General features: G+C 67.9%; 93 protein-coding genes and 1 tRNA gene (2 of these 94 only partly in view). 30 read left to right on the top strand and 64 right to left on the bottom strand.

Annotated features, from left to right (window positions below):
• The 6 genes from JW030_RS01010 to JW030_RS00985 all read right to left on the bottom strand — a co-directional run.
• Positions 1–474, bottom strand: partial view of a flavin-dependent oxidoreductase gene (locus JW030_RS01010; protein ID WP_188046459.1) — the beginning only. The gene continues 771 nt to the left of window position 1, outside the view; the window shows 474 of its 1,245 coding nt (coding positions 1–474); the start codon lies at positions 472–474; the stop codon falls past the left edge of the window.
• A 49-nt stretch (positions 475–523) separates the two neighbouring features.
• Entirely contained in the window at positions 524–2,140 is a 1,617-nt protein-coding gene (locus JW030_RS01005; protein WP_188046460.1) for an ABC transporter ATP-binding protein, read from the bottom strand.
• On the bottom strand, positions 2,137–3,006 hold the full coding sequence (locus JW030_RS01000; protein WP_188046461.1) for an ABC transporter permease: 870 nt from the start codon (positions 3,004–3,006) through the stop codon (positions 2,137–2,139). The genes JW030_RS01005 and JW030_RS01000 overlap by 4 nt, the downstream gene beginning before the upstream one ends.
• A complete protein-coding gene (locus JW030_RS00995; RefSeq protein ID WP_188046462.1) occupies positions 3,003–3,959 on the bottom strand; it encodes an ABC transporter permease in 957 nt (318 codons plus the stop codon). The genes JW030_RS01000 and JW030_RS00995 overlap by 4 nt, the downstream gene beginning before the upstream one ends.
• Positions 3,960–4,028: 69 nt before the next feature.
• Positions 4,029–5,684, bottom strand: coding sequence for an ABC transporter substrate-binding protein (locus tag JW030_RS00990; RefSeq protein ID WP_188046463.1), 1,656 nt, complete (start codon positions 5,682–5,684; stop codon positions 4,029–4,031).
• Positions 5,685–5,694: 10 nt separating this feature from the next.
• Entirely contained in the window at positions 5,695–7,359 is a 1,665-nt protein-coding gene (locus JW030_RS00985) for an amidohydrolase (RefSeq protein WP_188046464.1), read from the bottom strand.
• A gap of 177 nt (positions 7,360–7,536) precedes the next feature.
• Between JW030_RS00985 and JW030_RS00980 the strand changes: the two genes are divergently transcribed.
• Positions 7,537–8,241: a TetR/AcrR family transcriptional regulator gene (locus JW030_RS00980; RefSeq protein ID WP_188046465.1), complete on the top strand. Its 705-nt coding sequence runs from the start codon at positions 7,537–7,539 to the stop codon at positions 8,239–8,241.
• Here the strand turns inward: JW030_RS00980 and JW030_RS00975 are convergent.
• Genes JW030_RS00975 through JW030_RS00950 form a run of 6 tightly spaced genes read right to left on the bottom strand, consistent with a single transcriptional unit; the run spans position 8,238 to position 14,042 of the window.
• Complete coding sequence (locus JW030_RS00975) at positions 8,238–9,503, bottom strand: FAD-binding oxidoreductase (protein ID WP_188046466.1); 1,266 nt, start codon at positions 9,501–9,503, stop codon at positions 8,238–8,240. The two genes, JW030_RS00980 and JW030_RS00975, sit on opposite strands and share 4 nt — an antisense overlap.
• Positions 9,500–10,249: a type 1 glutamine amidotransferase gene (locus JW030_RS00970; protein WP_188046467.1), complete on the bottom strand. Its 750-nt coding sequence runs from the start codon at positions 10,247–10,249 to the stop codon at positions 9,500–9,502. Before JW030_RS00970 ends, JW030_RS00975 begins: the two co-directional genes overlap by 4 nt.
• Positions 10,242–11,348 (bottom strand): dipeptidase, encoded by a 1,107-nt coding sequence (locus JW030_RS00965; RefSeq protein WP_241095489.1) that lies wholly within the window; start codon positions 11,346–11,348, stop codon positions 10,242–10,244. Before JW030_RS00965 ends, JW030_RS00970 begins: the two co-directional genes overlap by 8 nt.
• Complete coding sequence (gene menC, locus JW030_RS00960) at positions 11,345–12,508, bottom strand: o-succinylbenzoate synthase (RefSeq protein ID WP_241095488.1); 1,164 nt, start codon at positions 12,506–12,508, stop codon at positions 11,345–11,347. The genes JW030_RS00965 and menC overlap by 4 nt, the downstream gene beginning before the upstream one ends.
• On the bottom strand, positions 12,505–13,188 hold the full coding sequence (locus JW030_RS00955) for a MurR/RpiR family transcriptional regulator (RefSeq protein ID WP_188046468.1): 684 nt from the start codon (positions 13,186–13,188) through the stop codon (positions 12,505–12,507). The genes menC and JW030_RS00955 overlap by 4 nt, the downstream gene beginning before the upstream one ends.
• Positions 13,185–14,042 carry a GNAT family N-acetyltransferase gene (locus tag JW030_RS00950; protein ID WP_188046469.1) on the bottom strand — a complete coding sequence of 286 codons (858 nt, stop codon included), beginning with the start codon at positions 14,040–14,042 and terminating at the stop codon, positions 13,185–13,187. The genes JW030_RS00955 and JW030_RS00950 overlap by 4 nt, the downstream gene beginning before the upstream one ends.
• Positions 14,043–14,134: 92 nt before the next feature.
• On the opposite strand from JW030_RS00950, the gene JW030_RS00945 reads away from it, so the two are divergent.
• The 6 genes from JW030_RS00945 to JW030_RS00920 all read left to right on the top strand — a co-directional run bounded on the left by JW030_RS00945 (position 14,135) and on the right by JW030_RS00920 (position 22,301).
• Positions 14,135–15,256 carry a M20/M25/M40 family metallo-hydrolase gene (locus JW030_RS00945; RefSeq protein WP_188046470.1) on the top strand — a complete coding sequence of 374 codons (1,122 nt, stop codon included), beginning with the start codon at positions 14,135–14,137 and terminating at the stop codon, positions 15,254–15,256.
• Between the two features lie 356 nt (positions 15,257–15,612).
• On the top strand, positions 15,613–17,382 hold the full coding sequence (locus JW030_RS00940) for an ABC transporter substrate-binding protein (protein WP_188046471.1): 1,770 nt from the start codon (positions 15,613–15,615) through the stop codon (positions 17,380–17,382).
• An 11-nt stretch (positions 17,383–17,393) separates the two neighbouring features.
• Entirely contained in the window at positions 17,394–18,458 is a 1,065-nt protein-coding gene (locus JW030_RS00935) for an ABC transporter permease (RefSeq protein ID WP_188046472.1), read from the top strand.
• A gap of 14 nt (positions 18,459–18,472) precedes the next feature.
• Positions 18,473–19,381 carry an ABC transporter permease gene (locus JW030_RS00930; RefSeq protein WP_188046473.1) on the top strand — a complete coding sequence of 303 codons (909 nt, stop codon included), beginning with the start codon at positions 18,473–18,475 and terminating at the stop codon, positions 19,379–19,381.
• The gene (locus JW030_RS00925) at positions 19,381–21,063 is read left to right on the top strand and encodes an ABC transporter ATP-binding protein (RefSeq protein ID WP_188046474.1); all 1,683 of its coding nucleotides are present in this window, start codon (positions 19,381–19,383) and stop codon (positions 21,061–21,063) included. The genes JW030_RS00930 and JW030_RS00925 overlap by 1 nt, the downstream gene beginning before the upstream one ends.
• A complete protein-coding gene (locus JW030_RS00920; RefSeq protein ID WP_188046475.1) occupies positions 21,060–22,301 on the top strand; it encodes a D-alanyl-D-alanine carboxypeptidase/D-alanyl-D-alanine-endopeptidase in 1,242 nt (413 codons plus the stop codon). The genes JW030_RS00925 and JW030_RS00920 overlap by 4 nt, the downstream gene beginning before the upstream one ends.
• Before the next feature lie 13 nt (positions 22,302–22,314).
• Here JW030_RS00920 and JW030_RS00915 read toward each other — a convergent pair whose 3' ends face one another.
• Complete coding sequence (locus tag JW030_RS00915) at positions 22,315–23,271, bottom strand: LD-carboxypeptidase (RefSeq protein WP_188046476.1); 957 nt, start codon at positions 23,269–23,271, stop codon at positions 22,315–22,317.
• Between the two features lie 242 nt (positions 23,272–23,513).
• Here JW030_RS00915 and JW030_RS00910 point away from each other — a divergent pair, with 242 nt between their 5' ends.
• Entirely contained in the window at positions 23,514–24,833 is a 1,320-nt protein-coding gene (locus tag JW030_RS00910) for a M20/M25/M40 family metallo-hydrolase (protein ID WP_223160003.1), read from the top strand.
• On the opposite strand, the gene JW030_RS00905 is transcribed toward JW030_RS00910, so the two are convergent.
• The gene (locus JW030_RS00905; protein ID WP_188046477.1) at positions 24,823–26,199 is read right to left on the bottom strand and encodes a serine hydrolase; all 1,377 of its coding nucleotides are present in this window, start codon (positions 26,197–26,199) and stop codon (positions 24,823–24,825) included. The genes JW030_RS00910 and JW030_RS00905 overlap by 11 nt on opposite strands.
• A 169-nt stretch (positions 26,200–26,368) precedes the next feature.
• Between JW030_RS00905 and JW030_RS00900 the strand changes: the two genes are divergently transcribed.
• Both JW030_RS00900 and JW030_RS00895 read left to right on the top strand, forming a co-directional pair.
• On the top strand, positions 26,369–27,235 hold the full coding sequence (locus JW030_RS00900) for a serine hydrolase (RefSeq protein ID WP_188046478.1): 867 nt from the start codon (positions 26,369–26,371) through the stop codon (positions 27,233–27,235).
• On the top strand, positions 27,232–27,999 hold the full coding sequence (locus JW030_RS00895; RefSeq protein ID WP_188046479.1) for a serine hydrolase: 768 nt from the start codon (positions 27,232–27,234) through the stop codon (positions 27,997–27,999). Before JW030_RS00900 ends, JW030_RS00895 begins: the two co-directional genes overlap by 4 nt.
• Here JW030_RS00895 and JW030_RS00890 read toward each other — a convergent pair.
• The 9 genes from JW030_RS00890 to JW030_RS13585 form a co-directional block, all read right to left on the bottom strand.
• Positions 27,996–29,651, bottom strand: a complete 1,656-nt coding sequence (locus tag JW030_RS00890) for an amidohydrolase family protein (RefSeq protein WP_206348604.1) — start codon at positions 29,649–29,651, stop codon at positions 27,996–27,998. The genes JW030_RS00895 and JW030_RS00890 overlap by 4 nt on opposite strands.
• Before the next feature lie 167 nt (positions 29,652–29,818).
• Positions 29,819–30,532 (bottom strand): PspA/IM30 family protein, encoded by a 714-nt coding sequence (locus JW030_RS00885; protein WP_188046480.1) that lies wholly within the window; start codon positions 30,530–30,532, stop codon positions 29,819–29,821.
• 112 nt (positions 30,533–30,644) lie between these two features.
• Complete coding sequence (locus JW030_RS13615; protein ID WP_188046481.1) at positions 30,645–32,654, bottom strand: TPM domain-containing protein; 2,010 nt, start codon at positions 32,652–32,654, stop codon at positions 30,645–30,647.
• Positions 32,655–32,767: 113 nt separating this feature from the next.
• Entirely contained in the window at positions 32,768–34,189 is a 1,422-nt protein-coding gene (locus JW030_RS00875) for an amidase (protein WP_206348602.1), read from the bottom strand.
• 49 nt (positions 34,190–34,238) lie between these two features.
• Positions 34,239–35,219 carry an ABC transporter permease gene (locus JW030_RS00870; RefSeq protein ID WP_188046482.1) on the bottom strand — a complete coding sequence of 327 codons (981 nt, stop codon included), beginning with the start codon at positions 35,217–35,219 and terminating at the stop codon, positions 34,239–34,241.
• Positions 35,216–36,739 carry a sugar ABC transporter ATP-binding protein gene (locus tag JW030_RS00865; protein ID WP_188046483.1) on the bottom strand — a complete coding sequence of 508 codons (1,524 nt, stop codon included), beginning with the start codon at positions 36,737–36,739 and terminating at the stop codon, positions 35,216–35,218. Before JW030_RS00865 ends, JW030_RS00870 begins: the two co-directional genes overlap by 4 nt.
• 43 nt (positions 36,740–36,782) lie before the next feature.
• Complete coding sequence (locus JW030_RS00860; protein ID WP_188046484.1) at positions 36,783–37,817, bottom strand: sugar ABC transporter substrate-binding protein; 1,035 nt, start codon at positions 37,815–37,817, stop codon at positions 36,783–36,785.
• Positions 37,818–37,951: 134 nt separating this feature from the next.
• Positions 37,952–38,629, bottom strand: coding sequence for a response regulator transcription factor (locus JW030_RS00855; protein ID WP_241095487.1), 678 nt, complete (start codon positions 38,627–38,629; stop codon positions 37,952–37,954).
• A gap of 8 nt (positions 38,630–38,637) precedes the next feature.
• Positions 38,638–38,766: a hypothetical protein gene (locus JW030_RS13585; protein ID WP_255499186.1), complete on the bottom strand. Its 129-nt coding sequence runs from the start codon at positions 38,764–38,766 to the stop codon at positions 38,638–38,640.
• Positions 38,767–39,067: 301 nt separating this feature from the next.
• Between JW030_RS13585 and JW030_RS13645 the strand changes: the two genes are divergently transcribed.
• Positions 39,068–39,379, top strand: a complete 312-nt coding sequence (locus JW030_RS13645; RefSeq protein WP_370567044.1) for a helix-turn-helix domain-containing protein — start codon at positions 39,068–39,070, stop codon at positions 39,377–39,379.
• Between the two features lie 189 nt (positions 39,380–39,568).
• Here the strand turns inward: JW030_RS13645 and JW030_RS00845 are convergent, their stop codons facing one another.
• Complete coding sequence (locus JW030_RS00845) at positions 39,569–40,012, bottom strand: hypothetical protein (protein ID WP_206348601.1); 444 nt, start codon at positions 40,010–40,012, stop codon at positions 39,569–39,571.
• Positions 40,013–40,083: 71 nt separating this feature from the next.
• Here JW030_RS00845 and JW030_RS00840 point away from each other — a divergent pair.
• Positions 40,084–41,258 (top strand): IS3 family transposase gene (locus JW030_RS00840; RefSeq protein ID WP_188046808.1). Its coding sequence is split into 2 segments (ribosomal slippage): positions 40,084–40,360 and positions 40,360–41,258, totalling 1,176 coding nucleotides; the frame shifts between segments, so codons are not numbered across the junction.
• Here the strand turns inward: JW030_RS00840 and JW030_RS00835 are convergent.
• From JW030_RS00835 to trxA, 6 genes are all read right to left on the bottom strand, one after another.
• Positions 41,168–42,139, bottom strand: coding sequence for a nucleotidyltransferase domain-containing protein (locus JW030_RS00835; protein WP_188046781.1), 972 nt, complete (start codon positions 42,137–42,139; stop codon positions 41,168–41,170). The genes JW030_RS00840 and JW030_RS00835 overlap by 91 nt on opposite strands.
• A 3-nt stretch (positions 42,140–42,142) precedes the next feature.
• A complete protein-coding gene (locus JW030_RS00830) occupies positions 42,143–42,739 on the bottom strand; it encodes an SLATT domain-containing protein (protein ID WP_188046782.1) in 597 nt (198 codons plus the stop codon).
• A 429-nt stretch (positions 42,740–43,168) separates the two neighbouring features.
• Entirely contained in the window at positions 43,169–43,492 is a 324-nt protein-coding gene (locus tag JW030_RS00825) for a rhodanese-like domain-containing protein (RefSeq protein ID WP_188046783.1), read from the bottom strand.
• An 18-nt stretch (positions 43,493–43,510) separates the two neighbouring features.
• Positions 43,511–44,287 (bottom strand): sulfite exporter TauE/SafE family protein, encoded by a 777-nt coding sequence (locus JW030_RS00820; RefSeq protein ID WP_188046784.1) that lies wholly within the window; start codon positions 44,285–44,287, stop codon positions 43,511–43,513.
• 35 nt (positions 44,288–44,322) lie between these two features.
• Positions 44,323–45,756, bottom strand: coding sequence for a rhodanese-like domain-containing protein (locus JW030_RS00815; RefSeq protein WP_188046785.1), 1,434 nt, complete (start codon positions 45,754–45,756; stop codon positions 44,323–44,325).
• Positions 45,757–45,819: 63 nt separating this feature from the next.
• Positions 45,820–46,191, bottom strand: coding sequence for a thioredoxin (gene trxA / locus JW030_RS00810; protein WP_188046786.1), 372 nt, complete (start codon positions 46,189–46,191; stop codon positions 45,820–45,822).
• 326 nt (positions 46,192–46,517) lie between these two features.
• On the opposite strand from trxA, the gene JW030_RS00805 reads away from it, so the two are divergent.
• Positions 46,518–46,814 (top strand): metal-sensitive transcriptional regulator, encoded by a 297-nt coding sequence (locus tag JW030_RS00805; RefSeq protein ID WP_188046787.1) that lies wholly within the window; start codon positions 46,518–46,520, stop codon positions 46,812–46,814.
• A 30-nt stretch (positions 46,815–46,844) separates the two neighbouring features.
• On the opposite strand, the gene JW030_RS00800 is transcribed toward JW030_RS00805, so the two are convergent.
• Positions 46,845–47,429, bottom strand: a complete 585-nt coding sequence (locus JW030_RS00800; RefSeq protein WP_241095486.1) for an ABATE domain-containing protein — start codon at positions 47,427–47,429, stop codon at positions 46,845–46,847.
• A gap of 164 nt (positions 47,430–47,593) precedes the next feature.
• Here JW030_RS00800 and JW030_RS00795 point away from each other — a divergent pair, with 164 nt between their 5' ends.
• From JW030_RS00795 to JW030_RS00770, 6 genes are all read left to right on the top strand, one after another.
• Complete coding sequence (locus tag JW030_RS00795; protein ID WP_241095485.1) at positions 47,594–48,592, top strand: LLM class flavin-dependent oxidoreductase; 999 nt, start codon at positions 47,594–47,596, stop codon at positions 48,590–48,592.
• 57 nt (positions 48,593–48,649) lie between these two features.
• On the top strand, positions 48,650–49,273 hold the full coding sequence (locus JW030_RS00790) for a cysteine hydrolase family protein (RefSeq protein ID WP_188046789.1): 624 nt from the start codon (positions 48,650–48,652) through the stop codon (positions 49,271–49,273).
• Between the two features lie 118 nt (positions 49,274–49,391).
• A complete protein-coding gene (locus JW030_RS00785; RefSeq protein WP_206348599.1) occupies positions 49,392–49,826 on the top strand; it encodes an SRPBCC family protein in 435 nt (144 codons plus the stop codon).
• A 246-nt stretch (positions 49,827–50,072) separates the two neighbouring features.
• Positions 50,073–50,504: an OsmC family protein gene (locus tag JW030_RS00780; protein WP_188046791.1), complete on the top strand. Its 432-nt coding sequence runs from the start codon at positions 50,073–50,075 to the stop codon at positions 50,502–50,504.
• 235 nt (positions 50,505–50,739) lie between these two features.
• Positions 50,740–51,741: a DNA-processing protein DprA gene (gene dprA / locus JW030_RS00775; protein ID WP_206348597.1), complete on the top strand. Its 1,002-nt coding sequence runs from the start codon at positions 50,740–50,742 to the stop codon at positions 51,739–51,741.
• A gap of 207 nt (positions 51,742–51,948) precedes the next feature.
• Positions 51,949–52,452 carry a hypothetical protein gene (locus tag JW030_RS00770; protein WP_188046793.1) on the top strand — a complete coding sequence of 168 codons (504 nt, stop codon included), beginning with the start codon at positions 51,949–51,951 and terminating at the stop codon, positions 52,450–52,452.
• Between the two features lie 64 nt (positions 52,453–52,516).
• On the opposite strand, the gene JW030_RS00765 is transcribed toward JW030_RS00770, so the two are convergent.
• A protein-coding gene (locus JW030_RS00765) for an IS3 family transposase (RefSeq protein ID WP_188046808.1) occupies positions 52,517–53,691 on the bottom strand; the annotation gives its coding sequence in 2 pieces (ribosomal slippage) (positions 52,517–53,415 and positions 53,415–53,691; 1,176 coding nt in all).
• On the opposite strand from JW030_RS00765, the gene JW030_RS00760 reads away from it, so the two are divergent.
• The gene (locus tag JW030_RS00760; RefSeq protein WP_206348595.1) at positions 53,690–54,715 is read left to right on the top strand and encodes a recombinase zinc beta ribbon domain-containing protein; all 1,026 of its coding nucleotides are present in this window, start codon (positions 53,690–53,692) and stop codon (positions 54,713–54,715) included. The genes JW030_RS00765 and JW030_RS00760 overlap by 2 nt on opposite strands.
• Here the strand turns inward: JW030_RS00760 and JW030_RS00755 are convergent.
• Both JW030_RS00755 and JW030_RS00750 read right to left on the bottom strand, forming a co-directional pair.
• A tRNA-Arg gene (locus tag JW030_RS00755) sits at positions 54,689–54,762 on the bottom strand. The genes JW030_RS00760 and JW030_RS00755 overlap by 27 nt on opposite strands.
• Before the next feature lie 75 nt (positions 54,763–54,837).
• Positions 54,838–55,509, bottom strand: a complete 672-nt coding sequence (locus tag JW030_RS00750) for a TrmH family RNA methyltransferase (protein ID WP_188045852.1) — start codon at positions 55,507–55,509, stop codon at positions 54,838–54,840.
• Positions 55,510–55,574: 65 nt separating this feature from the next.
• Here JW030_RS00750 and JW030_RS00745 point away from each other — a divergent pair, with 65 nt between their 5' ends.
• Positions 55,575–56,741 (top strand): glycerate kinase, encoded by a 1,167-nt coding sequence (locus tag JW030_RS00745; protein WP_188045853.1) that lies wholly within the window; start codon positions 55,575–55,577, stop codon positions 56,739–56,741.
• A 38-nt stretch (positions 56,742–56,779) separates the two neighbouring features.
• On the opposite strand, the gene JW030_RS00740 is transcribed toward JW030_RS00745, so the two are convergent.
• Together JW030_RS00740 and JW030_RS00735 are read right to left on the bottom strand one after the other, a co-directional pair.
• Entirely contained in the window at positions 56,780–57,739 is a 960-nt protein-coding gene (locus tag JW030_RS00740; protein ID WP_188045854.1) for an aldo/keto reductase, read from the bottom strand.
• A 58-nt stretch (positions 57,740–57,797) separates the two neighbouring features.
• Positions 57,798–58,682, bottom strand: coding sequence for a glycerophosphodiester phosphodiesterase family protein (locus JW030_RS00735; RefSeq protein WP_188045855.1), 885 nt, complete (start codon positions 58,680–58,682; stop codon positions 57,798–57,800).
• 183 nt (positions 58,683–58,865) lie between these two features.
• Here JW030_RS00735 and JW030_RS00730 point away from each other — a divergent pair, with 183 nt between their 5' ends.
• Positions 58,866–59,840 (top strand): quinone oxidoreductase, encoded by a 975-nt coding sequence (locus JW030_RS00730; protein ID WP_188045856.1) that lies wholly within the window; start codon positions 58,866–58,868, stop codon positions 59,838–59,840.
• 46 nt (positions 59,841–59,886) lie between these two features.
• Here JW030_RS00730 and JW030_RS00725 read toward each other — a convergent pair whose 3' ends face one another.
• From JW030_RS00725 to JW030_RS00710, 5 genes are all read right to left on the bottom strand, one after another.
• On the bottom strand, positions 59,887–60,936 hold the full coding sequence (locus JW030_RS00725) for a biotin/lipoate A/B protein ligase family protein (RefSeq protein WP_188045866.1): 1,050 nt from the start codon (positions 60,934–60,936) through the stop codon (positions 59,887–59,889).
• A 31-nt stretch (positions 60,937–60,967) separates the two neighbouring features.
• A complete protein-coding gene (locus JW030_RS00720; RefSeq protein WP_188045857.1) occupies positions 60,968–61,849 on the bottom strand; it encodes an alpha/beta hydrolase in 882 nt (293 codons plus the stop codon).
• A gap of 80 nt (positions 61,850–61,929) precedes the next feature.
• On the bottom strand, positions 61,930–62,061 hold the full coding sequence (locus JW030_RS13465) for a putative transporter small subunit (RefSeq protein ID WP_215401671.1): 132 nt from the start codon (positions 62,059–62,061) through the stop codon (positions 61,930–61,932).
• Positions 62,061–63,731, bottom strand: a complete 1,671-nt coding sequence (locus tag JW030_RS00715; protein ID WP_188045867.1) for a sodium:proline symporter — start codon at positions 63,729–63,731, stop codon at positions 62,061–62,063. Before JW030_RS00715 ends, JW030_RS13465 begins: the two co-directional genes overlap by 1 nt.
• A 375-nt stretch (positions 63,732–64,106) precedes the next feature.
• Positions 64,107–67,160 carry a hypothetical protein gene (locus tag JW030_RS00710; protein ID WP_188045858.1) on the bottom strand — a complete coding sequence of 1,018 codons (3,054 nt, stop codon included), beginning with the start codon at positions 67,158–67,160 and terminating at the stop codon, positions 64,107–64,109.
• Positions 67,161–67,220: 60 nt separating this feature from the next.
• On the opposite strand from JW030_RS00710, the gene JW030_RS13640 reads away from it, so the two are divergent.
• Positions 67,221–69,062, top strand: a complete 1,842-nt coding sequence (locus tag JW030_RS13640; RefSeq protein ID WP_370567035.1) for an NAD(P)-dependent oxidoreductase — start codon at positions 67,221–67,223, stop codon at positions 69,060–69,062.
• A gap of 1 nt (position 69,063) precedes the next feature.
• Here JW030_RS13640 and JW030_RS00695 read toward each other — a convergent pair whose 3' ends face one another.
• From JW030_RS00695 to JW030_RS00660, 8 genes are all read right to left on the bottom strand, one after another.
• Entirely contained in the window at positions 69,064–70,344 is a 1,281-nt protein-coding gene (locus JW030_RS00695) for an MFS transporter (RefSeq protein WP_188045859.1), read from the bottom strand.
• Positions 70,345–70,553: 209 nt separating this feature from the next.
• Positions 70,554–72,191, bottom strand: coding sequence for an amidohydrolase (locus tag JW030_RS00690; protein ID WP_188045860.1), 1,638 nt, complete (start codon positions 72,189–72,191; stop codon positions 70,554–70,556).
• A gap of 97 nt (positions 72,192–72,288) precedes the next feature.
• Positions 72,289–74,358, bottom strand: a complete 2,070-nt coding sequence (locus tag JW030_RS00685; protein WP_241095484.1) for a CapA family protein — start codon at positions 74,356–74,358, stop codon at positions 72,289–72,291.
• A gap of 38 nt (positions 74,359–74,396) precedes the next feature.
• The gene (locus tag JW030_RS00680) at positions 74,397–75,161 is read right to left on the bottom strand and encodes a M15 family metallopeptidase (RefSeq protein WP_188045861.1); all 765 of its coding nucleotides are present in this window, start codon (positions 75,159–75,161) and stop codon (positions 74,397–74,399) included.
• Positions 75,158–78,892: a proline dehydrogenase family protein gene (locus JW030_RS00675; RefSeq protein ID WP_241095483.1), complete on the bottom strand. Its 3,735-nt coding sequence runs from the start codon at positions 78,890–78,892 to the stop codon at positions 75,158–75,160. The genes JW030_RS00680 and JW030_RS00675 overlap by 4 nt, the downstream gene beginning before the upstream one ends.
• A 58-nt stretch (positions 78,893–78,950) precedes the next feature.
• A complete protein-coding gene (locus JW030_RS00670; protein WP_188045862.1) occupies positions 78,951–79,742 on the bottom strand; it encodes an ABC transporter ATP-binding protein in 792 nt (263 codons plus the stop codon).
• Positions 79,743–79,754: 12 nt separating this feature from the next.
• Positions 79,755–80,693 carry an ABC transporter permease gene (locus tag JW030_RS00665; RefSeq protein WP_188045863.1) on the bottom strand — a complete coding sequence of 313 codons (939 nt, stop codon included), beginning with the start codon at positions 80,691–80,693 and terminating at the stop codon, positions 79,755–79,757.
• A gap of 31 nt (positions 80,694–80,724) precedes the next feature.
• Positions 80,725–81,741, bottom strand: coding sequence for an ABC transporter substrate-binding protein (locus JW030_RS00660; RefSeq protein ID WP_188045864.1), 1,017 nt, complete (start codon positions 81,739–81,741; stop codon positions 80,725–80,727).
• A gap of 233 nt (positions 81,742–81,974) precedes the next feature.
• Here JW030_RS00660 and JW030_RS00655 point away from each other — a divergent pair, with 233 nt between their 5' ends.
• Complete coding sequence (locus JW030_RS00655; RefSeq protein ID WP_188045865.1) at positions 81,975–82,817, top strand: siderophore-interacting protein; 843 nt, start codon at positions 81,975–81,977, stop codon at positions 82,815–82,817.
• A gap of 129 nt (positions 82,818–82,946) precedes the next feature.
• Here JW030_RS00655 and JW030_RS00650 read toward each other — a convergent pair whose 3' ends face one another.
• Complete coding sequence (locus tag JW030_RS00650) at positions 82,947–84,968, bottom strand: NADPH-dependent 2,4-dienoyl-CoA reductase (protein WP_188045871.1); 2,022 nt, start codon at positions 84,966–84,968, stop codon at positions 82,947–82,949.
• 3 nt (positions 84,969–84,971) lie between these two features.
• The gene (locus JW030_RS00645; protein ID WP_188045872.1) at positions 84,972–85,511 is read right to left on the bottom strand and encodes a YbhB/YbcL family Raf kinase inhibitor-like protein; all 540 of its coding nucleotides are present in this window, start codon (positions 85,509–85,511) and stop codon (positions 84,972–84,974) included.
• Between the two features lie 130 nt (positions 85,512–85,641).
• Here JW030_RS00645 and JW030_RS00640 point away from each other — a divergent pair, with 130 nt between their 5' ends.
• Complete coding sequence (locus tag JW030_RS00640; protein ID WP_188045873.1) at positions 85,642–86,415, top strand: FadR/GntR family transcriptional regulator; 774 nt, start codon at positions 85,642–85,644, stop codon at positions 86,413–86,415.
• Positions 86,416–86,674: 259 nt separating this feature from the next.
• Positions 86,675–87,406, top strand: a complete 732-nt coding sequence (locus JW030_RS00635; protein WP_188045874.1) for an SDR family NAD(P)-dependent oxidoreductase — start codon at positions 86,675–86,677, stop codon at positions 87,404–87,406.
• 137 nt (positions 87,407–87,543) lie between these two features.
• On the opposite strand, the gene JW030_RS00630 is transcribed toward JW030_RS00635, so the two are convergent.
• The 9 genes from JW030_RS00630 to JW030_RS00590 all read right to left on the bottom strand — a co-directional run bounded on the left by JW030_RS00630 (position 87,544) and on the right by JW030_RS00590 (position 96,583).
• On the bottom strand, positions 87,544–88,653 hold the full coding sequence (locus tag JW030_RS00630) for a branched-chain amino acid ABC transporter permease (protein ID WP_188045875.1): 1,110 nt from the start codon (positions 88,651–88,653) through the stop codon (positions 87,544–87,546).
• On the bottom strand, positions 88,650–89,537 hold the full coding sequence (locus JW030_RS00625) for a branched-chain amino acid ABC transporter permease (RefSeq protein ID WP_188045876.1): 888 nt from the start codon (positions 89,535–89,537) through the stop codon (positions 88,650–88,652). The genes JW030_RS00630 and JW030_RS00625 overlap by 4 nt, the downstream gene beginning before the upstream one ends.
• Positions 89,534–90,259, bottom strand: coding sequence for an ABC transporter ATP-binding protein (locus JW030_RS00620; protein ID WP_188045877.1), 726 nt, complete (start codon positions 90,257–90,259; stop codon positions 89,534–89,536). Before JW030_RS00620 ends, JW030_RS00625 begins: the two co-directional genes overlap by 4 nt.
• Positions 90,256–91,053 carry an ABC transporter ATP-binding protein gene (locus JW030_RS00615; RefSeq protein WP_188045878.1) on the bottom strand — a complete coding sequence of 266 codons (798 nt, stop codon included), beginning with the start codon at positions 91,051–91,053 and terminating at the stop codon, positions 90,256–90,258. Before JW030_RS00615 ends, JW030_RS00620 begins: the two co-directional genes overlap by 4 nt.
• Positions 91,053–92,384: an ABC transporter substrate-binding protein gene (locus tag JW030_RS00610; RefSeq protein WP_188045879.1), complete on the bottom strand. Its 1,332-nt coding sequence runs from the start codon at positions 92,382–92,384 to the stop codon at positions 91,053–91,055. The genes JW030_RS00615 and JW030_RS00610 overlap by 1 nt, the downstream gene beginning before the upstream one ends.
• Before the next feature lie 98 nt (positions 92,385–92,482).
• Complete coding sequence (locus JW030_RS00605; protein ID WP_188045880.1) at positions 92,483–94,213, bottom strand: ABC transporter substrate-binding protein; 1,731 nt, start codon at positions 94,211–94,213, stop codon at positions 92,483–92,485.
• 56 nt (positions 94,214–94,269) lie between these two features.
• Entirely contained in the window at positions 94,270–95,025 is a 756-nt protein-coding gene (locus tag JW030_RS00600; RefSeq protein ID WP_188045881.1) for an SDR family NAD(P)-dependent oxidoreductase, read from the bottom strand.
• Entirely contained in the window at positions 95,022–95,792 is a 771-nt protein-coding gene (locus JW030_RS00595) for an SDR family NAD(P)-dependent oxidoreductase (protein ID WP_188045882.1), read from the bottom strand. Before JW030_RS00595 ends, JW030_RS00600 begins: the two co-directional genes overlap by 4 nt.
• Positions 95,792–96,583 carry a polysaccharide deacetylase gene (locus tag JW030_RS00590; protein ID WP_206348594.1) on the bottom strand — a complete coding sequence of 264 codons (792 nt, stop codon included), beginning with the start codon at positions 96,581–96,583 and terminating at the stop codon, positions 95,792–95,794. Before JW030_RS00590 ends, JW030_RS00595 begins: the two co-directional genes overlap by 1 nt.
• A 206-nt stretch (positions 96,584–96,789) precedes the next feature.
• Between JW030_RS00590 and JW030_RS00585 the strand changes: the two genes are divergently transcribed.
• From JW030_RS00585 to JW030_RS00575, 3 genes are all read left to right on the top strand, one after another.
• Positions 96,790–98,847: a hydantoinase/oxoprolinase family protein gene (locus JW030_RS00585; RefSeq protein WP_188045883.1), complete on the top strand. Its 2,058-nt coding sequence runs from the start codon at positions 96,790–96,792 to the stop codon at positions 98,845–98,847.
• Between the two features lie 8 nt (positions 98,848–98,855).
• Positions 98,856–100,499 (top strand): hydantoinase B/oxoprolinase family protein, encoded by a 1,644-nt coding sequence (locus tag JW030_RS00580; RefSeq protein ID WP_188045884.1) that lies wholly within the window; start codon positions 98,856–98,858, stop codon positions 100,497–100,499.
• A 178-nt stretch (positions 100,500–100,677) separates the two neighbouring features.
• Positions 100,678–101,658 (top strand): rhodanese-related sulfurtransferase, encoded by a 981-nt coding sequence (locus tag JW030_RS00575; protein ID WP_188045885.1) that lies wholly within the window; start codon positions 100,678–100,680, stop codon positions 101,656–101,658.
• Between the two features lie 83 nt (positions 101,659–101,741).
• Here the strand turns inward: JW030_RS00575 and JW030_RS00570 are convergent, their stop codons facing one another.
• On the bottom strand, positions 101,742–102,332 hold the full coding sequence (locus tag JW030_RS00570; protein WP_188045886.1) for a TetR/AcrR family transcriptional regulator: 591 nt from the start codon (positions 102,330–102,332) through the stop codon (positions 101,742–101,744).
• Between the two features lie 66 nt (positions 102,333–102,398).
• On the opposite strand from JW030_RS00570, the gene JW030_RS00565 reads away from it, so the two are divergent.
• On the top strand, positions 102,399–103,034 hold the full coding sequence (locus tag JW030_RS00565) for an NAD(P)H-dependent oxidoreductase (protein ID WP_188045887.1): 636 nt from the start codon (positions 102,399–102,401) through the stop codon (positions 103,032–103,034).
• A gap of 49 nt (positions 103,035–103,083) precedes the next feature.
• On the opposite strand, the gene JW030_RS00560 is transcribed toward JW030_RS00565, so the two are convergent.
• The 3 genes in view from JW030_RS00560 to JW030_RS00550 are tightly spaced (at most 38 nt apart) and all read right to left on the bottom strand, a layout consistent with a single transcriptional unit that may run on beyond the window.
• Entirely contained in the window at positions 103,084–105,063 is a 1,980-nt protein-coding gene (locus JW030_RS00560) for a M13 family metallopeptidase (RefSeq protein ID WP_188045888.1), read from the bottom strand.
• A 13-nt stretch (positions 105,064–105,076) separates the two neighbouring features.
• On the bottom strand, positions 105,077–105,457 hold the full coding sequence (locus JW030_RS00555; RefSeq protein WP_206348593.1) for a hypothetical protein: 381 nt from the start codon (positions 105,455–105,457) through the stop codon (positions 105,077–105,079).
• 38 nt (positions 105,458–105,495) lie between these two features.
• On the bottom strand, positions 105,496–115,343 hold the 3' portion of the coding sequence (locus JW030_RS00550; protein ID WP_188045890.1) for an SdrD B-like domain-containing protein. 6,292 nt of this gene lie beyond the right edge of the window; only the last 9,848 of its 16,140 coding nucleotides appear in the window; its start codon lies beyond the right edge, outside the window — the gene reads right to left on this strand; its stop codon occupies positions 105,496–105,498.

The raw sequence follows: 115,343 nt of genomic DNA, 5'->3' as shown, positions 1-115,343 counted from the left end.
AGCCACGAGCACATCGCCCGACAGCTGCGTGCGGGTTCCGTCCGCGAGCTCGAAGTCGGCGGTCACCCCGTCCGCCGTGTCTGCGTAGCCGACCAGCCGGTGGCCCAGCCGCACGACGTCACCGAGGCGCTCGGCGACGATCTCCTGCAACAACACCTGCAGGCGCCCGCGGTGCACCGAGAGCTGCGGCCATTCGTAGCCCGCGTCCTGCCCGCGCGGCTCGGTCCAGATCTCCTGGCCTTGCCGGTTGTAATACGCGAGGTTGCCCGGCTGAACTCCGAGCTCGGCCACCCGGTCCGCAATGCCGAGCTCGGTGAGCTCGCGTACCGCGTGCGGCAGCAGGTTCAGGCCGACCCCGAGACCGCGAATCTCGCGGCTGCGCTCTGCGATGACGATGTCGCGAAACCCTGCGGCTTCCAAGCTGAGGGCCGTGATGAGGCCGCCGATGCCGGCGCCGGCAATGATGATTCGCACTCTGGAGTACTCCTGTAACTTCTGTGAACGGTCTGGGAACTCGGTGGCGCTATGCCCAGGCGGGCTTCGGGACGGAATCGATCAGCAGCTGGGTGTACTCGTGCCTGGGGTGACTCAACAGCGACTCAGTCGGGCCGCCCTCGACGATCTCGCCACGGCGCATCACGATGGTCTCGTCACACACCCGGCGCACCACCCCGAGGTCGTGGCTAATGAACAGCACGGTCAGCCCGCGCTCTTCGCGCACCCGAGCAAGCAGGTCAAGCACCTGCGCCTGCACCGAGACATCGAGCGCGCTCGTCGCCTCGTCCATCACGATGAGCGCCGGATCGATGGCGATCGCGCGCGCGATCGCCACACGCTGCCGCTGGCCGCCGGAGAGGGTGCGCGGCAACGCCTGGGCATGATCCGCCGAGAGCCCCACGGATTCGAGCAGCTCGATCACTCGCGACTTCGCGTCGGAGTCGCTGAGCTGCGTGTGCAGCCGCAGCGTGTCCTCGATGGCGCGGCCGGCGGCGATCCGGGGGTCGAGCGACAGGTACGGATCCTGGAAGACCATCTGCACGCTGCGCGCACGGGCCAGGCGCTCCGCGCGGTTACGCGGCGGCTCCTGCGTTTCGCCGCCGATGCGCAGCTCGCCCGAGTCGACGGGCTCGAGCCCGACGATCATGCGTGCGAGCGTCGACTTGCCCGAACCGGATTCGCCCACGAGGCCCAGCGAGCCGCCCTTCGGGATCGCAATCGAGGCGCCGACGACGGCCTTGACCGCGTCCCGGCCCTTGGGGTAATACGTTTTTGCGAGGTCGCGCGTGAAGAGCATCGGCTCGGGGACATCCGTCAGCCCCGCAACCTCTGCGGCAGCTGCGGCGGGATCGGCAGGGTCTGCCTCGCGCGCCTCGACCGTCGGGGTCGCCTCAATGAGCTTCTTCGTGTACTCGGCCGCGGGGTGCAGGAAGATCTCGCGGGCGGTGCCCTGCTCTTCGAGCTGGCCCTGCTTCATCACGTACACCCGGTCGCAGATGGACGCTGCGAGGTTCAGGTCGTGCGTAATGAAGAGCATGCCCATGCCCCGCGCGGCGCGCTGCTCTGCGAGTACGTCGATAATCTCGGCCTGCGTCGTCACGTCGAGCGCCGTCGTGGGCTCGTCGCAAATGAGCAGCTTGGGCGAACTCGTGAGCGCCCCCGCGATCATCACGCGCTGCAACATGCCGCCCGAGAACTCGTGCGGGAACTGGTCGAGGTGCTCCTCCGGGCGCGGCAGGCGAACGGCCCGCAGCAGCTCGAGTGCGACGCCGCGCGCCTCCGCCTTCGGCACCCCGAGGCAAAGCCTGAGCGACTCCGTCATGTGGTCGCCGATCGTGCGCATGGGGTTGATGCCCGCGCGCGGATCCTGAAAGATCATCGAGGCGCTCGTGCGGCGCACCTCGAGGAGTTCGGCCTTGTCGGCACGCAGCACGTCGTGGCCGTCGATCGTGATCCCGCCGCCCATGCGGGCGCCCCGAGGCAGCAGCCCGATCACCGAGCGGGCGGTCAGCGACTTGCCCGAGCCGGACTCGCCGACCAGACCGATCGTCTCGCCGGCCGCCACCTGAATGGAGATGCCGTCCAGCAAGCGCTTCCCATTGGGCAAGTCAAGCGTGAGTGATGAAATGTCGAGCAAGGTCATGCTGAGACACCTCCTCCAATTCGTTCCGAAAGTTCTTCGCCAATGATGTTCACGGCAACCACCACGATGACGACCGCGACCGCGGGGACGATGGCCGGCAGAAAGTGCCCGCCGACGAGGCCGGTCTGGGCCTCGTTGATCATCGCGCCCCAGTCGGCCTGCGGCGCTTGCACACCGAGACCCAGGAACGAGAGGCCGGCGAGCTCGGCGAGCACGTAGCCGAAGTTCAGCGTGGACTGCGCGCCGACGACGGGCGTGACGTTCGGCAGCACCCGGCGCAGCGCGATCCACGGACCGCTGAAGCCCTGCACGCGGTAGGCCGCGACGTAGGGACGATTCCGCTCCGCCATGATGAGCGAGCGGGTCAGCCGCGCCACGAACGGCGCGTAGGCGATGCTCATCGCGATGACGGGGGCGACGAGGCCCTTCCCGAACAGGGCGACCGCCATGATGGCGATCAGCAGTGCGGGGAAGGCGAAGATGACCTCGAAGAAGCGGCTCAGCACCGCATCGATCCAGCCGCCGCGCCAGCCGGCGAGCAGTCCGAGCAGGATCCCGACGACCGTCGAGAAGATCACGACAAGCAGCGGGCCCAGGAGGGCGGTGCGAGCGCCGAAGATCATCCGGCTGAGAATGTCGCGGCCGAGGCCGTCCGTGCCGAGCCAGTGCGCGGGGCTCGGTGCCCCATAGAAAGCGAGGAAGTCAACCGCGTCGGGGTCGTACGGGGCCACCCACGGCGCAAAGATCGCTGCGAGGGTGATGATCGCCATCACGATGACGCTGCCCCAGAACAGTCGGTTCGAGCGGGGCTTGCGGGGCGCGCGGATCACGCGCACCGCAGAGGTGGGGTTCAGCGTGGCATTCATCGGGCATCAGCTCCAGCGGCGGCTCGGGGGTCGATCCAGGGTTCGAGTAGGTCGACGATGGCGTTCACAATTACAAACGCGGCGACGATCAGCAGCACGATGGCCTGCACGACGGGGAAGTCGAGACGATCGACCGACTGCACGAGCAGCGAGCCGAGCCCGGAAATACTGAACGCGGCTTCGACGAGGGTGCTCGCGACCAGGAGGCCGGCGATCAGCAGGCCGCCGACGGTCAGGATCGGCCCGAGGGAGTTGCGGAAGATGTGGCGGCGGACGACGGAAGCCCGAGTCAGGCCTCGGCTCGTCGCGACCTCGACGTGCTCGCGGCCGATCTGCTCGACCATCGCCGAACGCGTCACCTTGCCCACGAGCACGACGAACACGATCGCGAGAGCGACGGCGGGCAGGATCAGGTGGTACACCGTGTCCCAGAAACCCTCGCCGGAGCCAAAGGTGGGGAACCACCCCAACCCCACGGAGAAGATCGCGATCAGCACGATCGATCCCACGAAGGATGGGATCGCCCCCAACACGGTCATCGTGATCAGGATGGCGCGATCCGCGAGCTTGCCGCGATTCAACGCGGCGATGATGCCGCCGGCGAGACCGACGATCGCGATCATCAGCCCGGCCATGACCACGAGCGTCAGCGTCACGGGGAGCCGGTCACCGATGACGGTGGTGACATCCTGGCGGAACTGGAGAGAGCGACCGAAGTCGCCCCTGAAGATGCCGAAGATCCAGTTGAGGTACTGCTGCCAGGGGGGCAAGTTCAGCCCGAACTGTTCGGTCACTGCCGCCACGGCTTCGGGACTCGGCTTGCGTCCGCGCAGCAGGAAGCTCACCGGATCGCCGGGAACCATAAACCGCGAGAAGAACACGAGCAGCGAGGCCAGGAAGAGCGTGAGAAGCAGTGCACCAAGCTTGGATGCGATGCGTCGCGCGTAGGTCATCGTAAATTCTCCGAAATGATGCGTCGGTCGGCGGCCAGGAGGTCGCCGACCGACGCGAACAGGTGGTGCTTAGCGAGCGCCCAGCTGGGCAGCCCACGGGAAGTACAGGTGAGCAATCGAGGGGCTCAGGCCCGTCACTCGCTCACCCATGTAGACCGACATCGGAATCTCGTAGAGCGGTAGCCAGGGCAGCTCGGCGTTGGCCATCTGCTGGGCCTGCGCGGTCAGTGCGCCGCGCGCATCCGGGTCCATCGTCTGGCCTGCCTCGGTGACGAGCGCGTCGTACTCCGGGTTGGACCAGTTGGCGTAGTTGCTGAACTCGCCCGTGCGCAGAACGCCGTACATCTCGAGGGGGTCTGGGCTGGAGAGGTACCAGGACGTGTAGAAGAGGTCGACGCCGGCGCGCGCATCCGGGTCGGAGAAGAGCGCCGTGTACGCGTTCGGAGTGACCGTCTCAATCTTGATGTTCAGGCCGATCGCCTTGCCGGCGGCGGCAGCCGCCTGCGAGACCACCGCAAACTCCTGCGAGATCGGCGCGGTGACCAGGGTGATCTCCTGACCAGCTGCACCCGCCTCTTCAATGAGCTTCTTCGCGGCTTCGACGTCGAACGGGTACTCCTCGAGTCCGTCAAAGGCCTCGGCGGTGTTTGCATCGCCGGACTGGCCCCAGACGGATTTCGTCGTCAGAGCATCAGTGACGTCGCCGATACCAGCGTTGGCCGCCTGCGAGATGCCCTCGCGGTCAAGCGCCATCAGCAGCGCCTTGCGCACGCGGACATCGCCCAGCGGGCCGTCCAGGTTCGAGACGATCAAGCTCGACACTGCGGTGTTCAAGCCGAAGAGCATGTCTCCCGAGCCGCCCTCTTGCAGCTGCGAAACTGCGTCGAGCGGGACCATCCACGAGCCGTCAACCTCGCCCGACTTCAGCGCGTTGATGCGCGCCGTGGCGTCGTTCATGAAGACGATCTTGAACTCGTCCGACTTCGCGACGAGTTCCTTGTCCCAGTAACCTTCGAACTTCTTCAGCGTGATCGACTCGCCGGACTTCCACGAGTCGAACTGGAACGGACCGGTGCAGTTCACGCCACCGGTCGAGTTGCCGTAGTCGGCGCCGAGCGTCTCCAGGGTGGCTGCCGACTCGATGACGCCAGCCGAACCACCGAGGCCCTGGTTGAACTGCGAGTCAGGGATGGTGGTGGTCACCGTCACCTGCATGTCGCCGGTCTTCTCGATCGACGCGACGTTCTGGTAGACACTGAACCACGCCGAACCCACCTCGGGGTCCAGGATGCGGCTCATCGAGGCGACCACGTCGTCCGCGGTCAGCGGGGTGCCGTCGTGGAACGAAACGCCCTGGCGGATGTTGTACACCCAGGTGGTGGGGGTGGGGTTCTCAAACGACTCCGCGAGGCCCGGGGTGAGGGTGAAATCCGGGTTCAGGCGCAGCAGCGACTCGCAGACGTTCGCGAGCACCGAGTTGTCGGCGTAGTCGAACGCGTAGGCGTAGTCGAGCGAGTACGGCTCGGCGTAGCTCGCCCAGGTAATCGAGTCGATGTCGCCCGAGGGCGCCGGCGTCGTTGCCGTGAGCTCCCACTCGACAGGGGCGGCAGTACCGCCTTCAGCCGTGCCGCCGGAGGCGCAGGCCGAGAGCGCGAGGGCCGCAACAGCGGCCCCGGCGACGAGGGTAATCCCGCGACGGACGCGGGTCTGGGCAATAGTTCGCATGTTCTTGCTCCTAGCTGAGTGAGGCGGTACGGGTAAAAACAGGGGCTCCGGCGATCCACGTCGAGTCGATCTGCGCGGTGTGCAGGTCCTCGTCGGCGAGGGCGAACGGGTTGGGCTCGATGACCACGAGGTTCGCGAGATAGCCCTCACGGACATAGCCGGTGTCGTGATCGCGGTGGTTCACGTAGGCGGATCCCGACGTGTACGCGGCGAACGCCGTCGCGAGGTCGAGGCGCTGGTGCTCGCCGCCGAGCGGGCCGGCGTCGTAGTCGGGGACGACGCGGTTCACCGCGACGTGGATGGCCAGCAGCGGGTCGGCCGAGGACACCGGCCAGTCGCTGCCGGCGGCAAGGCGGGCGCCGCCGCGCACGAGGTCTCCGAACGGGTACTGGCGGGCGACCGCCCCCTCCTGCATGAACGGCAGGGTGAGGGTGTCGATCTGGTCTTCGTGCGTCGCCCAGAGCGCTTGGAGGTTCGCGACCGCGTCAACCTCGGCAAATCGCGGGGCCTCGGCCTCCGCCACCACCTGCAGGTGGGCGAGGTGGTGACGGCCGTCGCTTGGGCCGTTCGCCGCACGCGCCGCACCGACCGCGTCAAGCGCGTCGCGCACTGCCTTGTCGCCGAGAGCGTGGAAGTGGACCTGCATACCCGCGGCGTCGAGGCGGGTGACGGCCTCGCGCAGGATCTCCGGGTCGATGAAGGAGATGCCGTGGTTGCACGTGTCGTGCCCGTCGACGTCGCGGTAGGGCTCGATCATCGACGCGGTGAAGTTCTCGGCAACGCCGTCGACCATGATCTTGGTGGTGCCCAGCTGGAAACGGTCAGCCGTGCCGCTCGCGCCGCGCTCGTCTCGGCGACGCAGCATGGCGTCGATCTGCTCGAGCCCGCCCTCGCGGTCGAACCATTGCGATCCGACGACGTGAACGAGCAGCGTGTCTTCCTTGATCGCGCGCTCGTAGGCCTCGATGCCGCCCAGGCCGGGGCCATTCTCCCCCAGCATGGCGTCCTGCCAGCCGGTGATTCCGAGCGCGATCAGTTCCTGCTGCGCGCGGAGCAGGCCGCGGTACGCGAGCTCGTCGCTCGTCTGTGGGCGCACCTCAGCGAAGAGCTCCATCGCGCCCTCGTGGAAGGTGCCTGCGGGGAAACCGTCCGCCTCGCGCTCGATCCGCCCATCGGCAGGATCCTGCGTGGTGGCGTCGAGGCCCGCCAGGCGGATCGCGGCGGTATTCGCCCAGGCGCTGTGGTGGTCGCGGCTCGAGACGAGCACGGGGCGATCGGGAACGATCGCGTCGAGGAGGGCGCGGGTCGGCGCCCCGCCCGGGTAGTGGTCCATCGACCAGCCGCCGCCGAGGATCCATTCCTCGTCGGGGTTCCCCGTGGCGTACGCGGCGACGATCGCGACCGCTTCGTCGGCGCTTTCGCCACCGGTGAGGTCGCACTGCAGCATTTCGACGCCGCCGCCGACGGGGTGAATGTGCGCGTCCTGGAAGCCCGGGGCGAGCAGCTTCCCGGCGAGATCGACCCGGGTGGTGTCCGGGCCGACGAGCCCGTCGGCCTCGTTTTCGGGGACAACCGCGACGATGGTTCCGGCAGTCACACCGACCGCGACACCCTTCAGCGGCAGTCCGGACCCGGCGAACACTTCGCCTCCGGTGAACAGCACATCGACAGCCATTGTCGTCTCATTTCATCGTTGAACAGATGTCGTGAGCGTAACCAGAAAACAATCTGCTTGTCAACGTAATTGACAACTCGTGTGCGAACCGTAATCTTGAGGGTAATCAGGTGTGAGGAAGTTCGCCCACACTCTGTGCCACGATTGACGTGCAACGTTGCGCGAGAAGGAGACACGATGGCACTCGACACCACCGCCTTGCAGGAACAGCCCTCGCCGGGAGCCACCAAGGTGCGCCTCGACGCCGCCTCGATCATCGCCGCGGCCCTCGAAGTCACGGCGAGCTCAGGATCCATCAGGCTCTCCGCAAAGGCGCTCGGCGCCCACCTGGGGGTCGACCCCACGGCGATCTACCGGCACTTCCGCAACAAGGGCGAGCTCATGGAGGCGCTGCTCGATGAGCTCAGCCTGCGTAGTTTGGCCGCGGTGACCGCGCCGCCCAGCGAGTGGCAGGACCGGCTGCGCCAGCTTGCCAATGCCACTCTCGTCGAGTTCTGCACCCATCCGGCGATCGCCGCTGAGGCGATGGTGCTCACCACGCACGGCCCGGGCGAACTCGCCGCGATCGAGCTCATGCTCGATGCGTTCACCGAGGCAGGGCTCGACCCCGATGAGGTCGTCCAGCACTACGCGCTCTTGTCCTCACACGTGCTCTCCACCGCGTCCGGCATCGCCCGCGCGCGCGCCGAGGGTCACTTTGCCCACCGCGGCGGGGACCTTGAATACTCGCCTTGGTTCGACGGCCCGGTGCTCGGCGACCCGCGGCTGCACCCGCGCATCATGGAGCTCACCGCGCAGCTCAACGGGCTCGACGATCGCGAGATCTTCGTTCGGGGTGTCGAGTCGGTGATCCGCTCGGCCGAGCACCTCGCGGCCGGCTAGCGCCGCACCGCGAAGGGGCTCAGGTCGATGGGGCGGCCGCCACTCTCGACGGCTCGGCCGGCGATGAGCGAGGCGACAACCTCCCCGGTCACCGGTCCGAGCGAGAGCCCGTGCATGTTGTGCCCCGTAGCCACGATCACCTCGGGCCGGCCCGCCACGGCGCCCAGCAGGGGCATCCCGTCGGCGGTCATCGGGCGGGCACCGACCCACTCCTCGGTGCGGGCACCCCAGTCGGCGTCAGCGACCAGCTTCGACGCAAACCGCGTCAACACCTCAATGCGCGCCGGGTTGAGTCGCGTGGGGTGGCCGTCGAATTCCATCATGCCGACGATGCGCAGTCGCCCGTGCATCGGAATCGCGACGCAGTGGAGGTCCATCGCGTGGATGAGGGTGCGTGGCAGCTGGGCGACCGGCACGGTGTAGCTGTACCCCTTCCCCGAGACGACGGGGGCCGAGCGGATGCCGGAGCGGCGCAGGATCGGAGTTGTCCACGCCCCTGCCGCCACGACGACCCGGTCGCCCGAGACGGTCACCTCGGCGCCCGTCCGGTCCATGCACACCACGCTCGCGCCAGCGCCGAGCCGGCGGGCCTCGAGTCCGGTGCGCACCTGGGCGCCGGCCGCCTGAACGTGCGCGATCATGCTCGCGGTAAAGGTGACGGGGTCGAGCGAGAACTCCCCCGGCAGCATGAACCCGCCAGTCACCCCGGGCTGGAGCGCGGGCTCGTGCGCGGCAAGCTGTTCACCCCGCAGGATCTCGCCGGGCGCGGTCCCCCACCCGTTCGCCGCGCGCGCCCGGTACGACGCGTGCCCCGCGAGCAGGATCCCCTCGTTCGAGCTGGTCATCAGAAAGCCGTCGCCACCGCCGGAGGTGTCGATACCGTCCGCGGCCATCCGGTGCAACGCCGGCAGCAGCCCGTCCGAGAACTGCGCGAGCGCCACGGCACCCGCACGCGCCCGCACCCGGCCTGAGGAGCGCAGGAACCCGAGGCCAAAGCCGGCCAGGCGGGGCAGCGCGAGCGCCGAGATCGAGAGGTAGGACGAGCGCGTAAACACGCCCGCAATGACGTCCCTCGCAGTGTTCGGCGAGGCGAGGGGGGCCACCTGCTGCGGAGTGAGCTCGCCGGCGTTGCCGGTCGCGGCGCCGCTGCCGAGCCGGTCCCGCTCGACGATCGTGACCTGGTGCCCGTCGCGCAGCAGACTGTAAGCGGAGCACAGACCAATCAGGCCGCCGCCCACGACGATCACATGCTGGCCCGTCACGAGGCGGCACCGCGTGTTGGCCGCGCGGCTTCGAGCAGCGAGGCGGCGCGGACCTCCGCGGCGAACGCCTCGACGAGAGCACGGCTGGCGACGGTGTTCTCGTCGTCCACGGCCAGGGCTTCACGGATCATCTCGGCCCGGTCGAAGCCCTCTTCTCCGAGCGCCGCGTCGTCCCAATTCGCGAGGTTCGCGGCGCCAGCCTCTGGGTGGAACTGCACCCCGCGCACGTGCGCGCCGATGAGAAAGGCCTGGTTCTCGACCGCGTCGCTCGACGCGAGCAGGACCGCCGACTCGGGCAGCCGAGTGATCATGTCCTCGTGATTCTCGATCATGGGGGCCGCAGCGCCAAAGCCGACGAACAGCGTGTCTTCGCGACCTCGCGCGGTCGGGCGAATGACAGTGCTGCCGCGCTCTTTCGGACCGTAGTTTGCGCGCACCTCACCCCCGTCGACGTCAGCGATGACCTGCGCCCCGAGGCAGATGCCGAGCGTGGGAAGGTCCCGATCGATCGCCTCGCGCACGAGTGCCCGCTCCTGCACCAACCACGGTGCGTGCGCGTAGTCGTCCGGCATGAACCCGCCACCGAGCAGCACCAGCCCATCAAAACCCGCGAGGCCCGCGGGCAGGCCGTCCCCGCCAAACACCTCGTGCACATCGGCGCCCGCGTCCGAGAGCCAGGTGCCCAGCCTCCGGGGGCCCGAGTCCGGGTGGTTGATCACAACAAGAATGCGGGGCGCGTTAGGCAAGTCTTCTCTCCAGTTTCATTGTTGTATCGACGGCCGGAACAATCGCTGCCGGTTCCGGTTCGCCGGCCCTCCCGGCGAGGAAGGCCTCGTAGTCCGGGTCGGCGCGCTCCAGCACGCGCAGCACATTCTCGCTGGCCAGGCCGCGCAGCTCGTCCTCCGACCAGCCTCGGCCGCGGAGCTCCGCGAACAGCGCCGGGTACCCGGACACGTCGCCGAGCCCGTCGGGCATCGAGTCGGTTCCGTCGTAGTCCGCGCCGATGCCGACCGCCTGCGGCCCGGCCACCTCGCGGATGTGATCGAGGTGGTCCGCGACGTCCGCGACCCCCACGTGTGGCGGATCGCCAGCCTCTCCCGCCTCGACCCACTGCCGTCGCGCTTCCGTGAGGAACGAGGGCACGAAGGCGACCATGACGACACCCCCGGACGCGCCAATCAGCGCGAGCACGTCGTCGGGCACATTACGGCGGTGCTTGCACAGCTCCCACGCCCCGGAGTGACTGACGATCACCGGGCGCCGGCTTTCCGCCAGCACGTGACGCATCGTCGCCGGGGCCACGTGGGCGAGGTCGACCAGCAAGCCCACGCGATTCATCTCGCGCACCACCGCTCTGCCAAAGTCGGACAGGCCACCGTGTCGCGACTCGTCGGTCGCGGAGTCTGCCCACCCGGTCGTCCGCGACCAGGTCAAGGTCAGATACCGGGCGCCCAGTCGCGCGTATTGGCGCAGCACGGCGAGGGAGCCGCCGAGCTGTTCCCCGCCCTCGACCCCGATGAGCGACGCGATACGCCCGTCGCGCATCGCCGCGCGCACCTCGGCGGCGGTCCGCGCCGATCGCAGGTGTTCCGGGTACGCGTCGATCAGCCGCTGCACGAAGTCAATCTGCTCGAGGGTCGCGACCACCTGTTCGGCGCCCGCGAGCACCGGGTCGACCCACACCGACCAGAACTGCCCGGTGACCCCGCCCAGCCGGAGGCGAGCGATGTCGGTGTGCAGGCTCGGCACCGACTCGTCGAGCCCGCCGGTGGCGTAGCCGCGCAGCTCCCGGCAGGCCCATGCCAGGTCGTTGTGTCCGTCGATCACGGGTATCAGTGCGCTCACGAGCGGACCCTGCGCTGCGTCGAGAGCTCGTCGACCGCCGCCGAGTCGAAGCTCCGACTGGCCCACTCAATCACTCGCTCCACGTCCACCTCGTGCCCGAGGCCGGCGGCCCGGGGCACCGGAACTCGGCCGCCCAGGGCGCGCACTGGCGGGCTGACGATGTCGCTCGCGTAGTACTTATCGGAACCCGATACGTCGGACGGCAACGAGAAGTTCGGGAGGGAGGAGATTGCCACGTTGGCCGCCCGGCCCACCCCGAACTCGTGCATGCCCCCGCACCACACGGGCACCTCGGCGGCGGCAGCGACGTCGTGCGCCCGCTTCGCCTGGGTCAAGCCGCCCATGCGGGAGACCTTGATATTCACGATTCGTCCCGCGTCGAGCCGCAGCATCGTCTCGATGTCCTCGACCCCGACGATCGACTCGTCGAGGCAGACGGGCGTATCAATCTGACCCTGCAGCTCGGCATGGGCGAGGAAGTCGCGCACCCCGAACGGCTGCTCGATCATGGTGAGCGCACTCTCGTCGAGCGTCCGGAAGACCGCCGTCGACTCCGCGGTGCGCGGGTAGGCGCCGTTCGCGTCGACGTGGAGGTCGATGCCGGGGAAGGCCGCGCGCACGGCACGGACGACCTCGACGTCCCAACCCGGCGCGATCTTGAGCTTGACGCGCCCGTACCCGGCCTCGAGCTGGGCCGCCACCTGCACGAGCAGGGCGTCGATCGACGACTCAATTCCGAGAGACACCCCCGCGACGACCTCGGTGCGGGTGCCGCCAAGCGCCGCCGCGAGCGATACGCCGCGTCTGCGTGCGTGCAGATCCCAAGCGGCACCGACGAAGCCGGCCCGCGCGAACTCGTTCCCGCGCACCTTCGCAAACGCCGCGTCGCAGTCCTCAGGGCGACTCCACTCCGCGCCCAGCGTGGCCGGGACCAGGTAGCGCGTGGCGATCTCCCATGCGGTCTCGGTCGTTTCCGCGCAGAAGTAGGGGTCGCTCGGCGACGCGATCTCGCCCCAGCCGACGGCCCCGTCGGCGTCCGTGAGCTCGACGAGCACGTGGGCAATGGCCGACTTGCGGTGCGAGCTCGTCTGGAAGCTGTGCAGGAGCGGCAGCTCCAAAAGGAACAGTCGCACCCGATCGATCCGCATCGGCGGCGTCATTCTTGCGGCACCTCGTGGTCGGGATCGGGGCGATACAGGCCGAGTTCGGCGGCGTACTTGTCCCGCATCGAGAGACGCCGACGGGCGCCCTTCGCACTCGCCGTCGTCAACGTGCTGAGCAGGTGACACACCGCGGCCACCGCGGTCGGCGAGTCGGCGTACGAGGCCGATCCGGTGTGCACGCGGATCAGCACACTCGCATAGGGGGCGAGCGGCGCGTCCTCGCTGTCGGTGATGACCACCAGCTGCCCACCCGCTTCATGGAAAAGCCGTCCGAGCCGGATCGTCTCCTCGCGATACCGGCGCATCGAGAACACCACAAGGACGTCGCTCGAGCGCACATCGGTGAGCACGGTGATCGGGGTGAGCCCGAGCCCGTCAATGAGGAAGACGTTCGACAGGGTGGCCGACAGGTCCGCGTTGAGCAGCTGCGCGTACGCCGCGGCCTTCCCTTCGCCGCCGATGTAGCGGCGGCGAGCACCCAGGATCAGTGCGGCGGCCCGCGGCATCTCGCCCGTCGCAGCGAGCTCATCGAGCGTCTGCGTCAGCGATCGAACCTCGCTTTCGATGACGCGCGCCTGAATGCCCTCCGCGGAAAGGTTCGTGCGAAATCGCTCGCCGAACCGGTCGCGGGGTGACACGAGGGAGCGGTCAAGGTCACCGTTCTCATCCGAATTCATGATTGCTCCTGTCGAGGTACTGCTGGTGAAGGGTGGTCCGCGGCGAGCGCGGTTCGCGGAACGAAAAGGTACGCGGTCGTTTCGGGTTCGAGCCGCCGACAGTCGATGATCACCCGTCCCGCCGCAAACTGGGCGCGAAGCGTGTCCGCGAGGCGCGTACGCAGGTGCTCGGCCGCGCCGGCCGCGGCGGGCAACGGCACCCAGACTGCCTCGCCCTGCGGCACCGCCTGGCCCCAGCTGCCGCGGTCGAGCAGCGGCGCGGCAGTTTCGCGCAGGTCGCTCGCGTGGTCGGCACCCGTGCCGAGCGCCCATTCAGCCAGCAGACGGTCCGTGCCCGGGCGCCCGTAGTAGTCGGCGAGGTAGTCGGTTCCGATCGCACCGAGCGTCGAGAAGTTGAAGTGTCCATTGCGCACCAGGACTGGGTCGAAGGTCCACCGCATGCTCCGGTGCCCCCAACGCTCGGCGACCCGGCGCTGCAGCATCTTCAGCTGCCGGCCGAGGCCCTTGCCCTGGAACTCGGGGTCGACTACCGTCGCCTGCGAATAGTGGTACTCGCTCCCGGAGGCGTCTTTCCCCGCAAACCCGTAGGCGAAGCCGACAAGCCGCTCGTCGGCCGTGAATACTCCGACCACCGAGCCACCGTTGTCCTTCAGCGCGAAGAGCAGGTTCGGGTTCAGCGCGAAGCTGGGGTCCTGGTACGCGAACACCCGGCCGTAGAGTTCGTTGGCCGCCTGCACGTCCTCAAACCTCAGGAGTTCGCGGCCGATCAGCCCGGGGCGCCCCGACGCTCCGCCCGCGCCGGCGGGGTCGAGGTGCGCGACAATTGCGGCACCCACCGGGGACGAAATGATCATTATATGTTTCCTATAAATCGGATGATCGGCGTTTGATGGCTAATGTTATTGGGCTATTGCCAGACATTCAAGTGTCAGATACGTTTCGTAACATGAACACCAACGCATCGAGCAAACGTGGCAACGCCGCCGCGGTCTCCCTGCTGCGGGAACTCGTCCATATTGAGACTCCCTCGCTGAATGTCGCCGCGAGCGCGCGGATCGCCGAGGTGCTCACCTCGCACTTCACTGAGATCGGCGCCGAAGTCACGCTGCGTCCGACCTCCGCCGGGACGAACCTCATCATCACCGCTCCCGGGGTGGGCGAACCCCTCCTCCTCGTCGGCCACACCGACACGGTGTGGCCGGTCGGAACCCTCGCCGAGGCAATGCCCTGGCGCGAGACGGACGGCAAGCTCGCCGGCCCCGGGGTCTACGACATGAAGAGCGGGATTGTCGTCATGCACGCCGCGCTCTCTCGGCTCGCAGGGACGCCACACCGCGCCGTGCGGATCGTTCTCGTGTGCGACGAAGAGGTGGGCTCCCCCACCAGCCAGGCGGTATTGCGAGAGGCCAGCGCCGGAACTGTGGCGGCCCTCGGCTTCGAGTCCCCCCACCCCGATGGGGCCTTCAAAATCGGCAGACTCGGCAGCACGCGTATCAAGCTCACGGCCGGTGGACGGGCCGCACACGCGGCGCTCGACCCGGAACTCGGGGTATCAGCGATCGACGAGCTCATTGATCAGCTCCTGCACATCCGAGCGATCACGGCCTCGCCCGAGCTTCCCTCGCCGGTGCTCAGCAACATCGGTGTCATCCGCGGCGGTGCCCTCACGAACGTCGTACCCGCCAGCGCAAGCGCCGAGATCGGCCTGAGATTCGGCGATCCGGCGACCGAGGAACACGTGTTGCGGGCGATCGCCGCGCTGACCCCGGTCCGCTCCGGGGCGACCTTCGACTGCGAACAGCTCAGCCACCGGCCCGCGTGGTTGGCCTCCGCGGCGGACCGTGCGCTGCTCGAGACGGTTCGCGCTGCCGCGCTCCGCGTCGATCAGCGCGTCGAGGGGCGCCCGGCCAGCGGCGCCGGCGACACCAATCTGCTCGGCTCCCTCGGCCACCCCACGCTGGACGGATTTGGCCCGCGAGGCGGCGGGGCTCACGCCGAGAACGAGCACGTCCTGATCGATTCGCTGCACGAGCGCATCGAGCTCCTGGTGGCGGTGCTGATGCCATGATCCGAATCGTAAGGCCGGATCAGTGCCGGGGCGCCGCCTCACGCGATGGCCGGCACGGCACCGACAAGATCCCTCCATAACACGCCGATCACGAGAGCCCAAACCACCAGAAAGCTATACAAGCCGCCGCGGCGCACCCTACTATCAGGGTACCTCGGTACGAGAAATTACGATTCATATCTTTGAATCAGCACGGTCATGATGGAGTGGACGATGCGCGAATACGGTCAAGCCAGGCGGAGCAACGTGGCCCGCCCGACCCCGACCGTCCGCACGCGCCCCACCCCGCTGGCCCGCAGCCCCCGAATCACTCTGACTAACCCGTTTGACCACGACCGCATTAAAGGAGATCCGGTATGAAAACAGTGAAAGCTCTGGTCGGCATGGCGGCGGCACTCGCCATCATCGCCGCGCCCCTCTCCGCGGCACAAGCCGCCGATGAACCCACCGAGTCCTCGCTCCGCCTCTCGAGCTCAATGGACGAGATCGACACCCTCAACCCGTTCACCGCGGTGTTCAACGAGGCGCTCATCGTGCTGGACTACGAGTACCAGCCGCTCGCCGGCATCAACGAGACCGGCGATTACGGCGGGATCCTGGCCGACGACTTCTCGGTCGACAACACCACCTGGACCTATCACATTCGCGACAAGGCGACGTGGTCCGACGGCGAGCCGGTCACCGCGGACGACGTGGTCTGGACGTACGAGGCGGTCATGGGGAGCAAGCCCCTGCAGGTGGCCAACGGCGAGTCCGTCGGAAACATCAGCTCGGTGACCGCGGTCGACGACAAGACCGTCGAGATCGAAACCACCGCCCCGACCCCGCTGCACCCCGGGATCCTGCCCATCGTGCCCAAGCACATCTGGGAGAAGATCGACAACCCCGAGGAATACCCGAACACCGAGGACGTCGTCGGCAGCGGCCCGTTCATCATCGAGGAGTACAAGCAGGGCACCTCGATCACGCTGAAGTCGAACGAGCACTACTGGAACGGCCCGACGGGCGTCGACAAGCTGCACATTGTGGGCTTCAAGAACACCGACGCCGCCGTGCTCGCGCTGCGCAATGGCGAGATCGACATGCTCGGCGGCCTCAACTCTGCCCAGTTCGACTCACTCGCTTCGGTCGACGGCATCGAGCCCTATCAGGTGGAGTCGAAGCACTTCTTTAACCTGACGCTCAACGGTGGCTGGAAGACGACGGGCGGCGAGGCCTACGGCACGCAGAACCCGGTCCTCGAGGACCAGGCGTTCCGCCGGGCGATCGGCCAGGCGATCGACCGCAAGGTGCTCGTCGATAAGGTCATCAATGGCCTCGGCAGCGAGGGCCCGACCATCCTGCCCCCGGGAAGCCCCGGTGGGTTCTTCACCGAGCTCGAGGGCGTCGCCCTCCCGCAGGGCGTCGAAGAGGCAAAGAAGTCGCTCGAGGCCGCCGGGTACACCACCGACGCTGACGGGAACCGCCTCGACAAGAACGGTGCCCCCATCACGCTGCGCATGATGTTCAACGGCGGCAGCACGTCAAACACGGCGGCGTCCGAGTTCATTGAGTCGTGGTTCAAGGACCTCGGCATCGCGATGGAGCTGAAGAACACCAACTGGGACGAGATGGGCGAGCTGATCCCCAAGGGTGACTACGACACCTACATCGATGGCTGGGGCGTCTCGCAGGATCCCGATTACATGCTCTCGATCAACGTGTGCAGCACGCTGCCCGACGAGCCCGGCGTGTCGAGCTCGTCGCAGTCGGGCATGTGCGACCCCGAGTACGACAAGGTCTTCGAGGCGCAGCACACCGAGCTCGATCCCGAGAAGCGTAAGGAACTCGTCACCGAAGCGCTGACGATGATTTACGAGTACGGCAACACCGCGATGTTCTACTACGACGACGCGCTCGGCGCCTACAACTCCGACCGCCTCGACAACCTGCTCGTGGTCAACGGCTCGCCGAACAACCGATTCTCGATTGCTCAGGCCACCATCAAGGGCGCCGAAGGCGAGTCCGGCGACGGCGGATCCGGGGTCCCCGCGGTAGCGATCGGCGTCGGCATCGCTGCCGTCGTTCTCGCCGGCGGCCTCATCTTCGCGATTCGTCGCAAGAAGAGCGTCGACGACCGGAAGTAGGTAGGCCCGAAATGAATCGCGAGAATCCGAGCACCACCGCCCCCGACACCGGGGCACCGCCGCACTCTCCCCGCGCAAGCGACGAGGCGGCGGACGTCCGGCACACCGGGAGCACCTGGAGATACCTCCTGGTGAAGGCGGGTGGCTCCGCAGTGAGCCTCCTGATGGTGGTGGTGCTCGGATTCTTCGCATTCCGGGTCCTTCCCGGCGACCCCGTGGCCGTGCTGACCCGCGGCCGCCAGGTCACGAACGAGCAGATTGCCCAGTTGCGAGATCAGCTCGGCTTGGATCGCCCGATTCTGGTCCAGTTCTGGGAATACCTCGTCGGCCTTCTCAAAGGCGACCTCGGAGACTCCTTCGTGTTCCGCACCCCCGTGACGCAGCTCATGGGGCAGTATGTCGGCCCGACGCTTCTGCTCATGAGCGTCTCGATGGTCCTCACCGTCAGCATCGGGGTCTGGGTCGGTCAGCGTGCCGCGTGGAAGCGGGGCGGCTGGTTCGACCGCTCCGCGACCTGGACCTCGCTGTTCTTCTGGTCGATGCCCACCTTCTGGTTCGGGCTCCTCCTCCTCCTCGTCTTCTCGGGCACGGGACTCTTCCCGAGCAGCGGCATGACCACGGTCGGCGCCGGCTACACCGGGTGGGCTTACGTGCTCGATGTCGCGCGCCACCTGGTGCTCCCGGTCCTGGCGCTCTCGATCGCTTCGTACGCCCAGTACGTCCTCATCATGCGCTCCTCACTGCTCGAGGAACTCGGGCAGGACTACCTCGTCACTGCGCGAGCCAAGGGCCTTCCCGAGGACCTCGTGCGGCGCCGACACGCGCTTCCGAATGCGCTCCTGCCGACCGTGACCATGATCTTCCTGCAGCTCGCAGGGCTCATCAGCGGAGCTGTCACGGTCGAGACCGTGTTCTCGTGGCCGGGGCTTGGATACCTCACCTTCCAGGCGATCCAGGGCCCCGATTTCCCGGTCTTGCAGGGCACGTTCGTCGTGTTCTCCTCGATCGTGATCTTCATGAACTTCTTCGCCGACATCCTGTACCGGGCGATCGACCCGCGGGTGCGCGCAGCATGAGAGGCGAGACGACTATGGACACTGCAACCGTGGCAATTGCCAGCCCCCGGCAGCTCGCGCGCCGACGGCGGGCGGACGCGTTCCGCGCCAACTGGCGCGCCTTCGCGCGACAGCCGGGAGGTCTCCTCGGGCTCGTGGTGCTCGTCATCGTGACGCTCCTCGCGGTCTTCGCCCCGGTCATCGCCGACGTCTCCGTCCTCGACCCGACGAAGGCCCCGGGCAGGCCATTCGAAGCGCCGTCGGCCGAGTTTTGGTTCGGCACCGATCATCTCGGGCGCCCGGTGCTGCCGTTGCTCATCTGGGGCGCGCGCACCTCGCTCACGGTCGGCATTGCCGCCACGATCATGTCGATGGTCATCGGCACGTTGATGGGACTGCTCGCCGGCACCATGCGCGGCTGGCGATCGGCCGTCATTATGCGCGTGATCGACTTCTTCCTCGTAATTCCCGGGCTGGTGCTCGCGATCGTGCTCGGCGCGGTGCTGGGATCGAGCACCTTCACGATCGTCGTTGCGATCGGCGTGACCTCGTGGGCCGGCACCGCCCGCATGATCCGGGCGCAGACACTCTCGCTCGAGTCGCGCGGATACGTCGAGCGTTCTCGGGCGCTCGGGGCGTCGCAGGCGCACATCACCTGGCGGCACATCCTCCCGGGAGTAATGCCGCTCGTGCTCGCCAACACCTCACTCGCCGTCGGCGTCGCGATCATCTCTGAGGCGACGCTGGCGTTCCTCGGGATCAACGGCGGCGGGATCTCCTGGGGCACGATGCTCCAGCAGGCAATGGGCAGCGGCGCAGCGGTGGCGGGATTCTGGTGGCTCATTGTCGCCCCCGGCCTCGCGATCCTCGTCGTGGTGCTCGCCTTTACGCTCGTCAGCCGGGCGCTCGAAACCGTCGTCAACCCGACTCTGGGAGACCGCTAATGTATGCGCTGCAGTTCGAAGACGTCTCGATCTCCTACCGCACCCGCGACAGCGACGGTGCGCCGCTCGACTACGCGGCCGTGAAGCACGTCAACCTCACCCTGCCGCGAAAGGGCACGCTCGGCATCGCGGGCGAGTCCGGCTCCGGAAAATCGACGCTCATCATGTCGGCGCTCCGTCTGCTCCCCGACAGCGCCACGGTCTCCGGCAGCATCCGAGTCGGCGATCACGACATGAACGAGCTGAGCTGGGGCCAGGTGCGGGCCGTGCGCTGGAACGAAGCCTCGATTATCTTCCAGGGGGCCATGCACTCGTTGAACCCGGTGCAGCGCGTCGGGCGCCAGATCGCCGAGGCGATCCGGCTGCATGACCCGAATGCCCGCCGCTCGGGTCGGGACGACTACCGGCCCCAGGTCCTCGCGTTGCTCGAGCAGGTCGATCTGCTCCCCCACACCATCAACGCCTACCCCCATGAGCTCTCGGGTGGGCAAAAGCAGCGCGTGATGATCGCCATGGCGCTCGCGTGCGACCCCGACATCATCATTGCCGACGAGCCCACCACCGCACTCGACGTCATCGTGCAGGAGCGCGTGCTCGACCTGCTCACAAAACTCGTCAAGGAACGCGGCCTGTCGCTGCTCATGATCACCCACGACCTCTCCGTGCTCGCGCGGACCTGCGACGAGATCGCGGTCATGTACCAGGGCGAGATCGTCGAGACCGGACCGTCCCGCGAGATCCTGGCGAACCCCCGACACCCCCACACGCGCGCCCTGACCGACGCGGTGCCTGTGATTGGCGATCCCAAGAGCCGCCTCAACCCGGCAAGCCGCAAGCAGAGCGCGCCGGGAGAAACCACAGCACTCCCAGTGATCGCCTCGGGCGTCGGTGCCGAGATCTTGAGCACCGACGATCTCACCGTGAGCTTCCACACGAGGGTCGGGAACGTCACCGCAGTGGACGGGGTCGACCTGAGCTGCCGCGAGGGCGAGATCACGGTGCTCGTGGGGCAGTCGGGATCCGGCAAAACCACCCTGGTGCGCACTGTGCTCGGGCTGCAACCGCCGAGCAGTGGCGAGGTGCGCTACCGCGGTCAGCCGCTGAGCCGCCGGGCGCGCGATCTCCGAGATTATCGCGGCAGCGTGCAGTTTGTGCTGCAGGATCCCATGTCCGCGCTGAACCCGAAGCACACGGTCTACGAGATCATCGCGGAGGGAATCCGCATCCAGGGCTTCGGCGGCGACGAGCGCGAGCGCGTGCGACAAGCCCTGCTCGCAGCCGAGCTGTACCCGCCAGAGCGCTTCTTCACCAAGCTCCCGAAGGAGCTCTCGGGCGGCCAACGCCAGCGCGTCGTGATCGCGGGCGCCCTCGCGCTCGAGCCGGACTTCCTCATCGCGGACGAACCGGTGGCCTCCCTCGACGCCTCCGTCCGCGGCGAGATCCTGGCGCTTCTGCTGCGCCTGAAGCGGGACTTGGGCCTCGGCTGCTTCGTGATCACCCACGACCTCGGCGTGGCCTGGAACATCGCGGACCGGGTGCTCGTTATGCACCGCGGCAAGATCGTGGAGGCGGGGAATGCGGAGGACGTCCTCCTGTCGCCCCAGCACGACTACACCCGGCAGCTCCTTGCTGCCGTACCCACGATGGGCGCCCCAGAGGCCTCGGAACGGAGCGGCGCATGAACACCCCCCAGCTGACGCAGGACGCGCTGAGCGCGCTCAGCGCGCAGGCACAGGATCCGCGCCTGGGCGCCGGCCGCATCCAGGTGCTCGACGCCGATAGCGGCCGCTCGCTCCTCGAGCGCGCGGCCTGGCGTCCCGGCGAGACCGCGAGCGTCATGAAGACGATCACCTGCGCCGCGGCGCTCAGCACCCTCGGACCCGCGCACCGGATCGAGACCCGCGTGCTTCGCGGGAGCCGTTCCGGCGAGATCGTGCTCGTCGGCGGGGGCGATGTCACGCTGAGCCGCGTCCCCGGCGACGGGGCGACCTTCTACCCCGCCCCCGCGCGGCTCGACCAGTTGGCCGCGCGGACGCTTGCGGCGCTAGGCGGTACCCCGCCGAGCCGTATCGTGCTCGACGACTCCCTCTTCGCGGAGAGCGAGTGGCGCGAGGACCAGTGGCTCGAGGAAGATCGCGACCCCGGCGGATACATCCCCCGCATCTCCGCACTACAAACGGACGGCGACCGCGCGGATCCGGTCGCTGATGACAGTCCCCGCAGCACGGACCCCGCCGGCCGCGCCGGTGCCGAGTTTGCGGCGCTGCTCGGCGGAGACCCCGAAATCGTGCGCGGTCGCGCCGAGGCGGGAGCCGAGTGTCTCGCCTCGGTGTCGTCGCCACCCGTCGAGGCGCTCGTCACCGAGACGCTGCGCAGCTCGGACAATGCGCTCGCGGAGGCGCTCGCTCGGCTCGCGGCGCTAGCTGCCGGCGAGGACGCAAGCTTTGCCGGCCTGGAGCGGGCCCTCAAGGCCGAGCTCGCGCGGTTCGGTGTCCCGCTCGACGGCGTGGAGCTGCTCGACGGTTCCGGACTGAGTGCCGGGATCAGGGTGCCTGCGGCCACCGTCGCCGATCTGCTGCGGCGCGCTCGCCTGCGCGAGGGCGTGCTGGGCATGCTAGACGACCGGCTCACGCGCTCGGGGCCGGAAGGCACCCTGTCGAAGACCCGCTTCACCGGGGACAACGCGGTCGTCGCCGGCGCCGTGCGCGGCAAGACTGGCTACATCGAAAGTGTGCACTCACTCGCCGGCATCGTCCGCACCGTCGGCGGGACGGACCTGGTCTTCGCGGTCTTCGCGATGGGCGACGACCTGCCGCCCGACTCCGAGGCGAAGCAGGCGGTAGACGACTTCGTCACACAGCTGCACCTGCGCGGCGACGCGCTGCTCGAGTTGGACGCCGCGATCGTCCTCGCGGACTAACGGGCCAGCCTGATCACGCGGAGCGGGCGTCCACGCGATCGAAGACCAGCCGCGGCTGGTCGTCGGCCGTGAGGGTCGCGGTGAGACCGCACCCGATTGGGAAGGACGACACCCGCGCCCCGTGGCCGAAGCGCAGCCCCCAGACAACCGGGATCCCGAGCGGTGAGAGAAGCTCCTCCATCAGCGCGCGGATGTCCTCGATCGGGCCGCAGTCGACCCAGGTGCCGAGGCCGACCGCTGCGGCACCATCGAAGTAGCCCGAGCGCAACAGGATCTGCATGAGCGCATCCAGGCGATAGGCCGACTCGTGGATCTCCTCGAGCAGCACGATCCGGCCCTCGGCACGAGTGCGCGTGCCGGGATGCGACCCCGTGCTCATCGCGAGCAGGCTCACGTTTCCGCCGGTCAGCTCGCCATGCGCGACGCCCGGCACGAGGGTCGCGGTCTCGGGGTCGCTCGCGACCTCGAGCGGCCCATCACCGAGCACGGCGCGGCGCAGCGCGTCGACGTTCTCGGGGCTATTGAGCAAGTCGCCCGTGGCGATCATGGGGGTGAACCAGGTCGGGACGCCAACGTGTTGTTGCCAATACTCGTGAAGCGCGGTGATATCGGAGGAACCGAAGAGCGGTTTCGGGGTTGCCGCCGCGAGCGCTTCGGGGTCGAGGTGATCGAGCACCCGGATCGCGCCGTAGCCACCGCGCACACAGAACACTCCGCTGATCTCAGGGTCGGTCCACGCCCAGGTGAGGTCTGCCGCCCGGTCCTCATCCGCACCCGCCAGGTAGTCTGCCCTGGCGTGACGGTCGGCCACGTGCGGGGCCCGCACGGGCACGAGACCCCAGGAGCGCAGGAGATCCTCTCCCTTGGCGATCGCCTCCTCCTCAGAGGCTCCCGACGGGCTGATCAGCGCACAGCGGTCACCCGGTTGCAGCGGGCGAAGCGCGGCGGCGATGCGGGCGTTCTCGGTCATGTCGCTCCTTTGAGACGGATTTCCTGATGGTGCCTCGCGCATTTGCGCGCAGGTGGCCCACCAGTTCCCTCATCTTACGAATCATAAGAAGCCCGCCGCAAGTACCCCATTCTTCGAGAAGCAGCAATAAGATTGGGAAAGACGCGAGCGCAGGCAACCCCGACACGCTGGTGTTATGTGACGTAACTTTCTGCCCGCTAGCACAGATTCCCATCCCGAGCCCTCAGAGAGGATGGCTAGGCGTGAACCCATCGATGACCCCGGCCGAGCTGTGCGCGCACCTCATCACGTTCGACACATCGAACTTTGGCGATGGCGACAGCCGCGGCGAGACGCCCCTCGCCGAAGAGATCGCGCGGATCCTGCGCGCCGCAGGCTACGCGCCCCAGCTGTACGCCCCCGAGCCGCATCGCGCGTCGGTGGCGGTGCGGGTGCACGGCCGGGATCCTGCCCTGCCCGCCCTGCTGGTGCACGGTCATCTCGACGTCGTTCCTGCCGAGCCGGCGCAGTGGGCAAGCCCGCCGTTTGCGGGCCAGATTCGCGACGGCTACGTCTACGGGCGGGGCGCGAGCGACATGAAGGGCACCGTCGCGATGATGATCGTGACGCTGCTCGAGTGGGCGCGGGACGGGATCGCCCCGCAACGCGACATTCTCTTCCTCTTCATCGCGGACGAGGAAGACCGTGGGGCCTGGGGATCACACTGGATTGTGGACGCCCACCCCGAGCTCTTCGCCGGGGTCACCGCGGCGATCGGCGAGTCCGGAGGGAACGCCATGTGCCTGCCCTCCGCCGCGGGCCCCGAGGTCACGGTGTTCCCGATCGCCGTGGCCGAGCGGGGGACGCTCCATATGAAGCTGCGCGCCGAGGGGCCGGCGGGCCACGGGTCGCGACCCACGCCCGACAGTGCCGTCACGAAGCTGCTGGGGGCGGCCCACCGGATCAACACGCACCGGTGGCCGCTCCACCTCGTCGAGCCCGTGCGCGAGTACATCGCGGGCACGAACGCCGCGCTGGGATACGTCGCAGAACTCGACACCGAGGCGGGGGTCGAGGCGGCCATAGCCCGCATGGGCGCTGCGGGCGAGGTGGCGCGGGTCACCATCCGCTGCTCGGCGACGACGACGATGCTCAGCGCGGGCTACAAGGTCAACGTCATCCCCGGGGTGGCCGAGGCCGAGGTCGACGTTCGCTGCCTCCCCGGCACCTTCGAGTCCACCCAGGCGACACTCGCCGAACTAATCGGTCCGGACGTTGCGTGGAGCTTTACCGATCCGAGCCGACCCACGCAGTTTTCCTCAGCCTCCCCCTGGTTCGCCGCGATGCGCGACGCGCTGCTGCGCTATGACCCAGAGTCGGCCGTGGTCCCGTTCTGCATGGGCGGCGGAACCGACGCCAAGGCATTCGCGACGCTCGGCATCGAGTGCTTCGGATTCACGCCGCAGACCGCGGACCCCGAAGGCCGCACGAGCGCCGGCGTGCACGGCATCGACGAGCGCATCCCAGTCGCGTCGGTCAACGGCGGGCAGCTGATCCTGAGCGACTTCCTGCTCAAGGTGTAACCGACGCGGCCGATATCTCGAGTCGCTGGATGCGCGGCGGCTCGAGCGGCGACAGCTCAAGCACGACGCGCGCGGAGCCCGCGGCCCCCTCTACCTGCCACTCGGCGCTCGCCGCGGTGGGGAACGTCGGGGGCGCCGACCGAGCGCCATCTCCGACCAGCGCCGCGGCGCGCAGCCGCCGATCGTCGGCCGAGTCGTCGAGGGCGACCACCGGATCGCACTCACGCTCGAGGAAGCGCAGCCAGTCGTCGCCGCCCCCAGAGGCGAGCAGCGCGGTGACGGCGCGCACCGCCGACTGGGTTTCGGGCCACGGCTCGGCCGCAGTCTGCGCAGCCCCGACGGCTTCCGCGAGCGCCTGCGTCACGATCATTGAGACCCCGCTATAGCGGGCGTTCTCGAACCCCACCGCCGCGATGCCGCTGACGGGGTGCCAACGCATGTGCGCACTGAAGCCCGGGTACCCGCCCGAGTGCGAGACAACGGTGCCGAGTCGCTCATCAGCCTCAATTACCAACCCGAAACCGTAGGCCGCGCTGGCGCCCGTCCCCGCGGACGAAATGAGCGTCTGCGGCCGTTGCATCTCGCGGCGGCTCGCGGCCGAGAGCACACGGTCATCACGGCCGACGGCGTGACCACAGGCCTCGAGCAGCCAGCGTGACCAACGCAGCAGCGCGGCACCAGAGGCGAAGATCCCGCCGATGGCAGAGAAGGCGCCGGGTCCGCTCACCGGTTGAGCGCTCCACTCACCCCCGACCCGCGCGTACCCCGTCGCGACGCGGCCCGTGCGCGGCTCCGAGAACGTCACCTCCCCCAGGCCAAGCGGCAGGACCAGCTCATCACGGACCTGCTCGGCGAACGGTCGCCCGTCAAGGTGTTCGCACACCCGCCCCAGCCAGGCGAAGCCGAGGTTGGCGTACTCGTAGCCGCTGCCCGGCGTCCGCACCAGGCGCACGCCGTCGGCGCCGAGCGCGTCAAGGAGACCCGGAGCCATCGACTCCTGCCGGTCGGCCCACGCATCGTCGGTTGGCAGCCCGGCCGACATAGACATCGCCGCGCGCACGGTGATCACCGGATGGCCATCGCCGATGAGGAGCGGGGCCACTGGGAGGTGGCGGTCGATCGGGTCATCGAGGTCGAGCAACCCGGCGTCGCGCAGCTGCAGCACGCGCGCCGCCGTGAAGGACTTGGTGCACGACGCGATGCGGAAACTCGTATCGAGATCGGGCGCGCTCCCATCACCAGCGTCGCCCCGGGCGGCGAGCAGCGCACCGACCCCCGGTCGCTCGACCGCGAGCAGGGTTGCGGGGGCTTCGCGTGCGGCGGCGAGCGCGTGGAGGCCGTGCGGTGCGGCGTCGGAATCGGGCATTGCGAGGGACTCCTCCGGTCGAACAACACTGATCTCTCGCCCACTATAGGCTACGTATCTTGCGGTCGAGGTGTAGGCTCAAGCACACATTTGTTCCCGTTTCAATGAGTTTGCGGGGGCTCATGCAGCTCGGGCGACGCAATGTTGCGATACGTAAGAGGAGGATCTTGTGAACCAACCCGATTTCGGTCTCGGTGACGCCGCGGGCGGGGTGGTCAGCGACTACTCAGACGGCGTGCCCATGATCTCTTATGCCCTGGTGGACGCGGACGGCGCCGTGCTGCGCGCGTACGACGCCGAGCGTTCGTATTACTCCGCGTCGACCGTCAAGATCGGCGTGCTCGTCGCCGCCCTGCGCGAGGTGCAGCGCGGCACGTGGCACCTCGACGACGAGTGGCAGGTGACGCACGAGTTCACCAGCATGGCGCCGGGCGCCGGGCGCTACGTGATGGAGGTCGAGGAGACCGAGCCGACGCTTGGCTCCCCTGGCCACACCGTCACCCTGGCGCGGGTGCTCGAGCGGATGATTGTGGTGAGCGCGAACTGCGCCACCAATATGTGCTTCGAGGCGCTCGGGCCGGACCCCATCGCCACCGCCTTCGCCGAAGCGGGGGTACACCACACCGCCATGCAGCGTCCCTACTCGGACGAGGCGGGCCTGCGCGCCGGACTCACGAATCGCACCACGGCACTCGACCTGGCGCGATTTATGGCCGCGCTCGTCCGAGGCGAGCTCCTCGATGCCGAGCGGACCGCCTACGCCATGCAGCTGCTGCGCGAGCGCGTGGATCCGGTGATCGGCGTGTCTGCCGCGGCGCTCGCCGCCGCGAACGGCTGGCAGCTCGACACCGGCGGCAAGGGGGGCAGCGTGGAGGGGATCGGGCACGACCTGGCCTTCCTCAACATCGACGGCCGCATGCTCTGCCTGTGCATCTGCACGCGCGCCTATCTCGGCCCGCAGTACCAGGCTGCCATTCAAGCGATCACCGCCGCGCTCCTCAGCGACCCGACCCTGCGCGTTACCCCGGCACAGTGAACGCACCCATCGCGGCTTTCGCGCTGCTCGGGGCGGACGGCGTGCCGTTGGCCGGGCACGAGCCGGGCCGAGAGTTCTACGCGGCGAGCACCATCAAGCTCGCTGTGGCAGCGGCGCTGCTGCTCGCGGTCGACGCGGGTGCGCTGAGTCTCGCGCAGACCGTGCCAAGTCGCAGCGTCTTCTCGAGCAGGATTCCCGGCGCCCCCGACTTCGTCTTCGACTGGGACGAGGTCGACCCGGGTTTCCCCGTGCCGGGCACGCCGGTCAGCCTGGGCTGGTGCCTGGAGCGGATGCTCATCGTCTCGTCCAACGAGGCCACGAACCTCCTCGTCGAGACCCTCGGGCTCGACGCGGTGCGCGTCGCCTGCGAGCAGTTAGGGGTGCCGGGCGCACGGATGACCCGCCTCATCGGCGACTACGCGGCGCGCGAGGCCGGTTACACGCACGCGGCGTCGGCGCTCGATCTCGCGCGACTCATGTATGCCGTGACCGCTGGCCCGTGCCTCTCCGAGGCGTCGCGCGCGCACCTCATCGGCGTGCTTCGCGCGCAGCGGTTCCCCATGATCGCCGACGCGCTCCCCGCGGGCTCACCGTGGGCGTCCAAGAGCGGCTGGGTCGACGCAATTCGGCATGACGTGGCCGCGATCGGCACGCCCGGCGCGGACGACTTCCGAGTGCTCGCCATCTGCACGGAGGGGTTCGAGGCGCAGGGCGCTCAGGCGCTCATCCGGGCTATCGCCGGAGCGCTGTTCCCCGCGCGTTAGCCGCCCGGAGCCGACTGATCCAGCCCCGCGGCCCCCGGCCGTCCACGCCGCAGCACGCCGCCCGCCCGCGCTCCCGTGGCCCGACCGCCCGACCACGCGAGCTGACCCGCCACGAGTACCGCGTCCACGCCGGTGGCGAGCTGCCAGGGCTCCGCGAAGGTCGCGCGGTCCGCGATGCCCGCCGGATCGAACAGCGTCAGGTCGGCGACCGCGCCCGCCCGAACGATGCCGCGGTCGGTCAGGCCCAGCCGGGACGCCGGGAGGGAAGTGCACTTTCGCACCGCCTCCTCGAGCGAGATGACCCCCTGCTCGCGCACGTACTGGGCAAAGACCCGAGGGAACGTCCCAAACGCTCGCGGGTGCGTCGTGCCGTGCCCCGTGGGCTCGAGCGGCCCGCCATCGCTCGCAATGGCCACCTGGGGGTGCGCGATCGCGGACCGCAGGTCGTCTTCCCGCATCGCGTGGTTGATGATCCCTGCCACGCCGCCGTGGGCGGCGAGCACCTCGAGGGCAGCCTCGGCGGGCGCTACCGCGAGCGTGCCCGCGATCTCGGCGAGCGTCGACCCCCGCGCGGCCAGAAACCGCCCGGCCGAGAGCTGGTTGATGACGATCCCGGCGGGGTCGAAATCACCGGCGTCGAAGCGCTCTGCCAGGGCGGTCTGGATCCGCGAGCGGGTCTCGGGGTGCCCCAGCCGCGCGCACAGCGCTTCCGCACCCCCGTCGAGCGCCCAGACCGGCAGCCGCGAAGCGAGCGTGGTGCCCGAGGCGGTGTACGGGTAGACGTCCGCGGCCACGTCCAGGCCCGCGGCGCGGGCGGCGTCGATGCGCTCGAGCACGAGCGGGACCTGTCCGTGGTTCGCCGGCCCCATCGCTTTGATGTGCGAGATCTGGAGCCGGGGCGCACTGCCGGAGCCCGTCGCCGCCCGGGCCGCGGCGATGGCCTCATCCACCGCCTCGAGCAGGCGACCCGTCTCATCTCGGATGTGACTCGCATAGAGCGCCCCGCGCAGGGCCGCGACGCGCACCAGCTCGGCCACCTCAGCCGGCTCGGCAAATGACCCCGGGGCATAGATCAGGCCCGTGGAAAGACCCCAGGCGCCCTGGTCGAGCGATGCCGTGACGATGCCCCGCATCGCCCCCAGCTCCTGGGCGCTTGGCGCTCGTCGCTCGCCGCCGAGCACCGCGATGCGCACTGGGGCGTGGCCGAGCAAGGGCAGGACGTTGAGCGCTGGAGCTGCCGCGTCCACGCGATCCGCGAAGCCCGACAGGTCCCGCCAGTTGTAGCTCGGGCCGCCCCCGAGAAATGCGCTCCAGTCGCGCAGCGCCGCCAGGTCAGCGACGGGAAACGGCGACCACCCGCAATTGCCGGTCACGATACTCGTCACTCCCTGCGCGAGCTGCCCCGATGCCGCGGCCTCGGTTTCGACCGTGTAGTCCGCATGCGAGTGCAGATCGATGAAGCCGGGGGCGACGACGAGTCCGCCCGCGTCGATCACCGTGGCGTCTCGATCCAGGCGTCGCCCGGGCGTGAGCACCCGTTCGATCCGACCATCGCGTACCCAGACGTCGGCGCGCACCGCGGGCTCGCCGCGGCCGTCGACCACCACACCGCCGCGAATGTGGATCGGGGTGCCCGTCGCTGCGTTCGTCACCGGCCACGCTCTTGAACCCGCTGCGCGCTCAGCGGTTCCCCATTACGGCACGTATCATCGGTGATCGCCATGGGGTCATGCTACTCGGGGATTGAAAACACGGGCCGGATTCGGAGCACTCTCGCCCCATCCGACCCGCATCATCAGTGCCGCGCGGCGCCGCCGAGCTATTCGCCGGCTTTGAGTGCCTGCAGTCGCAGGTCGACCTCGCTCAGCGAGCCCAGATCGTCGAGCTCGTTGAACTGGGCGTCGAGCGTCGAGGCGGCGAGCTCCGCCTGACCGCGCACCATCGCCTCCTGGCGCTTCACCTTGTCCTCGAAGCGGCCCAGCTCGCTCGTCGGATCGAGGACGTCCAAGTTCTTGACCGCGTCCTGCACCTGCCCCTGCGCCTGCGCGACCTTTCCGCGCGAGACGAGCTCGTCGCGCTTCGCCTGCAGCTGCACGAGCTTCTCTCGCATCGTCTGCAGGCCGGTCTTGAGCTGGTCAACCACCTGCTGCTGCGCCTGCACGCTCGGCTCCGCGCTCGCCACCTCCTTCTCGAAGGAGATCTGCTTGGACAGCGCGACCCGGGCGAGGTTATCGAAGCGGTCCGCGTCAGCGACGTCGCCCGAGGCGCGCAGCTTCTCGGCCTGCGCCGAGGCGGCCTTCGCCTTAGTGCCCCACTCGACAATCGCCTGCTGGTCCTCGACCAGGTCGGCCTCCATCAGGCGCAGGTTGCCGATCGTCTGGGCGACCGAGCTCTCGGCGTCAGCAATGCTGTTCTTGAAGTCGCGCTCGATCTGGTTGAGCATCTTCTCCGGGTCCTCGGCGGCGTCCAGGAGCGCATTAATGTTTGCCTTCGCAAGCTGCGCAATTCGACCAAGGATTGACTGTTTTGCCATGTCGGTTTCCTTTCCTCTTGTTCCACCGAACCCATTCGGAGGAGATTCTCTCGCCTACCGGCCTGGCAGGCGAAGCACTGTGTGCGGTCACTTCCCGTGGGGTCGCCCCGGGCTAGAACCGCCCGCCGCCGCCACGGCGCCCGCCGCCACCCGAGCTGCCCCGGCCGATCGAGCCGCCGCCGTTCCAGCCGCCGCGGAAACCGCCGCTCGAGCCGCTCCAGCTGCCGCCCGAGCTGCCCGATCCGCCGCCGCTCAAGATTCCGCCGAGGATCCCGCCCAGTACCGCACCGCCGAAGCTGCCGTTCGACCCTCCGCCGACGGTGCCACCCGAGCCGCCCCAGGTCCCGCCGCCGCCGGGGCCGCCCCAGCCGTTGACGTCGGACGAGGCGAGTTGGTACGCGGCGCGCGCGTACTGGCTCGCCTGCAGCGCGCTCTGGTAAGAGCGGTTTGGGTCGCTCTCGGCAACCTGCTCCGCAACCTCCAGCTGCCGGCGCGCCTCCGACAGCCTGGTGCGCGCCTGGGCGCCGATGGCACCGCGCCTCGTCTCGATGAACTGCTCGGCGGCGAGCACCTCAGCCCGTGCCGAGGCGAGCGCCTCGTCGCGGGCGGCCGCGGCGCGCTGGTGGCGCTCCGCCGCCTCGCGGGCGGCGCCGATGGCCGAGTCGATCTGCACGTTGGCTGCTGCCGCGGCGGCAAGTGCACGAACGGGATCACCTTGGGCGCCGGCCTCAAGCACCGCGGTGACCTGCTGCGCGGCGGCCCGCATCGCCTGCCGGTCGGCCTCGGTCGCGGTGGCCGCGAACTGGCCGGCGAGCTGGAGGTCCGACCGCAGGTCGGTGTAGGCGGCCTCGAGTTGACGCGTCCCCTCCGCGAGCTCTCCTCGCTGGCGTTCCGGCGCAGCCGCGAGCAGGCGCGCCTGCTCGAGCGCCGCTTCTGCCGCGCGCAGCGTGACTGCGGCGGCGGCGTTGTCTCCGCTCACCAGCTCGCGAGTCGCCGAGTCCACGCACTCCGCGACGAAGCGGAGGCGCGTCGCCCCCTCCTCGATGCCCGCTCGCAGGGGCCCCACAACCGAATCCGCATACTCGGCGGCGAGCGCTGCAACGGTCGCCTCGGCGGCGTTCAGGCCCGCCGAAACCTCCGCGAGCTGCGCCTGCACCCGCGCCAGAACCTCGGGCGCGCGCTGCTCGACCTCCCGCAGCCGCGAGAACGACTCGGTGTGCGTGTCGAGGGACTCCTTCGCCGCGGTGCAGTTCTGAATGATCTCTTCCAGCCAGGCACGGCGGTCCTCGTCGGAATCGGGGAGATGGTCGTCGAGCTTTTGCCGCAGCTGGAAGGCGGACTGTAGCTGGGCGCGGGCTGCGGCGATGGCCGCCGAGAACGGCTCGGCGACAGCTTCGCCGAACTGCGCCTGGGCGAATCCGAGTTCCTGTTCACTGCTGCGCAGGTCGTCATCGACGCGCACGAGTAGACCGCTGGCCTGCGCCTCGAGCTCGTCGAGCGTCAGCGCGGGGGCGTCACCCGCCTGTTGCGCAGCCCTCTTGCGCGTGCGCCGGGCGATCGTGACGCCGGCGGCGATGCCGCCGACCACCACCACCCCGCCGACGACTGCAACCACCGTGCCCGTCCCCGAGCCGCCAGCTGGCGGGTTCACGACCGTGTTCTCGAGTCCATCGAGGGTCGCGGTGATCGCCCCCGACCAGTCGCTGTCTTTGAGAGCGGGCCGCACATACTCGCTCGTCAGCGTCTCGTATTGCGCGTCGGAGACGAGGTTCTCGGCGGCGTTCAGGTCGAAGAGGCGATCCTGCACCGCCACGCTCAGCAGCACCCCATCGTCCCCGAGGAAGTTCTTCTGCGCGGTCGCCGCACCCCACTGTTCTGGGTCGGCCGGCGAGCTGAACTCGTCAACGTAGACGACGAACAACTGCACACCGTGCTCTTGGGCGAAGGCGCGCACCTGCCCTTCAAGGTCGCCCACCTCCGACCCGAGCACCCCCGCGGAGGTGTCATCGATCACGTAGCCGCCGTTGAACTCCGGGGGCTCAGCAGCCGAGGCAGCCGTGGGGGCGAGCCACGCGAGTGCGAGCAGCGCGCACGTACCCAGAGTGATGGCAATTCGCTTCATTCCGTCTCCCGCCACGACGCGCACACGAGTCGCCCCGTACTTGGCCACAGTCTAGAAGCGGACACGCGCCCGCCGCCAGCATGAAATGCCTGACCCCGGCTGACCTGTGCGTGCTAGCGAGCGAGCGCGGGACGCAGCTCTGCCCACGGCTGCAGTCGCTCGAACGCCCGCGCCGCGTTGAGGACGTCGCCGTCAGCATGCAGGCGTCCCGCGAGCATCAACCCGACGGGCCGGCCGTCGGCCGTGAAGCCGCAGGGAACCGAAATGGCAGGGGTCGTGGTCAGGTTGTAAATGTGCGTCATCGACCAACCCAGCAGGCGGTCGCGCACGGAGAGGCCGTCCAGATGCGCGGGATTGAAGCGTTCCACGGGATAGGTGGCGGTCATGGTCGTCGGCGACGCGATGATCCGGAAGGTCCGCATGAACCGCTCGAAGGCGTCATAGATCTGGCCCCGCACGACGTCGGCAAGCGCCACGTCCGTCGCGGTCAGCGCATCGGCCGCACGGACCAATTCAATCAACTCGTCGTCGAGCAAGCCCGCCATCTGGTCTAGGTCAAACGCTCCGCTGAGCGAAGCAAGCCCCGGCACCCACACACCATTCCACATCGCATCGTCGGGGTGTGGCCAGTCCGGCGTCGCCTCTTCCACGATGGCGCCTGCGTCAGCAAAGCGACCGACCGCCGACTCCACGATCCGGGTGATCTCTGGGTCGACGTGGGCAAAGCCCAGGTCAGGCGAATAGGCAATGTGCCAGCCAGAAATTTCGCCGTCGAGACGCTCCAGATACGAGCCCAAGGGGTCGGGCAGCGACAATGGGTCTCGCGGGTCCTCCCCCGCGGTGACGTCGAGCATCAACGCGGTGTCAGCGACGGTGCGTGTCAGCGGACCGTGGAAGATGTTCGTCGCGTACCGCGCGCTGCCCGAGGTGTGCGGGATCCTGCCGGTCGATGGCTTGAAGCCGACGACCCCATTGAACGCCGCGGGAACGCGAATCGAGCCGCCCCCGTCACTGCCCTCCGCGAGCGGCCCGAGGCCCGCGGCAACCGCCGCTCCGGCGCCCCCGCTCGACCCTCCCGCCGACATCGCCGGGTTCCACGGGTTCCGTGTGGCGCCGAACAGGTGGTTCGACGTCTTGCCACAGTAGCCAGCCTCGGGCGTGTTGGTTTTCCCGAGGAAGAGGCCACCCGCGCGCTTCATTCGCTCCACGATGGGGGCGTCGTGGTCGACAACGTTATCCTTCAGCGTCACGATCCCCTGGGTGAGCGGGAGCCCCGCCACCGCCGTCAGGTCTTTGATCGTGTAGGGCACGCCGTGCAGCGGACCGCTGACCCCGTGCTTCGCCTGGTGCTCGTCGAGCCAAGCCGCGTCGCGCAGCACCTGCTCGGGATCCCAGGTAATCAACGCGTTCACCTGCGGATTTACGCGCTCAACATGTGCCACGAGCGCCTCTGCAATATCGCGCGAGGAGAGGTCGCCCGATCGCACCATCTCGGCCAGCTCGGTGGCGGGCAGCCAGTGAATTTCGGTATCCAAGAGTCTTCTCCAGTTTGTAGTGAGGGGTGGGTCAGTCGTCTGCGCGGCGCTAGCGACGTTTCTCGGACAGGTAGTTCAGGGCCGCGGCGCCGAGCAGGACGATGCCCGTCGCCGCCTGCTGCGCGAAGCTCGGCGCGCCGAGCACCACGAGGCCGTTCTGCAGCACGCCCAGAAATAGCACGCCGACGACGACGCCAAAGAGCGACCCCGAGCCGCCAAAGAAGCTGATGCCACCGAGCAACAGCGCGGTGAGCAGCGTGACTTCAAAACCGCTGCCCGTCCCGGACGATGCGGTGTTCAGGCGAGCCGCCATGATGATGCCCCCGAGCCCCGCGGCAACTGCGGTCAACACGTAGAGGCCGAACGGGATGCTGCGCACCTTGAGGGCCGAGAGGTACGCTGCTTCGCGATTCGAACCGATGGCGTAGATGTGACGGCCGACCGGCAGCTTCCACATGACGAACGCGCCAACCAAGAGCACCGCGAGGGCGATCAGCACCGGCACCGGCACGCCCGCGACCTGGGCCCCGCCGATGTTCTGGAAGGCCTCGGGGTATCCGACGGTAGGGATCGCGCCAATGCCGAGGGTGATACCGCTGACCAGGGCAAGCGTGCCGAAGGTGACAATGATGGGAGAGAACCCAAGAATCGTGACGAGGTATGCGTTCAGTGCCCCCACTGCAGCGGCAACGAGGAGCGTGAGCAGGATTGCCGGGATCACTGGCACGCCAGCCTTCGTCATGAGTAGCCCAGCCGTCACTCCGGAGAGCCCAATGACGGAGCCCACAGAGAAGTCGACATACCCCGCAATGAGCAGCAGCCCCGCGGGAACTGAGAGGATCAGCAGAATCGACAGATCCAGGAGGATCCCGCGCACGTTCCCCACCGTGAGAAAGACGCTGTTGATGCTCTGGAAGGCGATCACGAGGACGATCAGCCCGATGAGCAAGATGTTTCGCCGGGCGAACTCGGCACCCAACAGTTTGCTCGCGATGCTGCTGCGGACCCGCGTGTCAGTTGTGGTGCTCATGTCAGTGATCCTTCTGGTTCTGCGCCGCTGGGTTGAGAGGCCAGCGCGACAATTCGTGTTTCGTCAAATTCGCCTCGGCGAAGCTCTGCAGTGATCCGGCCCCCGCCGAAGACCAGGATCCGGTCTGCGAGCAGCACTGCCTCCTCCGGGTCGTTCGTCGAGACAATGACCCCGACCTGGTCTCGCTCACACGCGGTGGCGATGGCTCGATAGATGTCAGCGCGCGCACCAATGTCGACGCCCTGGGTCGGTTCATCGAGGAGGAGCACTCTCGGGGTGCGGGCGCCAGCGAGCACTCGGCCCACCACCACCTTTTGCTGGTTCCCACCCGAGAGGTTTCCCACCGGCGTCTCGGGGATGTCCGCGAGCGCGACGGCCGCACGGGCGCGCTCCCAGTGCGCCTGCTCACGTCCGCTCGATCGCAGCCCCTGAGCGAGCGGCGCGAAGCTGCTCATGAGCAGGTTGTCGAAGGTGCTGTTGGTGCGAAAGAGGCCGTCCCTTCGGCGGTCTGGGCCGACATAGAAGATTCCCGCGTCCTGGGCGCTGCGCACCGATAGCTGGCGGTGCGGCCCTGCCTGGGTCGCGAGTTGGCCAGTGAAAGGCTGGGCACCCGCAATCGCGCGCAGCATCTCACCTCGTCCCGAGCCGAGCATCCCAAACGCCACCACGATCTCGGAGGCGCGGACGGCTAGATCCACTGGCCCGAAGCCGTCGCCCCGGATCGCGGTGGCCTCAAGGGCGGCGACACCGAGTGACCGCTCGGCGAGCGGTGCAGACCGGGCGTTGCCATGACTCAGGAGTGCAACGAGCGCATCGAAGCCGATTTCAGCGATGTCGCCATGGAACTGCACCTTGCCGCCCTCGAGCACGGTCACCTCGTCGGCCAGGCGCTGTACCTCGCCGATCAGGTGGGTGACGTACACGATCCCCATCCCTTGTGCCTTGAGCGTCTCGATGAGGCCGCCCAGCGCATCCGATTCCTGACTGGAGAGGGCAGCGGTGGGTTCGTCGAGGATGAGCACCCGAGCGTCGCGCTGCAGCGCCTTCGCGATCTCCACGAGCTGCTTCTGGGCGGTGGTGAGCGAGCCCACCAGGCTGCTCGTGTCGCAGGTCGCGCCCAGGCGGCGCAGCATTGCCGCAGCCTCGCGATGCTGCGTCGCCCGGTCAATGCCCCAGCGGGAACGACGCTCTCGCCCCAGGAAGATGTTGTCTGCCACGTCAAGGCTGTCGATGAGCGAGAGATGCTGATAGATCACAGCGATGCCGTGCTCGATCGCGGAAGCCGGAGTCCATCGATCAGGCGTGGCCCCCTGCACGACGATCTCTCCGCCATCCTGCTGTTGCGCCCCCGAAAGGAGCGAAATGAGCGTCGACTTGCCCGCGCCATTATGGCCGAGCAGCGCGTGCACCTTCCCGCTGGTCACCGTGAAATCCACGCCTCCCAGCGCCGGGTTCTTTCCAAACCACTTCGTCACTCCGCTCGCCACCAGCAACGGCGCAGCTCCCCGATCTTCATCCACTAGGTGGCACTTCTCCCTGTTCACCGCTCGACGGATTGATGTTCTAGCTGGCCGCGCCGAGCAACTTGTCCAGCTCGGGGCTTCCTGCGGTGACCAGCTCGAACTTCGCAACGAAGGTGCCCGGCCCGGTTCCCTCGATGAGCTCGATAGGCATTTCCGCAAGCGCACGGCCGGTGGCTGCCGTATCCAGTGCGATCGTCGAGCGAATGACGGAGTCACCACGCTGCATCATCTCCAGCACCTGAGGTGAACCATCGTTTCCCCCGAGATAGAACACGTCGCTCGGCACCTTGCCAAATTCCTTGCTCGCCTGCGCAAGCCCGAGGGTCGCATCGTCGTTCAGACCGAGCGCGCCGACCAGGTCCGGGTTCTTCGCGAGCTCAGCGCGGCCCGCTGCCAGCCCGTCCTCGGAGTTCGCCGCGGACTGTTCCACGACCGTGAATTGCGGGGCAAGCTCTGCCATCGCCTCGCGCATGCCTACGGACCGGCTCCGGCCAAGGTCGTCGTTTTCAAACACGGTCAGCAGGACGGTCCCGGACTGCACGTCGTTTTCCGCAGCCCAGGCGACGAAGGCTTCGACCTGTGCCCGTGCAGTCGCTTCACCGGCGAAGTCAATCGAGCCGTCCTCGCCGTCAATGTGCGTTCCGTAGGTCACCCATTTGATGCCCTTGCCCTGCATCTGGGTCATGATGTTGGTCACCGCGGCAGGTTCCATCGGAAACGACACGACCGCCGCGACGTCCGAGGTCGCCAGCCCGTTCAGGTTGGTGATCTGCTTGTCGAGGCTGGCCTGGTCATCGGTGGTCACGACCGTGTACCCGAGCTCCTCGGCCCGCTCAGTCATCATGTCGACGAGGCTCGAGTACAAGGCGAGCGAGGTGAATGGGTAATCGAACGCAATCTTCTTCGAGGTCGGCGCCGCGACCGCGTCGCTCCCTGCAGCGTTGGTATTGACATCTGCCGCGCTGGTGCACGCGGTCAGGGCGAGTGCTGCGCCTGCGGCGAGCGCGGTCAGCACGCGCCTTGCGTGGATCCTGCGGTCGGTGTTCTTGAGTGTGCGCCCCACGAGGGCCTCCATAGTGCTCAGGCTGCAGCACAGCCTTCGTGCAGCAGACGTCATTGTCTTGGGCACCACTTATTGAGCCAGACACCGTCGCTGCACTCAATCGGTCAACTGACCTAATTCTGCGCGCAGAAGCGCACAGATGGCGCCTAGACGAGGCCTCGACGCACCGCGTCCACCGCGATATCGACTCGCGAACGAGCGCCCGTCTTGCGGAGGATATTCTCGATATGAGTGCCGACGGTGCTGCGCGATAGGTGCAGCTGCTCGGCGATCTCCGGGTTGCTCGCACCCTGCGCCACGAGACCAATCACTTCAATCTCGCGCGCCGTCAGCTGCAACTGATCACTTCGTCGCCGCTCGTGAAAGAGCGTCGAGAGGTAGCTTCCAAGCGCGAGCACCGCTCCGACCTGAACTTCGTCGATCCCATCGTCAAAGGAGTTCGCATGCACCGAGCCCACCTCGCCGAACTCGTCATCGTGTATCGCCATCGAGACGCCGTCTCGATACCCGGACGGCATAAGCCAAGTCCGGGCGCTATAGCTCGTTCCGAAGCCAGTATCTCGCCAGGTCGGCGGCACCTTCGCCGCAGCGATCTGTCGATAGTGGGGATCACTCACCACATAGTCGGTACTGAGATGCAGCATATTGTCACGTGAGTACCCGTGCGAGAACAGCACTTGGTGCCGGTTGACCCCGGATGGTGCATAGGTCACGGCCACGCTTGCGAACGCGGTGACGTCGAGGAGCCCGGTCGCCGCTCGGCTCACTTGCGCGGACGAGTTCGTTTCGCGGCCGAACTGCAGAAAGCTCTCGTAGCTGATCACGGTTCCCCCTACTGCACGACCGCGCTGATGGAAGAGTCGATCCCGGTCTTCTCCTGCAGCGCCGTCGTGCTCGCGGCGCAGCCGCTGAGCAGCAGACTAGCGGCTGGACGCACCGCGGTCGACGGGAGGATACTCACGGGAGGACCGCCTTACTCTCACTGCGGAACTTGCGACGATGCCCCGCCTGGCCCAAATCCCAGCCGCGTCGCCCTCGCCCCAAACACCAAAAAACCCCCGGCGCTTTCGCGACGAGGGTTTCCGTGGTGCTCCTACCTGGATGACGTTCGAAACTCGTCACATGCGTTGAGATCGTTGATTTCACGGGCGAGTTCGGGGATCGGCGTCGATAGGCAGGTGGGGTCTGGGGCCTCGATCACGGATGAACGAGGCCCCGTTGTACAGTCGATTGAGAAGCTTCGAAACACGGTCACCCCTGAGATGGTGAATCAAATGCGTGAACTGTATGAGTCAGGATTATCCCTGAAAAATGTGGCGAAGCGCATCGGTGTCGCTCGTGAGACCGTAACGCACAACCTTCGGAAGTCAGGAGTGCGACTACGCAATCAAGGCCTTGACGAAGTAGGGGTCGGTATCGCGAGGGAGCGCTACTTGGCAGGCGAAACGTTGTCGCAAATCGGTGGTGAGCTCTGTGTGTCTGCGACGACGGTCGGCAGTTATCTTCGTGCCGCTGGAGTTGAGTTACGTCCATCCCGTGCGGTGGCAGGTGTACCACGTTTCCCCTCTGTTTGACGCTTCGCCGGAGGCCTCGTTGTGCTTGATTGCTGATGAATGCCGGTCGTACTTGCGATCACTGGAACTGGATGATCCTGGACCGGATCATCGCTGCACTGATGCTGCTAGCGACCGGATCGACCCCGTGGCGCGACCGATGAATCCTGGGTCAATGCGATCCCTATCCTCCAGTGCTACGGTTGCCGGCTAGGCGGTGGTGATTGGGACCTCAACCCGGCCTCTGGCAACCACGACACCGTCCTTGATGGCATAGCACTCGACGTAGTGTTCACCCCGGAATTGTGTGGCTTCATGGTGGCCGTTGGATTTGCTACCAGGGATGATTTGTCCGCGTATGCAGTTACGCCGTTCGGCTTCGTCGCCTTGGTTGAGGACCTTCCATTTCAGTTCATACGGCTTCGGCACTTCGCACTCGATGACGCTGAAGTCGAGACTCTTGGATGTGAGCAGGGGAAGTTTGCTGCGGATCATTTCGCGGAGCCAGTGGGTCCGGAATCCGTCCTGGCTGACCTTGCAGTCGAACGTTAGTGCATACCGAATATCGACGGGATAGCGGTCCTCGATAAACTGTTCAGAGTCGTCGAAAGCGTAGACTTCACGGGATGCTTTGACCGTGTCGGAGGAGGGCACGGGTCTGCTGTCGGTTTGCTTGAGTCCAAGTCTGCTTCGATCGAGGGGTCGGGGCTGGAAGGATGGCAGTCATGCCGGTCAAGTACAGCGAAGAGTTCAAGCGTGACGCTGTCGGGCTCGTGGAGTCCGGAATTTCGCAGAAACAAGTGTGCCGAGATCTTGGTGTCTCGAAGTCCGCGCTGAGCGCATGGATCCAAGACGCAAGGTTCAAAACGTATGGGATGACTCCGTCGAAAGATCCCGAGGAGCAGCGCGAGATGCGGCAAGCATTGAAACGTATTCGGGAGCTCGAGATGGAAAACGAAGTGCTCCGCCGTGCGGCAGCCTATTTGTCGCAGGCGCACATTACGCCCCCAAAATGATCTACCCGCTCGTCCAAGAGCTGGCTGCGACGGGTGCCTCTATCAGGGTGCCCGTCGCAGTGACGTGCCGGGTACTCGGGTTCAGCGAGCAGGCCTACTACCAATGGTTGAAGCAGCCCTGCTCGGCACGCGAGATCGAAGAGCAGCACCTGATCGGGGTGCTCCGTGAACTGCATGAGGATGATCCCGAGTTCGGGTATAGGTTCCTCGCTGACGAACTGCAAGCGCTCGGTTACCGGGTATCGGAGCGGCGCGTGTGGCGACTCTGCCATGTCGCCGACATTCGGTCAGTGATCACAAAACGACGCGGTAGGTATCGGAAAGCGTTGCCGCCGGTGCACGACGATCTCGTACAACGTGATTTCACGGCAAGCACTCCGAATAAGCGCTGGCTCACCGACATCACTGAACATCAGACTGCGCATGAGGGCAAATTGTATCTCTGCGCGGTGAAAGACGTGTGGTCGAACCGGATCGTCGGCTACGCGATCGATGACCGAATGAAAGCATCCCTTGCAGTGAGAGCGTTGGAGAACGCGGTCATGCAGCGGGGGAATCCGACGAATGTGGTGGTCCATTCCGACCGGGGATCTCAATTTGGGTCGAAGAAATTTTGTCGCGCGCTACAGCGTCACCAGCTGTTGGGGTCAATGGGAAGGGTTGGTGCTGCCGGGGACAACGCGGCGATGGAATCGTTCTTCTCGCTGTTGCAGAAGAACGTGCTCGACCGAAAGGTGTGGGCGACTCGGAGAGAGCTCAGGTTAGCGATCGTGTCGTGGATTGAGGGGAAGTATCACCGCAAACGCAGGCAGCGTGGGCTCGGGAAGCTGACGCCGGTCGAGTTTGAGGCGATAATGGTGGATGCTGTCGAGTTGGCAGCATAAAAACACTCCGACTCAAGCAAAGCTTCAGCAGACCCCACGGCTTTTCCGAAGACGGCCTTCCACTTCTTGTTGGCGGTGGACTTCCCTTCGGCTTCTATGGCGGTGAGGCAGAACTCGTAGGCCTTCTTAGCTTTGCGCTGAAATCGCTTCTTGACGGTGACCCGTTGCCGGCTTCCGAGCGCCGCGTAGTACTCATGATCTTCTTCTTCGGCGAGGAACTTGAAGAAGTCTCGGATCATGTAGTCGTAAGTCACGGTGCTGACGTCGTTGTAGTCGGTCGTGTTCTGGAAAAAGTTGTAGGCAAGAGTATCGATCAGGAGGCCACCCATGACTACACCGTGCGTGTTCTTCCAGGCGCGGATCATCTTGCAAAGATTGCGAAGATTTCCGCCAGTGAGTGAGTCGTATGTGCGGATCGTCTCGATTTCATCGCGGGGTTTCGTAACCTTCCACGATTTCGCGTACGTGTCTGGGTATGAGAATGATTTGTCATCATTTTCGAACACTGGCTGCACTTCGAACTTGAAGTTCTGGAATTGGACAACAACGACGCACTGATCGACGCGAATGTCGGTGCTACTGTACCGGCCAAGGACCGCCGTGCGCGTGCGCGTAAGAATACTGGTGGGTCCGGTGTCACTGGTATAAGAGTCTCGAATGGAAGCCGGGAGAACGTAGACCATATCCAGGTCTGAGATGCCGCGGATGGCGGTTCCCCGCCCGTAAGAGCCGACCATCATCTGGTTGTTGGTGGAGCCGTCAAGGGAACGGAACTCTTTGTTAAGGGCTTTCGCGATTTCGTCGCGCCGAGTTGCGATCGCCTCCCGATTGTCGACCTTGAGATTAGTGAGGAATCCGTCGAAAATGTCACTGACCTGCATGGGTTAGCCCTCCTTTCTAGTTCGCAGCGCAGCAGGCAGGAGCAAGTCGAGTTCCTGCTCAGAAAAGGTGAGATCCTCACGGTTCTTGAGGGCGTCTTGCGCTTTGGTGTACGCCTTAAAGGTTGTTCTGGGTGCGTCACCATAGATCTCGAGTGCTGCCTTCTGCAGGCGATCGCGCTCGGAACGGCCCGCGTCCAAGGTGAGGGCTTCTGACAACAAATCGACGATCAGGGACTGATACGACTCGCGAAGATTCCAGACCCGGGCAGCAGTGTCCCGGTGCTTCTGAGTTTCTTCACCATACTTGAAGGTCTTCGTGCCGAGATTGATTGCCGTGACGCACAGCGCGATGAACGACGTGATCAGCGCCGCCCACGACTTATCAGCAATGATTCCAAGCAGCGAACTCAGGAAAGCACCGGAACTGATCACGGTGAGAGCGATCAGAAGACGCTTCTGGCGGCGATGGCTTTGAAAGCAAAGGTCGGCTTGTTTCTCGTGCGTCTTGTGGGTGTACGCGGCGCGACCATATGCCTCACGCATTTGCGCAATCAGGAGTGTGCGATTTTCGTTCGTGGGCGTTGTCTCAGGGTCGGTCATCTCAGTTCCGTTCTCCGGCGTCGGGCTACGTGTCGGAAAATGCCGAGGTCACGTTCAGTCGTGGTGTGTGGCAGCTACGATCCGCCTGAGCAGAACCGGTGCCTTGCCTCTCATGCTAGCTAGAGGGTCCGACATTGAGGCGCGGAGCTACCAGGCAGGACCTTGGAACAATCTCGTCCCTGGCGGTTCGACTGGGGCGGCGGGAACCCCAGTTATCCCGGAAGTGCTGCAGGAGATGCTTGTGGCTGATGAGTCTGGGGACGACGTGGGAGCTTGCTCGTGATTTTGGCGTTGGTCATTTGATGGTGTGATGTGTCTTGGTCACGGCCGGTATGCGGACGAGACCGAAGGTTCGATGGAGCACGCGGAACTTGTCGACGACTGAGAAATACGTGAAGGACAAGGTACCGATGCGCCCCAAACCATTACTCATGAGCCAGTCGTCTCATCTGCACGGTTCTGAAGGTGAACGCTATCGGTGACAACCTTCAGGCCGGTAATTTCGGCGGCTTCCTCGAGTGAGCCGAGGTTCGTGACATTGTCGATACCGGCTTGCTGCATGAGCGTCATCGCCTGACCGGAGCGGTTGCCGGATCTGCAGTAGACCAGGTACTCGCCGCAAGGGTCGAGGGAGGGGATCGCGGCCGCGACGTCGCCGCTATTGAAGTCAAGAGGGTGCGCGCCCTCGAGGTGGCCATTAGCCCATTCTTCAGGTGTGCGTACATCGAAGAAAACGCTCATGTGCTTTTCCATTTCTTCTCGATGAGTAGGTCAGGTTGAAAGTAGAGCCGGTAGTTCCTGGCTGAGCACGAACGCACCCATAGCGAGCACGAAGAACCCGAACCCTTTGCGCAGTGCACGCTCCGGGATCCGCCCTGCGAGCCTCACGCCGACGAAGGAACCTGCAACTGCGGTGGCGGTGAATGCGAGAACCACAGGCCAATCGAGCCGAGTGGTGAATAGATACCCGGCGAGACCGGCCCCCGACTTCATGACGATGACGAGCAGCGAGGTGCCGATCGCAACAGCCATGGGGAGCCCACCGAGAAGGTTGAGTGCGGGCACGATCAGGAACCCGCCTCCTGCGCCGACGAGGCCGGTCGCGAGGCCCACGAGGAAGCCGTCCAGCAGCACACGCATTATCGGGAGCCTTGCGGTGTCTGCGGAGTCGGTGCGGTCGCGCCCCTTACGTCCGCGGATCATGGCGATCGCGGTCGCGACCATCATGGCCGCGAAGAGCACCATGAGTATCGCTCCCGGGATGAAACCGCCGAGGATTCCTCCCAGGAAGGCTCCGACCATGCCTGCAGCACCGAAAGTTGCGCCGATCCTCCAGCGCACCCGCCGGGCGCGAGCGTGGCTGAGCGCGCTCACCGCGCTCGTCACACCCACGATGAAGAGCGATGCGGCAATGGCCTCGCGGGGTTCCATGCCGAGAACATAGGTGAGGATCGGTACCGTAAGAATCGAACCGCCCCCGCCAAGGAGCCCAAGCGAAACGCCGACGAGCAGCGCAAGCGCGAGCGCAATAATGAGGGCGGGTTCCATAGCTCTTCCCTGTGGTTAGCGCGGCTTGAGAGTCGTCAGACGATGACCGGTTCGTGGCCTGGGATCGCGGCCCAGGCGAGATAGCTGCCATCGAGCTCAGCGATGTCGTAGCCCTCGCGTCGCAGCGCACTCGCGGCAACGCTGTTACGTACCCCGCTCTGGCAATAGGTCACGATCGTGCCAGAACCCTTGGCGGGTAACTGCTCCGGGAACCACAGCACCCTCCCGCCAGAGAGCTGGTCGGCTCTTGGCAGGTGTCCATCGGCGTACTCGGTCTTGTTGCGCACATCGAGCAGCAACGCATGCTCGATGCCGTCGAGTTCTTCGGGCTGGACTAGCTTCGGCTGCACCAGTTCAAAGTCGTCGAGCGAAGTAATGAAGCCGCGCACGTTGTCGATGCCAACACGCACCAGATGATCCCGCAGCGCCTCGGCTTCCTCACGGGATGTGGCAAGCAGCACCAGTGGCCGGTGCTCAACGTCGGGGTTGACCACCCAGGCACCATAGCTCGCAGCTTTCGCAATCCCTGGAATGTTCAGCGAGCGTTCGATCGTGCCCGTGTGCACGTCGCTGTGGTGCCGGGTGTCTACGAAGATGACACTATCGGTAGCGAGCGCTGCAGCCAGCTCGGCAGCCTGGTACTCGACCAGGTGAGAGAACTCACCGAGCAGCACGGGGCCGGTCTTGTTCTGCACCTTCATACGGCCGAAGTAGGCGTGCGCATCCGGCTGACCGCTAAGCAGCTCATCGATGAACCCCTGCTCGTCATCGTTTTTCAGGTGCTTTCCCCACCACGAGAAATTGCGCTCGTACCCGACGGTTGAGGCGGGGATCGCGCCAAGCGCCTTGCCGCAGGCTGAGCCAGCACCATGCCCTGGGAGCACCTGTACATAATCGGGCAGCGTGAGAAAGCGGTCACGGAGGCTCGCAAACAGGTCCTTCGCACCTTCGAAGCGGGTATCCACACCAGCGGCGGCCTCGTCGATGAGATCGGGGCGTCCGAGATCACCCACGAACACGAAGTCACCGGTGAGCATAAAGCCGGGTTCTGATGCCTGCGCCCCGTCAGTGACAAGAAAGGACAGGTGTTCAGGTGTGTGTCCGGGAGTGTGCACGGCCTCGATGGTGATGTTTCCGAGAGTGATGCGGTGCCCATGCTTCATGCGCACCGCAGCCCTCGCAGGGCCCGTGTCGAACTCGGAACCATAGGTCCAATCCGGACCACCCTCGTCAGAGACGAAGATAGGAGCCCCGGTGCGGGCCGCGAGTTCGCGCGTGCCCGAGAGATAGTCGGCATGGATATGGGTCTCGGTGACCGCGGTAATCGTCATCCCGTTTTTCGCGGCGAGATCGAGGTACACGTCGATGTCTCGGCGGGCGTCGATGACGACGGCTTCGCCTTTCTCCTGGCAGCCAATGAAGTAGCTCGCCTGGGCGAGGTCTTCATCATAAATTCGTTCGAGCAGCATGATCTGGGCCTTTCTCTACGCATCGAGGGGATAGCTGTTATGGCAGTGGATGGGCCGGTTCGGTCAGGACGACTTTGCGGTGGTGTGCTCGACATGCTGTTTCCGCACGTCATCCATGTCGAGGTCGCGTGCTCGTTGGATGAGCTGATCCAGCTGCTTCGCAGGCAGCGCGCCGGGCTGCGCGTAGACGGGAATGCCATCGCGGAAGATCATTAACGTGGGGATCGACGTGATGCTGAACTGCACGGATAGCTGCTGCTCGGCTTCGGTGTCGACCTTGCCGAACACGATGTCTGAGTGCTGCTCCGATGCACGTTCAAAGGTCGGTGCGAAGGCGCGGCACGGGCCGCACCACGCCGCCCAGAAATCAACGAACACGATCCCCTCCGAGACGGTGGTCTCAAAGTTCTGCTGGGTCAGATCACGGGTGGCCATAATGGTGCTCCTCAAGTTGTGGTTCTCAGTGGGTCAGCGGCCAAAGAGTCGGGCGAAAAAGCCGCCGCGCTCAGCCTTGGCGCTGTCGATTTGGGTCTGTGAATGCTTGCCGTTACACCATTCGGAGGAGGGAACGCTCGCTTTCACCATGGCAACGTGCTCGCCGCAACCCGCCCAGGTGGTCTTCTCGCAGGTACGACACTTCACAGGCCGACACATGGAGGCCTCCCTTCGCTTCATTCAGAAAATATACCCCGGGGGGTATAGTGACACTAATATACCCCGGGGGGTACTATTGATCAAGTCCGAACCTGAAAGGAGTCGACATGAGTATTGAAGATCGCGGAGACGCCACGACTTTTGAGCATGACCCAGAGGCGAAGCGAAAGATCGTCAACCGGCTCAAGCGAGCTCAAGGGCAGCTTGCTGCGGTGATTGGAGCGGTTGAGTCAGATGCCCACTGCCGCGACGTGGTGCAGCAACTAGCAGCAGTGTCCAAGGCGCTCGACCGAGCAGGGTTCCTCGTCATCTCCTCTTCGCTGAAGGAGTGTCTGGCAAACCCTGACTCCGAGGGAGCGCCTGGGCCTGACGAGTTGGAGAAGCTCTTCCTGTCGCTCGCGTGACCCTTCCTGCCCGGGCCCGGTGACGGGGTGCTATGGGGTTACGAGTGCACGCTTCCGGGCGTAGGCGCGGGCCGCACGAACCCGGTCGCCGCAGCGCGTCGAGCACCACTGCCGCCGCCCGTGCGTGCGCAAGAAAAACCTTGCGCACGGTTCCGCTTCGCACTGCACCAAGAGGGCCGCTTCGTCGCCGGTTAACAGCGATGCAGCATCCTCGGCGATGATCGACATGGCGTGCTCGACCAGCTGAGTGGTGGGGTGCTCAAGTTCTCTAAAGAAGCCAGACTCAGGGGTAAAGCGAAGTCGGGGTGAGCGTGGTGCCGCCGACAGGGCGGAGTTGATGCCTTCAAGCGTCCTGGGGTCGAGGGTGGTTCCCGATACGGACGCTGAAAACGCCGCCTGGATTTGATCCCGAAGCCCGACGAGTCGGTTCTGGCAGTACGACTGCAGTGCAGACCCATCGGCAACGAGGCCGCGGGTGATCAGCCAAGAGGTCGTTGCCGCGGGCGTGTCCAAGGCGTCCTGTTCCTTGTTTCCGGCGTGTATCACGCTGTTTGCCAGGGCAATGCTGACGTGCTCGAGCGTGCCGGGGCTCGGCGGAAATGAAGTCTCAGACATGCCACTCATGGTATCACTCGCGCTTTACCGTGAGGTTATGTTACGGTGATGGTCACGGTAATTTCTTCAACTATCCATGAGAGACGAGGTTGTGTTTGCTCTCCGCACCAATGTTTGGCTCCGCGCCGTTCGCCCTCTCCGTGCACACGGGAGGCGGGCCGGGAGTGGGCAGTACCGCCACGGACGGCCTGCAAGAGACCATTCGTGTCGCTCGTACCGCGGATCGCCACGGCTATCACCGCTTCTGGATGTCAGAGCACCACGCGATGCCTGGACTATCAATCGCTTCACCTCCGCTCATGCTTGCACGCCTCACCGCAGAAACTGAGCGCATCAGGCTCGGAGCGGGCGGCATCATGCTCCCAAACCATGCACCGCTCATCATCGCTGAGCAATTCGGCATGCTCGACGCACTCGCTCCGGGGCGCATCGATCTCGGGCTCGGGCGCGCACCAGGCACCGATAACATGACAGCGGCAGCACTCCGCAGGGGGGCCGACGCGAACGATGCGTTTCCGCAGCAGGTCGCCGAACTCCTCGGGTTCCTCAGCAATGACTTTCCCGCCGGCCACCCGTACTGGGACGTTCATGCGGTACCCGGCCCTTGGCAGGCCGAACAGAACCGGGTGCCCGTATCGACGACGACACCCGAGATCTGGATGCTCGGCTCGTCGCGGTATTCGGCGCAGCTTGCGGCGCAGCTGGGGCGACCTTACGCGTTCGCGCTGCAGTTCGGCGATGCCGACATCACCACCGCCTTGCGCATCTACCGCGAGAATTTCAAGCCCTCGAGCGTGCTTGACCGCCCCCTCACCCTCGTAAGTATCGGCGCGATAGCGTCAGAAGACCCTGAGTTGGCGAGGCGAGAATCATCGTCCCGCGCAATGGCGATGCTCAGAATGTTCAAACGAGAACCGTTCATCCTACTTCCGCCTGACGAAGTCGACGCCTATCCTGCGACAGCGAACGAGCAGGCGATTCTCGATATGTACACGAACCGCACATACCACGGCACCGCAAGCACCGTCGCCAGTCGCCTGGAGCAACTCCACGAAGAGACCGGCGTCGATGAGGTCATGCTCGTGCTCGGCAGCCACACCAATGGCGTGGACGAGGGCACAATCGAGTTGCTCGCGGATCACTACGGAATGCTACAGACCTAACCCAGCCGTTCACACAGCTCGTGTGAACGATTCCACATCACAGTAAAAGGAGACACCATGTCAACACCTCGCCGCGCCCTCATCGTGATCGATGCCCAGCAAGAGTACTTCGAAGGGCTTCTGCAAATTCAGTATCCTGCTCGCGACGAATCACTCGCGCGGATCACCCAAGCGATGGACGCCGCCGAACAGGCCGAAATCCCGGTCGTGATTGTGCAGCACGAAGCCCCCGCAGGGTTCCCGGTATTCGCGCCGGAATCGCCCACGTTCGAGCTGCACCCCGAGATCGCGAAACGCGCTGATCACGCGGCCCACCGCTTCACGAAACCCTTCGCCAGCATCTTCGCCAGCACCGGCCTTGAAGAGTGGCTGCGCGAGCGTGAGATCGACACGATCACCATCGTGGGATACATGACGAACAACTGCGTCATTGGTTCAGCGGCTGCGGCAGAGCCACTCGGCTTCACCGTCGAGGTGTTGTCGGATGCGACCGGCGCGATCGACATCGTGAATTCCGCCGGTGCTGCACCGGCGAAGCAGGTGCATGAGACGATCATGGCCTTGCTGAACTCCAACTGGGCTGCGGTCGCCGCAACGAGCACCTGGAGTGAAGCCGTGAAATCCGAGACGGCCCTTGTGGGAGACAACCTCATCGAGTCGGCTGCCCGAGGCCGCGCCTAGGCTTGATCGGTTTTCCCGAAGCGTTCTCAATCGTCGATGCCCAGCGCGCACGGATCGTTCAATTGCCGTTGGGTCTTCCTCTTGAAAGGGATAGAGTATGAGTAGGTTTCATGTGAGAGTGGAACGGTTTATCCCCGTGCCTGCGCAGCAACTTTTCGATATCGTCGCAGACCCACGACAACATCCGCGCATCGATGGGTCAGGAACTGTGAAGACCGCCGACGCGACTGGGCCCGAGAGGCTTTCCTTGGACAGTAGGTTCTCGATCGGGATGAAGCTCGGTGCCAGCTACGGCATGATCAACACTGTCACTGAATACGAAGAAGGCCGTCGTATCGCATGGAAACCGAAGGGCGACTATCTGTGGCGGTATACGTTCACACCGGTCGACGGTGGCACGATCGTCGCAGAGGAGTGGGATGCTCGCACCTCGAAGCGTCGCTTCTTCATGGGGCTGCTGGGTTTCCCGCGCCGCAACCGGCGCGGGATCGAGCAGACGTTGGAAAGGCTGCACAATATCTCAGTAGATTTCGTCGCCGGAACAGGGCCCTAAGACAAACCGTCCTGGGGAAGACAAGTTCTCGAGCACTCACCATTACGGCCGAGGTCATTGGCGCTTGACAATCATCTTCAGCGGTCTCTGCACCACCTGACTGATGCAGAGCCCGCCTGGCCATCTGGCGGAAGCTGACCAAACTTCATAGCGTTTCCCGCAAGGACGCGTTCGCCCTTGCCGCCTCCTGCGGAAATACCCCCTGGGGTATGCTGATTGGATTCGATTACGAGAGAAAATGTGAAAGTGTCAGAATCTGTTTTAATTCCGGACCTCATCGCTGAACGCACCGCCCCCAACCTGTACACCGTGCGGAACGAGAGCGGTGCTGAGGTTCGTATCGGAGCGCTCGGAGCGGAGGGCGCGTTCTCCCCGGTCGAACTCCTGCAGGCAGCAATCGCCGGCTGCGCCTCCCTGTCCGCGGATGCGCAGCTCGCCAGTCGGCTCGGCGACGACTTCGACGTCGTTACGACAGTGCAGGCACTGTACAACGCAGAAGAGAACCGGGTCGAGAAGCTCATCACCCAGATCGCGGTCGACACATCAGAGCTCGACTCCGAGAAGAAAGACAAACTCATCGCCAGCGCCGAACGCGTCATCGACAAGCTGTGCACGGTAAAACGCACCCTCAATTCCGGCGTTGACGCCGTCACTGAGGTGCAAGGCCACGACGACTAAAACTTCGACTGGGAACAACGCGCTGCGCACAACACGAAACGGCCTCCGGAACTAGGGATTCACTCCCCACCGAGAGGCCGTTTCGTCCGCGTGCCCCAAAATCACTACACGGGTCATACTGCGTAATCGCCGCCTTACCGGTCGACGCCATCACTGATGGCACAAACTTTCGGTCTTGAGCTGCACCTCGTACCTCTTCTGCATAGGGAGTCACCAGCGGAAGGGGCTGCACATTATGAGTGAGGTCGAGAGGGCATCGGACGATGCACGCTTTGCGAGAGTGATGCTCGCTATCGCTTCGGAACCGGGCGACGCGGTGACGGGCAGGCTGATCCGCGCGGTAGGACCGAGTGAGACGGTACGGCTTGCGATGGAATCAACTGGCTCGGATGAGTCGGTGCGCACGGACGTCGACGCATGGGGGCTACGGCTTGGGCCTCGGTTGAGTGAGGATCACGCGCGACGGGCGATGGAGACATCCGATCGTCTAGGGATGCGGATGCTCGTTCCCGAAGACGAGGAATGGCCGGTGTCAATGCAGCGGTGGGGTGATCATGGCCCGGTCGCGTTGTGGGTGCTGGGTGCCATCGATCACTTGTCCGCACCGTCGTCGGTGGGGCTCGTCGGGGCGCGGGCAGCGACAGGTTACGGAAAATATGTTGCGGATGAACTCGCATCGGGGTCCGCCGATGCCGGGCACGTCGTCGTCTCAGGCGGTGCGTACGGGATCGATGGTGCCGCGCATCGTGCTGCCCTCATCGCGGGCGGTTCGACGGTGGCGGTGCTGCCTGGTGGTCTCGACCGGCTCTATCCGGCGGGCCATCAACAGTTGTTTGAGCAGATTGCTCAGGGCGGGACGCTGGTGAGTGAGCTGCCTCCCGGGGCGGCACCGACCAAGCACCGGTTTGAGCAGCGGGGCAGACTGATCGCCGCGTTATCTTCCGCGGTGATCGTCGTTGAGGCCGGATACCGTTCCGGAGCGCTGTTGATCGCCGCGCAAGCTGCGGAAATCGGCCGCAAGGTGGGCGCAGTGCCAGGTCCGATCACGAGTGCTGCGTCGGCGGGGTGTCACCGTCTGATGCGCGACGACATCGCGGGACTGGTGACCGGGACAGACGACCTCACACTGATGCTGCGGCGCGCCGGAGCCTCCCCACCGAGAACCCTCACCCTTGATATGTCCGTGTCTGCGCAGGTGTCGTCTCTTCCGACCCGCGCTACCGGCCCCAGCCTCTAGAGAAGTCGAAGGGAGTACCCGATCGCTATGGATCGATCACTGAATGACGGGCGAGAATTCGGCCCGTATGGGCAAGAGTTGTTCGAAGACCATGCTGCGCAACTGCTGGAAGGAGGCGGGCTCGTGCGCCGATCGGCTAACCTGCATTCACCAGGCGTGGGGTGGGAAGCTCTGTCGGCGAGGATAGGCCGCAACGACAAACCAGGCGTGCTGTTCTCTGCCGTCGTGACCGGGGCACTCTCCGATCGGGAACTGCGCAAAGGACTAGAGGACACATGGACGACGTGTGAGTGGCCCGGCCGGGCTGCCGATCATGAGGTGTGGGTGTACATGTTCGAACTCGCGGGCGTGGACGAGGATCATTACCTGCACGAGGCCGAGTTACGTGAGCGGGCACGGCTACCCGAGTCGGTGCGGCTGTTCCGGGCGGCTGCGGAGGGACACCAGACGGGCCTCTCGTGGACGACGAGTTTCGAACGGGCGCACTGGTTCGCCACCCGGCTGGGTGCACTCGGCAGTCACCACCACGAAATCTATGAGGCAACGGTGCCGCAGGAGGCGATACTCGCCACCTTCCATGAGACCCGCGGTGAACACGAGTACGTCATTGACACCGGACGCCTCGACCCGGTCATTCCTGACATTGTGGAGCCCGCCGAGTGGGAGTACCTCCTGGAAGAGAACAACCCTCCGCGCTCCACAGACCAGTAGCCTCGGACGGTCGGAGGCGCAGGCCGGTTGGGTCTGCTGAAGCTTTGCTTGAGTCGGAGTGTTTTTATGCTGCCAACTCGACAGCATCCACCATTATCGCCTCAAACTCGACCGGCGTCAGCTTCCCGAGCCCACGCTGCCTGCGTTTGCGGTGATACTTCCCCTCAATCCACGACACGATCGCTAACCTGAGCTCTCTCCGAGTCGCCCACACCTTTCGGTCGAGCACGTTCTTCTGCAACAGCGAGAAGAACGATTCCATCGCCGCGTTGTCCCCGGCAGCACCAACCCTTCCCATTGACCCCAACAGCTGGTGACGCTGTAGCGCGCGACAAAATTTCTTCGACCCAAATTGAGATCCCCGGTCGGAATGGACCACCACATTCGTCGGATTCCCCCGCTGCATGACCGCGTTCTCCAACGCTCTCACTGCAAGGGATGCTTTCATTCGGTCATCGATCGCGTAGCCGACGATCCGGTTCGACCACACGTCTTTCACCGCGCAGAGATACAATTTGCCCTCATGCGCAGTCTGATGTTCAGTGATGTCGGTGAGCCAGCGCTTATTCGGAGTGCTTGCCGTGAAATCACGTTGTACGAGATCGTCGTGCACCGGCGGCAACGCTTTCCGATACCTACCGCGTCGTTTTGTGATCACTGACCGAATGTCGGCGACATGGCAGAGTCGCCACACGCGCCGCTCCGATACCCGGTAACCGAGCGCTTGCAGTTCGTCAGCGAGGAACCTATACCCGAACTCGGGATCATCCTCATGCAGTTCACGGAGCACCCCGATCAGGTGCTGCTCTTCGATCTCGCGTGCCGAGCAGGGCTGCTTCAACCATTGGTAGTAGGCCTGCTCGCTGAACCCGAGTACCCGGCACGTCACTGCGACGGGCACCCTGATAGAGGCACCCGTCGCAGCCAGCTCTTGGACGAGCGGGTAGATCATTTTGGGGGCGTAATGTGCGCCTGCGACAAATAGGCTGCCGCACGGCGGAGCACTTCGTTTTCCATCTCGAGCTCCCGAATACGTTTCAATGCTTGCCGCATCTCGCGCTGCTCCTCGGGATCTTTCGACGGAGTCATCCCATACGTTTTGAACCTTGCGTCTTGGATCCATGCGCTCAGCGCGGACTTCGAGACACCAAGATCTCGGCACACTTGTTTCTGCGAAATTCCGGACTCCACGAGCCCGACAGCGTCACGCTTGAACTCTTCGCTGTACTTGACCGGCATGACTGCCATCCTTCCAGCCCCGACCCCTCGATCGAAGCAGACTTGGACTCAAGCAAACCGACAGCAGACCCTCGCGTTGTCATCCGTGCACCGGATGCTGCAGAACCCGTACTACAAAGGCGACGTCGTTTACCGAGGTGTTCGCTACGACGGAGCCCATGATCGACTCGTTGAACCCGAGGTCTGGTACCAGGTGCAGTCCGTTCTGAGCGCGCACAACACCTCCGGGGATCGCACACAAAAACATGACCACTATCTCAAAGGCAGCGTCTACTGCCGCGAGTGCGGATCCCGGCTCATGATCAACAACACCAAGGCCCGCAACGGTGCCATCTACCCCTACTTCGTATGTCTCGGACGCCATCAGAAACGCACCGACTGCACGCAGGCGGCAATCCTCGTCAGCGACGTCGAAGACCTCATCATCGACTACTACCAGCGCATCCAGATCAGCCCCGCCACGAAGGACGCACTTCGCGGCATGCTCCACCACGAACTCGACCGGCTCACCGCCTCGTCTTCTACCGAAGCGGCTGACCTCACCCGACGCCGCATACAAATCATCGAGGAGCAAGATCGTCTCCTCGAGGCTCACCTGAAGGACGCGCTGAGTCTGGAGCAGTTCGCGAAGTTCCAAGACAAGCTCCGCGCCGAACATACGGCCGTCGATGAACGACTCGCTGAGCACCACAATGATTACGCCGAGGCACGGAACCATATTGACGATTGTTTGAACCTTGCCGCCGACATTGGCCGCATCTACGCGGGTTGCTCAGGCCAGAACCGGCGGCTCGCGAACCAAGCCTTCTTTACACGCATCCGCATCGGGGAACATAAACAGATCGACGCGGTTACCGCCAAGCCGTTCAACGTAGTGCTCGATGCAGAAGTTCAACGAGAAGCCAGCGAATTCGCTGAGCGTGTAGACGACGCGGAGGGTAAGAACGAAACTCCGGCACGATCTAACGTGCCGGAGTTTCGAACGTCGAACATTAAGTGCGCCCGAAGGGATTCGAACCCCTGACCTTCTGATCCGTAGTCAGATGCTCTATCCAGCTGAGCTACGGGCGCATTCGTTGTTTTACCAACCAGAGAAACATTACCGGATGTCTCAGCGAATGGGAAATCGAGGCCCCTTCTGGGCGACTACCGGGCGCGTCGCGGAACGAGGGGCGAGTGCTGCAGCACCCACGAGTGCATCGCCACCGCCGCGGCAGCCGAGGCATTGATCGAACGCGTCGACCCGAACTGGGTAATCTCGACGACCGCCTCCGCCGCGCCGATTGCCTCGTCAGTGAGCCCCGGTCCCTCCTGGCCGAAGAGCAGCACACAGCGCTCGGGCCAGTCGAACGTCTCGATCGGGACACAGCCGGGAACATTATCAACGGCGATGATCGGCACTCCCTCGTCGGCGGCCCAGTCGACCAGGGCGTCGATGTCCGGGCGGTGCACGACGTGCTGGTACCGGTCGGTGACCATCGCACCGCGCTTGTTCCAGCGGCGGCGCCCGACGATATGCACGGTGTCTGCGGCAAAGGCATTGGCGCTGCGCACAATCGAGCCGATGTTCATGTCGTGCTGCCAGTTCTCGATAGCGACGTGGAACGGATGGCGGTGGGTGTCAAGGTCGGCGACGATCGCGTCCATGCGCCAATACCGGTAGCGGTCGATCACGTTGCGGGTGTCGCCGTCGCGCAGCAGTTCGGGGTCGAAGTGCGCCTCCTCCGGCCATTCGTCCGGCCCACCTGGCCACGGCCCAACGCCCGAGGTGGTGCGCTCGTGGTGGGGAGCGGGCGGGGTCTCTGGCGAGTCAGTCACGACTTCATTGTCGCAGGCCCCACGCGCCGGGAACACCCGCGTTCGCACGCCCTACACTCGCAGACATGACCGATTCACTGCCGCTCGTCGTCGTCGCCCCTGACTCGTTCAAGGGCAGCTGCGATTCGGTGGCGGCCGCGAGCGCGCTCGCCCGCGGGGTGCGGCAGGCGCTGGGTGAGACGGTCAGGATCCGCGAGCTGCCGCTCGCCGACGGCGGCGAGGGCACGCTCGATGCCCTGACTACCGCGTGGGGCGGGACGGTGCGTACCGCCCCGACGACAGACGCGCTCGGTCGCCCGCGCGACGGACGTTTCGGGCTGAGCGCCGACGGCCGCACCGCCATCATTGAGGCTGCCGAGGCGAACGGCCTGCCACACGTGAGCGATGTCGCACCGCAGCCGCTCGGCGCCGACACCCGCGGTGTCGGGCTGCTCGCCCTCGCGGCGCTGGGCGCCGGTGCCACCGAGATCCTGCTCTGCGTCGGCGGGTCCGCGACGAACGACGGCGGGGCGGGGCTGCTCGTCGCCCTCGGTGCCCGCCTGCTCGACTCGGCGGGGAACGAGCTCGCCCCCGGGCCCCGCGGCCTCGCCCAGCTCGATCGCGTTGATCTCACCGGGCTTTCCCCGGCCGCCCGGGCCGCACGGTGGCGCGTCGCCGTCGACGTCGACAACCCGCTCACTGGCCCGCGGGGCGCGGCCGCCGTGTTCGGGCCGCAGAAGGGCGCGACCCCGGACGATATCGTCGCTATCGATGCCGCGCTTGGCCGTTTCGCCCGGGTATTGGCGCCCGATGCGGGGCTCGAAAGCCGGGCCGGGCTGGGGGCAGCGGGCGGCCTACCCCTGGCGCTCGTCGCGGTGCTCGGCGCCGAGGTGACCCCTGGCGCAGACCTGGTCGCCCGGGCCGTCGGCCTCGACGCGGCGCTCGCCGAGGCCGCGCTCGTCATCACCGGGGAGGGGCGCCTCGACGCCCAGTCGCTGGACGGGAAGGTGCTCTCGCGGATCCTGTCCGGGGTGCGCCGCGACACCCCGGTACTTGCCGTCGTCGGATCGCTCGCGCTCAGCGCATGCGAATGCCGCGCCGCGGGGCTCACCGCGGCCCTCTCGATCGCCCAGGGGCCGGCCACGCTCGACGAGCTCACCCCGCGCACGCCCGAGCTGCTCGCCGAGGTCGCGGCTCAGGCGTGCGCGCTCGTCGGCGCGAGGCTTCCCGCGCGCGGTCTCCCTCTGGACTGACCCGCAGAGGCCCGGGAAACGAACACGCGCGCCCAGGCCTACTCCGAGGCGGCGTTGAGCGCGGCGACCTCATCGCCCGTCAGCTCGAGCGTCATCGAGGCGAGGAGCGCCTCCAGCTGTGACGGCACCCGGGCACTCGCGAGCGGCGCCACGATCGTCGGCTGCTGGCGCAACCAGGCCAGAGAGACCGAAGCCACTGGGGCGCCGTGCGCCGCTGCCACGCGGTCGAGCTCGGCGAGCACCATGCGGCCACGGTCGTTCAGGTACACCGCGGCATCCCCTGCCCGCGCGCTCGCGCCCGGCGCGGTCACATCTGCATCGCTCCGGTACTTCCCGGCGAGGAACCCCTCCGCCAGCGAGAAGTACGGGATCACCGAGAGACCCTCGACCTCAGCCACCGCGCGCAGCCCGTTGGTCTCGAAGCCACGCTCGACCAGGTTGTAGTGCGGCTGCAGCGCCACGGGCAGGTGGTAGCCGCCGTCCCGCGCGATCCGGAACCACTCGGCAACCCGCTCGGCGGTGTAGTTGGAGACGCCGATCGCGCGCACCTTGCCCGCGTCGACCAGCGATGAGAACGCGGCGACCGTCTCCTCCAGCGGGGTATCGGCGTCGTCGAAGTGGGCGTAATACAGGTCGATTCGGTCGGTCGCGAGGCGGGTGAGCGACGCATCGGCCGCGGCATGCACGTTCGCCGCCGCGAGTCCCAAGAACTCCGGGTGGCTCGAGACCTTGGTCGCGATCGTCACGCCGTCGCGGCCGCCCCGGGCAGCCAGCCACTCGCCGATGATGGTCTCGGACTCTCCCCCGGTGTTGCCCGGCTCCCACGCTGAGTAGCCGTCAGCGGTATCGATGAAGTCGCCGCCGCCGGCGACAAAGGTGTCGAGCACCTCGAAGGAGGTGTCGCGGTCGGCCGTCCACCCGAACACGTTCCCGCCCAGGGCGAGCGGGGCGACCGCGAGGTCCGAGGTTCCGATGCGAACCGAAGTGGGCTGAGTCATGGGCTGGGCTCCTTCGCCGAGGTCAATGAACGGCGCATCAATGCGCGACCCCTCGAGCCTATTGCCGCGAGTCCCGCCAGGCGGCTAAGGCGACCGCGTCGTCGGTGACGACCAGGTCGATGCCGCGCTCTGCCGCCGAGTCCCATTCCGTCTCGGCGTTCAGCGTGTAGGTGGCGGTGCCGATGCCGACCGCGCGCAAGCGTGCCACGAAGTCGGGGGCCTGCAGGAAGCGATCGTCTCGGGCCCCGACGGCCGACACCTGGAGCTCGACCGCGGTGGCGACCATTTCGTCGGTAAGTCCCCGGGTCAACAGCAGCCGCGCGAACTCCGGCCCCTCCTCCTGCAGCATGCGCAGCGTCGGCAGCTCAAACGATTGCAGCACGACCCGGTTGACCATCTGGTGCTCGCGCAGGAGCGCCAGCACATCGTCAATGCGTTCGGGCGTCCACTTTCCCTTCAACTCAATCAACGCCCGCGTCGGGGTCGGGTCGAGCACCCCGATGAACTCGGCGAGCGTCGGCACGGGCTCTCCCGCGAAGGACGGATCGAACCAGCTGCCGGCGTCAAGCGCGCGGATTTCGGCGAGTGATAGGAAGGCAACCCGCCCGGTCCCGTTGGTCGTGCGGTCCACCCTCGGGTCGTGCATCAGCACCGGCTCTCCGTCCGAGGTCAACCGCACGTCGGTCTCCACGAATTCGGCGCCCTCCGCGATCGCGAGGCGCATCGCTGCGAGGGAGTTCTCGGGGGCCTGAGCGGCCGCCCCACGGTGCGAGATGATACCCACCCCGGACTCCCGCTGCAGCGCCCCGTGCTCCTGCAGCGCGCTCGCAGGGGTGGCATACGGCGTCGCGCCGGGAACCACCACGAGCAGCATGGCCAGCAACCAGGCAAGCAGGCCCACGCGGACGACGCCGCTGCCCTGGGTGTCCCCAAACTGTGCCATGCGGGGCCCCCTTGCCCGGACGTCGTGCCACGCCTCGTCGCGCGGTGGCTCCAGCATACTGAGGCGCGTTACCGTTTTGTGACCAAATATTTCACGGCGCGTCGCGGGCATCCCGCGCGAAGCACCCGGCCCGGATCCGGCGAGTTGTCCATAGACTGTACAGAGGCCAAGCAGGGAGTGCCCATGCGCGCGATATACGTTCACGAGACCGGTGGCCCCGAGAAGCTGGGGCTGTTCGACGCCGCCGCCCCCGCGGCCGGCCCCGGGGAGCTGCTCGTGCAGACGCACGCCACGGGACTGAACTTCATCGAGACCTATCAGCGCGCGGGCGTCTACCCGCTGCCGCTGCCGTTCATCCCCGGCGGCGAGGCATCAGGGACCGTCCTCGCGGTCGGTGCGGGCGTCACACGGTTTGCGCCGGGGGACCGCGTCTGTACCGCAGAGGGTCACGCGACCTATGCCGAGCAGTTCGTCATCGCCGCCGAGCGAGCGGCCCGTGTGCCGACGGGAGTGTCGCTCGAAACGGCGGCCGCACTCCCCCTCCAAGGCCTCACCGCCCACTACCTCGCCCGCTCAATCGCGCAGCCCGAGGCCGGCGATACCGTGCTCGTGCACGCCGGGGCGGGCGGCGTTGGGCTGCTGCTCACGCAACTGCTCACCGCGCGGGGCGTGCGCGTGCTCAGCACCGCGTCATCCCCCGCGAAGGCCGCGCTCAGTCGCACGGCCGGGGCCGAGGAGGTGCTCGGCTACGCCGACTTCGCCGAGCGGGCCCGCGAGCTCACGGGCGGCTCCGGGGTCTCGGTCGTCTACGACGGCGTGGGCCGAGACACGTTCGACGGATCCCTCGCGGCCCTCCGCATCCGCGGCAGCCTCGTGCTGTTTGGCGGCGCGAGCGGGCAGGTGCCGCCCGTCGACCCACAGCGACTCAACGCGGGAGGCTCCCTCAGCCTCACGCGCCCCACCCTCGCCCATTTCCTGGCCACGCCTGAAGAGCGGGCCTGGCGCTATCGCGAGCTCTTCACAGCGGTCCAGGCTGGCGCGCTCGACGTGCGCATTGGCGCCCGTTTCCCCCTCGCCGATGCCGGGCTCGCGCACGCGGCGCTCGAGGGACGGCGCACCACCGGCAAAGTCCTCCTCGAGCCCGCAGCCAAGCGCTGACGGCAGGATCCTGCCCGCGCCGCGCGGCCGAACGGAAAGGTGAGGCCTACGGCACCCGCCGCAGCCACTGCTCGGTCAGAAATTTCTCGGCGACCAGAAGTTCCGCTGCCGCGTACTCGGCGTCGGTCACAGAGCCCATTGTGCCGCCGTGGCGCTGTTTGAACGTCTGAATCAGGCGCTCGATGATCGCGGATCGCGTCTCGCCCGTTTGCGAGCGAAGCGGGTCGACCCGCTTCTGGGCGCTCGTCGTGCCCTTGTCCGAGAGCTTCTCGCGCCCGATACGCAGCACGCGCGTCATCTTCTCGGCGTCCATGTCGTACGACATTGTGACGTGGTGCAGCACCGCGCCCGAGCCGAGCCGCTTCTGCGCGGCGCCCCCGATCTTGCCCTGCGGGCTCGTGATGTCGTTGAGCGGCTTGTACACCGCGTCGATGCCAAAGGACTGCAGCGCTTCCAGCACCCACTCGTCGAGGAAGGCGTACGACGCCTCGAAGCTCATGCCCCGCACAAGCTCGCCGGGCACGTAGAGCGAGTACGTGATGGCCGAATCGGGCTCGACGAACATGGCGCCGCCTCCCGAAATGCGCCGCACGACGCGGACACCCTCCGCCTCAGCCGCCACCTCATCGACCTCGTTGCGCATCGACTGGAAGCTGCCGACGATGACGGCGGGTTCTGCCCACTCCCAGATGCGCAGGGTCGGCTGACGCTCGCCCTGCCCGACCGCGGCGGTGAGGACCTCGTCCAGCGCCAGGTGCAGGGCCGGCGACAACGGCGGCTCGTGCACGATCTGCCAGTCGTAGTCGCGCCACTGGGCGGCCCCCGTCATCGCGCGACGCACCGCGACGCCGACCGAGTCCGGCGCGAAGCCAAGCAGTTGCGCCCCAGGGTCGATTCCCGAGCGGATCGCGGTCGCCACGTGCTCGATGCTCGAGTTCGCGGGCAGCCCTTCGACCGCCAGGTTGATGTCGTCGAGGGCCTCGTCCGGCTCGAGGAAGAAGTCGCCCGACAGCCGGAACTCGCGGATCAGCCCATCCACGACGTCGAAATCGACGACGACCAGCTTGCCGCCTGGGACCTTGTACTCACCGTGCATCGCCATGGTTTCAGGCTAGTGCAGCTCGGCCCTAACGGCTGGGGAACCGTTCGAGCAGCCAGGTCACGACGTCGGCGATCACCTCGTCGCGATTGGTCTCGTTGAAGATCTCGTGCCGCGCCCCCGCGTAGGTGCGCAGCGTGACGTCCCTGAGCCCGCGCCCGCGGTACGCGTCGGCCAGCTTGCGGATCGAGTCGCCGACCGACAGCGGGTCGTCGGTCCCCGAGACGATGAGCAGAGGCATGTTCGGGTCGAGGCCGCCTGCGGGCCTGCCGAACAGGCGCAGTCCGTCGCGGAGGCCGAGCAGTTTCAGTACGTCGGCGTCGAAGCAGAGCGGGTCGGCGGCGAACCGGCGCGCGACCTCGGGATCGCGACTCAGCCATTCGAACCCGGTGGTGCCGAGGTGCTTGTGGTGCTTGTTCAGGTCGCCCGATTCCATCGAGCCCGGCACCCGGTAGGCGCTGCCCGACAGGATCACCGCGGCGTATTCGCGCGGGTGGCGGTTGAGAATGCGCTGCCCCATGAGCGAGCCCCACGAGTGCCCCAGGTATGTGAGGGGCAGATCCGGGTGCGCCTGCTTGATCGCGTGTGAGAACTGCAGGATCGCGGCCTCGGCGGCGCGCAGGCCCCCGGGCCCGAGCTTGCCGAGGTTCTCGAGCACCCCTCCCGTCTGCAGACGGCCGGTCTCGCCGTGCCCGCGGTGATCGTCGGCGTAGACCGCGAACCCGTTGGCGGCGAGCGCCTGCGCCACGTGCTCGTAGCGCTTCGCGTGCTCGCCGATGCCGTGCGCGATCTGCACGACGGCGTGCGGCTGCTGCGGCACCCACGAGTAGGTGCGGATCTCGACGCCGTGCGCGTCGATGAAGCTCGAGTCCTGCCGCGTGACCTGTGTCTTGCCCGATTCGTTCGCCATGCCCCCATTGTGGGGCCTGGGACACGTCGGCGCACGCTTCCGGCACGCGGGGTGCCCGATCACTCGGACACCCCCGGGCACTAAATCAGGTCGCGGCCCTCGCGGCGCGACTCTTTCCAGTCACGGTAAAACGCGCGCACGATCACGAAGAGCGTGCCCGCGACCACCACGGGCCAGATGAGGACATAGATCGTCAGCCAAATCGTTTCCATCAGAACTTCCTTTCCATCGTCGGGTCTGGGTCGAGGTCGCGCTCGAGGTCACGCAGTTCCGCCGCGTCCCGCACGGCAGCGCTCGCCGGGTCGAAATCGCCCGTGCGCTCCTTGATCAGCGCGAAGTCGAACGCCAGCCCGCGGTTCGCCATCGTGAGGGCGACGCAGACCAGAGTGCTCACGGCGTAGGCGACAAGCGATCCCGCGAGCACCGGGTAGGTGTGCAGGAAGCCGATGCCGAACGGCGCGACCGCGAGCGTCGAGACGACGCCGATGACGATCGCGGGCTTCATCCCGAAGAACCCAAACGCCATGAGCGCGAGCACGACCCCGACGCCCAGTACCGCAAGCACGTCGATGAAGATGCCGACGCCGCCCGAGAGCTCGATCCACTCGAACCGCGCTGGGAGGAAGAGCGCGAGCGCGGCAAGCACCGCCGACACGAAGGCCAGGTTGGTCACGCGGCCCCAGTAGAAGCTCGCGATGACCGGGAACACGAGCGCGCCCCACAGTGCACCAACGAACACGAGCAGGTCGAGAATGTTGAACTGCATCGAGGCGAAGCCCAGCGCGATCGCGGTGGCGACGATCATCGTGATGCGGCCCACCAGGATCATGGTCCGCGGCTTTGCGCGGCTCTTCCCCGCGATGTTCTGGCCGTACACGTCGGCCATCATGATCGACGCGAGCGCCGTCATGTCCGAGTCGGCGGTTGAGGCAAGCGAGCCCATGATCATCACAAAGAACACGCAGATCAGGATCGGTCCGAGGTACATCGACGCCATCTGCGGGATGAGGTTGTTCAGGTCGCCGCCCGCGGGAGTGACCCCGGCGTAAAGCCCGATCACGCCGAGCATGCCAATGCCGATGATGGTCGCGCCGTAGCCCACCGTCGCCGTGACGAACGTCTTCTTGATGAGGTCCTCGCGCACCGCGAAGAGGCGCTGCGCGATCGTCTGGTTGCCGATCGCGTAGGCGAGCACCGCGGCGATGTAGGGCGCACCCTGGTTGAAGAACGCGTCAGACGAGAAGAAGTTCTGCTGCTCGCGCGTGAGATTCTCGGCGCCCGCTTCAAAGAGCCCGGGGCCGCCCGCGGCGAAGAACACCACGGGAATGATGACCGCGACGGCACCCAGCATCGCGAGCACCTGCGCGAAGTCGGTGAGCACCGAGGCGCGGAAACCCGACCACAGCGTGTAGAGCAGCACGCCCGCGGCGATCGCGATGATGCCCTGCGTGAAGCTGAACGGCGAGAGCATCGAGATTAGCGCGCCGCCCGCGATGAGGTTCGACGTGAGGCTGATCAGGCTGCCGAGCACGTTCGAGCCGGCGAGCATGAGCTGGCTCGAACGGCCGTGCCGCGCGAACATGACCTCAGCGATGGTGTGGGCGCGCGGTGCCACCGCGCGGATCCTGCGCCCAAAGGGGTAGATCAGCAGGATCATGAGGGCGCCCCAGAGCCCGTAGTGGATGGGGCCGGAGATGCCGTAGGTGTAGCCGGACGTGGCCGAGGCGTACATCGACGACGCCCAGATCCAGGTCGCGGTCATCGAGGCCGCGGAGATGCCGAAGCCGATCTTGCCGCCGCCCGTCATGAAGCCGTCGGCGTTCTCCTTCTTCTTGGAGATGCGGATCGACATGTACAGGCTGCCGCCGAAGAACAACAGCATGAGCAGGACCGTCACGGGCCCCGAAAGTAATTGGAACGTATCCAAGTGGGAGTCTCTCTTTCTCGTTGGGATGCGATGAAATCGCGGATCACGGAGACGAGAGAGTCGCTAGGTCGGAAGCGGGAGCTCGGTCGCGGGACCGCAGCGTACGAGTCGGAGGGAAGTCGAGGGAATAAGACGGGCCGCAGTCGCGGGCGCCGAGAAATTCTGTTCAGTAGTCACTGGGTAGATACGAACCTGGGCTACTGCGTGCGTGCGTGCTGCAGCGAGTGGCCCGGGGTGCGGCTCCTTTCTGGTCAATGTGCCGGGCACCGTGCAGAAGCGTCAACGTTGGCGAAAGTCCCCAGCAAAATCCCAGCTTAGCAGCTCGATTTCCTAGCTGCCCGGCCGCGATGAGCCGCGCTTGGAGACCATCACCCACTGGGCCACGACCGCGACCCACATGGGTGTGCCGAGCAGCAGGGCCGGGATCATCCGCACGTCGTCCCCGTCCATCGACATGTACGTCCAGAAGAACAGGATGGTCTGCGCGATGGCGGCGAGCGGGATGGCCCCGAACGCGACGAGCGTCTGCGAGCTACTGGCGGGCCGGCGGGACGCGAACGCGAACGCGGCCGAGGCGAGCGCGGCGAGCGTCACGAACGCCGCGAGGCCAAGCGCCAGCCAGTTTGGCAGGTCGTAGCTGCGTTGATACTGCTCGTGGCCGCCGGGATCGACCCCGGCGAAGGTCCCCGGCGCGAAGTTGAGCAGGACCCCGAGGTCTTGCGACAGGCCGACGTCGTACTTGCCGACGGTGGTTCCCGCCGCCGCGTCAGTGTCGGAAAAGTCAAGCGTCATGACGATGGAGCCGTCAGCCTGGACCGTGCGCGACCCGATCGAGCCCTCCTGCAGGCTGTCTCCGAGCGTCTCCCCCGCGTACGTAAAGTCGTGCACCCAGGGCGCGAACCAATTCCCCACCTCGTACTGCACCTCTACCGGCGGCTCGGGGCGATCGTAGTCAGAGTCGATCCATCCCCCGGAGACGAGTTCACCCGCCAAGTCCTCACTCAGCGTGAGCTGGACGCTCAGCGGACGCAGCGGCTCACGCCCGTCGTAGGGGTTCAGCGGGTTCACCCAGAACTCGTCTTCCCAGTTCGAGAGCCACGCCGCCCAGCGCACCTGCTGGCCCGGGTGAGTACCGTCCACCGGGTCCACCGCGGGCGCCGTCAGCTCGTAGACAACCTCGACCTCGTGCGGGCCCTGCAGTACCTCTGCGAGCTGCGTGACGACCGCGAGGCTCCACTCCTGCGGAATCTCCCGGTACGGCACGGGTGCCCCGTCGATACGCACCGAGGAAACGGTGAGGCCGAGGTCTTGATCGGCCCGCTCGCTCGGCCATTCCCGGACCAACTGCGGCACGCTCCCGTTCGAGGCGAAGTTCACGGTGGTGCGCTCAGTCACCCGAAGCAGTCCGCGGCCTTCGGCGTCACGGCTCAGAGCGGCCTCCGCCGTAAACCCCTCGATCTGGGTCGACACCGTCCCAGGCAGGTCGCCGCTCTCAGAGATGAGCGACCGATCGGAGTCGTACGGCGGCGAGGTCGTCGAGACGAGCACGATTGAGCCGGCGAACACCGCGAGGGCGGCGGCGAAGGCGGCGAGCGCCGGCACCGACACGAAGTTCGCGGTGCGCCAGCCCCGGCGAGGGTTCCGCTCCCCCGTCTCGGCGACCACCTGCTGGGCGATCGCGTCGCCGGCGCGGCGCGGGCTGACCCCGAGCAGCGCGTACGGCAGCACGGGATCGGTGAGGGGGCCGCGCTCGAGCAGCCGCGTCGTCTCGGCGTAGACGTCGATGCCCCGAAGTTGTTGCATGAGGCGCGCACCCTTAGGGGTCAGCGGACGCGGGCGGCCCGTGACGAGCAGGATCGCGAGCGCGAGCGCCGTCGAGATCACGACAAAGGCAAAGGGCCACCAGACGACCGAGAGAATGACCTGCTCCGAAAGCTGGCGCAGCAGGCCCCACTGCACGAGCACGAGCCCGATCGGAGCCAGGCGCAGTGCCTGGCGGACGTAGCCGTCCGGCACCCAGCGCAGCTTTTCCTCGACGACGGTGTCGTCCTTGGACCACTTGCTCCGCCAGCTCCAAACCGTCGGCATGTTGCCGAGGCGCCCGGCCCGGGCTGCCGCGCGGGCGAGGTCGTACATCCAGAGCCCCCGGGGCACGCTGAGCTTCGTGGCCGGCTTCTTCCGGGAACCTTTCGGTTTCTCGGCGAGAGCCTGCACGAGCTCCGCGTGGCGCGCCTTCCCGCGCAGCCGTGCGGCCTGCTCGGGGCTGCAACCGGCCGGCGGTGTGCTCCGCGGCAAGAACCACGGTTCGCCGGCGCTGTCCGCCCAGACCACCCGGCGGGCTGCGAGTGCGGCGAGCAGCAGTGCCGCAAGCAACAGCATCGGCAGGATCGGCCCGTAGGTCTGCACCCAGAACAGCGCCGTTTTGGGCGGAAGCGCGAAGGTCCCGGGCTCGAACGTGGCGGTGATCCAGACATCCGCGTTGGGCGGCAGCGCCTGATCGTTCTCGAACGCGTACCGCACGCCCTCGGCGGTCGTGCCTTCAACGCTCAACCAGGCCGAGCTGCTCAGCAACAACCATCCGACGCTGCCCTTCGGCGGCCGCACGAGCGCGTCGTTGAGTTCGGGCGTGAGGGTGAGCGAGACCTCGATCCCCTTCGTCGCCTGCGGCCAGGTCGGGGCGAACAGGGGCCAATCGAAGCGGTCGGCACGCTGGCCGGTCGCGGCATCGGGCTCGACCGCGATGAGGTGGTGCAGTTCGTATGTGAGCACCACCTCTTGCGTGCCCTCGAGCTGCGCCCCGTCCGGTCGAGTGAGCCGCAGCTCAGTTGTGGTCGGGCGGCGCACGGTGGCGACCTCCGCATTGACTCCATCGATGGTCGCGCCGCGCAGCGCGAACTCGACATCGTGCCCCTCGAACTCGGTCACGAGGGTGCGCGTCACGGCGGTCTCTGGCCCGTTGATAAAGTCGGCGTTGAACCGCTCGGACACCGCGGTGACGAAGGTGCCATCCGCCGCGCGCTCGACCGAATAGTCGATCTTCGTGTCGCGGGCGACCCAATCCACCTCGTGGACGTCGGCCGCGGCGATGACGTCGTCGAAGTCCATGGGCTTGTTGATGATCGGGCCGAAAATGAGCAGGAGGCCAATCGCCATGACCCCCAGCCACGCGAACCGAATGGTGCCGCGAAGCGCGGGCGCACCGCGCGCACGCAGGCGCGCTTCGATCGCGGTGAGCACCCTCGCGAGCCAGCGGAAGAGCGGCGTGTGCGCGGGCTGCGGGTCGGGGATGCGCTGCGAATTCAGCAGCTCGGGGTCCGAGCCCGCGAGGTCAAAGAAGTCGGGCGGCGGCAGGCGGTCCCGGGGCTGCTGCGCGCGCTGCTTCATGGGTCGAGCCTAATGCGACGGCTTCGGCGCCCCCGAGCCGCTCCGCCGTAGACTGGCCGCGTGTCGAACCCAGCCGCCGCCCCAATTTCCCCCACCGACCTGCGCGTTCCCGGCCCCGCTGCCGGAGCTGCTGAGCCCCGCTCCGCGGCCGGCGGCGGCACGAACCGCCTCGGCAGCGCCGAGGTCCCCGTGCGATGCTACGAACCCGCTGGCGACGCCTGGGCGACGCTCGTCTGGGCCCACGGTGGCTCGTTCGTGCGCGGCACGCTCGACTGGCCCGAGGCCGATTGGGTGTCCCGGCGCTTCGCCGAGGCCGGCATTCGCGTCTACTCCGTCGACTACGTGCTCGCGGGGCCGCAGGTCTCGGCCCCCGCCCCCGCACGAGACGTCGCGGCGGTGCTCGCCTGGGCCCTCGCGCGGCACGACGCCCCCGTCTTCGTCGGCGGCGCGAGCGCGGGTGGCAACCTGGCCGTGCAGGCGGCCCTCACGTGCCCGGGGGCGGCGGCGCTCCTCCTGCTCTACCCCACCCTGCACCGCGCACAGCGGCCCGACCCCGCGATTCAGGCCCTCACCGCGGCGCTGCCCGAGGCGCGGCGCTTTTCGCCCAGCAGGATCGCGGCGATCTACGCCGACTACCTGGGCGAGGTGCCGCCCGCTGACGCCATCGTGGTGGGCGAGCAGGGCGCCGAGCGCCTCAGCCCGCTCCCCCCGACCATCATCGTGAACGCCGAGCTTGACGAGCTGCGGGCCTCGGGCGAACAGTTCGCCGAGCAGCTGCGCGCGGCGGGTGTCTTTGTCGATCTGCAGCTCGAACCCGGCACAGTGCACGGCTACCTCAATCGGCCCACCGAGTCGCCCGCGGCGGCCCGCGCGTGCGCCGACACGATTGCGCGGTTCGTCACGGCGCTGCGCGCACTCGGGCAGGATCCTGCCGGCGCGGCCCGGCCCGGCGCGGCGGCGCCTCGCCTCGTCGTCGCCCTTCCCGGGGCCACGCTCGAGCGCGCCGTGGGCGAGATCGCGGGCGCCGAGATCGTGCGCTGGGACCTATCGACCCCGCCCCCGCGCGACCACTTCGACATCGTCGTGCCGCCATACATGGACGGCCCGGCCGTGCTGCGCGCGCTCGCGGGGGTCTCGGTCGGGCTCGTGCAGAGCCAGTCGATCGGCTTCGACGGCGTCGCCGACTTCCTGCCCGACGGGATGCCATTCGCGAACGCCGCGACGGTGCACGAGACGTCGACCGCGGAGCTCGCGATCGGCCTCACGCTCGCGATGCAGCGAGGACTTCCTGACTTCGTGCGCGCGGGCGACGAGGGGCGCTGGGCCCCGGCACGCCACGCGAGCCTCGCCGACCGACGCGTGCTGCTCGTGGGCTACGGCGGGGTGTCGCGGGCCATCGAGGCGCGTCTCGCCGGGTTCGAGGTCGAGCTCACCCGGGTCGCCCGGACTGCGCGTACGACGCACAACGATGCTGGTGAGGAGGTGCCGGTGCACGGCATCGACGAGCTGCCCGCGCTCCTTGCCGCGGCTGAGATCGTGATCGTCGCGGTGCCGCTGTCCGCCGAGACCCGCGGCCTGTTCGACGCGGCCGCACTCGCGCGACTTTCCGACGGCGCACTGCTCGTGAACGTCGCGCGCGGACCCGTGGTCGACACCGGGGCGCTCGTCGCCGAACTCTCCCGCGGCCGGATCCGGGCGGCCCTCGACGTGACCGACCCGGAGCCGCTGCCAGCGGAGCACCCGCTGTGGGGCTGCCCGAACCTGCTCGTCAGCCCGCACGTCGGCGGCGCCTCCACGGCGATGATTCCGCGGATGGCGCGCCTCGTGCGGCGCCAGATCGGGCACCTGCTCGCGGGCGAGACGCCCGAGAACGTGGTGCTCGGCGGGCAGGATCCTGCCTGAGCTACTGGGCCTCGCTCGCCAACTCCCGCTCGCGGTTACGCTCGGTGAAATTCGCCTCTTCTTCGGCCGCGCGCTCAGCGGCGCGAACGAGGGCGCGCTCGGCCCCGGTTGAGACGCGCGCGATGATGACCGCAGGGATGAGGACGCTCCAGCAGATGATCGCCGCGACGATGCCGAACCCCCGCACCCCGAACGTCTCGGCCAGGAATGCGCCGAAGAGCGGAGCGAAGCTCGAGCCGACGATGTAGGCGCTCAGCAGGGGCGCCGACCAGCGGCCGCGCGCATCGAGGCCCGCCGCCGCCGCGAGGAAGAACACCATGGCGACGCCGAAGTTCGCGTTGTCCACGACGATGAGCACCGAGAGCGCCGTCGGGTCGGTCGCCGTTCCGATCAGGAGCTTCGTGAACCCGGCGATCCCGAGCGAGATGCCGAGCGGCAGCGCCCGGCCGATCCTGTTGCCCACGATGAGCAGAAGGCCGGTCATGACCGCGCCCACGATGGAAGCGGCTCCCAGGATCGCGCCGAACTGGGCCTCGCTAATGCCGAGCTGGACGGTCATGACGCCGGTCATCGCGTAGACCGAGTCCTCGCTCATGCCCCAGAACGGGAAGACAATGAGCAGCGCGATGCCCGCGATGGTGATGCGACGCGGGGCAGCGAGGGTCAGCGTGGCCGTGACGTCGGCGGGCTCGGCGAGCTCGGGGGTGTTCGGCAGCCAGGGAATGAGGGCGAGGCCGATTGCGGCGATCAGGGCAAGGGCGCCAAACACGGTCACCTGCGCGAGGCCGATGAGGGGCAGCAACACGAGCGCGATCATGACGACCACGCGGTTGACGAAGCCCGAGGTGGCCGAGACGCGGTTCGGGTTCTGAATCGCGGCCATCGCCGCGCCCGAGCTCGACAGTGCCCCGCCCGCCCCGATGCCGCCGGCGATGAAGCCAGCGACGACGACCGCCGGGTCGGGCACGAGGGCCGCGGCTCCAAAGCCCAGTACGGAGATCGAGAGCCCGATGAGAGCGACGAGGCGGCGGCGGGATCCCGAGGCCCAGCGCGCGGTGGACAGACCGACGACCGCCGAGCCCGCGAGGCTCCAGGTGACGATTTCGCCAGTCTTCACGAGGCCGAAGCCCAGCCGATCGGTGAACACCGTGATGACGAGGGGGACGATATTTGCCGTCAGCAACCCCACCATGGCGATGACGAACGTGGCACTGCCGTTGCGCAGCCCCAACGTCACTCGCGGATTTTCAATTGTGCGCTGGTTCGTTGCTACGTTGCTCACCAGGATCCTCTCTGGTGCGGCACCACTGCCGCCTCTCGAACCGGCTCGTTCCGGCCCGATCTGCAGGTGAGTCAAAATCACCTGCATTGTCAGCGTGCATGACAAGGCTCTTGACTGTCAAATCGAGACCGGCGCGTGTCCACCCAACGAAAACGGGCCACACCGCGAATCTCCTCGCGGTGTGGCCCGTTCCGGGTCGATCTTGGGCGCTAGAGCGCGAACGCCTCGTCGCCCGCGACCAGGGTGCGCAGCACGCGAGCGGTGAGCAGCGCCTCGGGCGCGGCCACCAGCGGGTTCACGTCGAGCACGTATGCATTGGCGATGAGGCCCGGCGCGATGCGACCGACCTCGTGCTCGATGCGCGACGCGTAGGCAGCCCCCGAGGTCTGCGCCGCGATGGCCTCGCCCGGCGCGAACGCGCGCTCCGGGTGGTACGGCGCAAGCGTCGGGTCGATGGCCGAGCCGCCAGTCAGCGCGATGTAGAGGTTCTGGGGCATCTGGTACGGCGCCGTCGGGGCGTCCGTACCGAGCGCCATGTGGGCGCCGGACTCGCGGAGCTTGCGCCACGGGAAGCCGTTCTCAGCGCGCTCGTCGCCGAGCACGGCCTTCCAGTTCTCGAGCACGGCGGGGTCGCAGTGCACGGGCTGCATCGAGGCGATCACGCCGATCTCGGCGAGGCGCGGGATGGAGTCCTCGGCGACGTACTCGAGGTGCTCGATCCGGTGGCGGCGGTTCTCGTTCGGTCCGTTGACCTCTGCGACGAGGGCGAGGGCGTCGAGGGCGATGTCGCTCGCCGCGTCGCCGATCGCGTGCATCGCGATCTGCAGGCCCGCTTTGTCTGCGGCCACGGCGACTGGGCGGGCGCGCTCGGCGGTCCAGATGGGGCCGGGCTCGTCGCCGTTCTTGTAGGGCGCGCGCATCGCGGCCGTGCAGGCGTCGATCACGCCGTCGAGGATGAACTTCACGCCGATGATGCGGAACCACTCGCTGTATCCCGCGGCCTCAACCTTGTCACGCATCCGCACCACGGTCTCGATCTGCGCGACGTCGGTCGCCTCCTCGCCGGTGGCGGTCAGCATCCAGTGCGCGTAGTACGGGAACGGCAGCTTGCCGTCGCGGTCGAGGCGGCGCATGACCGCGTCGAAGTCGGGCTCCATAAGCGCCATGTCGACGGCCCCCGTGACACCGGTAGCCAGGTAGGCGTCAAACGCCAGGTCGAGCGCGTGGTCGCGATCGGCGTCGGTGGCTGCTTCCTGCAGGAAGCCCCATACGTACTGCACTGCCGCGGTCTCGAGCAGGAAGCCGGTGGCGTCGCCGTTCTCGTCGCGGACGATCTCGCCGCCGACCGGGTTCGGGGTGTCGCGCGTGATGCCCATCTCGGCGAGCGCCGCCGAGTTCACCCAGGCCGAGTGCAGGTCGTTCGCGTCGAGGTACACCGGCACGTCGGGCAGCACCGCGTCGAGCATTGCGGCGGTGGGCTGATCCGCGCCTGCGGCCGAGATGGGCTCGAAGCGCCAGCTCACCCCCAGGATCCGCTTCGCCTCGGGGGCGGCGTTCCGGGCCGCGACGAGGCGATCCTGGATCTCTGCCACCGTGTTGCAATCGCGCAGCTGCACCTTGCTCAGCGACTCGCCGAACATCATGAGGTGGGCGTGGGTTTCGATCGCGCCGGGGGCCACGAACGCTCCGGCAAGGTCGACCTCGGTCGCATCCGCCACAGCGCCCCGCACCGACGCGAGCGAGCCCACCGCGGTGAATTTGCCGTCCTCCACCGCAAACGCCTCGGCGGTCTCGGCGGCCGGATCGCCGGTGAAGACGACGGCGTTGCGGTAAACGGTGGCGACCATGGGGTCCTCCTGTGTCTGGGCGCGGCCGTGGCCGCTGCGATGCGGGTGCGTTTGGGCGCGAATTGGGCGCCCGACCATTAGAGGCTATCGCGCGAAGCTAGACCCCGGGGCTCAACGCGACGAGCGGGCCCAGGATCGCGGCCGACTGCTCGGCGATCTGCTCGACCGAAACGCCGTAGGTGGTGCGCGCGAGCAGGTCGGCCGAGGCGGCGAGCGGCTGGATGCTCAGCGCGTGGCGCGCATCGAGCTGCAGCGCAGCCTCTTCCTCGGGCGTCCAGTCGTAGTGCATCCAGGTGAGCACGCCGGCGGGGTTCGCCACCGTCGCGGGGCCGCCGTCCGCGCCCGGAACAACCTCGAACGAGGCGATGATGCCGGTGCGCTGGTCGAGGCCGAGCTGGGTGTTGAGCATGTTGCCGAGCGAGTACCAGACGAGGGTCTGACCGCCGTCCGCGCGCGGCACCCACTCGACCGGCTGCAACACGTGGGGGCCGGTGCCGAGCACGACGTCGGCGCCGAGATCGGCCACGCGCTGCGCGAAGGCTCGCTGCGCGTCGTTCACCTCGTGCGAGTCCTCCGTGCCCCAGTGGGCCGAGACGAGAACGAGCTGCGCGTTCGCGCGCGCCTCGGTGAGCAGCCGCTCGACGAGCGCGTCGTCGCCCATGAAATTCAGTGACACGTCGTCGATCGACGCATTCGAGTACTCGGCGAACGAGACGAGGGCCGTCTTGACGCCGCGCACCTCGCCGTACTGGATCGCGCTCTGCTCCTCCGCCGAGCGGTTCGCGCCCGAGACGGAGAGCGCCTCAAGGCCTTCCCATTGACCGCGCGTCGCCGCGATGCCCTCGGGACCCTTGTCGGCCGAGTGGTTCGTCGCCAGGTTCACCAGGTTGCAGCCGACGCCCTGGCGCAGGTCGCGCGAGAACTCCGCGTAGGTGTTGAAAGTCGGGTAGCCGCTGATGCCGAAGTCAACGCCGGCGCTCGGCACCTCCTGGTTACAGAACACGGCGTCCGCACCCGCGAGGTTGGGCTGAATGCCGTCGAAGAACGGCGAAAAATTGACGCTGCCATCGGCCTGCACGGCGTTCTGGTTTACCGAGTCGTGCGGCAGCATGTCGCCCATGGCCAGCACCCGAATCGGCCCTTCGTCCGTGGGGGCGGGCGCAGCCTCGGCGGAGGGCTGGGCCGCGGGCGGGTTCGTCGCGGCCGTTTGCCCACCGGAGGTCGCCCAGACGGCGCCGCCGAACAAGAGCGGGATCACGACAGCCGCCGCGTAGGGCAGCCAGCGACGGGCCCCCTGAGTCGGAGGGGTGTCCGCGTCTCCTGCGCGGGGCTCGGCGCCGGCATCAGCGGCGAGTGCGGGCGCGACCGCTGCGCGGGCGGGCTCCGCGGCAACCGCCGACCGAGGCGCGGGCTCCGCGGCAACCGGCACGACGAGAGCCACCGGGGCGACCAGCGGCGGCTCGGGTTCGAGCTCTGCCTCGGACTCGGCGACCGGGTCGACCGCCTGGTCGCTCACCGCGTCGCTCGCCCAGCGCGGGTCGTCGAGACGGGCGGGATCGATCTCGAGCTCCTCGGTCAGCGACCTCAGGAACTCGGCCGCGTCCTCGAACTCGGGGTCCGCGGACGGCTCGGCCTCGGCGGACGCGGGCGCCACGGTCTCGCCGATAGCGAGCTCGGGCTCTGCCTCGGGCACTGATGCGGTGTCGGGCGCCACATTCGGTTCGTTCTCCGGCTCGGCAGGGCCGTCCATCGCGGCGTCGAAACCGGTCGGTTCGGGCGACGCACCCGCGTCGGCCGCCGCGGGGACCGGGAAGAATATGAGGTCGGGCTCAGGTGTTGCCACGGGCTCGGGCACGATGCCCGGCGCCGGGGCTTCGGGTCTGGGAGCGGACGGCTCCCCCGCCCCGACGGATCCTGCCGCGGGGTACACCCGGGCGGTGCGACCCTCGGGCGCGCCCGGCACGGGGGTGAACGGCGAACGGGCCGGGCGGGCCGGCGGCTTCCAGGGCGCGAGATCGCCGACGCCCTGGGCGCCCGGATCCTGCCCCGCATCGGAGCTTCGCGGCAGTTCCACCGCGCGCGGGTCGACGGGTGCGTCGGGATCGGTCGGGTCCTGGGGGTTGATCGGTCCCAAGGAACCGAACGGGTCAAAATCGCGGCCACTCATGCAAATACCCTAGTCCGCGAAGCTATGGCGGGTCGCCGCTACTGCGCGTATCCCGGCGCCGGCGGCAGCCCGAAGAACTCCTCGAGCGTCGCGATACCGGTGGCCCGCATCTCGGTCGCCAGCTCGGTGCCGACGTAGCGGAAATGCCACGGCTCGGGGATGAACCCGGTCACGTCCGTCTTCCCCTCGGGGTAGCGAATGATGAAGCCGTACTCGGCGGCGTGCTCGGCGAGCCACATCCCCGCGGGGGTCTGGCCGAAGCAGGCCTCGAGGTAACAGGATCCATGATCGTCGAGGTCGATCACGAGGCCCGTCTGGTGTTCGGAGTGGCCGGGGCGCGCCGAGTAGGTGTCGGCGGCCGCCTGGCCGTCGCGATCGACGTATCCCTGGTAGAGCGATATCTGGGTCGCGTAGTCGCGGTAGGCGGAGATGATCCACACGTCGTGGCCCGCGGCCGCGGCGGCCCCGATGAGCGCCTCGGCCGCGCGCGCTGCGGGCTCGCGCAGCGGCTGCGCATACTGGTTGCCGACGCCCGCGGGCATCGACAGGTCAGCCGGGGCGAAGTCCACGGGCTGCAGCGGGCGCAGCTTATTCGAGACCACCCAGATCGAGTTCGGGTCGTCGATTGAGTGGGCCGACGTGTCGAACGACGGCTCGGGCGGCGGGGTCGGCTCGGGACTCGGCAAGGCCTTCGGGCTGGGTTCGGGCGCCGGTGTCTCGGCGGCACACCCCGGCATCACCGAAAGCACCCCCGCGAGCAGGATCGCGGCGCCGGCCACCGCACGCCCTGATCGGCCAATCATCGCGGCGCACCGGCGACTGCGCCGGCGGGGAAGAGCGCGAGCGTGATGCCCGTGCCGATGCCGCGCTGGTGCGCCGAGATCGAGATGGACTGTTCGCGCAAAAAGCTCAGCAGCTCGACGGGGCCGGCCATCGTGACCGGTTCCGCCCAGACCGCTGTGCGCTCGAGCCCCCCGAGCCACTCGGCAACCTGGACAGGGTTTCCCCCGATCAGGCGGATGCGCAACGCGGGCACACCCGGGCCGGGGGCGCCGGACGCCGCGAGGCGCTCGAGCCAGTCGGCATCGCGTTCGAGACTCACCTCGATGCCCTGCGTGGCCAGCACCTCGGCGATCTCGCGCGGCAACGGGTCGCCGGTCGAGAGGGTGAATGGGGCCCCCACGATGAAGGCCGCGGCAAGTACGCGCACGAGCGAGGCCAGCTCGGCGCCTTCGGCGATGCGGATGTGCGAGGCGACCGGCCAGTACCGCAAGAGGTTTCCCTCGACGCCGAGTCCGACCCGATCAGTGACGAGCCCAAGTGAAGTACGCCAGGTGAGCGCGTCGCTCAGGGCGGCACGGCGCACGCGGTCGAAGGCGTCGTAGTCGAGCGACGCCTGCGCCGCCTCGATCAACAGTTGCACCTCTGGGTCGAGGCCCCGCAGGTGCAGGGTGCTGCTCTGCGTGCCCTCGCGCGCGGTCCACGAGCCGAGCGGGATGAGCCGGGAGGGGCCCCCGGCGAGTGGCTGAGCGCCCATCCCGGCTTCGTTCCAGCCCCCGCTCGGCTGGCGCTCGACACGGAGGCCCGTGGTCGGCCGGCCGACGGCGAGCGTCGCGGCCTCGACCTGGTCGACCCAGGCCCCGATCTCGTCGGGGTCGGTGGAGTGCAGGCCAGCCACAGCGCCGGTGCCGTGTGCGTTCTGCAGCGCGATGGCCTCGCCGAGCGTGTGCGCCGTGAGTACCGCGATCACCGGCACACCCGGGTAGTCGCGCACAAAGACCGAACTCTTCTGGGTTCCGGTGCGCACCCCGGGGCTCCAGAGTCGCCCCGACTCGTCCAGCGGCTTGGGCTGCACGAGCCACTTCTCGCCCGGATCGAGCGTCGTGAGCGCCGCCCATTCGGAGTCGGTCGGCTCGGCGGGCATCGGGCCCATCCGGAACGTGAGGGGGTCTACGTCGCCCGGGTGAGCGGTGTCTCCGACCTCGATGGCGCGCACCGCGTCGGCCAGAAGCTCGGCAAATCTCGGCGAGCGGGCCACGCTGCCGAGCAGGATCACGAGGCGCGCGGCGTCCGGGTCACGGCCGGCACCCGCGAAGGCGGAGGCGGCGATGTCTCGCGCCGCGAGCGCGAAGTCCGCGCTCGGGGTGACGAGGATCGAGCCCCGGGCGGCGAGCTGGGCGGCGATCCGCAGCGACGGCCGACGACGCACGAGCGCACGGGCATCCGCCGCGGTCCCGAAGAACAGGGCGCGGTCGAAGCGTTCGTCCGCCGCAAGGGCGGCCGCGAGATCCGAGTGCGCGCCGTCCGCGGCCTCCGCCACGGCGAGGCGCACGAGGCCCTCGGGCAGCCCCGTCGCCTCCCACTCCTCGAGCAGGACCGCTGAGGCCCGCGCGACGGCCGGGTGCGCGACGAGCACGACGGCGCTGCCCGCGGCGAGCAGGGCGGCGACGGCCTCGGCGGCGCGGGCGAGTGGCGCCTCGGGCGCGGTCACCACGAGGGCGAGGGTGTCTGGCTGGAACTCGGCGCCGCGCACGGCACCCAGTCCGTCGGCCAGCTGGCCGAGGTAGCGCGCCGCGTCGACCGCGTCGTTCACCTCCGCGTCGAGCTCGTTCGCGGGACGGCCGGTGGTGGCCGCCAGGACCTGGAACAGCCGATCGCGGGCGGCGACCGTGCCGAGCGCCGCCCGCCGCAGGCGCGTCGCCCGCTCGTGCGGCGGCGTCTGGCGCCAGGCGTGACCGCTCGCGAAGGCGCCGCCCACCAGGGCATCGATGTCTCCCGCGGCCTCGCGCGCCTCGGCGACGCGGTCCTCGCCGTCGAAGCTGTCGGCCGCGCCGGCAAGCACCTCGCGCATCCACGCGCGATTTTCGGGGCGGGTCGCATCAGTGATCGGCTCGTTCGCGAACCCCGTCACCGAGATCGCCGGCACACGGATCGGGGGGCCGGCCGCCTCGAGACGCACCGCACCCGTCGAACCACGAGTCAGGCCGAGCACGGCGGCCGTGAGCCCGCCGGTGTCGAAGCGGTCGGCGTCGGCCGGGGGCCGGTAGAACAGGGCGCTGTCGCGCTCGGACGGGTCCCACTCGCGCGCCCGTTGCTGCAGGCGGTGCGTCTCGGGAGGCGCCTCCTGCGCCGCCGCGAGTGCGGCCTCGGCACGCTCATGGCCCGCCTCCCGAGCCGCCGGGTCGAACAGCGCGGCGTCGGCGCGTTCGAACGCCGAGCCGTCCGCGGCCCGCAACTCGAGCAGGTCGCGCAGCAGCGCGAGTGCTCCACGAAACTCCCCCGGGGGCACGACGGGCGCAAGCAGCCGTGGCCGCGCGCCCGAGTCCACGAGCGCCTGCAGGGTGGCCGCGCCGCTGCCCCGGGTCTGTTCGATGATCAGGTGCTGCGCGGTTCCGCGTCGCTCGGCCAGCGCGAGAGCGAGGGCGATCGTGTGCGGCTCTCGCGTCGCAAGAACGGGCCGCAGGGCTGCTGCGTGCTCGGGCGCGAGGGCGAACTCGAGCAGGCGCACCAATTGCGCGTCGACGGCCTCACGCGTGTCGAGATTGGGCACGCCGAGCCCGGAAATGATCGCCGCAGCGACCTCCTCGGCCGCGATCCTGCCTCGGGTGACGCGCACGTGCAGGGGGGCCCTGCCTTCCTCAGCGCGGGCGTGGGCCAGCCCCGCGTAACCCTCCATGATGCCGAGCGACTCGGGCAGCTGGGCGAGCACGGTGATGCCGAGGTCAACGTCCGCTTCAGTGGCGGCCAGCAGCCGTTCGGCGAGCTCGGGGACGAGCAGCGCCGCCCGGTACGAGTGCGCCTCGAGGGTGATGGCGACGCCGAGCTCAGCGGCCCGAGCAACGAGCGGGGCCAGCAACTCCGCCGCGCGCGCCGCCGCGCTGTCCTGCGACCAGCCCGCGTCGCGCGGGTCACCCAGCTCGGGCAGCACCCCGGCAGGATCGATCGAGAGGGCCGCAAGCCCGGGGGTCTCGAGCAAGCGCGTCATCCCGGCGACCCTGGCCGCGGCGGCGTCCGGGCCGAGTACGGGGTCGCCGAGCAGGGAAGCCCCGGGTTCGCAGCCGAGCTCGAGCGTCTCTGCGAGCACCCGGGCGATCGGGTCGCGCGTCAACTCGCGGCGCGCGGAAAGCCCTCGTGGCTCGGCCGTCACCACGAGCGGCGAGATGAGGCGCCGCAAGCGGCGCTTCGCGAGCGGGACGATCGCCCACGGCAACCCGAGCGACACGAGTCCGCCGGCGCGGAGCGCAAGCCTGAGCGGCACCGGAAGCGTCTCGGGCACCTCGCGCGAGACCTGCCGGAGGCCCTCGGCGGCCACGAACGCGTCGTCGGGGCTCGCCACGAGGTCGACAAAGTCGCGACCAAAGTCGAAGCCCTCGGCCTCGTTCAGCAGTGCCGCGGTGGGCGAGGCGGTGCTCACGCCCGCGGCACGCGCCTCTGCGACGCTCTCGATCCACCTGCCGACCAGGGCATTCGCCTCGTCTGCGAGGCCTGAAAGGCCTGCGTCGGTGTGCGGTGCGCTGCCCAATTCGCTCGTCATACGCCCACTGTATTGGCCGATGGCGACGGGATCCTGCAGAGCCGCGGCGAGCCGGGAGCTACGTGAGCAGCGCCCGGTCGTCGAAGCTCGCGCCCTTGATCTTGGCGAACTCGGCGAGCAGCATCGGCACGGTCAGCTGCTGCTTCTGTTCGGCGCTCGCCTCGAAGACGATACGCCCGTCGTGCATCATGATGAGGCGGTTGCCGAGCGCGATCGCCTGCTCCATGTTGTGCGTGACCATGAGCGTGGTGAGGCCGCCCTGGGAGACGATGCGCTCAGTGAGTGCGGTCACGAGCGCCGCCCGCTGCGGGTCGAGCGCCGCAGTGTGCTCGTCGAGCAAGAGAATGCGGGGCTCGGTGAACCCGGCCATGAGCAGCGACAGCGCCTGGCGCTGGCCACCCGAAAGCAGTCCGACCTTCGCGCTCAACCGGTTCTCGAGGCCCAGCTCGAGCGCCCGCAGCTCTTCGGCGAACCGCGCGCGACGCGCCTTGGTGACGCCGCGGCTCAGGCCGCGGGTCTGCCCACGCTTCAGGGCGAGGGCCAGGTTCTGCTCGATCGTGAGGTCAGGGGCGGTGCCGGCCATCGGATCCTGGAAGACGCGGCCCACGTAGCGGGCGCGCTGGAACTCCTTGAGCTTGTTCACCCGGTTGCCGTCGATCTTGATCTCGCCAGAATCGACGAGGATGCGGCCGGCGACCGAGTTCAGCAGCGTGGACTTCCCGGCGCCGTTCGAGCCAATGACGGTGACGAAGTCACCCTCCTCGAGGTGCAGCGAGATCTCGGCGAGCGCGCGGCGCTCGTTGATCGTGCCGGGGAAGAAGGTCTTCGAGATGGTGTCGATACTCAGCATGGCGATCGCTCCTTAACCCTCTGCCGTCGCGGGGGCGGTCGTCTCGGCCGCGGCCTCTTTCGGAGGTACGCGCCCGCCGCGGTTTCGCAGCGACGGGATCTTCTTGAGGAAGCCCCAGCGCGGCAACAGCAGCGCGAGGATCACGAGGATCGCGGTGATCGCCTTCATGTCCTGCGGGTCGAGCCCGACCTTGAGCGCGCCGAAGATGATGATGCGGTAGAGCACGGCGCCGAAGACGACGGCGAGGCTCGCCATGAAGAGGCCGCGGTGGCCCAGCACCGCCTGGCCGAGGATGACCGAGGCGAGGCCGACGAGGATGAGGCCGACGCCCATGCTGATGTCGGCGAAGCCCTGGTACTGAGCGACGACCGCGCCGCCGAGGCCGACGAGGCCGTTCGAGAGCGCGAGAGTCAGGATCTTGGTGCCATCGGTGTTTACACCGAAGCTGCGGATCATCTGCTCGTTGTTGCCGGTGGCCTGGATCGACAGGCCGAGGTCGGTCGACAGGAACCAGTCGACGAGGAGCTTGATGAGGAGGACCGCGACGGCGAACACGGCGATGCCGATGGCCGTCTTGCCGAGGACGTTGGCGTCGCGCAGCGGCGTCATGATGGTCTCCTCGCGCAAGAGCGGGAGGTTAGCTTTGCCCATGATGCGCAAGTTGATCGACCACAGCGCGATCATGGTCAGGATGCCCGCGAGCAGGCCGTCAATGCGGCCCTTGGTGTGCAGGATCCCGGTGATGGTGCCGGCGATGAGCCCCGCCCCGAACCCGGCGAGGGTTGCGAGGACGGGGCTCTGCCCGGCGGTGATCAGAGCGGCAGCGACCGCCGCGCCCGTGGTGAAGCTTCCGTCGACCGTGAGGTCAGGGAAGTTCAGGACGCGGAAGGTGAGGTACACCCCTAAGGCGACGACGCCGTAGAGGAGCCCCAGTTCGATCGCACCGATCATGATCAGCCCTTCGTTGTTACGTAACTAGTGTCTACTCAATCACGCGGTCGGCGCGATCGACGATCGCGGCCGGCAGCTCGACACCCATGCGGGCGGCGGCGGCGGGGTTGATGACGAGCTCGAGCTGGTTCGAGGTCTCAACGGGCATGGTCGCGGGGTCCGCGCCTTCCTGCAGGATCTTGATGGCCATCTCGCCGGTCTGGTGACCGAGCTTCGTGTAGTCGATTCCGAGCGTCGCGATGGCGCCACCCTCGACGGTGCCAGCCTCGGCGCCGATCACGGGGATCTGTGCGGCCTCCGCGACCTGCACGACGGTCGAGATCGCCGAGACGACCACGTTGTCGGTGGGCACGTAGATCGCATCGACGTCGCCGAGGGCCTCAGTGGCCTGCTTGATCTCAGCGGCGTTCGAGACGGTCTTCTCGACGATCTCGATGCCGAGATCCTTCGCAGCGTCCTTGGCGAGCGCGACCTGGATCTCGGAGTTGACCTCGCCCGAGCTGTACACGATGCCAACCTTCTTGGCGTCAGGGGCGATCTCCTGGATCAGCGCCATCTGGTCGGCGACCGGGTTCAGGTCGCTCGTACCGGTGACGTTGCTGCCCGGGGCCTCGTTCGAGTCGACCAGGCCGGCCTCGACCGCGTCGGTGACGGCGGTGAAGAGCACGGGGATGTCGGTGATGTTCTGCGCCGCGGCCTGCGCCGAGGGGGTAGCAACCGCGAGCACGAGGTCGACGCTGTCGGCCGCGAACTTCTGCGCGATGGTGGTGGCGTTCGCCACGTCAGCCTGAGCGTTCTGCTCGTCGAACGTGACCGTCTCGCCCTCGACGTAGCCGGCGTCGATGAAGGCCTGCTTGAAGCCCTCGGTCGCAGCGTCGAGCGCGGGGTGCTGCACGAACTGGCTGATGCCGATCGTGACCGACTTGGCGGCTTCGTCGCCGCCCTCCGTCGCGGTGTCACCTGCGGCGCAGCCAGCAAGAGCGAGGGCGGCGGTGGCCGCGATACCGGTCAGCGCGAGTGCGCGGCGGCGGGTGAACGAATTTCGCATCGAAACTTCCTTTGGTCCTGGGTATGGAACTGCGGCGCTAGAGGTGCGTGGCCGGCTCGTTGCGCACTGGGCGCGGGCAGCCCGTCGCTGGACCACCACGGGTAATCGTACCGAGCCCCGGCCGACGCCGGGCACCACTGACGTAGGAGAACCATAGATGTTGCGCACTCGTTGTGTTCCCGCGGCGCTCGCACAGTGGCCCTCCGGCCATCGGCGGCGGTAATACTAGAGGCATGATCGGAGCCCTTCGCCCAGTTCTCGACCACCCAGCCGCGCTCGTGCGCGTCCGCCTGGCTGAGCGCACACCCCTGTCCCCCACGATTTCGCGGATACGCCTCGAGCCCGTGGGGCCCGAGGACGTGGTGGCCCTGGCGGCGGCTGGCTCGGGCTCGCCCGACGACCGAATCAAGCTGTTCCTGCCCGACCCCGCGACCGGATACCTCGTGCCTCCCCGCATCGCGCCGGACGGCGCGATCGTGCGGGCCGCCGACGCGGTGTCGATCTCGCGGGACTTCACGCGGGTCGACCCGCGCGTGACGGGAGACGCCGGGGCGATCGAGATCGACTCCGTGTCGTTTGCCAGCCCCGGGCCCGCGACGGCCTGGCTGCACGGGCACACCGAGCACAGCACCGAGCTCGGCGCCGAGGCCGTCGTCGCGCTGCCGCGCACGAGCCGGGAGCTGCCGTCGGCCGCGGACGTCGAGCGCGCGCTGCTCGTGATCGACGAGACCGGCATCGCCGCGCTCTCGGGCATGCTCGCGGCACTCGACCCCGCGATCCGGGCCACGGTGATCGTGATCGGCGACGAGGACGGCTACGAGTCCGCGCTGTCCCCGCACCTCGCTGCGCGGGCCAGCGTCGAGTGGCTGTATCGGATCGACGGTCCGGGTCAGCTCGAGGAGGCGGTGCGCTCGGTGCCGCTCGGCGAGCGCGACTGGCTCTGGGCGGTCGGCGAGGCGAGCGAGCTCGCGGCCGCACGCCGCAGCCTCCCGGGCGCGCTCCCCGCAGAGCGCGCCGAGTTCACCGGCTACTGGCGCCGGGGACGCGTGAATTTTGACCCGGACGAGCGGGTCTAGCCCGGGCCCTTCGCCCCGAGCCCCAAGCCCCCTCCAGCTACCCCGCCGAGGCGTCGCAATCTGCGGCTTCGCGCGAGTTCAAGCCGCAGATTGCGACGCCTCGATGAAAGTGGGGCGCGCCGAGGCGCCCTACAGCGCCGCGGCCGCCTCGGTGCCCTGTTTGATCGCACGCTTCGCGTCGAGCTCGCCCGCGAGCAGCGCCCCGCCGACCACCTGCGCCGGGATGCCGAGCGCCGCAAGCGCCGCCGAGAGCTCCTCGACCGACTCCTGCCCGGTGCACAGCACGACGGTGTCGACCTCGAGCTCGCGCGTCACTCCGTCCACCGTGATGCGGATGCCCCGCTCAGTGATCTCGTCGTAGCTCGCGCCAACGACGTGCTCGACACCTCGGCGCAGGACCTCCGCGCGGTGGATCCAGCCGGTCGTGAGGCCGAGCCCCGCTCCCGGCTTCGTTGCCTTGCGCTGCAGCATTGTGACGCGACGCCGGCTGATCTCGGGCCGGGGGCGCAGCACTCCGCCGGGGACGGCGGGATCCTGCGTGACACCCCAAGACTCGGCGAAGCGCTCGGGGCTGAGCGCGTTCGCCGGGCCGTCCTGGGTGAGAAACTCGGCGACGTCGAAGCCGATGCCGCCCGAGCCGAGGATCGCGACGCGCTCACCGACGCTCCGCTCGCCGCGCAGCACCTCCGCGTAGTCGGCCACGATGGACGACTCGGCTCCCGGGATCGCGGGGCGGCGGGGCATGACACCTGAGGCAATGATGACCTCGTCGAAGCCCTCGGCGGCGAGCGCGTCGGCGGTCGCCCGCGTGCCGGTGCGCACCTCGACGCCGCGGCGCTCGAGCTCGCCCGTGAAGTAGCGCAGCGTTTCGCTGAACTCCTCCTTGCCCGGGATCCGCCGGGCCAAATCGAACTGGCCGCCGATCTCGTTGCGCGCCTCGAACAGGGTGACGCGGTGACCGCGCTCCCCCGCGGCGGTCGCGGCGGCGAGGCCGGCGGGGCCGGCGCCGACGACGGCGATCTTGCGGGCGCTGCGCGTCGGGCCGAGTACGAGCTGTGTCTCGTGGCAGGCGCGCGGGTTGACGAGGCACGAGGTGATTCGGCCCGAGAGGGCGTGGTCCAGGCACGCCTGGTTGCAGCCGATACAGGTGTTGATCGCGTCAGGGGTGCCCGCCTGCGCTTTCGCCACGAACGCGGGGTCGGCGAGCAGGGGGCGCGCGAGCGCGACGAGGTCGGCGGTGCCGTCGGCGAGCAGGCGCTCGGCCACCTCGGGCGTATTGATCCGGTTCGCGGCGGCGACCGGGATGCCAGCCGCGCCCCTGAGCGCGCGCGTGAACTCGGCGAAGGCCGCCCGCGGCACGCTCGTCGCGATGGTCGGGACGCGCGACTCGTGCCAACCGATGCCGGTCACGAGCAGGTCAGCCCCGGCGCCCGCGAGTTCGCCGGCGTAGGCGAGGGTCTCGTCCCCCGTGCTGCCGCCGGGAATGAGGTCGACGGCCGAGACACGCACCGACAGGATCGGCCCGGCGCCGAGCGCCGAGCGCACCTCGCGCACCACCGCGAGCGGGAACGCACGACGCCGCTCAGCGTCGCCGCCCCACGCGTCGTCCCGCTGGTTCGTCGCGGGGGCGAGGAATTCGTTGAGCAGGTATCCCTCCGAGCCCATGACCTCGATGCCGTCGTACCCCGCGGCGAGCGCGAGCCGGGTGGCGCGGCCGAAATCGGCGATGGTCTGCCGAACGTCCGCGTCGCTCATCTCGCGCGGTACCCGTGCCTTGATGGGCGAGCGCAGCGGGCTCGGCGCCACAAGATCGTCGTGCTCGGCGTAGCGGCCGAAGTGCAGCAGTTGCAGCAGGATCTTCGAGCCCGCGGCGTGCACCGCCTCGGTGAGCAGCCGGTGTTCGGCGAGCTGCGACTCGTCGTCGAGCACCGCTCCGACCACGCCCGGGCGCCCCGCCTGGTTCGGCGAGATACCGCCCGTGACGACCAGCGCGACACCCCCGAGCGCACGCTCGGCGTAGAAGGCGGCCATGCGCTCGAAGCCGCCGGGGGCTTCCTCGAGCCCTAGGTGCATCGAACCCATCATGACGCGGTTCGGCAGCGTGTGGCCGCCGATCGTCAGGGGCGTGAACAGCTGCTCGAAGCGCGCCATGGCCTAGGCCGCTCCGCCGAACTCGGCGGTGGCGACGAGGATGCCGCGGGCGATCACGGCGTCGCGCATCATGAACCCGAGCACCGCGGGGGTCGCCTGCGGGTCGATGTCGATGCGGGGCACGTTCAACGCGTGCACGACGAACCAGTAGTTGTGAACGCCCGTGCCCTCGGGCGGACCGGCGCCGGTGAACGACGGCTCGCGCATCTCGTTCGGCATCGTGATCGCGCCCTCGGGCAAGAGGCCCGTCCCGGGGTCGCCCGCATTGGCCGGAAGCGACGTGACCGAGGCCGGGAGGTTCGCGACGGCCCAGTGCCAGAACCCGGATCCTGTGGGGGCGTCGGGGTCAAAGCAGGTGACCACGAAGCTCTGGGTATCTGCGGGGAAGCCCGACCAGCTCAGCTGCGGCGAGCGCCCGAGGCCACCCGCGTAGGTCGCGAACTGCTCGGCGGGCAACGGTTCGCCGTCCTGAATGTCGGTGCTCGTGACCAAAAAGCCGGGCACCTGACGCAGGTTGGCGTAGGGGTTCAGGGGTTCGCGCATCTTTGCCGCTCCTCGTGTGTTGCTCGCCCGCCGCGCACCGCGGCAGCGTGTCCCCCAGCATAGGCGGGGGGCGGTTCCATTCCCGGCCAAGTTATAGTGGAATTCTGGCAACTGATTGGTGAGGTACGAGATGAATGCAGGGTCCTCGGGTTCAACCCGCGCCCGCGCCGCGCTCGCGTACCTGCGCGGACGCATCACGACGGGCGAGTGGGCGGTCGGCGACCGGATCCCGGTCGAGGCAGAGCTTGCCGAGCAGATGGGCGTGGGCCGTTCGACCGTGCGCGAGGCCGTGCGCTCCCTCGCGAGCCTCGGCATGCTCGAGACGAACCCCGGCCGCGGCACCTTCGTGCGTTCGGCGTCGCCCACGAGCGCCCTGCTCAACGACTTCCTGAGCGACTTCTCGCTCGAGGAGATCCTGAGCTACCGCCGCGCGCTCGAGATCGAGGCGGCCCAGCAGGCCGCCCACCACCGCACCGACGAGGACCTCGCGGCGCTCGAGATCGCGGCAGAGGAAGAGCTCGGCTGCTCGCGCTGCCCCGTACTGAACACCGGCAGCGACGTAACCGCGTTCGACAGCCGCTTTCACCAGCTCCTGTTCGTCGCAGCGAAGAACCGGCTGCTCGCGTCGCTCTACGCCGGCATCAACGACCAGCTACGCACCCCCGAGCACCGCGGCCGCCTGGCCAACGTGGGCAGCGCCGCCGCGATGGAGCGCGACCACGCCCGCGTGCTCGACGCGATTCGCCGGGGCGACTTCATCGACGCCGTGCACTCGATGGCGAACCACGTCGACCACGACGTCGTCATCGTGAACGACGCGCAGGAGGTCGTGCCTCCCCTGACGCGCACCCCCGAGCAGCAGGAACGCATCAACCAGGCGAGCGGGGTCGGCGAGGCCCGCTAGGCGCTGCCCGTCCCCGCTTCACCTCTCCCTCGGCCCGTTGTTCGGCGCCGAGATTGCGCAAAGGGCTGCTTCCGGGCGCTCGATGCCGCACATTGCGCAAGCTCGATGTGGGTTGCGGGGCAGGGGCAGGATCCTGTTGGGTCAGCCCGTCCGTCAGGTAACGGATGCCGAGGGAGCCTGGCCGTGATGGACTAGCGGAATCATCGACCACGCTGTCGGTCGCTGCTCGCGGCCGCCCCTGCACAGGAGCACCTTGCCCATGAACGCGCGCCCCACTCCCTCCCCGAGCCGCCTGCTGGTCACCGGAGGCGGGTCCGGCATCGGCCGCGCGACCGCCGAGCTCGCACTCGCCGAGGGCGCGCGCGTCGTGAGCCTCGACGCGGCGGCCGAGCACTGGGCGGCGGACGGCCTCGTGCATATCCGCACCGACATCACGGACGAGACCGCCGTCGAGGCGGCGTTCGACGCGGCGGTCATCGCCCTGGGCGGCGCCCCCGACGCGGTCGTGCACTGCGCCGGGATCTATCGCACGCGCGCGGTGACCGAGCTGACCCTTTCGGACTGGCAGCAGACCATGACGATCAACGCGACCGGCTCGTTCCTCGTGTCGCGCGCCGCGGCAAGGCGCATGACGGGCGGGGCGATCACGCTGCTGACCTCGGTCGCCTACGGGCGCGGCGACGAGGTCGAGCCGTCGGCGCACTACTCGTCGAGCAAGGGCGCGGTCGTTTCGTTGACCCGCCAGCTCTCGGTCGAGCTGGGCGGCGCCGGCATCCGCGTGAACGCGGTCGCGCCCGGCGTCATCGACACTCCCATGACGACGATCGTCGAGGACGCGGCGGCCACCGAGTCGCTCGTCTCTCGCCTGCCGGCCCGCCGGCTCGGCACTGCGGAGGACGTCGCCCGCGCCTGCCTGTTCCTCAGCAGCGACTCGGCCAGCTACATCACGGGCGTCGTGCTGCCCGTCGACGGCGGCTACCTCGTCGCGTAGCTCGGGCGGCCGTCGACCTGCCGATCGGCCGCGACAACGCAGGGCCCGGGAGATTCGCTCTCCCGGGCCCTGCGTGTCGCTCGGCGCGGCCGGCGCCCGCAGCGGCTTTCACCGCCGGTGGCGCAGCCGCCCGGTACCTAGCCCGCGGCCTCCTTCGCGCGCGCCTCGGCGAGCAGCCTCGGGTAGTCGGGGTCGTCCTTCGGGACGTCCTCCTCCTCGGCCACCCAGTCCTTCAGCCGTTGCCACGCTCGGCTGAACACCGGCACGAGCCCGCGCGGCATGAGCAGCACCATGACGAGCAGCACGACGCCGAGCACCGCGAGGCGCACCTCGGGGAACTCCTGCATGCGCGCCTGCACGAAGGCGATGATGATGGTGCCGACGATCGGACCGACCACGGTGCCGAGGCCGCCGACGACCAGCATGGTCACGAGCAGCGTCATCGGGCCGAGGCCCATGAGCGTCGGGGCGACCACCTTGAACACGTAGGCGTACAGCGCCCCCGAGACCCCGGCGAAGAAGCCCGAGATCGCGAAGAGGAGCATCTGCGTCGTGCGCGGGCTGATGCCCCGGGCCGCGGCCAGCGCCGGGTTGTCGCGCAGCGCGATCATGCCGTTGCCGAGCGGCGAGCGCACGATCACCGTGATGATCACGCTCGTGACGATCGCGATTGCGAGCACGACCCAGTAGTTCGCGTTGCCCTCCGCGTTGCCGCCGAGCCCCTCGAACCCCAGCCCGCCAAAGCCCGACAGGCCGTACGAGCCGCCCGTCACGCCCGACTGGTCGGCGACGATCAGGAGGCGCACCACCTCGGCGAACCCGAAGGTGAGCAGCGAGACGTAGATGCCGCGCAGCCGGAGCACCGGGATGGTGAGCAGCAGCGAGATCCCGGATGCGATCAGGCCGCCGGCCAGGATGCCGAGCCAGGGCGGCAGGCCCGCGTGCAGCGACAACAGCGCCGCGGCGTACGCGCCGATCGCGTAGAACGCGAGCTGGCCGAAATTCCACACCCCGCCGTAGCCGAGCACGAGGTTCCAGCTCTGGCCCAGCGTGATCCAGATCATCGCGAGGGTCGCGACGCTCACCCAGCTGCGGTCGGGCGCGACGATCGGGATGAGCGCGGCGATCACGATCGCGATGCCGATGACCACCCAGTTGGGGCGGGGCCAGCCGAGCGCCTTCGCGTCCCAGCGAGGGAGCTTCTGGGTGCGGGTCGTGCCCACACCCACTGCAGTGTTCTGAGTCACAGTCGGGCCTCCTGCGGCTTGCCGGCGATCCCGTAGGGCCGGACGATGAGCACGACCACGATGATCGCGTAGAGGACGGGGAGCGCGAACGTTGAGCTCCAGAAGATCGACACGGCCGCCTGCACAAAGCCGATGATGTAGGCGGCGATGACGGTGCCCCGGACGCTGCCGAGCCCCGCGAAGATCACCACGATGAGGGCCTGCAACAGCGGCAGGTCACCCATGTTCGGCGAGACGAAGTAGACGGGCGCGAGCAGCACGCCGGCGACCCCGGCGAGCGCGCTCGCGATGCCCATCGTCAGCACGTAGACCCGCTTGGCCGGGATGCCCATGAGGCGCGCGGCGTCGAGGTTTTGTGCCACCGCGGTGATCGCGAGGCCATAGCGCGAGCGGGTGAGGAACAGCCCGAGCGCCGCGAGCATGCCGATCGCGATGACCGCGGTGAGCACCTGGTGCCACGTGATCGAGACCCCGTCCGTGAGTTCGATCCTGCCCGAGATGAGCTCGGGGAAGTTCTTCTGGCGGGGCCCGAACACCCACAGCACGACGCTCTGCAGGATCGTGGCGATGGCGAACGTCGAGATGAACGCGGTCATCTCGAAGTCGACGCCGGCCTTCCCGACGAGCGGCTTCACACCGACAAAATAGCTCGCGACGCCGAGGGCGAAGGTCACTATGGCCGCGATGAGCATGGCCCACCAGGGCGAGAGCCCGAGGTTCGCCACGGTGACGTAGGCGGCGACGCCGCCGAGCATCACCATGACGCCCTGCGCCATGTTGAGCACGCGCAGTGTGCCGTAGACGAGGCTCATGCCGATCGTGATCAACGCCAGCATCGAGCCCTGCACGATCGTGCTCACGAGCGTCTGCAGGATGAGGTTCATTCCGTCACCCCCAGGTAGGTGGCCGCCACCGCGGCGTCGTTGAGCACCGCGTCTGCGGTGCCCGAACGGAGGATCTCTCCGTTTTCGACCAGGTGCACGCGGTCGGCGAGCGTCGCGGCGCGCGAGACGTTCTCCTCGACCAGCAGCACCGTGAGGCCCGAGTCCGCGATGCCGCGGATGAGCTCGTACACCTCGTCGACGATGACCGGGGCGAGGCCGAGGCTCGGCTCGTCGATCATCATGAGACGGGCCTCGCCCATCATGCCGCGGCCGAGGGCGAGCATGCGCCGCTCGCCGCCCGAGAGCGTGCGGGCGCGCTGGCCCGAGCGCTCCGCGAGCTTCGGGAACTGCTCGAAGACGCGCTCGAGCTTTTCCTTGGCCAGCTTGTGCGCCGAGCGCGAGAAGGCGCCGAGCGTCAGGTTCTCGGCCACCGTCATGTCGGGAAACACGAGGTCGCCCTGCGGGATGTGAATCAGCCCGCGGTCGACCAGCTTCTCGACCTTTTCGTGCGTCGAGACCTGGCCGTCGAAGCGGATCTCGCCGCCCGACGGTCGCACCAGGCCGCTGATCGCGCGCAGGATCGTGGTCTTGCCGTGCCCATTCGGGCCGATCAGTACGGCGCACTCGCCCTCGTTCACCGAGAACGTGGCGTTGTGGACCGCCGGCGTCGAGCCGTAGCCCGCGACGAGGCCGGTCACCTCCAGAATCGAGTTCTCACTCATGCCCGTTCTCCCTTCACTGGCAGCGAGCGGGTCGCCTCGGCGGCGGCTCCGGTACCGAGGTACACGCGCACCACCTCGGGGTCGCGCATGACCGTCGCGGGGTCGCCCTGCAAGAGGGTCGCGCCCTGGTTCATAATCAGGATCCGGTCGGCAAGCGCCATGAGCGCGCGCATGACGTGCTCGATGAGCACGATCGTGACCCCGCTGTCGCGGATCTTCTCGAGAAGCACCATGAGCTGGTCGATCTCCTCGTCCGTGAGCCCGCCGAACGGCTCGTCGAGGAAGAGCAGCTCGGGGCCGCTCGCGAGGGCCGAGGCAATCATGAGCCGCTTCTTGTCGTAGACGGGCAGCGGTCCCGAAACCTCGGACTCGCGGCCGGAAAGGCCGACGAAATCGAGCGCCGAGACCGCGTGGTCCCACGGTTCGTCGCCCCGGCGCAGGCCGCGCCACCAGGGAGCGCCCGAGCCGAAGTGAGCGCCGACCAGGACGTTGCCGAGCACGGTTTCGCTGTCGAACACCGACGGCTGCTGGAAGGTGCGGGTGATCCCGAGATGGCAGATCTCGTGCACCGTCGCCTGGTGAATCGGCTTGCCCCGGAACAGGGTCTCGCCATCGGTCGCCCGCACCATGCCGGTAAGCACGTCGAACAGGGTCGTCTTGCCCGCCCCGTTGGGGCCCGCGATGCCGAAGATTTCGCCGCGTTGGACCTCGAAGCTGACGTCGTTCACGGCGGTGAGGCCGCCGTAGCGTTTGGTCGCGCCCCGCACTTCCAGCAGGGCAGCTTCGGTGCTCATCAGCTCAGCCACTTCGGCAGCACGAACTCGCCCAGGCCGTACGGAGCCGGCGAGAAGAGCACCTGCTTGCCGTCCTGGATCTGGTAGGTCAGGTGCGGCATCGCGAGACTCGGGTCGGCGAGCTTGTCGGGGAACGGAATCGCGGTGAGTTCCTTCTGGTCGAAGCCGTAGGTGCCCACGACGCCGCGGAAGGTGTTCGCGAGCACCGCGTTCGTCACCCGCTCGAAGGCGTAGGGGTCGCCGGCAAGAGCGGCGGCGCGCGACCACAGGCGCACGATGTCGTACTGTGCGCCCGACTGGCTGAGGCCGGCCTCGGTGCCGTAGGTGTCGAGGTAGCGCTGACGGAAGGCCGTCCCCATCTCGTCGGGGAGCGTGCCGATCGTGGTCGACCAGACCACGCCGTTCGCCGCGTCGCCCGCGAGCTCGAGGTACTCGGGCACGCTCGGGCCGTACTGCTGGTACAGCAGCGAGTTGGTCGGGGCGGCGGCGAACTGCTTCGCGAAGCTCGCGAGATCGCCCGCGAGGTAGTCGGTGATGAAGATGAGTCCGGGCGGGTTGTTACGGATCTTCGAGAGCTGCGGGCCCCAGTCGGCGTAGGGAACGCTGACTTCCTCGTACATCGTGACGGTCCAGCCGAGCTTCTTGATACCCTCCTGCAGCACCTTCGCGATGGAGATCGAGTACGAGTCGTTGCTTGAGATCACCGCGACGGTGTTCGATGACGGCGTCCAGACGCCGCTCTCGATCCACTCCTGCATGAGCTGGATGAAGCCGCTCGCGTACCAGATCTCGGTCGGGCAGCACTGGAAGATGTTGGTCATGCCGTTCTTGACGGCGTAGTCCGTGTTCTCCTGCAGCGTGTTCGTGTGGAAGAGGGGCACGCCGGCCTGCGCGTAGATGTCGAACTCGACCGACGTCGCGGTCGTGTACCCGCCGAACGCGGCAGCCACCTTCTCCTGCGAGACGAGCCGCTGGGCCGCCTGGATGAAGTTTTCGGGCGCCATGTCCGCGATGTCGGCGGTGACGAGCTCGAGCTGATTGCCGAGCAGGCCGCCGGCCTGGTTGATGTCCTCGACCGCGAGCTCGGCGCCGCGCACCATCTCCTGGCCATCGCCCGAGTACGGGCCGGTCACCGGGGCGACCATGCCGATCTTGGTGACGCCTCCGCCACCCACCGCGCCACCCTGGGCGCCGCGCGGGGCGAGCCCGTAGCCGAGGCCACCGCCGGCGAGCAGACCGCCCACCCCGGCAAGCCCGAGGCCGGTGACAAAGTTCCGTCGGTTCACTGGCTTTGGCCGACGAACTGGCGGCTCAGCACGATGTTCGGTCATCTTCACTCCTTTGTGGATGCATGCAGTGGCCGCACGCAGCGGCCATCAATACTCATGCAATCGCGCCGGAGCCCGGGCGTCATGCGTCAAATGACGGATTACACCGTGGAAATCCAGGGAGGCAGCCGGAAGTCGCTGAGCTTGCCGAAGGGCTCGGGGGCGAGCAGCACCTGTTCACGCCCGCGCATCTGGTAGACGAGGTGGGCCTGGCTGAGCGCCGCGTCGTTCGTCGTGTCGGGGTAGAGCAGCGGCGCGTGACCACTCTCTCCGAAGTAGTAGACCCCGTTCACGCCGCGGTGCGGCCAGCGCCGGATGTACCGGGTGACCTCGGTAACGTTGCGGGCGTCGACCGACGACCACGCCGCGGCGAGCACCCGGACCTGGTCGTACGCCGCGCCGGCCTGCGACCAGCCGGGGTCGGCGCCGAAGCGCTCGCGGTAGCGGCGCCGAAAGCGGCGGCCGAGGTCGTCGTCGTAGGTGCCGGTCGTCGTCGACCAGACGATCCCCTCGGCCTGGGCTCCGAGGCGCTCGGCGAAGGACGGGATGGACGGCGCGTAGACGCTGTAGACGAGGGCCGGGATGGGGTCGCGCAAGAGGGCCTGTTGGAACGCGACGAGCTCGTCCTCGAGGTAGTTCGCGACGAAGAGCACGTCGGGCTCGACGGCGTTCGCCTCGGCGATGACCTGCTCCCAGTCCGTCGCGCCCGCGGGGGTCTCGATCGTGCGGGCGACGTCCCAGCCACAGGCGTTCGCCGTCTCGATGAAGGCGGGCGTCGAAAGCCGCATGCTGATCGAGGCCTGCTCGATCCCGACGACCCGGTGCGTGCGCGGCGTCCACTTGCCCGAGGCCTCGAGCGCCTGCACGAAGCGCAGCATGCCCGGGGCATAGTGCACCTCTGACGCGCAGGTCTGGAAGATCGCGCCGTAGCGGTAGGGCTCGGCCTCGGTGCGCAGCACGTCCGCGTCAAACGTCGCCGTGTGCAAAAAGGGCCGGCCGTAGTCGGCGATGAGCTCGAGAAAACCCGGGTGCTCGGCGCTCACGTAGCTCGTCACGATGGCGTCGACACCGGCGTCGAAGAGCGACTGCAGACCCGCGCGCACACTCTCCCAGCCGAACATCTCGACGGGCGCCTGCACGACCTTGATCTGCCGCCCGCCCAGGCCGCCCTGTTCGTTGACCTCGTCGACCGCGAGCAGCGCGCCGTGCAGCATCTGCTCCGTGTCGCCCCCGACGTCCTTCGGAATGACGATGCCGAGCAGGATCGGGGCGCGGTCCGCCTCGTTCGCGCGGATGGGGCTGAGGCCGTGCGAGGCGTTCGAGCGGTGGGCGAGCTCGAGCTCGGCCACGCCGATCCCGCCCGCCTCGGGGGCGCCGCCCGGCAGGGGCAGCCGCAGCAGGCCGACGTCGACGGCGAGCGCCGCGAGCCCGCCGCGGGTGCCCTGGCCGAGCTTTCCGAGCAGCCGTTCGATCTGGGTCGAGACGGTGCGGGCCGAGGTGCCGAGGCGCTCGGCGATGCCGCCGTTCGTCAGCCCGAGTGCGACCAGCGTGAGGACGTCGAACTCGCGGGCGGTGATCCCGCGAGGCATCTCGGCCTCGTTGATCCGGACCGAGACGCGCGGCAGCGCGCGCGCCCCGCCGGTGGTCTCGCCGCGCACCAGGGTGACGTCGAGCCAACGGTCGCCGTCGCGCCACATGAAGCGGACGGTCCGACGCTCGACGCGGAGGAAGGCCTGGGTGTATTCCCACAGCTGCGCCGGCACCTCGCGGGGCAACGACTCGAGCGGGGTCGAGCGGTCAACCACCTGCTCAATCGCGAGTCGATCCTGCATCCTGCCCCCTTATGTATGTATTGAATCGGGGTTCCCGAGAGAACCAGTTACCCGTCTCACGCCGCCAGCAGGCCCCCATCTACCGGCAGCACAACACCCGTCACGTATGAGGATGCCTCACTCACGAGAAATTGGCATACTTCCGCCACCTCGCGCGGGGCGGCCGCGCGGCGAAGCGGCACGCGGGCCAGGTAGTCCGGGTTGTTGCGCAGCGCAGGATCCAGGCCTCCGGCCTGCACCGCGTTCACCCGGATGCCGTCGCCGCCCCACTCGACCGCGAGCTGCCGGGTCATCCCGACGAGTCCCCCGTCGGCGGTCGCCCGCGAGACACCCGAGGAGCGGATCGAGCCGCGGCTGCCCGCGAGCGAGCCGACCAACACGACGCTGCCGAGCTCGGCGCGGGCCCCGCGCAGGCGCAGCATCTCGCGCGCCCCCGCCTGGGCGACGAGGAAGGCGGCCCGCAGTTCATCGGCCTGGTTCGCGTCCCACTCGCTCGCCGACTCGGTCACGGCCGCGGCCGTGTGCGACGGGTTGGTGCAGTGCACGACGGCGTCGGGCGCGCGGCCCCACTGCGCGGTGATGCCGGCAAACGCCGACTCAATGGACGACGGGTCGCTGAGGTTGACCGCGAGCTCGGCGTTGCCCTCCATATCGAAGCCGGCACCGAGAAGATCCTGCTGGCAGGCGATGTCCGAGAGCACCGCGACCCGCCAGCCGCGCTCGACGGCGAGGGCCGCCACCGCGTCGACAATCTCGGGGTGGGCCCCCGAGACGACCAGGCCCCGGGTACCGTCCACCGCGTCGCCGCTCACGAGAATTGGATTCCGCCGTTGACGGGAATCGACTGGCCCGTGACGTAGGCGGAGTCCGGGCCGAGCAGCCAGGCGACCGCGCCCGCGATGTCCGCGGGGGTGCCGTGACGCTGCAGGGGCACCTCGGCGCGCAGCTGGGCGAAGCGCTCATCAACCGCGATGCCGAGCTCGGCCGCCTGCCCGGCGACCTCGTCCTCGTGCATCTTCGTCAGGATGTAGCCGGGGGCGACCGTGTTGCACCGCACCCCAGCGCCGCCGAGCTCGATCGCGAGCACGCGGGTCAGCGTGTGTACCGCGCCCTTACTCATGCAGTACGCGCCGCCGGCGCGGACGGGCTCGGTGGCGAACACCGAACCGAGGTTGACGATGCTGCCGCCCGCCCTCGTGAGCGCGGGGGTCGCGGCCTGCACCAGGGCGACGAGCGCGACGACGTTGATGTCGAGCGTGCGGCGCAGCGCGTCGAGGTCCAGGGTGCTGACCTCGGCGCCGGGCCCGCCCGTCGCCGCATTGTTCACGAGGCCGTCGAGCTGGCCGAAGGCGGCGAGCGCCGCCCCGACGAGCGCGTCCGCCTCGCCATCCGCCGACACGTCGCCGACACGCGCGACGACGTCGCCGCTCGCGATCTCGGCGGCAAAGGTCTCGGTCAGGCTGGCGTCCAGGTCGCAGAGCGCGAGGCGCGCGCCGTCGGCGAGCAGGCGCTCGGCGATCGCGCGGCCGATGCCCGAGGCCGCGCCGGTCACGATCACGACCGGCCGTGCGGCCCCCACTAGGCGACCACTCGGTCGGCCACGTCGCGGGTGGGTGCAATCCAGGCGCCCATCTCGCGCATCCGCTCGATGACCCGCTCGAGCATGAGCAGGCGGCCCGGGCGGCCGATGAACTGGGGGTGGGTCGTCAGCATGACGTGGCCGCCAAGCGCCGCGATCCCCTCGATCTCTTCGAGCCACAGCGCCTCGACCTCGGCGGCGGATCGGATGGTCTTTTGCCAGGTGTCCGACGCGAACCAAAAGTGGGGGGCGTCGTCGAGCATCCACGACACGGGTACCTCGACGAGGGGGCGGCCCTCGTGCCGGTACGGACGGATGTCGTCCATCAGGTTCGACGAGTACGCGAAACCGTGCTCCTCGAGCAGGTCGAGCGTATTGGGGCTGAAGTCCCACGACGGCGAGCGGTACCCGACGACATCCGCGCCGAGGCCCTGCAGGGCGGCCAGGCCGTCCCGCATCTCGGCCGCCTCCTCGTCGCGGCTCTGCAGCGTCGGGGACTGGTGCGAGTGGCCGTGATGACCGACCTCGTGGCCCGCGGCGAGGATCTCGCGCACGCGGCCGGGGTGGCGCAGCGCGTCGCGGCCGGGGACGTAGAACGTGCTCGTGATGCCCTGGCGCTCGAGCATGGCGAGGATGAGCGGGATCGCCACCTTGGGCGAGTAGGCGCCCTGCGACAGCACGCCCGGCCGACTCTCGTTCTCGGGGTCTTCGCCGATCCAGACCTCCTCGGCGTCGAAATCGAAACTCACGGTCGCCCCAAAGGAGTACCCGTCCGGCCACATCGTCATCATTTGCCCTTTCACATCCTCGTGCGAAGTCCACTCTTCCGGCCGCGCCGTGGGGCGGGCATCCGTCATTCGACGTACCCAGGCGTCTCGCCCCGGGCAGGATCCGGCAGAGAGATCCGTCGGATAGCGGAGTCAATCGCGGCGGAAGCAGCACAGACTCGGAGGTATTCCGGCGAAGCTGCCGGGAGTGACTGGAGAAAGGACCCACCGTGAGCCCCACGCAGTGGACCATCAGCATCGACGCCGGCGGCACCTTTACCGACGCGATTGCACGGAGCAGTGACGGCGCGATCCGGGAGGCGAAGGTGGCCTCGACGCCCGACGACCCGTCCCGAGGCCTGAGCAACGCGGTCGACGCGCTGGCCGCCCAGGGCGTGCCGCGCGACGAGGTTTCGCTCGTGTGCCACGGCACGACCGTCGCGACGAACGCAACCCTCACGGGCAACCTGGCCCGGGTCGCGCTCGTCACGACCCGCGGGTTCCGCGACGTCCTCGGCTACCGGCAGTCGAACCGGCCCGACGTGTACAGCCTCACGCCGCGGCGCCCCGCCGAGCTCGTGCCGCGCGCGCTGCGCTTCGAGCTCACCGAGCGCCTTGACTCCGCGGGACGCGTGCTCACGCCGCTCGACGAGACTGAGCTCTCCGACCTCATCACCGAGATCCGGGAGGCAGCGCCTGAGGCCATCGCGGTCTCCTTCCTGTTCAGCTATCTCAACGACGGCCACGAGCAGCGCGTCGGCGACGCCCTACGCGCAGCCTTCCCCGAGCTGCCGGTGACACTCTCGAGCGAGGTGGCGCGCGAGTTCCGCGAGTACCCGCGCACGGCGACCGCCGGCATCAACGCGGCCCTGCGCCCGCTCGTCGAGCGCTACCTCACGCGCGCCGCCGGTGCGCTCGCGGACAGCGGCGTTGACGCCCCCTTCCTCGTCATGCAGTCCAACGGCGGGTCCGTCCCTGCCGAGCGCGCGGGCGCCGAAGCCCACCGCCTGGTGCTCTCGGGCCCCGCGGGCGGCGTCGCCGGCCTCGTGGCCCTCGCGCGCTCGCTTGGCGAGCCGCACCTCATCAGCCTCGACATGGGCGGCACCTCGACCGACGTCTGCCTGATCCGCGACGGCCAGATCCCCTTCACCACGCTCCAGGAGGTGCAGGATCACACCCTGCTCGCGCCCTCGGTCGACATTCACACGATCGGCGCCGGCGGCGGCAGCATCGCCTGGATCGATACGACCGGGCGTCTGCGCGTCGGCCCCGCATCGGCCAAGGCCGTGCCCGGGCCCGCCTGCTACGGCCGCGGCGGCGTCGAACCCACCATCACCGACGCCCACGCGGTGCTCGGCACCCTCGGCACGGGCGAGCTCGCCGGCGGGCTCACCCTCGACCGCGAGCTCGCGGTGGCCGCGGTGCGGCGAATTGCCGAGCCGCTCGGCTTCTCGGTCGAGGAGGGAGCGGAGGCGATCCTCGCGATCGGCCTTGCCCACATGGTGCGCGCCCTGCGCAAGGTGAGCGTCGAGCGCGGCCTCGACCCGCGCGAGTTCTCGCTCGTGCCCTTCGGCGGGGCGGGCCCCCTCCACACGGGTCTGTTGCTGCGCCACCTCGAGCTCAAGCAGGCGATCCTGCCGCTGCGCCCAGGCCTCTTCGCTGCCGACGGGCTGCTCGTCGCTGGCCTCCGCAGCGACCGTTCGCAGACCATCTTGCTGCCCGCGGGTGACGCCGCGACAAACGAACTCATAGCCTGGTTCGCGTCCACGAGCGCCGAGTCTCGCGAGCAGCTGCTCGCGGACGGCGTGCCCGAGGATCGGATCCGCGAGGAGGCGTCGGTCGACTGCCGCTACCGCGGACAGGGCTTCGAGCTCAACATCCCCGTCGCCGGCTGGTCCCCCGAGCAGCTCGCCGAGCTGCCCGCGAAGTTCCATGAGGTGCACCGTGAGCGCTACGGCCACAGCAACTTGGGCGAGCCGGTCGAGATCGTCACGGTCCGCCTCGCCTCCACGGGCGAGATCGAGCGCGCCGACGAGGCGGCCGTCGAGGTCGCCGCGTGCGAGCTGCCCGAGTCGGCGATCGTCGCCCGGCGCGAGGTACGCCTGCCCGGCTTCGATCCTGCAGAAATCCCCGTGATCGACCGCGCACGCATCCCGGCCGGGGCCCGGTTTACGGGGCCCGCGATCATCCAGCAGATGGACGCCACCACGGTGCTGCTGCCCGGCCAGAGCGTCGAAGCGCTCAGCACCCTCGACCTCGTGGTCACCGATCACTCACGAAAGGCCTGAACCGCATCATGTCTCTGACTCCTGAAATCGACACGGTGACCTTCGAGGTCGCCTCCGCCGCGCTCCTCTCCGCCGCGGAAGAGATGGGCAGCCTGCTCAAGCGCTCGAGCTACAGCCCGATCATCCGCGACATGGACGACTTCTCGTGCGCGCTCTTCACCGCCGAGGGCGACCTCGTCGCCCAGGCCGACTACATCCCGGCGCAGCTCGGGGCGATGTCGCTCGTGGTGAAGTCCGTGCTCACGAAGTGGGACGGGCGCATCAATCCGGGTGACGCCTTCATCTGCAACCACCCGTACCAGGGCGCGATGCACCTGCCCGACGTGAACATCGTCACGCCGATCTACCTCGACGGCACCCTCGCGGCGTGGGCCGGCACCGCCGCGCACCACATCGACGTGGGCGGGGTGAACCCCGGAAGCGAAGGCCCCGAGCTCACCGAGCTGTACGGCGAGGGCGTCGTCATGCCCCCGATCCGGCTCTCCATCGCCGGCGTCGAGAACGAGGACCTCGTGGCGCTGCTCACCGAGAACTTCCGCGACCCGCTGAGCACGCTCAGCGACCTGCGCGCCCAGCGCGCGGCCTGCCAGCTCGGCGACGAGCGGGTGCAGGAGCTCGCCCGGCTCTACGGCCCCGAGACGCTGCTCGCCGTGATGGTGCGCATGCTCGACGTGGTCGAGCTCGCCGTGCAGAACGCGCTCGCGGCGCTCCCCGACGGCGTGGGCGAGGCCGAGGGCTCGCTCGACGACGACGGCCGCGACGGCCCGCCCACCCGCATCCACGCACGCATCGAGAAGCGGGGCGACCGGCTGCACATCGACCTGTCCGGGTCCGACCCGCAGACCGCGGGCGCCATGAACGTGCCGTGGGCGAGCGCCCGCGCCGGCCTCGTCTACGCGGTGCGGTGTGTGGTTGCCCCCGGCATCGGATCGAACGACGGCCTGCTGCGCCGGGTCGACGTGATCGCGCCCGAGGGCACCGTCATCAACCCGCTGCCGCCGGCGGCCGTGTCCATCCGACACAACACGTGCCAGCGCCTCGCCGACACGCTCATCCGCGCGATGCAGCAGATCTGGCCCGACCGCGCGGTCGCATCGAGCTCCGTCAGCTTCTTCAGCTTCAACGCGGGCTCGACGAACCCCTCGACCGGGCTGCCCGCCGTCATGGCGGACGTGGTCGGCGGCGGCACGGGCGGCACCGCCGGCTCGGACGGGCTCGACGGCGTCGACACCTACATGTCCAACGTGGGCGTCATGCCGACCGAGGTGGTCGAGACGAACTACAACATCCGCATCCTGAAGACCGAGTTCATCCCGGGCTCGCAGGGCCAGGGCGAGCACAGCGGCGGCCTCGGGCTGCGCCGCGAGTACGAGATCCTCGAGCACCCGCAGCACGTGACGTTCTATGCCGAGCAGACCGACGCGCGCTTCGCCCCCGAGGGGGCGTCGGGCGGCGCGGTCGCCCAGGCGACGACGATCACGGTGCTCGGCCCGGACGGGACCGTGCTCGACACCCCGCGGAAGACGTCCCGACTGCTGGCCCCGGGCACGGTCGTCCGCGTGGAGACCGCGGGCGGCGGCGGCTTCGGGGATCCTGCTCTGCGGAGCGCTGAGCTCGCCGCGTGGGACCGCGCGGAGGGCCGCCTGGGCTAGCCCCGCACTGCCCCTCTTCCTTGTTCTTCCCCTTCCCCTCTTCCCCCAGCGACCTTGCGCAAAAGGCCCCTTCACGACAGGTGAGGCAGCCCTTTGCGCAAGGTCGAGGGGCGGGACTCGCGAGAGGTGGGGCAGGATCCGGCGCGTTCACGCAGGCGCCGCCCGTACGATTGAAGCCGTGAGCGACCCGAAGATCCTGCTGTATTACACGTTTGCCCCCGTCGCCGACCCCGAGGCCGTGCGTCTCTGGCAGCGCGAGCTCTGCGAATCGCTCGGGTTGCGCGGGCGCATCATCGTCTCGAAGCACGGCATTAACGGCACCGTGGGCGGCGAGATCGACGCCTGCAAGCAGTACCTCCGGCGCACCCGCGAGTACGGCCCCTTCGCCGGGCTCGAGGTGAAGTGGAGCGAGGGGACGGGCTTCGCGGACGACGCCGCCGAGCCGCTGCACGGGATCGACCGACGCGCGCCCTGGCGCCGCATCACCGACTTCCCCGGCCTGAGCGTGAAGGCGCGCGACGAGCTCGTGGCCTTCGGCCTGGCCGACGAAACCGAGGTCGACGCGGCCGGCATTGTCGGCGGCGGCGTGCACCTGAGCCCGGAGGCGGTGAACGAACTCGTGGCCGAGCGCGGCGAGGACGTCGTCTTCTTCGACGGCCGCAACGCGTACGAGGCGACGATCGGTCGGTTCAAGGACGCCGTCGTGCCCGAGGTGTCGAGCACACACGGCTTCATCGAGCAGATCGAGCAGGGAGCCTTCGACGACATCAAGGATCGCCCCGTCGTCACGTACTGCACCGGCGGCATTCGCTGCGAGATCCTCTCTGCCGCCATGATCAAGCGCGGTTTCAGCGAGGTGTACCAGATTGACGGCGGCATCGTCCGCTACGGCGAGGCCTTCGGCAACGACGGGCTTTGGGAGGGCTCGCTCGCGGTGTTCGACGGGCGCGAGGCGCTGGACTTCGCACCGAACGCCGCCGTGCTCGGCCGCTGCGCCGTCTGCGCCACCCCGTCATCGACACTGCAGAACTGCGCCGACCCGTCGTGCCGCGCGCGTTTCGTCACGTGCGCAGAGCACGCCGATGCACGTTGCACCGAGCACGGGGGCTCCGTCGACGCGAGTCCCGCGGCCGTGGCATCGGCAGCGCAGACGGGCTAACGCGCTTCCAGCGCTCGCTCGCGCATCCGCTTCCCGCGCGCGAATCGCAATCGTGCGCACGGTGGTCAACCACTTGGGCCGCCTCACACCCCGGGTGAGTCTTCGTGCACCCCGAGCAGGCGGCTCAGCGCCGACGCGTACGCCGAGATCGCCTCGTCCACCGAGAAGTGGCCCGCAGCGCTGAGCGTGCCGAGGCCGTGAATGGTGGCCCAGAGCGAACGCGCGTCGTCCTCTTCCGGAAGCCCCGCGGCCGCGACGGCCTGGCCGAGCGTCACGGCGAGATCGTCGATGAGCGGCGCCATCCGCTCAGTGGGCGCACCAGGAATGCACACGGTCGGGTCGTAGACCGCGTTGAACGCGTGTGGGCGATCGACCGCGAAGCGGATGTACGCGACCCCTCCGGCGAAGAGATCCTCCTGCGCACTGCCACCCGCGGCCACAGCGGCATGCACCGCGTCAACGAGATCTGCCATGCTGCGCTCGGCGAGCGCCTGAATCAACCCTTTTCGGTCGGTGAAGTGGTGGTAGGGCGCGTTGTGGCTGACGTTTGCCGCGCGCGCGACCTCGCGCAGGCTGATCTCCGGCGCCGGCATGCGCTCGAGTAGTTGCATCGCGGCGTCCTCGAGCGCTCGGGCGAGACTGCCGTGGTGGTACGACCCCTGGGAACTTGACACGAGCAACATTCTTCCCTATCTTGACACTGTCCACCTGAAATAGACAGTGCCAAGATTGCAGGCAACATGACTTCCACACTCGTCATCGACGACCACCCGAACCCTGAGTCCCTCACCGCGGCGATGGCCGAGCGGTACGTCGCCGGCAACGGCAACGCCCGCCTCCTTCGGCTGCGGGAACTCGACTTCGACCCGAACCTCCGGTTCGGCTACCGAGGACGGATCCCGATCGAGCCGGATCTCGCCGACGCCCGGGAGGCGCTGCACGCGGCGAGCCGGATTGTCGTGGCGTCGCCCATGTGGTGGGGATCCGCGCCCGCACTGCTCAAGGGATTCTTCGACCGCGCCCTACTTCCGCACGAGGAGTACGAGATGACGCCGCTCGGATTCCCGCGGGGCCTCCTCGCGGGGCGAAGCGGGCGACTCTTGCTCCTCTCGGACACCCCAGGCTATGCACTGCCATTCATGGGCACGCCCGCCGCCGCACAGATTGGCCGGAGAACGCTGAAGTTCTGCGGCGTGCGCCCGTTCCGCGTGCACCGCTTCATGGGGGTGGGCGCCGCGAGCGAGGGGAAAATCAGCCGCTGGCTCGAAAAGTCCGAGCGCATCGGCGCGGGCGACCGGCAGCGCGATGCGGGGCGCCCGGATGAAACGCCAAAGGCCCGCTCCGCGGTCCTGCAGAGCGAGCCTCAACGCACCTAGGTTGCCCGGCGCCCGCGATCCTGCGCAGGATCCGGGCCGCCAGCCGCCGCTACCAGATCGAGACGCGCTCGGCCGGATCGAGCCAGAGCTTGTCGCCGGGCTGCGTGTTGTACGCCTCGTGGAAGGCTTCGAGGTTCGCGACGATCTGGTTGCAGCGGAACTCATTGGGCGAGTGCGGGTCGATCGTGAGCAGGCGCACGACCTCTTCGGGACGCGACTTCTGCTGCCAGGCCTGGGCCCAGGAGAGGAAGAAGCGCTCGGCTCCGCTCAGCCCGTCGATCACCGGCGACTCGGCGCCGGCGAGCGAGCGCAGGTACGCGCGCCACGCGATCGCGAGGCCGCCGAGGTCGCCGATGTTCTCGCCGATCGTGAGCTCACCGTTGACTGTCTGCCCGTCGGCACCCTCGGGCGAGAGCGCGTTGTACTGGTCGATGAGCGCTTTGGTGCGCGTCTCGAACGCCGCGCGGTCGCCTTCGGTCCACCAGTCGGTGAGCTTGCCGTCGCCGTCGTAGCGCGAGCCCTGGTCGTCGAAGCCGTGGCCGATCTCGTGGCCGATAACGGCGCCGATCGCGCCGAAGTTCGCCGCGTCGTCCCAGCTCTTGTCGAAGAACGGGGGCTGCAGGATCGCCGCGGGGAAGACGATCTCGTTGAATCCCGGGTTGTAGTACGCGTTCACGGTTTGCGGCGTCATGAACCACTCGTCGCGGTCGATCGGACGCCCGAGCTTGCCGAGCTCGCGGTTGAAGTCGAGCACGGCCACGCGCCGCGAGTTGCCGACGAGGTCGCCCGCGTCCGCTTCGAGCGCGGAGTAGTCGCGCCACTTCACGGGGTAGCCGATCTTGGGGGTGAACTTGTCGAGCTTTTCGAGGGCGCGCACCTTCGTGTCCGCCCCCATCCAGTCCAGCTCCTGGATCGACTCGCGGTACGCCTCGATGAGGTGTCCCACAAGCACGTCCATCGACGCCTTCGCGGACTCGTCGAAGTGGCGCTCGACGTAGAGCCGGCCGACCGCCTCGCCCATCGATCCCTCGACGAACGAGACGCCGCGGCGCCAGCGGTCGCGCTGTTCGGTCGCGCCGGTGAGTGCAGTGCCATAGAACTCGAAGTTCGCGCGCGACATCTCCTGCGACAGCAACGAGGCGGAGGAGCGCACGAGGGCCCAGGCGAGCCAGGCCCGCCAGGCGGGGAGCTCGTCCTCGACCAGCAGCGCGGCGAGGCCGGCAAGCGCGTCGGGCTGGCCGGCGACGACCTCGGCGAACGCGCCCTCGGGCGCGCCCATCGCGCTCAGATACGCGCTCCAGTCGAGCTGCGGGGTGATCTCCTGCAGCCCGGCGAAGTCGCGCAGGTTGTACAGCTTCTGGATGTCGCGGCTCGCAACCTTGTCCCAGTGGCTCGCGGCGATGCGGCGCTCGAGATCGTAGCTCAGCGCGGCCTTCTCGGCGGCCCCCGGAACTTTCGCAAGCTCGAGCATGCGCTCGATGTGCGCCAGGTACTGGCCGCGCACCTCCTCGAACTGCTCCTCGCGGTAGTACGACTCGTCGGGCAGGCCGAGCCCGCCCTGCATCACGAACGCGATGTAGCGGTTCGGATCCCCCGGGTCGTTGTCGATGAACATCCCGTAGAACCCGCCAAGGCCCTCGCGCTCGAGCTCGCCGACGAGCGCCACGAGCTCGGCAACCGAGCCCACCGCGAGCGCGCGGGCGAGATCGCCCAGGATCGGGTCCGCGCCGAGCGCATCCGCCCGCTCGACGTCCATGAAGCTCGCATACAGCGCGGCGACCTTCTCGGCCTCCGTGGCACTGCCCGCACCGGCGGCCGGGGCCTCGGTCTGCGTGATGATCTCGCGGACCGCGTCCTCGGCGTTTTCGGCGAGCACCGCGAACGAGCCGTAGCGCGCCTTGTCGGCGGGAATCTCGGTCCGCTCGATCCACTTACCGTTGACATGGCGGTACAGATCGTCCTGCGGGCGGACGGCCGAGTCGAGTTCGGCGAGGTCGATTCCGGAGGAGGGCGTGGTGGCTGCGGTCATGCGACCACCCTATCTATTCGGCCAGACCGTCCACGATGAAGTGGAGGTTCGACGCTCGCAGCTCGACGACGTGCTCGCCAGGGACGAGCGTGTCGAGGCCATCGAGGAACTCACGGATCTCTTGGTCGTCTCCCGCGTTGCCGACCTCCACCACCACCGAGCGCGGGTCGGAGTTCACCGGCACGGTGACGTAGACATATCCGCCGTGCTCCTCGACCTCCATGTTGGTCGTGTAGTCGACCCCCAGGATCGTGACGTCCGCCACGCCCGGCGCCGGCCAGTTCCACCAGGCGAGCGCCCCCACCGTCAGCGCGGCAGCGGCTGCGCCCCCGGCCCACAGCAGCGTGCGCCGCGGGCGGGACGCCCCCGAGCCCTCCTGAATCTCCGGTTCCATTGCATGCCTGCCGCGATCAGTCATCGCCGCCCCTTCTCTCATGATGTCTTCCGAGCGTGCGGCGAGCGCTGGCGTCGCACTCCAGCGAACACGACGACGAGGCCGAGCAGGATCAAGACCGCGACCCATCCCAGCGCGAAGCTCGAACCGGTGAACGCCAGCGCGACCTTCACGAACGGGAAGCTCAGCGTGCGATCGCTCTGCACGGTGGAGATGTCCACGCTGCCCGCGTCGTCGAGCGTCGTAATCTGCGCGCTCTGCGACACCGCCCGCTCGCCCTCGAGCGACGCGGTCGTGCTCCCGCTGCTCAGGAGGTAGCCCCCGGGAACCGCAACCGCGGTACGGTACTCGCGCGGCAGGAGGTACCCGTCCGAGTGCTCGTCGTAGTCCGTCGGGGACACCGCGAATTCGTACGCCCCGTCCGCGTCGGTGAGCTGCGACGAGTTGCCGCGGGCATCGGTGGCGATCTGCCACTCGCCCTCCACGAGCTCCCAGAGCGTCACCGTCTGGCCCGCGAGCACGCCCTCGCCCGCCTGCTGCGCGCCGTCCTCGTTTGCGTCATCCCAGATGGTGCCGCCGACGATCGCCTCGTGGGCGAAGGCTTGCAGGCCGATGTCCATCTGCAGGTCGTCTCGCACCGAGGTCACATCGATAATCGTCCCGTCGTGGTCGACGATCGAGAACCCGTGTGTGACGCCGGTGTGGGTCTCGCCCGAGCCGGGATCCGCCGCGATGAGGTCGCTATCGAGCGCGTGGTCGTCGCCCGCGTTGAGCGGCGACCAGACCTGGTAGCCCTCGCGCACGGCGGAGACGCGGTACTCCCGCGGCGCGAGGAAGTTCGCCTCGCCCTCGTCGTAGTGCGTCGGGCTCACGGTGAAGCTGTAGTTGCCCTCCGCGTCGGTTTGCGTCGTGTCGTGGCCGGCCAGGTCCTCGACCTGCACCCAGTCGGCGCCCACGCGTTCCCACAGGGCGACGGTGCGACCGGCGATGCCGGTTTCGCCCTCGTCCTGCAGGCCGTTCGCGTCGGCGTCGTCCCACATTCGACCGCCGATGGTGACAGCGTCAGCGAAGACCGCGAACCCGGCGTCGGCCGTGCGCACGTCGCGCGCCGAACCCAGCACAACGCCCTCGGCATCGGAATCGACCAGGGTGATCGCCCCGGTGAGGACCGAGCTTCGCGGCTGTGGCACCGGGATGCCGTCCACGTCGCTTCGCCCCGTCGGGAAGAACACGTTGCCGATCTCCACGAGTCGGAGGTTCGCCGGCGCCGTGATGAGCACGCGGTACTCCTCGGCGAGACGGTAGTGCGCCGAGCCCTTATCGAGATCCGCGACCTCGACGGAGAACTCGTACCGACCGTCGGCGTCGGTGGTCACCGAGGCGTGCCCATCCGCGTCCTCGTGCGCCTCCCAGAGGCCGGTGTCCCGGTTGAGCTGGAAGAGCGAGACCGCAAGGCCCGCGATTCCGGGCTCGGCAGGATCCTGCACGCCGTCGACGTTCGTGTCCTCGTAGACGGTGTCGCCGAGCACCCGGATCGAGTCGTGCACGACGACGCCGCCATCGACCCGGTCGGTGTCAGCCACGCTGCCGTACTGCGCGTACCCGTTCGCGTCACCCGACACGAGTGTGAACTCCTCCGAGACCGCGGCGTGCGCCGGGTCGGCGATGCTGTGGCCGTACAGCGCCACGCCCCCCGAGACGAGGTTCCTGAACTTCGAGTTCTTCGCGTCGTCCCCCGCCTTGAACGCAGAGAGCGTCTGGCGGGACGTCAGGTCAAACTCGACCACATACACGTGCGGCTGGTTGAACCGGGCGCTCGCGGGGTCCTGGTCGGCGACATCGGCCACGAACGCGTACGCGCCGTCGGCGTCGGTCTGCGTCTCGGCGGCGACGACGAGCTCGCCGTCGACCACGCGGTTGAGCACCACACGGAGATCCGGGATCCCGGGTTCTCCCGCGTCCTGCACGCCGTCCCGGTTCCGATCATCCCAGACGAAGTCGCCGATCGTGGCCTGCGTCGCGAGGCCGAACAGCCCCAGGTCGACGTGCTCGGCGTCCACACCCACAAAGGTCTGGATCGGGAGCAGCTCGTTCTGGAGCTCTCCCAGGATCCGGCTGTCGGACACCGCCGTGTGGGCGATATCGCGCGCCGCCAGGGCGAAGTCGTTGTCGAGCGTCGGGTCGTCCCCCGCGTGCAGCACCGTGACGTCCTGCCAGAGCGGAATCGACGTGACGCGCACGCGGTACTCGTACGGCTGCAGCGCGATGCTATCGATGATGTGGAGGTTATTGAAGCGGTACGACGCTGCCCCCACATGCTGCATGACGACGTCCGAGTCCTGCGCCTGGGCGGGCTCGATCATGCGGCCGCCGGCGTCCTGGCGGGCATCGACCCACGCGTCTCCGACCCTCACCTCGAGCGTCGCGGTGTACTTCTCCGCTGGCGCGGCGTGGTCGTTCTGCACGCCGTCGCGATCGCTGTCCAAGAAGAAGACCTCGCCCGAAAGCGATGAAAGCGCGTGCCGCACGAGGCCGAGGTCGACGGTGTTGTCGGTCACGCCGAAGACGACCCCGGTGCCCTCGTCAATCTCGACGACGCTGATCAGGTGCTCGCCCACCGGGGACGCGCCGTGCATCGTCCCGTTCGGGAAGAAGTCCGAGTCCACCTCGTTTGCCTGCGTGCCGGCGACCGCCGCCGCCAGGAACGCGTTCGTCGGCGCGAAGGTGTACCCCGTCAGCAGGTTCTTGGCGACCACCTGGTACCGGGTCTCGACCGGCTGACCGTCCGCGTAGAGCATGCTCGGGACCTGCGTGAAGTAGTAGTACCCGTCCGCGTTCGACACCGCAGAACGCGCGAACTCGGTACGCACCCACTCGTCGCCGGAGCGCGTGTACTGCTCGAGCTGCAGCTCCTGGCCCGCAAGCCCGGGCTCGCCCGCGTCCTGCACGCCGTCCCGGTCCAGATCGTCGAACACCCGGTTGCCGATGACGCCGTAGGTGGTCTTCTCGTAGAAGCCCAGGCTCACCGAGTCGCGGTCCGCGAACTGCGACCGGAAGAGCCCCTCGAGGTCGAAGTGGAGGGCGCCCGTCTTCACGATCTTCGTACCCTTCTCGTTCACGCCGTCGTTGTCGTTCGCCTCGGCGAACGGGTCGGCGTGGTGCACGAAGGGCGACACCAGGCGCTCGGTGTTGAACCCGTCGTTCTCGTCCGTCACCTCGACGGTGTACTGGCGATCCACCGGGAGTAGCGCGAAGGAGTACTTCCCTTCCGCATCGGTGACCTGCACCATGGGGTCGCCGTAGACGTCGACCGCGGTTTCGCCGTTCGGGCGCTTCAGCGTGACGTGATACCCCGGAATCCCGGTCTCGGTCGGACCGGCCTGGTAGCCGTCGAGGGTCGCGATGTCCTCCGCGAAGACGGTGCCGCCGACCAGGATGGTTTCCGCCACCCCGATGTCGAAGCTCATGCGCTCGGCGTCGGTAGTCTGCGTGTCAACGCGGGCCGGTTCGGTGATCGTCACGAACGCCGAGCCATCGACCGCAGCCGGGATGTCGAGCGCGGCGCCGGGGGCGAAGTTCTGGACCCCGGCACCCTGGAACACCTCGGCGGTCGTCGCGAGGAACCTGTCGTACTCCCTCGGGAACTCGTGCATCACCCGGTAGTCGCCCGGCGTGATGTTCGAGAAGGTGTAGTACCCGGCGTTGCCGTGGATGTCCGACTCGGTAGCGGTGACGAGTGGGCCCTCGGAGGGGATGGGCTTCGCGAAGACCTCGTCCAGCACGGACTCCCCCGTCGCCTCGTCGACGACGACCCAGTCGCCGCCCGCCTGGTGGATCGGGTTACCGAGCGCGTCAACGTTGTAGCCCGCAGCCGTGAGCAACGTCACCCGCACACCGTTGATTCCCGGGTCGTCGACCTCGCCGTCAAAGTTCAGGTCCTGCGACGGCGACAGGTGCGTGCGCCCGTTCTCGTCGACGTAGGGATCCCCCTCATCCTGCTCGCCGTTGTAGTTCACGTCATTCCACACGTAGTTGCCGAGGTAGACGTTTTCCTGCTTCTCCGTCACGACGACGCCCGCATTGTTCGACTCCTGCGGGATGAACCGGCTGACGCGCTGCGTCGCCACGAACGAGTTCCAGAGCGACGACGCGGCCTTCTTCTCGGGCTCGTCGAACTGCTCGAGGTACGCCGGGGCGTTGTGCGGGGCCTGCATGGAATAGGTGAGCTTGAGCTTGTTCTGGCCGGGGAGCTGTTCGGCGGGGTTGTTGAAGAGCACGAGCAGGCTCTTCGCCTGCTGCAGCAGCGCCGAATCATTCTGGAGTTCGCTCAGCTTGACGAAGTACTTGTCGCGCGTCGCCGAGGGGATGCCCGGCAGGCCGAGCGCGTCATAGAACGACTCGCTCGCGGCCTCGGCGTGGGGCACCAGGTCGGTCTGCACGATCTCTCCGCCCCGCTTCGTGAACGGGCCGACGTACGCGGTGTATTCACCCGCGCCGTACGTCTTCTTGTCGGCGCCCTCGCGCTCGAGCTTCAGGCTGTCTGGCCGGAGCCAGGCCGAGTACTGCGAGTCCCGCGCGATGCCCGCATTGGTGATCGACGTGTCCTTCACGAACGGCAGCACGTCGTACAGGATCGGGTACGGGTACGCCCGGTCCCCCGCCTCCTTCGAGTTGTCCACCGAGACCTCGAACGCGAACTCGCCCCCCTGACGGACGGGGGTCAGCTCCGGCGCGACGGTTCCTGCCCGGTTCAGGTCGGAGTAGGCCACCTTGCGCTTGCCAAAGTTGTCGTAGGTCTCGTACTGGAAGAGCGACTTCTCCGAGAACACCAGCCGGTCGTTCAACAGGCGGTTGTCGTTGAAGTCGTTGCTGTCAGTGGAGTACCCGAGGCGGTTGCCCGAGTTCTGCTGCGAGTTCAGCGGGTGCAGCAGGCCGGTGTTGTTGGTGACCATCGCGCGAGACCGGAGGTCCTCCGCGTCCGCGCCAGGCGAGTACGCATCGACCGAGCCGATGAACTCGACCACGATCTTGTCGCCGGGGAAGACGCTCCCGTCGAACCACACCGACACCACGTTCCGGTCAAAGCCGGCCCACGGCCCCGAGTAGATCTTGGTGTGCGTGAGATGCGAGTCCGGGCTTGCCTCGGTTCCGTCGGCCCGCAGCAGCTTCCACGTCCACAGGTTGTTCTCCTTGTCCGTCAGCGAGTACCGCGAGCGGTGCTCGTCGCTGAGGGGGTGATCCTGCGTGATCTGGTCGCGCGGTACGTAGGTAAAGTCCGCGCCGGACTCCATCACGGCCGGGAGCTGGAAGGTGACGAAGGGGTCGACGAGCGTGTCCTCGGCGTACGTGTTGTCTTCGTCGCGCGACCACATGGTGTCGTCGGCGTTGATGAACTCGCCGCTGAACTTCAGGTGCGGCGAGGACTTGGGCGCGATGGCAGTGACGTCGGACCAGCCAAATCGCTGTTCCGTCGGCTTCGTCGAATCGCTGCGGTAGTAGAGCGCGTCGTAGTTCACGTTCACGACCGGGCGCGACGGCGTCAGGTACGACCGGGTCTCGCTCTGCGCGAGCTTTGACACACTTGTCCCCACGTAGTTGCCCCACACCTGCGCGGTGCCGTAGACGAACAGGGTCGACTTGGCGTTCGAGGAGATGCGCACGCCGAAGGCGATGGCGTTATCCGTCACCGAGGCCGGATACTGCGTGGTGCTCTGATTCGTCGGGTCCGTGTCGAGGACCGACTGCGAGCCGTCGGCCACCGGGTCCGCGTCGATGTCGAGGCGGGTGCCCTGGGGAACCAGGTAGTTGCTCGGGTCGAGCGCCTTGACCACCACGCGAATCTTCCGCTGGCCCGCCTGCTCCGACGTGGGAATGTCGAAGCGTTCATTGGTCAGGATCGAGGTGCCGCCGGGGTTCAAGAGTTCCCAGCCTCCGGCCTCGTACCCGTCTTCCGCGAGCTCGTCGGACACGTAGACGTACGTCTTGAACGCCTCGTCCACGCTCGTCCCGTTCGCCGCGAGCCGGTCGAGCATCGCCTGCGGCAGCGCCCACGCGCCGGACGTGACGTAGCGCGTGCTCGTGGCGATCTCTTGATTGCTGACGGAGACGGTCGAGTCATTCGATTCGTCGGTCGGCAAGACATTCTCGATCACGAGCTCTTTCAGGCCGGATCCCGTGTTCTTCGCGTGCGTGATCAGGTACTCGATCGTGTCCGAGGAGTTGAAGTACGTGTCCCCGGACATCCCATTCGAGTAGGCGATGCGCGGCCGCGTGGTGTTGATGCGCACCTGGGCCCTCGGCTTCAGGATCTCGATCTCGACCGTGTCGGCAGCGTAGATGCCCGCGAGGTCGCCGTTGCTGTCGATGTCGGACTGCGCGCCCGTGTCCGACGCGTGAGTGTGGTACTTCATCGACTTCAGGGACTGCACGATGAAGTCTTCTGCCCGCTGCGGGCCGCCCGCCGGGATCAGGCTCACGTCGTCAGAGATGAGCGAGACATACGAGTCGGCAATCAGCTCGTCCGCGCTCCAGACGTCGTCCTGCGACGCGACATTGTCCGCGTAGCCGTCCACGAGCTGCACCTCGTAGAGCACCTTGAAGCTCTCGCCCGAGCGCAGCTGCCCGGAGGTGCCGCGCTCGTTCGGCGGGGTCGTCACGACCCACTGGATGCGGTTGCGGTGCGCATCAGCCGCGAGTTCGCCCGGGGTCATCCGCTTCACCGAGTACCCCATGGCCTCGAACGCGTCGCGATCGTACACCTGGTCACCCAGCTTGATGCGGACCTCGCCGGTCGCCTCGGCAAAGCTCGTCACAAACTGCGTGAGCACGAAGCGCGAGTTGTGCACGTCGCCTGCGGTCTTGATCTCCTCGTACGGGTCGGCCGCGCTCGTCGGCTCGTTCTTCACCTCGGTGACGTACCAGTACTTGCCGGCCGCGTCGACCTGGACCAGATCCTGCTCGGCCCCGTCCGCGAAGGTCGCCGCCTTCGCGGTGTTCGTGATCGACGGCTTCTTGAGGTTGAGCAGGGTGCCGCCATAGGCGCCGCGCTTGTCGTGCTTGGTGGCGAGGCCGTCCGGGGTCAACGCCTGGGCCTTCTCCGTCCAGCCGACGCCGCCGTTCAGCACGATGTCCGTATCGTCGGCGTAATGCTGGGTCGCCGAGATCAGCCGCTCGGTGATCTTGAGCGCGCCGACGTTCTTGCTCCAGGTGCTCGTAGAGTCGCGCCGGGCGCGGTCGTTCACCGTGATGGAGAGCCCGTTCGCGGACTTCACGTTGTTCGGGGCGGCAGAGACGCCCTGGTCGCGCGCGCTGAGCGAGGGGGTCGAGCCCGTCGTGTAGCGATCAGACACGATCGGGTTGAAGACCGGCCGCTTCGTACCGGCGAACGTCAGCACCTCGGTGTAGCGGCTGTCGTCGGTGTCGGCCCCGAACGTCGGGGTGTCGATGGTGACCACGCGGGGCGAGATCACGAGCGACTCGCCGTATGCAACGTCGACGGCGCGGTCACCATCGGCGGTGAAGTGCAGGACGAAGCGCTTGCCGAGCGCGTCCTCCACGAGCTCCACCTCGACGGCGAAGTACTCGGCGACGTCCCGGGCGGGCACCGAGGACTGGTAGGTCACGGCGTTCACAGAGGCGGCGAAGGTGACCTGCTGCAGGTCCGCGAGCTTCGCGTCATACCGGGCGTACGAACCGTCCTTGAGCACCGGCGCGACGCCGTACGGCAGCGCGACCGACACCGTCGGCTCGAACCACGATCCGCGGGCCCCGCCGATGGTCTGGGGGGCGTTCTTCCAGATGTCGTCGTTGAAGTTGTCGCCCGAGTAGTAGTTGTAGCCGCTGTTCACGCGGTTGTACTCGCCGAGCACCTCGAGCTGCTGGTTCTCGACGGTCGAGTTGATGGTGAACTCTTCGTAGAGGTCGACTGCGAAGTCCTGAATGGTGGAGTCGTAGGCGTCGCTATACGAGTCCTTCGTCGCGCCGCTCCATACGCGCAGCGTGGGCTTACGCATCGCGATCTGGTCGCCGGTGGCCAGGGCGGGCTTGCCGTCCCGCTCGACCTTGGTCGCCTGCGCGTTCAGTCCGCGAATGTAGGTGCCCCAGGGCTCGACCGAGAAATACGAGCTGTAGCTTCCGAAGTCGTACAAGAGGTCGTTGACCTTGATGCCCTGCGGCATGCCGTCGTTCGGGAACCGCGCCTGGTTGTAGGTGCCGATGGCGCGGTTGAACGCGCCGTACTGCTCGCTGTAGATCTCGAGGAACGGCTCCTCGGCGACACTCGTGAGCGTGAGCTCGTCGTGCCAGTACGAGATATCACCGGCCGTCGGGGGCAGCTCCTCGGCGACGCGGACGCGAATGTCCACGCGCTGCGCCTGGGCGTCCTGGCTCGTGCCCGCCGAGTGGAACAGGCTCGTGACCGGGCTGGCAACCGTCACCTTGACGACGTACGGGAGCATGTCGTCGCGGGTGTCCGCCGCGTACGTGCCGGCCTCTTGGGACTGCGCCGGGGCGCGGAAGCCCTGGTCGTCGTCGGGCGTCTGCACGATTTCGACGGTGCTGCCGAGCGCGGCGCCCGCGGCATCGAACGCCGTGATGCCGAGGAGGTTCCCCTCGGCATCAAACGGGCTGATGCCCAGGGGCAGGATCTCGGTGTACTCGAGGCCGCTGGTGATTGCGCGGTCACCCAGGTTTGCGGCGTGCAGCCGCACCGTGAACTCCTCGTGCAGCTGCACGGCGTAGGTGTAGTCGTCCTCGACATAGGGCGTGTAGCCCAAGCGATGCCGGTTGGAGGAGTTCAGCGACCCATCGTGCTCGTAGAAGTTCGCGTTGTCGACGCCCCAGGCGCCGCGCTGGGTGTCGGGAACCATCTCGCTCGCGCCGTACAGCCAGGCGCGGTTGAGCTGCATGCCGTCCTGGGTCCAGAGGATGCGGCCACCGGACGTGACCGCGCCGTCGTTCACGCGCGCCTTGGTCGCGTAGCCGAAGTTCTCGTCGAGCGCGGCCGAGGCGAACGAGACGTACAGGTCGTTCGTGGCCGTCTCACGCAGGTGCGCCGTGTGCGACTTCTGCGCGTTCGCCGACGCGTCGTAGTAGGTGGCTTGCGTGTACGAGCCCGAGGAACTGCTCGCGTCGCGTCGCTGCTCGTTCCCGCCCGGCTGCCATGAGAAGGAGTTCGAGAGGAACTCTGCCGCGGTCATCTCGTGGCCGCGGTCACCCGAAATGCCGGCGTCGTGGAGGAGCGTCGCCATGTCCATCGCGACGTTCTGCGCGGTGTTCGCCACGGGAACGTTGCTGCCGTACCAGCCAAAGAGCGGCGCGAAGACCGACGTGCCGTTCGGGTACTTGGCGACCGGCAGGCCCGCATCGCGGGCCGTCGCCGCGTAGACAATCTCGATCTGCTCGCCGCGACCGAGGCTGTCGGCACTGAACGAATAGGTGATCACCTCGAAGCTGATCTCGTTCGCGGGGTTGACCTTGGTGTTGGCGGGTTCCGCACTCGAAAGGCGCCCCCAGCCGTCGTTGTGGCGGTCGTTCGCGAACGTCTGCGCGCCTGCGACGTCGAGCCCGGTCTCGGTGCGCACCGTCGCGGTGGGCTGCACGAAGGGGCGGGGGTTCCCCGCGGCGTCGAGCACGCGGATCTCGAGGGCTCCGGCCGCGGTGGCCGCCGTGACGTCCAGCATCCCGTCACTGACGTACTGCAACAGCTCGGCATGCAGGTACTCCGGGATCTTGTCGAAGATCACGGGGTGCGTGAGCGGCGCCTTGCCGTAGGGCGTGTTGGTGGCCGTGCCCTGGAACGTGGTGTGATTCTTCGCGGTCACCCGGTAGTGAATCTGGTCGCCCGGACGGTAGCCGGTCTTGCCCAGCGCCGCGCCGTTGTAAGGCG

Source organism: Leucobacter sp. CX169 (assembly GCF_017161405.1).
Lineage (GTDB): Bacteria > Actinomycetota > Actinomycetes > Actinomycetales > Microbacteriaceae > Cx-87.
The sequence above is the reverse complement of the archived record's forward strand: the minus strand, read 5'-3'. Positions and strand labels throughout refer to the sequence as shown.

Excerpts from the sequence above, each read along its gene's own strand:
- JW030_RS00860 (WP_188046484.1), bottom strand. The coding sequence starts at position 37,817 with ATGGAGGCCCTCGTGGGGCGCACACTCAAGAACACCGACCGCAGGATC.
- JW030_RS00920 (WP_188046475.1), top strand. The coding sequence starts at position 21,060 with ATGAACACCCCCCAGCTGACGCAGGACGCGCTGAGCGCGCTCAGCGCG.
- JW030_RS00635 (WP_188045874.1), top strand. The coding sequence starts at position 86,675 with ATGAACGCGCGCCCCACTCCCTCCCCGAGCCGCCTGCTGGTCACCGGA.
- JW030_RS00940 (WP_188046471.1), top strand. The coding sequence starts at position 15,613 with ATGAAAACAGTGAAAGCTCTGGTCGGCATGGCGGCGGCACTCGCCATC.
- JW030_RS00605 (WP_188045880.1), bottom strand. The coding sequence starts at position 94,213 with ATGCAGGATCGACTCGCGATTGAGCAGGTGGTTGACCGCTCGACCCCG.
- JW030_RS00950 (WP_188046469.1), bottom strand. The coding sequence starts at position 14,042 with ATGATCATTTCGTCCCCGGTGGGTGCCGCAATTGTCGCGCACCTCGAC.
- JW030_RS00565 (WP_188045887.1), top strand. The coding sequence starts at position 102,399 with ATGACTTCCACACTCGTCATCGACGACCACCCGAACCCTGAGTCCCTC.
- trxA (WP_188046786.1), bottom strand. The coding sequence starts at position 46,191 with ATGGCCACCCGTGATCTGACCCAGCAGAACTTTGAGACCACCGTCTCG.
- menC (WP_241095488.1), bottom strand. The coding sequence starts at position 12,508 with ATGACGCCGCCGATGCGGATCGATCGGGTGCGACTGTTCCTTTTGGAG.
- JW030_RS00590 (WP_206348594.1), bottom strand. The coding sequence starts at position 96,583 with ATGATGACGATGTGGCCGGACGGGTACTCCTTTGGGGCGACCGTGAGT.
- JW030_RS13615 (WP_188046481.1), bottom strand. The coding sequence starts at position 32,654 with ATGAAGCGAATTGCCATCACTCTGGGTACGTGCGCGCTGCTCGCACTC.
- JW030_RS00985 (WP_188046464.1), bottom strand. The coding sequence starts at position 7,359 with ATGGCTGTCGATGTGCTGTTCACCGGAGGCGAAGTGTTCGCCGGGTCC.
- JW030_RS13465 (WP_215401671.1), bottom strand. The coding sequence starts at position 62,061 with ATGGAAACGATTTGGCTGACGATCTATGTCCTCATCTGGCCCGTGGTG.
- JW030_RS00665 (WP_188045863.1), bottom strand. The coding sequence starts at position 80,693 with ATGATCGGTGCGATCGAACTGGGGCTCCTCTACGGCGTCGTCGCCTTA.
- JW030_RS00625 (WP_188045876.1), bottom strand. The coding sequence starts at position 89,537 with ATGAACCTCATCCTGCAGACGCTCGTGAGCACGATCGTGCAGGGCTCG.
- JW030_RS00620 (WP_188045877.1), bottom strand. The coding sequence starts at position 90,259 with ATGAGTGAGAACTCGATTCTGGAGGTGACCGGCCTCGTCGCGGGCTAC.
- JW030_RS00710 (WP_188045858.1), bottom strand. The coding sequence starts at position 67,160 with ATGAAGCAGCGCGCGCAGCAGCCCCGGGACCGCCTGCCGCCGCCCGAC.
- JW030_RS00740 (WP_188045854.1), bottom strand. The coding sequence starts at position 57,739 with ATGACTCAGCCCACTTCGGTTCGCATCGGAACCTCGGACCTCGCGGTC.
- JW030_RS00640 (WP_188045873.1), top strand. The coding sequence starts at position 85,642 with ATGAATGCAGGGTCCTCGGGTTCAACCCGCGCCCGCGCCGCGCTCGCG.
- JW030_RS00725 (WP_188045866.1), bottom strand. The coding sequence starts at position 60,936 with ATGCACGGTGAGTACAAGGTCCCAGGCGGCAAGCTGGTCGTCGTCGAT.
- JW030_RS00790 (WP_188046789.1), top strand. The coding sequence starts at position 48,650 with ATGTCAACACCTCGCCGCGCCCTCATCGTGATCGATGCCCAGCAAGAG.
- JW030_RS00685 (WP_241095484.1), bottom strand. The coding sequence starts at position 74,358 with ATGAGTGGCCGCGATTTTGACCCGTTCGGTTCCTTGGGACCGATCAAC.
- JW030_RS00835 (WP_188046781.1), bottom strand. The coding sequence starts at position 42,139 with ATGCAGGTCAGTGACATTTTCGACGGATTCCTCACTAATCTCAAGGTC.
- JW030_RS00730 (WP_188045856.1), top strand. The coding sequence starts at position 58,866 with ATGCGCGCGATATACGTTCACGAGACCGGTGGCCCCGAGAAGCTGGGG.
- JW030_RS00870 (WP_188046482.1), bottom strand. The coding sequence starts at position 35,219 with ATGAGCACCACAACTGACACGCGGGTCCGCAGCAGCATCGCGAGCAAA.
- JW030_RS00675 (WP_241095483.1), bottom strand. The coding sequence starts at position 78,892 with ATGACGAGCGAATTGGGCAGCGCACCGCACACCGACGCAGGCCTTTCA.
- JW030_RS00830 (WP_188046782.1), bottom strand. The coding sequence starts at position 42,739 with ATGACCGACCCTGAGACAACGCCCACGAACGAAAATCGCACACTCCTG.
- JW030_RS00980 (WP_188046465.1), top strand. The coding sequence starts at position 7,537 with ATGGCACTCGACACCACCGCCTTGCAGGAACAGCCCTCGCCGGGAGCC.
- JW030_RS00935 (WP_188046472.1), top strand. The coding sequence starts at position 17,394 with ATGAATCGCGAGAATCCGAGCACCACCGCCCCCGACACCGGGGCACCG.
- JW030_RS00815 (WP_188046785.1), bottom strand. The coding sequence starts at position 45,756 with ATGCTGCTCGAACGAATTTATGATGAAGACCTCGCCCAGGCGAGCTAC.
- JW030_RS00905 (WP_188046477.1), bottom strand. The coding sequence starts at position 26,199 with ATGCCCGATTCCGACGCCGCACCGCACGGCCTCCACGCGCTCGCCGCC.
- JW030_RS00690 (WP_188045860.1), bottom strand. The coding sequence starts at position 72,191 with ATGGTCGCCACCGTTTACCGCAACGCCGTCGTCTTCACCGGCGATCCG.
- JW030_RS00555 (WP_206348593.1), bottom strand. The coding sequence starts at position 105,457 with ATGGAACCGGAGATTCAGGAGGGCTCGGGGGCGTCCCGCCCGCGGCGC.
- JW030_RS13645 (WP_370567044.1), top strand. The coding sequence starts at position 39,068 with ATGGTGAATCAAATGCGTGAACTGTATGAGTCAGGATTATCCCTGAAA.
- JW030_RS00660 (WP_188045864.1), bottom strand. The coding sequence starts at position 81,741 with ATGCGAAATTCGTTCACCCGCCGCCGCGCACTCGCGCTGACCGGTATC.
- JW030_RS00720 (WP_188045857.1), bottom strand. The coding sequence starts at position 61,849 with ATGGCGAACGAATCGGGCAAGACACAGGTCACGCGGCAGGACTCGAGC.
- JW030_RS00915 (WP_188046476.1), bottom strand. The coding sequence starts at position 23,271 with ATGACCGAGAACGCCCGCATCGCCGCCGCGCTTCGCCCGCTGCAACCG.
- JW030_RS00925 (WP_188046474.1), top strand. The coding sequence starts at position 19,381 with ATGTATGCGCTGCAGTTCGAAGACGTCTCGATCTCCTACCGCACCCGC.
- JW030_RS00955 (WP_188046468.1), bottom strand. The coding sequence starts at position 13,188 with ATGAATTCGGATGAGAACGGTGACCTTGACCGCTCCCTCGTGTCACCC.
- JW030_RS00670 (WP_188045862.1), bottom strand. The coding sequence starts at position 79,742 with ATGCTGAGTATCGACACCATCTCGAAGACCTTCTTCCCCGGCACGATC.
- JW030_RS00990 (WP_188046463.1), bottom strand. The coding sequence starts at position 5,684 with ATGCGAACTATTGCCCAGACCCGCGTCCGTCGCGGGATTACCCTCGTC.
- JW030_RS00615 (WP_188045878.1), bottom strand. The coding sequence starts at position 91,053 with ATGAGCACCGAAGCTGCCCTGCTGGAAGTGCGGGGCGCGACCAAACGC.
- JW030_RS00680 (WP_188045861.1), bottom strand. The coding sequence starts at position 75,161 with ATGATTGGCCGATCAGGGCGTGCGGTGGCCGGCGCCGCGATCCTGCTC.
- JW030_RS01000 (WP_188046461.1), bottom strand. The coding sequence starts at position 3,006 with ATGAATGCCACGCTGAACCCCACCTCTGCGGTGCGCGTGATCCGCGCG.
- JW030_RS00885 (WP_188046480.1), bottom strand. The coding sequence starts at position 30,532 with ATGGCAAAACAGTCAATCCTTGGTCGAATTGCGCAGCTTGCGAAGGCA.
- JW030_RS00930 (WP_188046473.1), top strand. The coding sequence starts at position 18,473 with ATGGACACTGCAACCGTGGCAATTGCCAGCCCCCGGCAGCTCGCGCGC.
- JW030_RS00825 (WP_188046783.1), bottom strand. The coding sequence starts at position 43,492 with ATGGAAAAGCACATGAGCGTTTTCTTCGATGTACGCACACCTGAAGAA.
- JW030_RS01005 (WP_188046460.1), bottom strand. The coding sequence starts at position 2,140 with ATGACCTTGCTCGACATTTCATCACTCACGCTTGACTTGCCCAATGGG.
- JW030_RS00610 (WP_188045879.1), bottom strand. The coding sequence starts at position 92,384 with ATGACCGAACATCGTGCTGAGCCGCCAGTTCGTCGGCCAAAGCCAGTG.
- JW030_RS00735 (WP_188045855.1), bottom strand. The coding sequence starts at position 58,682 with ATGGCACAGTTTGGGGACACCCAGGGCAGCGGCGTCGTCCGCGTGGGC.
- JW030_RS00760 (WP_206348595.1), top strand. The coding sequence starts at position 53,690 with ATGACTGCCATCCTTCCAGCCCCGACCCCTCGATCGAAGCAGACTTGG.
- dprA (WP_206348597.1), top strand. The coding sequence starts at position 50,740 with ATGAGTGAGGTCGAGAGGGCATCGGACGATGCACGCTTTGCGAGAGTG.
- JW030_RS00580 (WP_188045884.1), top strand. The coding sequence starts at position 98,856 with ATGTCTCTGACTCCTGAAATCGACACGGTGACCTTCGAGGTCGCCTCC.
- JW030_RS00645 (WP_188045872.1), bottom strand. The coding sequence starts at position 85,511 with ATGCGCGAACCCCTGAACCCCTACGCCAACCTGCGTCAGGTGCCCGGC.
- JW030_RS00650 (WP_188045871.1), bottom strand. The coding sequence starts at position 84,968 with ATGGCGCGCTTCGAGCAGCTGTTCACGCCCCTGACGATCGGCGGCCAC.
- JW030_RS00805 (WP_188046787.1), top strand. The coding sequence starts at position 46,518 with ATGAGTATTGAAGATCGCGGAGACGCCACGACTTTTGAGCATGACCCA.
- JW030_RS00745 (WP_188045853.1), top strand. The coding sequence starts at position 55,575 with ATGACCGATTCACTGCCGCTCGTCGTCGTCGCCCCTGACTCGTTCAAG.
- JW030_RS00800 (WP_241095486.1), bottom strand. The coding sequence starts at position 47,429 with ATGTCTGAGACTTCATTTCCGCCGAGCCCCGGCACGCTCGAGCACGTC.
- JW030_RS00995 (WP_188046462.1), bottom strand. The coding sequence starts at position 3,959 with ATGACCTACGCGCGACGCATCGCATCCAAGCTTGGTGCACTGCTTCTC.
- JW030_RS00820 (WP_188046784.1), bottom strand. The coding sequence starts at position 44,287 with ATGGAACCCGCCCTCATTATTGCGCTCGCGCTTGCGCTGCTCGTCGGC.
- JW030_RS00655 (WP_188045865.1), top strand. The coding sequence starts at position 81,975 with ATGATCGGAGCCCTTCGCCCAGTTCTCGACCACCCAGCCGCGCTCGTG.
- JW030_RS00560 (WP_188045888.1), bottom strand. The coding sequence starts at position 105,063 with ATGACCGCAGCCACCACGCCCTCCTCCGGAATCGACCTCGCCGAACTC.
- JW030_RS00945 (WP_188046470.1), top strand. The coding sequence starts at position 14,135 with ATGAACACCAACGCATCGAGCAAACGTGGCAACGCCGCCGCGGTCTCC.
- JW030_RS00715 (WP_188045867.1), bottom strand. The coding sequence starts at position 63,731 with ATGCTGTTGTTCTTCGGCGGCAGCCTGTACATGTCGATCCGCATCTCC.